The organism is Brevundimonas variabilis, from assembly GCF_014199945.1.
GTDB lineage: Bacteria > Pseudomonadota > Alphaproteobacteria > Caulobacterales > Caulobacteraceae > Brevundimonas > Brevundimonas variabilis.
Genome location: NZ_JACHOR010000006.1, coordinates 1 through 113416, shown reverse-complemented (window position 1 = coordinate 113416; position 113416 = coordinate 1). Strand labels below are relative to the sequence as shown.

The following is a 113416-nucleotide window of genomic DNA, read 5'->3' as shown; positions in this document are numbered from 1 at the left end:
GCCGCCGTCACTAAAAATGCTGATGGCCCGAGCCTTATCTCGACCCGGAACTGCTCAAACATGGGCAGCCCCTGAATAGCCAATCCAACAAAATGAAGGATGTGCGCCGCATGCCTTGATCTGCCTCAACGCTTAGCAAGGCGAGGGAGTGCAAGATGGGACATGTCGAGGTTCGCAGGCGCAATTTTCGACGTGGACGGTGTGCTGCTGGCGTCGCCGCATGAGAGGGCGTGGCGAGAGGCTTTGCAGGGCATCGCCGACCCCGATCTGTTTACTCCGGAACTTTACCGATCTCAGGTGGCCGGGAAGCCCAGGCATGATGGGGCTTTGGCTGGCCTTCTCAGTCTTGGCGTGCGGGACGCGCAGGGCCTTGCCAGGGTCTATGCAGCGCGCAAGCAGGCCCGCCTCGAGGTCCTTATCAAAACCGGTACGGTCCACGCCTTCCCGGATGCGGTGCGGTTCGTGCTCGCCTCAAAGGCGCGAGGCCTGCTTGTGGCAGCAGCATCTTCGTCCAGGAACGCCACTGCAATGATGCGTGCCATCCCTCTGGAGAGGGGAGGCACCCTATTGGACGCGCTGGACGTCGATGTGTCGGGGCGTGATGTGGCGCACGGCAAACCTGCGCCGGACCTGTTCCTGGCAGCGGCTCATGCATTGGGGGTGACACCGGCCGACTGTTTCGTCGCGGAGGACGCGACAGCGGGCATCCGTGCTGCAAACGCCGGTGGCATGCAGGCGCTGGGCGTCGCAAGGTTCCATGAGGCCTCGTCACTGGAAGCGGCGGGTGCCGATCTGGTGGTAACCAGTCTGGACGAGGTCGATCTCGAGGCGCTGGGAGAAGGTCGTCTTGAACGGCGTATCTCATGAGACGATCCGGGCAGATACCGTTTGAGCCAACTCCGGATCCGGCCTGGCGTCTGGACGCCGTCGGAGACGATGCCCTACGCGAAAGTAGCCGACAGTCTCGCTTCGCCATCAGCAATGGCTTCCTTGGCGTGAGGGGCGAATGCCATCCATCGCATGGAGATCCGTTCGGGACGGCCTCGAGGACCCTTGTGGCGGGACTGTTCGACACGGGCGAGGGGTCGGACGCCGTCCCGACTCTGATCCCTGCGCCGGACTGGCTCCAGCTAAGGCTAACGTTCGGCGGCAGCGTTCTGCTCCGGCAGCCTGAATATGAAGGGTCGTTTCACAGCCTGGACATCAAACGCGGTCTGCTCTTGCGCAGTTGTCGGTTCTCGACCAACGGCGCTGTCGTCCACGTTCGCGCGTTGCGCCTGGTATCGGCCCGTCGGCGGTCTGTGGGTCTGCAAACCCTTCGCCTTGTCGTCGAGAAAGGCGAAGGCGAGATCGGCATCGAGGCGGTTGCAGGTTCACCGGATCCAGCCTTGATCCTCGACGATCAGGATCCGGATCTATCCCTCTGGCGCACCCACCGCTCTCGCAAGCAACTGGCAATGACAGAGGCGATATCTGTCCGGGTCGATGGCGTCTCGCCGGGTTTGGAAGCACGTTCGAGGCCCGGCCTCTGGACCGCTCATGTGGCGCAGGGTCAAGACGTCGAATTTATGCGCCTCGTCTCGTTTCACGTCGGTGAGCGGGAAGATGGGTCGCCGGGACCTGCTGCGAGTGCGGACCTTGAAGCCGCGAACGGCGTGGGCTGGACGGGCGTTCTAAAGGAGCACGAGGCGGCCTGGACTGGCCGTTGGGCGGCCAGCGAGGTCCGGATCGAGGGCGATCCGGAGGCGCAGCGGGCGCTGCGCTTCGCCGCCTTTCACCTGAACGGGGCGGCCAATCCGGAAGACGAAAGGGTTTCGATCGCCGCGCGCGGACTGACGGGGACGGACTATGCCGGGCATGTGTTCTGGGACATGGAGATATTCCTCCTGCCCTTCTATGCCCTGACCTGGCCCGAAGCGGCGAGGGCCTTGCTCATGTATCGATTTCACACTTTGGATGGTGCGCGCGCCAAGGCGAAGCGAATGGGCTGGAGCGGCGCGCTCTACGCATGGGAATCGGCTGACACAGGGGCCGAGGTCACGCCGGCCCATGCCGTCGGGCCCGATCGGCGGGTCGTCGACATCCTGTCCGGCACGCAGGAACAGCACATCAGCGCCGATGTTGCCTATGCCGTCTGGCTATACTGGGTCGTCACAGGCGATGCCGAGTTCATGCGTGACGCCGGCATTGAAATCCTCCTGGAGACCGCGCGTTTCTGGGCCAGTCGGGCGACGTTGGAGGATGACGGACGCCGGCACATTCGCGGCGTGATCGGGCCGGACGAATATCATGATGGCGTCGATGACAATGCCTTCACCAACGTCATGGCGCGCTGGAACATCGAGCGGGGCCGTGACGCCGCTGACATGATGCGTACTCGCTGGCCGGAGGCTTGGGACGATCTCGCGACGCGCCTTGGAGTCGATGCTTCCGAGATCGAAGGTTGGGCTGAAATTGCGGCGACGATCGCAAGCGGGCTGGACGACGCCACGGGGCTGTACGAGCAGTTTGAGGGCTACGGCGATCTCGAAGCGATTGACCTTGAGGCCTATGCCGGGCGCTCCGTGCCGATGGATGTCGTGCTCGGCCGCGAACGGACCCGGCGATCTCAGGTCATCAAACAGGCGGACGTCGTTGCCCTTCTGGCGCTCTTGCCCGAGGCCTTTCCGGTCGGTGCCGATGCCGTGAATTTCGATCACTATGCGCCTCGCTGCAGCCATGGCAGTTCGCTGAGCACCGCGATGCATGGACTGGCGGCCGCTCGTCTGGGCCGATCGGAAATGGCACTCGACTATTTCCGACGCACCGCGGCGATTGATCTCGGCGAAACGACAGCCGCGCTCGCGGGAGGAGTCCACATGGCCGCGCTGGGCGGCCTTTGGATGACGGCCGTCCTCGGCTTCGTCGGCCTCTCGTTTCGGGAAGACGGGATTGGTCTGAGGCCGCAACTCCCCGCCACCTGGACTGCGCTGCGCACGCCGCTTCAATGGCAGGGGCGCACACTGATGATCGAAGTCGACCCTGGCAAGCGATGCGTGCATGTCCATGTCGAAACGGGCGAGGCCATGGCCGTTCACGTCGGCGTCGCGCGTCACTGGCTGGAGACCGGACAGACGCTAAGGATTGAACTGGGTGACCCGGCGATCGCGGAACCAGCATTTGATCCCTCAAGCTCCACGGCAGGCCACAGACTTTGACCGCCTTGTTCACATGCCCGATGCACCCCCAGGTCAGCCTGCCTGCCACGGGTCCCTGTCCGATCTGCGCTGCGGCGCTGCAGCGTGAACGGGGGCCAGCGAAAGGTTCAGGTCAATCCGGAGCTGGCTGACTTTTTCCGCCGCTTCTCAACCGGACCGGGCCTCATTGCTCCTGAGTCAGAACGGGACGTTCATTCAGCCTTTCGACACCGGAACGGACTTGAGAGTCCCGAGATAGGCAATCAGATCGTCGATCTCGCTGGCCCGGAAGACATAAGGCGGCATGGCGGGATGGGTCGTCACGAGGCCTGCAGCAAAGGCCGCTTCCAGGTCGTTCAAAGACCGACGACGGACAATGTCACGAAATGGTGGTGCAGCCGTGAGGGCGCTGGCACCCGTTGGGTCGATCGCATGGCAACTCGCGCATCCGACGACTGCGATTGCCCGACCTCGCGATGCGGCCTCGATCTCAAACGCCGCTGAAAGGGAGGGCGGCGTGGTTGTTGCCAGAGCCGCGACGTTTGTCGGCTCAGCCGTTCCACAAGCCGCAAGCAACAGGAACGTCAGGACGGTAGCGGCACGGGTGGTCGATGATTGTGTAGCCATGATGTCAACAAGGCCTACGGTTCGTCTGACTGTCGTTGATGCAGGTCAACGGTGCGATCAACGCGCGGATGCCGTGCCGGACAGGGAAGCAAAGGCAGTTTTCAGCACAGTGCCTGAGGCTACCAATGCGACGGCCTCATGCGGATCGAGGTCTGGCATGAGAACTCTCTCCACGCCGCCCGCGCCGACAATGCAGGGAAGGCTGAGGCAAAGGTCCGTCAGGCCATATTGCCCGGTCAATTGGGTCGAGACTGGTAGGACCGCCCGCTCGTCCCGGACGACAGCCTCGCAGATGCGCACGATGGCCGTCGCAACGCCGTATGAGGTGTAACCCTTGCCCTTGACGATGTCGTAGCCCGCCAGCCGGACCTGGCGCGCAATCGCGGGTCGGTCGAGGTCTCCGGTTTCGAGGCAGAACCGATCCAGGGTCTGTCCGCCGATCCGGATGGTGGAGAAGGCTGTTACCTCGCTGTCGCCGTGCTCGCCCAGAACGAAGCCCTCGATCGAGCCGGGTGAGACCTTCAGTGTCTCGGACAGGGTCTGCTTGAGGCGGCTGGTGTCGAGCAGAGTGCCTGTGCCGAGGACCTGCCTCGGCGGAAGACTGGAGCGGCGCAACGCCACGAGCGTCATCAGGTCGACGGGGTTGGCTGACACCACGATGAGGCCGCGGAAGCCCAAGTTCATCAGCGAGTCCACGCATTCCGACACGATCGCCGCGCTTTCGGTGGCCACCGACAGGCGGGTTTGCGCACCGTGGGTCACGCCTCCCGCCGTTATGACCGCGATGCCCGCGCTGGCGGCGTCGGCGTAGTCGCCCGCCCGGACGTGGGTGGGCCGCGTCAGGGCGTTGGCGTCGGCGATGTCGGCGGCCTCTGCCTCGGCCAGGGCGCGATCCTTGTCGATCAGGATGATCTCGCGGAACAGGGCGCGGAGCATCAAGGCATAGGCCGCCGTCGCTCCGACATGGCCTGCGCCGATGATCGCAATCCGGTCGTGGTCAAGGTCAGCGGGTTGGGCTTTCATACTGCAGGCTTTGAAGCTGCGGTTGGCCTGCAGACGATCGAGACGCGCACGCCGGGGCTGGAATCCGTGATGTCGATAACGGCACCCAGTTGGGTAGCGAGGGCCTGGATGATCCCCGTCCCCAGTCCTGGCTTTGCATTCTTCGGGTCGTGCGGCATGCCAACCCCATCGTCACTGACCGTCAGGGTCCAGCCATCACCGTGGGCCCGGTAATCGACATCGATCCGCCCATCCCGATCGTTGGGGAAGGCGTGCTTTAGGGCGTTGATCACCAGTTCGGTGACGATCAGGCCCAGGCTGACCGACTTGCCCGAGGAGGCAATGCTGTCATCGACCTTGACGATGAGGGCGAGCTGATTGTGGTCCCGGATCATGGAGTCGCCGATGCTTCTGCACAGATCGGTGAAATAACCCCTCAGTTCGACGTCACCGAGCTCTGATCCCGCGAGCTGACGCTGGACAGCAGCGACCGACATGATCCGCTGATGGGCGTCGCGGAGATGGGTGCGACTTTCATCCGAACCGACCTTCCGGATGCCCTGCATCAGGACACTTGCGATGATCTGCAGGCTGTTGGCAGTGCGATGCTGGACCTCCTGAACGAGGATGGCCTTGTCCCGGATCAGGTCGTCCTTCTGACGGATCAGGTCTTCTGTCTGCCGTCTTTGAACCTGCGCTTCGGTGATATCCTGAATGGACATCAGCAACCGAATGTCGTCCGCGTCGTCATAGACGAGCCTCTGGACATTCAGGATCAGCCGGCGCGAGCCTGTGCCGGCGTTAAGGTCCATCTCATAGGCATTGATCGAAGCCTGGCCGAAGGCCGTCGCCATCAACAACGATCGGAGTTGGGGCACATTCCATTCGCCCCCACCCAGGTCGGCGAGGCGTGCGCCCGGAATGTCCTCGAGACCCACGTTGAAGGCTTCAAGGAAACTCTGGCTTGCAGCCACGATTGTCAGGTTGCCGTCCAGCAAAAGCACTGGCGCGACCGAAGCCGAGATGAGCGACAGGGCGAGGGTCAAGGCGATGTCGGAGGGTGGAGCGAGGGACGACGTCGGCATGTATAGTCCACCCCTAGGGGACCACGGTCTCGGCCGGGCAACATGCCCGGCCGAAAGCGAAAGGCCGTGTCAGGCCGCGACAATAGTCTGGTCATTGACGGCATAGACGCCGGGTGCAGCCCAGGCGGCGTGTTCGATGACCGAACGCTCTGGCCAGGACTTCACGTGGCCTGTCAGATTGACCTTGCCGCCGTCGATCGAGACCTTGATGTTCCCGGCCTCGATCTGGCCCTGACGCTCCAGAGCGTCCTTGATCAGTTTGTGGACATCCTCAGGCTGGATCCGGTTCTTGAGCGTGATGTCATTGGTGATCTGGCGAACACCATAGAGCCGATGAATAGCCCGAGCGGCCGCGGCCCGCTGGAAGTCCCACTCGACCTCGCCGGTCAAGGTGACATAGCCATCTTCGACGACAAGCTGGATGGACTTGTCCGGCACCATCACGTCCCATTCCAGGCTCGAGATGGCTCGCTTGGCGATCTCGTCATCGTCCAGGCCAACATCCCCAAAGGGTCTGACGTCGATGTTTTCCGCAACACCATGAACGCCGCGCACGCGCAGGGCAGTCTGCTCGGCGTCCAGCTTTTCGGCGTAGTTGGCGACCGATCCGCTGAGGGTGATAACGCCGTCATTGGCTGAGACGCCGATCGATGTAGCGTCCAGGCGGGGGTCCCAGGACAGTTCGGTTTCGACACGTTCTTGAAGGGTCTTGTTCTTCATGGCTGTTCTCCGAAAACCCGGCAGGGCCCGGCCCGGCGGGCCCGATCTCGTGGCGGTGGTCGTCTGTTAGGAGGATCGACGTTCGCAAACCTTGATCCAGATCACCGACTTTGATTTCCCGATCCGGTTGGATGGCGCGTCATCAAACGGAGCCTCCACATGACCCACACCACCTTGAAGACCCTGAGCCGCGACCTTCATGATCTTGCCGATGAAGCGACCGATCATCTGAAGGACGCAGCCCGCAAGACCGGGTCGGACGCGAGCGACGCCGTGACCCGATCTACCAAGGCCATCACTCGCGCCGCCGATCGTTTGCGTGACGAAGCCGAGAGTTCAGCCGCGACGGCGCGCGCCCAAGTTTCGGAAACCGTACGGGCCTATCCGGTAAGTACCGGGGCGATCATTGTCGCGGCCTTGCTTGCGACATTTGCTCTGGTTCGCCTCTCTCAATCCTGATGTCAGAACAAGCGGGCCTCGGCGCTGACCGCGCCGGGGCTCGTGATTTCATCAGAAGAGACGTCGTCCATGGAAAAGCACTCGGTCTGACTCCGTCCGGCCGATGCCCGGATCAAGCAGATCAGGTCAGGTTTCAGCCCAACGATCGCGATCGAGCTGGTGGCCGGGCAATAGACGCTGACCTGCGGCCAACGCGCGAACATGAGGCGATTCAGGCGCTCGACCTCGTTGGGTTCGCTGACCTCCGTCGCGCGCCCAGCCATTGAGACGCCAACGGCACCGTCAACATCTGTGCCAGAATTGATCGCAATCGAGACACGCGGATCCTTTTGCAGGTTGATCAGCTTCTGGCTCTCGCGTCCGGTGACGAAATACAGGTTCAGGCCTTCGTTGAGGTAGCCGACGGTCGTCACCTGCGGCCAGCCATCTGTCCGGATAGTGGCGACGCTCATCAGCCGCTCGTGGTCGAGCAGCCGCTCGATCGTTTGCAATGCGGCTCCGTGAATGAGCGGATAGGGGGCATGGGTGTTCATAGGTCTGGCGCTCCGTTGAGGTTGCTCGTCTACCGTTCACAGGCGATGCAAACCTTGATCTGGCACAACGGATACCGCCTAGACCTCGCCCGCGGCATGCTGGCGTAGCCGTTCTGGTCGCTCGACGATCAGCTCGTGTGGAGATGTCGTCGAGATCAGACCCTTGACCTTCATTCGTGTCAGGACGCGGCTAACGGTTTCAATCGTCAGGCCCAGGTAGTCTGCGATCTCGGCGCGCTTCATGGGCAGGCGGACGTGACCGGGTGCGCTCGGGCGAGTGGGATCATGGCCGGGCAGGTCGAGCAGGAAGGACGCCATCCTCTCGATAGCCGTCTTTCGGCCCAGCAGCAGCATCTGGTTCTGCGCCGCCGCCAGTTCATGAGACGTCCGATGAAGCAGCATGTGCTCCAGCGGCGGCGAGCGCGCGACGAGGGCGCTGAACGGACCCTTGCGGAAGCGGCAGACCGTGGAGGCCTCCATTGCCTCGGCTGAGAAAACATAGAACTCGCTGATCGCGAGCCCCAGAAAGTCGCCCGCGAACAGGAAACCTGTGATCTGCCTGCGGCCGTCCGGCAGCAGCTTGTAGACCCGCAACGATCCCGCTGTGATGTTGAACACGTGAGGTGCCGGATCGCCTTCGCGGATCAGGACGGCCCCGGATTTGAGCTTTATCACTTCGGCAAGCTCGCCCAGGCGTTGAAGGTCCGAAATATCGGCGGTACCGCAAACGCTGAGCGCGCGGGCACCACAGTTGCTGCAGTCGCTGCTTTGAGCCCGGTCGACACAAGCCGCCACGGGCGGTGATCTCTGCACAAGCGAAGGCTCCAGGGCAATGATCATGAATCATCATGCGCCTGATTTTGGTGTTTACCGAGTCAGTTTATTAAGTTCAGGCAAATGAGAAATATTAATGGCTAAGCTTATGCTTCCACTGCAGGCAGGGTCTAAAAGGTAAGGTTTCAGAAATTTATTTATTGAGATGGATAAGTCAATCATCTCTATCAATATGGATTGTCAACTCCGACAGAGTGAAGGCTGACCGGTATTCCGGGGGCGGCATTATCGGCAGTTTGCCACTTCCCATTACGTTCCGTCTGAATCGTTGATCTTGATCAAGGCGCCGAGGGCTCCAACCGTCTTTCGTCGTGGCGAACGGGATACGATGACATGCGCTTCGCCAGTCTTCTGGTCTATGTGGACGAAGGGCCGGAGGCCACGGCACGCGTCGCCCTGGCCTGCGCGATTGCAGGTCTTTCAAAGGCCCATGTGATTGGTCTTGCAGCCAGCTCGCCGGATACCCCGCCAGTCGATCCCTATGCGGGCGGTGCCATGCTGGGCGAAATGCTGGGTCTGCTTCGCGACATCTCGGAAGCGGATGTCGCCCGGGCCCAGTCGCTTTTCTGGGACGCGGTTGGGGGATATGCCGATCATGCAGAGTGGCGAGGCGATGTCGGCTACCCTTCAGATCTTGTCATCCAGGCGCTTCGGGCCGCAGACATCGCAGTTTTGGGACGCCGGGATCCGGCGTACTCGCCGGCGCGATCGCCCGATCCCGCGGATGTTCTGCTGTCATCAGGTCGCGCCGTTCTCATCGTGCCGCCAAGGATGCCAAGAGGCCCGATTGGCGCGCCAGCCATCGTCGCATGGAAGGACTGTCGCGAAGCCCAGCGCGCGGTCGCCTCAGCCCTGCCGATCCTGGCGGCGTCTTCGATCGTGCACGTTATCGAGGTCTGTGCGGCCGATCAGGCAGAGGAAGCCCGGTTGCGTGTCGAAGACGTTGCCGTATTCCTTGGTCGGCACGGCATCGTCGCCAGTGCCCAGATCGTGGTCGGTGATGGCCGGCCGAGGTGCGACCAGATCATCGCGTTCGCCACGGGACACGGGGCGGGGCTGATCGTAGCGGGCGGATATGGTCATGCGCGGTTGCGCGAGTGGGTGCTGGGTGGTGTGACTCACGGCCTGCTGGACCGCTCGCCAATCTGCCTGTTGCTGAGCCATTGACCCGCTCTTCGGGTGCCATGGGTCGCAGAGCTCTGCTGATTGGCGGGGCCGCCGTTGTCGCGGGCGGGGCAGGAGCCGCGTGGGTCGGCACGCGGAACATGGGCTCGATGGGCGAATATGATGCGAGCGTTGCGCAACTCCGTTCCGTCCTGTCCGCCCAACCCGCACTCACTGATCTCGTCCGATACGCGACGTTGGCTCCCAATGGACACAACACACAGCCGTGGAGGTTTCGCTTCAGCGAGGGCAAGATCGATATCCTGCCTGATATTGCCCGCCGGACGCCAGTCGTCGACCCTGACGATCACCATCTGTTTGTCAGCCTGGGCGGCGCGGCAGAGAACCTCGCACTTGCCGGCGCGGCGAGGGGGCGTCCGGGTGAAGTCATTTTCACACCAGGCGGGCTGGGCGGGATTGCGTTCGCCTATGGCGAGGCCCCGCCAGCCAGCTCGGCCCTGTTCGATGCGATCCCGGTCCGGCAGTCGACACGTGCGGACTACGACGGACGATCGGTCAGCGTGGTCGACCTCAATGCCCTCGCAACTGCTGCGCAGATCCCGGGCGTCGATGTCCTTCTGGTCACCGACCGTTCAAAGATCGATCAGGTGCGGGACCTGGTCATCCAGGGAAACACGAAGCAGCTAGAGGACGCGGCGTTCGTGCGCGAACTCAAATCCTGGATCCGATTCAATCCGCTTCAGGCCATGTCATCTGGAGACGGCCTGTTCAGCGTCGCGAGCGGCAACCCGCCCCTGCCGACCTGGCTCGGCTCGACGATGTTCGATGCCACTTTCAAACCCAAGGCCGAGAACGACAAATACGCAAGCCAGCTCAACACCTCGGCTGGCATCGCCGTCTTCGTCGGGGAACGTGAGGATAGGGACCACTGGACCCGCGTCGGCCGGTCCAGCCAGCGGTTCGCCCTCCAGGCGACGGCGCTGGGCCTGAAATGCTCCTACATCAACCAGCCTGTGGAGGTCGCGGGTCTGAGGCCAGAACTCGCCTCCCTGATCGGCATGGCGGGCCGCCGTCCGGACCTCATCATGCGCTTCGGATACGGACCCACTTTGCCATACTCCGCTCGTCGTCCTGCAAGTCTGGTATCGGCATGACCGAGCATCCGCTGGCCCTGTCCGCCGCTCGCGGTCTGCATACTCTGATCTATGGCGTGATGGCTGTCGCAACGGTCGGGTTGCTCTACGTGGGCATCACGGGACGATTCCTGCCGTCTCTCTGGGTCTTTGTCCCGCTTCTCTCGGTCGAGATCGTCGTCTTTGCTGCGAGTGGCCTGAAATGTCCCCTGACAGGCCTGGTCGATCGGTACGCGGGCGCGGGGGTCCACATGGCTGACACCTATCTGCCGGAGACGCTGACACGCCACACCCTGGCAATCTTCGGGCCGATCCTGCCCGTCGCCTTCATGCTGTTGGCAGCGCGCTGGGCAGGATTGATCACACAAGGGCCTGGACAATGACTGTCATCATGCCGCTAGCACCGAGCCCAAATGCAATCCTCGCCGGACTGCCGAAGGCTGTGATTGATCTGGCGGATCGGCTGGGAGCGCAAGCGAACTGTCGCGCGACTGTCGCCCTTTCGCAGTCTGGGCGTATGCGCGCATCCGCTGGCGCAGCCTGGCAAGCCTTCACCGCCGAGCAGATGATCGACACGACCCAATGCGCGTTCGACTGGAGAGCCCGAAGTGGACCGCTTGGTATGGTCCATATCCGGGACGCCCTGATCGACGGAGCTGGTCAGCTCGATGTACGAGCGTTGGGTCTGGTGCCTCTGGCCCAGGTCCTTCCGTCCGCCGAACTGACGCGGGGTGAGCTGATCCGCTATCTGGCCGAGATCGCCCTGGCACCCGATGCAATCCTGCAAAACCCTGACATTCGGTGGAGTGACGAGGGCGAGCGCCGTCTTATCGCCGCAGCGGGGTCCGGACCGACCGCCGCCGAGGTTGTCCTGACGCTTGATCGCGAAGGCAGGATCGGAGAGGCCTATGCCCCGGAGCGTGGGGCGCTGGTCGACGGTGTCACCGTCCTGAAGCCCTGGCGCGGCGTATTCTCGGACTACCGGCTCCACAACGGCGTTTGGCTGCCATTCTTCGGCGAAGTCTCCTGGGGCGGCCCCGAGGGCGAATGGGCCTACTGGCAGGGCCACATGCAGACCTGGTCCCGCCGTGGATAGGTCCCGAATCCACAGTGCGGTTCACCGCGCAAAGGTCATGTCGGCGGACGACGCGGCCCTACTGATTGCCCCCGACACCACGGTAGGCCTCAGCGGTTTCACCGCCTCCGGCTATCCGACGGCAGTGCCGCTCGCATTGGCTGCGCGGATCGAGGCCGAGCACACGGCAGGGCGGCCCTTCAAACTGCGCATATGGACGGGGGCCTCCACGGGGCCCGAGCTGGACGGTGCACTCGCCAAAGCGGACGGCATCGAGTTTCGCCTGCCGTACAACTCCGACCCCACCTGCCGTGACAAGATCAATCGCGGCCAGATGGAGTATTTTGACATGCACCTGAGTCAGGTTGCCCCGGCCGCATGGCAGGGCATCCTGGGACCGCTCGACACCGCCATCATCCAGGTGACCGGAGTTCGCGAGGATGGCGCGCTGATCCCGGCGTCTTCGGTCGGCAACAACAAGACCTGGCTGGACCGGGCGAGCCAGGTGATCCTTGAGGTGAACCACTGGCAGAGCCCAGACCTCCTGGGCATGCACGATATCTATTACGGCGCGGCCCTGCCGCCGAACCGGGTGCCGATCCCGCTGATCCGTGCCGGTGACCGGATCGGCGAGCCATGTTTCCGCTGCGATCCCGATAAGATCGCGGCCATCGTGGAGACCGATAGACCGGACAGAAATGCGGGATTTACGACGCCGGATACCGACGATCTGGCGATTGCCGGACACCTGCTGGAATTCCTGGAGCATGAAGTCAAAAGGGGCCGATTGCCGCCTTCCTTGTTGCCGCTGCAATCGGGCGTCGGCAACACAGCCAATGCCGTGCTGACCGGCCTGATCAACGCGCCTTTCGATGACCTCACCGCCTATACCGAGGTCATTCAGGATGGGATGATGGCTCTGCTGGACAGCGGAAAGCTTCGCATGGCGTCATCCACCGCACTCAGCCTCAGCCCGGATCTTAGCGAGAGCGTGAACCGGAGAATGGGCGAGTACGGCGACCGGATCATCCTGCGTTCGCAGGAGATCAGCAACCACCCCGAATTGATCCGTCGCCTCGGCGTCATTGCCATGAACGGGATGATCGAGGCCGACATCTATGGCAACGTTAACTCGACCCACGTCATGGGCTCACGAATCCAGAACGGCATTGGCGGCTCCGGCGACTTCGCCAGGAACGCTTACATCTCGGTCTTCATGAGCGCGTCGACGGCCAAAGGTGGCGCAATATCAACCATCGTGCCGAGTGTTTCGCACGTCGATCACATCAACCAGGATGTCCAAGTCATTGTCACAGAGCAGGGACTGGCCGATCTCCGGGGGCTGTCGCCCAAGCAACGGGCCAGGGCTGTAATCGAGACCTGCGCACACCCCGACTATCGGCCGATGCTCGCGGACTACCACGCGCGGGCGCTCAAAGGATCCTACGGTCTCCAAACGCCAATGCTGCTGGAAGAGGCGCTGTCATGGCACGCCAGGTTCGTGCGCTCGGGTTCCATGCGGCCCGACTGAATGATGAGCGTGACAGTCATCGTAAGGCCCTACATCCAGATCTACCTCACATGAGCCGGCGGGACGGTCGCAAAGGGCTTTCGGCCGAGCTCAAGAGCCCTTTGGACGCTCGATGCGCAGTGGAGAAAGGACACCTTTTGGTATTTCACCCTGATCCCGGTATCCCGACAGCATGCCGCCATTGATCCATTGTACTTGCACAGCGCGGACCCCGCGAACGCGGAGGCAGGTCGGCCGGCTTGAGCGATTGACGCTCGCCGCAGAACCGAGCCTTCAAGGTTACAAAGCTGGTCCGCCTATTCGCGGGTCCGTGTCGTGAGCGCAGCCGACTGGCGCAGGCGGTTCCGACGAATCGCACCACCGTCTCCGGCCATGAAAGCCGACCCTGCGGGCATGGGGCCGGTGCGGTTTGTCGATAACGATGCCGAAGACGGATTGGTGAGGCTGTTTGGGGACCTTCCGCCGCGCGAGCCGGGCAACGAACACGTTTGTCTCAAGGTGTTGGCGTTATCTGGAGGTGGGTCCGGGGGGGCGTTCGGCGCGGGTGCCTTGGTCGGACTTTCCCAAGCGGGTACGCGGCCTACATTTGACGTGGTTACCGGAGTGAGCACCGGAGCCTTGATCGCACCTTTCGCCTTTCTCGGGTCAGACTGGGACGACAGGCTGACGGCGGCCTATTGTGGCGGCCAGGCCTCCGATCTGCTGTCGCTGGGGGCGCTTCGGCCGGGACCAAGTCTGTTCGGGGGCGAAGCCCTGGCGGGGCTGGTCAGTCGCTATGTCGACGAACCCATCCTCGCGGCGGTGCGCGAAGCTCACCTGTCCGGAAGGCGGTTGTTCGTGGCGACGGCCAATCTGGATACGGAGTCGACCTCGATCTGGGATATGGGTGCCATCGCCTCTGAGGGAGGCGAGGCCGCCCTGGCGCTGTTTATCGACGTCCTCGTTGCGTCCGCCAGCCTGCCCGGTCTCTTTCCGCCCAGGATGATCACCGTCGAGAGCGGGGGCAAGATATGCGAGGAGATGCATGTCGACGGCGGGACGATAAGCCCGATGTTCGTGGTTCCCGAGCCTTTCCTGCTCAGCTCGGCCCGAGACTGGCCGGAGGCGAGCATCGAGGTTTACGCGCTGGTGAACACGACCCTCGAAGCCGACAGTCGCGCTACCCCAATGAGTGCAATTCCGATCCTGATCCGGAGTTTCGAGATGATGCTCCGGGCATCTTACCGAAACGCTCTGAGATCGGTCGCCGCCTTTTGCGAGATCAACGACTTCGCTCTGCACACGGCATCCATTCCGACTGATCGGAGCATGGGCAGCATGCTCCGGTTCGAGCCGCCCGTCATGGCGGCGATGTTCCGCTGTGGAGAGCAACTGGCTCGTGACGGCGTACTCTGGTCGACTGCAAGCCAAATCTTGCGGCGACGGTCAACTAGGGCCTGATTGAGTTCAGGGCGCAACCAGTCAACCCACTAGCGGGAATCTTTCGGGGAGTGGCGCTCATGCGCGAGCGGGCAAAAGATACTGAGCTCCACGCACCGCTATCGTCGGCACGTATGCTTCCAAGAATGGCGCTTAGGCGCACAAACTCCCCGTAGACCGTGTTGGGCGCGTGCGGTTCGAATGCCCCCACCATCACCAGCCCCGCCAGTCCCAGTCACCGATCGGTGGCAGCCGCTCAAACGGGGCTGATCCGTCCATCAGCGGATCCATCGCATCCGCCTGCTCCAGGGCCCAGGCTCGCCAGCCGGCATAATCCTCCCCTGTGGCTGCAGGAGAGGCATCCGCCGCCTGCACATAGGCCCGGATCGCCTCGGCCTCGTTCCGGCGCGCCGCCTGGGCGATCAGCCGGTCACGCAGGTCGCTCGCGGCCTTGTCATGGGCGGCCTTTTTCTTGCGCACGGCCTCCGCCGCCAGCCAGCGCTCATGTTCCCGGTCGCGCGCCTGGCGACGTTCGGCCTGCTCCGTCACCCCGGCCGCCAGATTGGCGACGATGGTCGTCAGCTGTTGCTCCAGAGGGACCTTCAGCTCGCGGTATTCGGTCGGGATCGTCAGCCAGTCCTTGATCTTGAGGATCAGGTCACCGGCCGGGACCGTGGCCCGAACCGTCGGACGATCAGGATACCATCGCAACTCGTCCTTTGTTGCCGGCCGTTGCACGATCTTGTTGCGCCCGTAGAGCCGGAACAGCACCTGGTCCTTGCCCAGGCCCACTGTCAGCCATTCGCGGTCCTCGCCGAGCGTCAGCCCCTGCGCTGCCAGTCCCTTCAGGATCGCACTGGTCAGGCGCAGCCGTCGCCGGGAAAGGGGTGAGGTCAGGTCCTCCAGCCCGCTGGTTCCCAAGCCATCGCGGCGATAGGCCCGCCGGCGGTCCTCGTCTTGTTTGACCCATCCCTGGACGATCGGATGGGCACCGCGCAGGTCGTTGGCGACCGTAATGTCTGGTCCCTCAAGCACGGCTGCGGCCGCGGTCTTGGCGGCAGCGGAGGGCTCAGGTTTAGGGGTTGGGATGTGATTTCGACCCGGTCAGCCTTGCCGGGGCGTTCAGGCAGGACGGGCTGGGAGGGGAGGGGCTTGCCGTGCTGCAGCTTGGCCCACCAGCCCCGGGGCGGAACCGGGATGTTGGCGGCGCAGCAGGCCGTGGCCAGGCCGACATCGGAGACGCCGAGGCTCTGGGCAACCGTACGCATCGGTTCAGTCCAGACTCGGTCATACAGGGCGCGGCGGGTGAAGACGTGGTGGGGCATGCGCTATGTCCAAGCGAGCACCCAGTCACATCCGCAGCGACTAGGTGCCGATTTGAAAGGCCGCCTCACCGAACTGGGCCAGATCCCGACCAACAATGACTGGAGGACAGCGCGTCAGGTCTTCCGTAAGGTCCATCTGAACCGGCAGGACATAACGATCAGCCTCGGCAAGGGTGATCTGGGCCCGGCCGCCATCGCCGCGCTTCGTGAGCGTCTCTCAGCGGGGCAGAAGCTGGTGGAGATCGGTGGCAAGGCCCAGAGGCTTGACCTGATCATCCCGGGCCGGCCGGTCTTCCGGGGCGGCCGCACCTGGCTGGCATCGCCAGACGGAGCCTCCATGGCCAGGCGGACCGCCGCCGATCCCACACTGCTGCAGGGACTGAAGCGGGCGCATAAGGTGCTTCAGGATCATCATGTGTCGCCGGTGACGACCATCGACCAGAATCGCAGCGCCAAAGGCATCGACGATTCCTACCTGCGCAGGATCGCCAACATCGCCTTCCTTGCCCCAGACATACAGGCCGCGATCGTGGAGGGCCGCCAGCCCGCGGGCCTCACCCTCGAAATGCTCCAGGACATGACGTTACCCATCGCATGGGCGGATCAGCGGGCCGCGCTGGGGTTCAGCCCGGCCTCGTCCCTGTAAAATTCCCTGCCCAACAGCAACGCAACAGCCGCTGACCCAATCACTGCGGGGCCGGCGAGCCCGGGCCCCGGATGGGGTGCAACCAAAACCCCGAAAATTCCCTGGTAAATTCCCTGTTAGCAGGGAAAACCGGAGTCAGCTTGGCGTGCCAGAGACTCCGGCCCGAAATGGCCTAAATCCACCCTGAAAATCTCGTATTACGTGCGCTAAACACGCCCGATTGGGCGCGAATAGTCGCGACTATTCCGTGGGTTCAAGTATCTGTTTTGTAGAGAGAAAAATCGCGAAAAGGCGGTGGCGGACAGAGAGGGATTCGAACCCTCGGTAGGCTTTCACCTACACACGCTTTCCAAGCGTGCGCGATCGACCACTCCGCCACCTGTCCGTTTCACACCACATAGCCTTGAGGCGTCATGCCGCGACCGGTCGGGGCCACGGGAAGGCGAGGCTGATAGAACACCCCGCACCGCTGGGCAAGCGCCACATGAGCCCCCATATGGTCATCGAACGCCAAGGAGTGATGTGATGAGCCTGCTGGACAAGCTATTTTCTGCCAAGACCCAGATGCCGACGCCCGAAACGGCCCTGCCAGGACGGCAGACGCCCCTGGACACCGATACCCACCACGTCGTCAGCGGCCATCCGCTGAAGGGGCCCTATCCCGAGGGTTTTCAGACGGCGGTTTTCGGCATGGGCTGTTTCTGGGGTGTCGAGCGGATCTTCTGGCAGATACCCGGCGTCTGGGTGACCGCGGTCGGCTATTCCGGCGGCGTAACGCCCAATCCGACCTATGAGGAAACCTGCACCGGCCGCACCGGTCAGACGGAAGTGGTTCAGGTCGTGTTCGATCCGTCCGTGGTCACCTATGGCGAGCTGCTCAAGGCATTCTGGGAAAACCACGACCCGACCCAGGGCATGCGGCAGGGCAATGACGTGGGCACGACCTATCGTTCGGCAATCTACTATGCGGACGAAACCCAGAAGGCCGCCGCGGAAAGCGCCCGCGAGGCCTATCAGGGCGCGCTGAGCGCGGCGGGTCGTGGTCAGATCACGACCGAGATCGCGCCGCTGGGGCCGTTCTACTACGCCGAGGGCTACCACCAGGGCTATCTGGCCAAGAACCCGAACGGCTATTGCGGCATTGGTGGTACCGGCGTGACCTGCCCGGTCGGCATCGGCGTTACGGCCTGATCGGACTGTCGGCGGGCCGGGCAGGATGTGCCGGGTTCGCCGATGACCGCAGACTGTCAGCTACAGACGACGAAGAACCGGTCGATCGAGGGGCGTGAGGTGGCATGGGCGGCGAGCATCTCGCGCTGATCGCCCTGCCAGACGGCCAGCCATCCCAGCGTGCGGAACCGGCGCAGCACGGGAACGGACTTGTCCGTTGAGGCCAGAAGCAGGATCCCGTCCATGACCCCTGCCGGCTCCGCCGTGGCCATCAGCCGCTCCATTTCGCCACCGGACTCCAGCACCATCACCGCCGCCGCATCCTCTGCCGCCAGGATCAGATCCAGCCGGCCGCTGCGCGGGTTACAGGTCAGCGCCATGCGGAAATCGCCGCTGTTGGCGACACCATAGGCCAGCCGGGTCTCGTCAGGCTCTTCCGTCAGAAACCAGTCGAGACCATCGACAGGCATCGGCGCGCCCGAGACCGCTGCGCTCGACGGGGTTGGTGCTGGCGCGGTGGTCGAGCAGGCTGTGACCAACATGGCAGCGCCCAGGAGGCAAAGGAGGCTCCTCATCCGCCGCAAAGCCCCGCAAACCGCCGGAGCTTGGCGCGGTGAATACGATCCACAACGATGCCGCGGGTTTGATCGGCCAGGGCCAGGCGGAGGGTTCCGCTGGCGACGAACTGGGTGAACACAGGATGATCGGTCCGCAGCGTCACCTGGGTCTTGTCTCGCCGTGACCCGTCAGCCTCGGTCGTCGCTGTGGCATCGCCCGCCGTAATTCGCACAAAGCCGGATCCCATCGGGGCCCCGAAAATCGAGAGCCGCGCAACGCCGGACCCCGCCTCGCATTCCAGCGTGCTGCGCAGTTGCGGGGTATCCGGAACCTCATTGGCGAGGACCAGTGGACCGTCGTTTTCGTACAGTGCCCACGTCCACATGTCGGCAGTCGAACCGGTTTGCAGCGCCAGGCTGGCGAGCGCCGCGATCATCCACGTCATGGTTCAGCCCCCGCTGAAATCGGCCTGTCGGAACGGGTCAGGCCTGCCCCGTGCGGCAGTAGGCCAGAAAACGATCGACAACGCGACGTTCCTGACGCGTGGCAGCCAGTTGATAGATCCGCTCGTCTGCAATGACCGTCATCCTGCCTTTGCGCGAGAGCTCGCCGAGGCCGACCTCGGAAAGGGAAACATTTTCCTCTGATGCCTCTCCGCCCGAAAGGGGGTCTGGCGAAAAGGGCCGAGACCCTGTCTGGCTGGTTACACCGATCGGCATCACGTCGCCGTAGATGGCGACGTCGGTTTCGCCGGCCGAGCACGTCACCATGAAAGCCAGATCGTCGGAGTTGGACGCTCCGTAGGCCAGCTTCGCCAGTGCGCCGTCATGGCTGAGATGCCATGCGACCGGCTGGCCGGTGGCTTCGTCGAGCGCGGTCGATTGCGTTTGCGCGGCCGTGGTCGCCAGACCAAGAGCAAGAACGCCGGGAACCAGGACTCTGAGCATCGCGTCACCTCTTGTTCGAGGAGACAACGCGGCTCCGACCTAACAGTTCATAGGCTTACCCTGTGGATCGCCAGGCTTGCGATCTGTCGACGATGTTCAACCCCCGCCTAGAAGGGGCTGAAGCGTTCGACCAGAGACTGGGCTGCGGGTGTTGCCTGCATCCGGCTCACATCGCCTCGCCCACCGTAGCTGATCCGGGCCTCGGCGATCTGGGTGTGGTTGATGGTATTGGCGGCGGTAATGTCTTCAGGACGCACGATGCCGGCCACGGTCAATTCACGCAGCTCGCGGTTGGTGCGCACTTCCTGCCGACCCTGGATGACCATGTTGCCGTTCGACAGGACGTCGGTCACGACCGCCGCAATGGTCAACTCGACCCGCTCGGACCGATTTATGGCTCCAGAGCCATTGGCCGTGGACTCGCCCTGCACGCCAACCAGGTTCTGGGGGTCGAACCCGCCCGGGAAGGCGCGGCCCAGGCTGTTCTCCAGACCGAAGAAGTTGGAGATGCCGCCCGAGGTTTCGTTGGACCGCGTGCGATTGGTGGAGTTCTGGGTTTGCGCACGGTCATCGATGTTGATGTTCACGGTCAGGATGTCCCCGATCCGGCGCGCGCGCTGGTCGCCAAAGAAGGTGCGCGCGCCCGTGCGCCACAGGGAATTGGCGCTCGCCGGACGGGCGGCCTCCTCGCGGCCATAGACCTGGCTGACCGGCACCAGAGTGGCGGGATAGGCCACGGGGGCAAGCTCCGGTCCGCGCACGGTTTCCGTAATGGTGGAGCAGCCGGTCAGGGTGATGGCAGCGGCAGTGATGATCAGGAGTTTGCGCATCGGACTATCTTCCCTGGCGGGCGAATGAGTTGGAGTTTGAACGGGCGGCCTGTGCGGCGGGCCCGGTGACAGCGAGACCGGGTCCCGTCGCTATGGCTTCGATCGTCTTGCCAGACGCCAGGTTCAGAACGGGCACAGGGTCTCCGACCGCGGCGCTGCGGGTGGCCCGGCCCGTGACAGTCAGCTTGACCCCGCCGGAGATGAAGGCGACCTCGACCGTGTCGTTGCGGGCGATGACCTGAGGGCTGGCCAGGTCGCGGGCGGCGACCGGTGAGCCGGCGCGAAGGGCGCGGCGGGCTGACAGGCCGATCACCTGTTCAGCGTCATGCGGTCCCGAGGCCATGGCCTGATGCGACTGGACGGCGGTCCAGACGACGTCCTCCGGCTGGATGACGTCTCCGGCCGACAGGTTGCGGGCGTAGGTCAGGACGTCGACAGTGGCCCCGGGGCGGCTGATGGAGGCGGTCGCCGAACCGGCGGCCGGGGACGCCGACGGTGTCGCGGCACCCTGTCTCACGACCACGCGGCGCAGGCCTCGAGGATTGGACCACTGCAGGCCGGATCGCAGGGCGAGGCCTTGCAATTGGCCGGCTTCGAACACGATCGAGGGGCCCGTGCGGGTGGCGATCACCACGTCTGCGGCCGATCCGGCATCGTCGAACACATCGCCCAGGGTCACGCGGCCGTCGTCGTCGGACGGATTGGTCTTCAGCGTCACAGGGCCGGCCAGCGCGGGCCCGGCAGCGAGGATCAGCGAGAAGGCGAGGGTCAGGGCCTTCATGATCAGTTCTTCACATTGGCGCTGACGGACATCATTTCGTCGGCGGTGGAGATGACCTTGGAGTTCATCTCATAGGCCCGCTGGGCGATGATCAGGGCGCTGATCTCCGAAACGGCGTCGACGTTCGAGCTTTCTGTAAAGCCCTGCAGAAGCTGGCCGAAGCCGGGATCTCCCGGCACACCGGGGGTTGCCGTGCCCGAGGCAGCGGTCTCCAGCAGCAGGTTGTCTCCGATGCTTTCCAGCCCCGCTTCGTTGAAGAAGGTCGCGATTTCGAGCTGCCCGACCACCTGTGGCTCGGGCGTGCCGTCGGTGATGACCTGCACTTGTCCGGACTTCGAGATCGACACATCCACGGCGTCCTGCGGGATCTGGATGGCAGGCTCGACCGCATAGCCGTCGTCGGTGACGAGCTGGCCCTCGCCGTTCAGCGAGAAGTTTCCGGCGCGGGTGTAGGCGGTCTCGCCCGAGGGCAGGGTGATCTGGAAATACCCTCGGCCGTCGATCGCGACGTCATAGTCGTTGCCCGTTTGCGCCGGCGTGCCCTGTTCGGTGATCCGGTAGACACTGCCGGCCTTGACGCCGAGACCGACCTGGATGCCGGTCGGCACGACCGTGCCCTGGCTGGACGACTGGGCCCCCATCCGTTCCACGTTCTGGTAGATCAGGTCCTGAAACTCTGCTCGCTGCCGCTTGAACCCGACCGTGTTCATGTTGGCGATGTTGTTGGAGATGACCTCGACGTTGAGCTGCTGGGCAGCCATGCCGGAGGCGGCGGTTCTGAGTGCGCGCATGAATTGACGTCCCTAGTTCGCGCTGCCCAGCCGCTCGACCGAGCGACGGGACAGGTCATTGGCGTTTTCGATCATCTTGGAAATCCGCTCGTAGGCGCGGCTGATCTCGATGAGATTCGTGATTTCGATGAGCGAGTTGACGTTGGAGCTCTCGAGCATCCCTTGCCGGATCTGGGCTCCGGTGGCCTCGATCGGCTGGGTATTGGAGCGATTGCGGTACAAGCCGTCGCCATCCTTCGACAGGGCACCGAGGGCGTCGAAACGTGCCAGCGTGAGCCGCCCGACCGGCAGGCCGTTCTGGCTGATGGTACCGTCGGTCCCGACCGTTGCCTCGCCCTGTAGCGGGTCCAGGATGATGTCTCCGCCGTCGCCCTGCACCGGCAGCCCTGCCTTGGTGACCAGCCGTCCCTCGGGATCAATCGTGAAGGCACCGTCGCGCGTATAGGCCTCGCCAATACCGTCGGCGATGGTGAAAAAAGCCCCCTCGCCATCGACGGCGAAGTCGAGCGAACGGCCAGTCTGCTTCAAGGCGCCCTGCGCAAAATCCCGGCCTACGCCATTGTCCAGCACGAAGCTGGCGCTGGGACGAATCTGGTCATTCCGGGCCCGCTCGCCGATCTCGGTGCCGACGAGCAGTTGCTCGACCTTGAAGCCGGTCGTTTCCGCATTCGCGATATTGTTGGCCACGACGTCGAGTTCCCGACGCAGGGTCATCTGACGCGACAGTCCGATATAGGCGGCATTTTCCACGAGAGGCGTGCTCCTTCGGTCCGCACCCACGCAACAGCCGTGCCAACAGGGTTAACTCAGGCGGGACGGGCATTTGGCCCGGATAGATGGCAACCGGACCCGGCAAAATCTGCCTGATTTCAATCTGTCGTTAACCAGAAGAGTCGCATCTGGTGCATGGAACTATCCGGGGCGTCCGCGCATGCTGAAACTTGGCAAGAAAAAAGGGGCGAAGGCCCCGGAAGACGGGGCGACGGACGTTGCCGTTGCATCGGGTGCCGACGAGGGCGACGCCGCACCAAAGAAAAAGAAGATCCCGCTGCTGTTCATCATCATTCCGGCCGCACTCGTCGTGCTGGGCGGTGGGGGAGGGGCAGCCTTCTTCCTGATGCAGCCCAAGGCCGCACCCGCCGAGGAAGGCGCGGCCGGCCACGGTGAGGAGGCCAAGGACGACGGGCATGGCGCGAAGAAAGAGGAAAAAAAGGGCGGCGGCGGCCACGGCGGTGGTGGGGCGGAAGAGGCTGACCCGACGCTCGGTGTCATCAAGGAGGGGCCCGACGGCGTGACCTTCTACACCCTGCCAGACATGGTGGTGAACGTGCAGTCGACGAACGGCCGTCCGACCCTGCTGAAGCTGAAGCTGACGCTGGAAATGCATGATCACGATCTTGCGACGACCCTGCAGAGCGAGTTTCCCCGGATGCAGGACATGTTCCAGGGCTTCCTGAGGGAGGTCCGGCCGGAGGAGCTGCAGGGGTCGGCCGGAACGCATCAGCTGAAGACTGAAATCCTGCGACGCGTGAACCTGGTCGCTGCACCCGGCAAGGTCGATGCGATCCTGATCGAAGAAATGCTGGTCCAGTAGCTCATGAGTGACGCTGGAGTGGCCGATACCGATGCTGCTGCCGATCCCTTCGGCACCCTGGGCGTCGACATCCCGACGATCCAGTCAGAGCGGGTTCTGAACCAGGACGAGATCGACAACCTTCTGGGGTTCGATCTCGGCGAGGATGACGGCTCCGAGAGCCGGGGCATCCGGGCGATCATCAACTCGGCGCTGGTGTCCTACGAGCGTCTGCCGATGCTCGAGATTGTCTTCGACCGCCTCGTGCGTCTGATGACGACCAGCCTGCGGAATTTCACGTCCGACAACGTCGAGGTCAGCCTCGACAACATCTCCTCGATCCGGTTCGGCGACTATCTGAATTCCATTCCGCTGCCCGCCATCCTGGCCGTTTTCCGGGCGGAGGAACTGGACAACTACGGCCTGCTGACGGTCGATTCGAACCTGATCTATTCGATCGTCGATGTGCTTCTGGGCGGACGCCGCGGCACGGCGGCGCTCAGGATCGAGGGACGGCCTTACACGACCATCGAGCGCGTGCTGGTGCAGCGGATGGTCGAGGTGATCCTGGCCGACGCCAATGCCGCCTTCGAGCCGCTGACGCCGGTGCATTTCAATCTGGACCGGCTGGAGACCAATCCCCGGTTTGCCGCCATCGCGCGTCCGGCCAATGCGGCGATCCTGGTCAAGCTGCGCATCGACATGGAAGACCGCGGTGGTCGCGTCGAATTGCTCCTGCCGTATGCGACGCTGGAGCCGATCCGCAAGATGCTGCTGCAGCAGTTCATGGGCGAGAAGTTCGGCCGCGACAATATCTGGGAAGGCCACCTCGCGACCGAGCTCTGGACCACAGACACCGAGGTCCGCGCCATCCTCGATGAACAGCAGTTGCCGCTGTCGCAGGTTCTGGCCTTCAAGGTCGGGGATACGCTGATGCTGAACGCGACGCCGGAGTCCGATGTGTCGATCCGCTGCGGCACCATTCCGGTCACGACCGGCAAGATGGGACGCAAGGGCCAGCACATCGCTGTGAGGGTCGAAGGGCCCATCAGTGTCGAGGCTGCCACAAGCCTGACCAAGGGGAGACGCTGACATGACCGGGATCATCCTGGACGCCATCCTGATGCTGCTGCTGGTGGCCGCGATCGGCTACGGTATCCGGCTGGAGAAGAAGCTGACCCAGCTGCGCGCTGGCCAGCTCGCCTTCGCTGGGGCGGTCACCGAGCTGAATACAGCGGCCGGCCGGGCCGAGAACGCCCTCGCATCGTTGCGGCTTTCTGGCGAGGAGGCCGATCTTCTCCACGACCGGATCATCAAGGCACGGGCACTCAAGATCGAGCTGGAGGGCCTGATTGCCCGGGGGCCGGCTCCTGTCGTCGCGGCACCCCAATTAGCGAACACAGAGGATGACGCCCGTGCCAACGAGGTCGCGGCCGCCCTGTTGCGGCGGGCCTCGGCCATGCCGTCGCGCGAGCGGGAGAGCAGCATGCCGCCGCGCCCCGCGGCCATGACGCCCGTGATGCAGGCGATGGCCGCTAACCAAGCTGCTCAACAGAGCCTCAACCGGGCGCGTCGCAGAATGGACGAAGACCTGTTTGCCGCCTGACGCCTTTTCTTGCCCATAAGCCCGGCGCGCGACGCCGGACTGACCCGGGCGTGTGCTGAATTCGAGACCTGATCCATGGCCAAGATGCCCCGCCTTCTGCCCCTGATCGCCATCGCCATTGGCGGGGTTGTGGCGGTGCGTGCCGTCGGCGCTGGCCCGGGCCTGTTCGAAGGAGCCAAGGCCTGGGCCGAGGAGGCCGTGCCCGCCGCCGCAGCCGGTGCCGCTGCCCCCGCTGCCCGCACGCCGGCTCCGGCCGTCTGCGCGCTGACACCCGAGCAACTGGCCCAGCAGGCCGGGGTGTCGGTCGCCGAGCTGCGCATCATCCAGAGCCTGAAGAGCCGCCGGGTGGAGCTGGATGCCCGCGACACCGACCTCGGCACGGTCCTGCCTCTGATGATGGCCGCCGAACAGAAGCTGGACGCCAAGATCCAGGCCCTGAATGCGCTGAAGGCCGAGGTCAATGTCCTGCTCGGCCAGGTCGACGAGAAGGAAAAGGCCGAGACCGACCGGCTGGTGGCTGTCTATTCCGCCATGCGTCCGCGCGAGGCCGCAGCTGTCTTTGCCACCCTGGACGACAGTGTACGCCTGCCGATCGCGGCGGCCATGCGGCCCCGTGGCCTGTCAGCGATAATGGCCCAGATGCCCGCGCCGGCCGCCAAGGAACTGACCGAGAAACTGGCTCGCCGGTTCCAGGCCCAGCAACTGGCGGCCCGGGCCGCTGCGGCCAGCGCCATCGGCAATGCGCCGGTCCCGGCAGCCACAACGCCGGCCGCTGCGACGGCTGCTCCGGCTGCGGCCCGGACACCGCCGGCCACGGGTGCTGCCACCCCCGCAACAACGCCTGCTGCTACCCCGGCAGGGACGCCGGCGGCAACACCAGCCGCAACCCCGGCGGCCAATCGCCCGGCCAACAGACCGGCCGCAAGGCCAGCAGCGCGTCGCCCTGCCGCGACACCGACCCGTCGTCCGGCAGCCACTCCGGCCGCAGCCACCCCGGCCGGTCCGACGCCCTATGCGCCGGCGGCGGGGGCTTCGACACCAGCTGCAACGCCCGCCGCCCCGCCGCGCCAGTCGGTCGAATAGGATCAAGGTTGGCAGGCCGCGCGCAGGCGGCTAAGGAGCCGCTTCCTCGTTCGCCTACAGGCTGCCTGCCATGTCCGATAGCTTCCCCGACCGTCTCTGCGTGAATCCGGCCAGCCCGTATTACGACGCCGATCTGCTGGCCAAGGGCATCGGCATTCGCTTCAAGGGCGAAGAGAAGACCAATGTCGAGGAATACTGCATCTCGGAAGGCTGGGTCCGTCTGGCCGTGGGCAAGGCGGTCGACCGCAAGGGCAATGCTTTGACCATCAAGCTGCAGGGGCCGGTCGAGCCCTTCTTCCAGCACGAAGAAGACCCGGCCTGATCGGCTGGGTGATAGCTGCAGCCTGAAACCGTGATCAGAGCCGGTACCTTCGAGACACCGTCTTGATCGTCTTGATCGTCTCGACCGCGTAAGTCCCCCTTGAAGATTCTGGTGGCATCTCGTGACGCCGCGTCCTGTTCTTGTTCTGTTCTGGTGCCTGCCCCACGCTTTTTCAAGGGAGTTGCCAGCCGTCGGTCGGCCCTCAGCGCGCCAGATACCTGACCAGGGCCTTTTCGAAGCTCGCCGTTTCCGAGCCAGGCAGGGTCTGTGGCATGGCCCCGGTCTCGTAAAGGTCGAACACCGCCGGGTGGACATAGGACGAACGGCAGACGGTCGGTGTGTTACCGAGCAGGCCCGACACAGCCTTGACGCAGACGGTGATCTTCTTCTTCGCATCGGTCGGTGAGGTCGGCGCCTCCATGTCGCGCAGAGCCCGGGCGGCGGAAACGGTTCCGGCCCAGGTGCGGAAGTCCTTGGCCGAGAACTGGTCACCCATGGCTTCGCGAATATAGGCGTTCACATCGTCGGAGGTGACGGGGACCAGTTCGCCCGCGGCATTCCGGTATTTGAACAGTTGCTGGCCGGGCAGGTCGCGCAGCCCCTTGACCACGGTGGCCAGTCGCCGGTCCCGCACGCTGACGGAATGCTCGACGCCGCTCTTGCCCTTGAAGGCGAAGGTCAGGCCCGTCCCGTCGACCTCCAGGTGCCGCTTGTGCAGGGTGGTCAGGCCATAGCTCCGGTTCTGCTTGGCATAGATGGCGTTGCCCACGCGGATCAGGGTGATCTCCAGCAGACGGACGGCCGTGGCCAGGACCTTGTCCTTGGACGGCCCCTTGCTGGCCATGTCCGCGTCGATCCGGCCCCGCAGCTTCGGCAGCGCGCGGGCAAACGCGGGAAGCTTGTCGAATTTGTTGATGGAGGCGTGAGTGCTCCAGTCGTTGTGGTAGCGGTACTGTTTGCGGCCCTTCACATCGCGGCCGGTGGCCTGGATGTGGCCGGTGGCTCTGGGGCAGATCCAGACATCAGTCCAGGCGGGCGGGATGGCGAGGGCGTTGATGCGGCCGATCACCGCCTTGTCCCGGATCGGGGTGCCCCGGGTGTCGCGATAGGAAAACCCGGTGCCGGTGCGCTTTCGCGTGAAGCCGACGCGATCGTCGCTGCAATAGGTCAGGCCCTTCGGCACATCGACCGCGGGGATAAAGCCGGTAGAGCCGTCTGCCATCTTCGTCTTTCACATCAGGGACCTGCGGCCAACGTGCTGCGTGCGACCGTGGTTCCGCTTGACCGACGCGCTGCGCGGGGAGACGAAAGCCGATGAACTATCGTCACAGCTTTCACGCCGGAAATTTCGCCGATCTGGTGAAGCATGCGCTTGTGCTCTGGCTTCTGGCCGAGCGCCAGCAGCGCGGCCCCGTCGCGGTGCTGGATACGCATGCGGGGGCAGGCCTTTACGACCTGAGCGGGGACGCCACCCGATCGCGCGAGGCCGAGGCAGGTGTCGCGCGTCTGATGGCCGAGGCCGACCTGCCCCCGCTGATCGCGGCGCTGGCGGATCAGGTCCGGGCCGTGAATCCGGACGGGGGTGTGCGCTTCTATCCCGGATCGCCGGTCCTGATCGCCCGGGCCCTGCGGCCTGACGACCGCTATCTGGGGTTCGAACTGCGCGACGAGGTCGAGGTCCTGCTGGCTGAAAGCCTGTCCGGCTGGCCGGAGGCGCAAGGCGTGGCCGGGGATGGCTTCGACATGGTGCTGGCAGCAGCCGCTGACGTGGAAGCGCCGCTGATCCTGATCGATCCGCCGTTCGAGCGACCGGATGACTACGTCCGCTCGGCCGAGACGGCCCGGGCCCTGCTGGAGGTCGATCCCGCCGCGACCGTGGCCATCTGGACCCCGCTCAAGGACATGGAGACCTTCGACGGCTTCCTGCGCCGCCTGAGCGGCCTGGGTCTGGTGCTCGTCGCCGAGACCCGCCTGCGTCCCCTGACCAATCCGATGAAGATGAATGGCTGCGCCATGGTGGTGGTGAATCCCCCGGACGGCACCGGCGGGGCGGCCGGGGAGATCTGCGACTGGGTGGCGGACACACTGGGCGAAGCGGGTTCGCGGGCGGAAATCTGGGCGCTTTGACCACGATCGGCATCCTCTGACGAGGTGCGTAGCGGCGCAGATCGGGGGCGAAAAGATCGCCTTCTGCGCTGCTGGGTCCCCCGGTTCTGCGCAAGCGCAGCCCGGAGGATGACGAGAGGATTATCTCACCCTGCCTTTTCGTCATCCTCCGACAAGCCGCGTCAGCGGCGCAGATCGGGGGAGCCAGCGGCGTGCGATCGCGCGACCCTTTTGAGGACGCGAACGGCTGGGATCGGGGTGAAAAGATCGCCTTCGGCGCCGCTGGCTCCCCCGGTTCTGCGCGAGCGCAGCCCGGAGGATGACGATAAGGATCACCGCCTCGAAAGAAATGCCTTGAGGGCCGCCGGGCGAACCGGTTTGGCCATCAAGACCGCCCCCGCCGCGGCCACCCGGGACGGTAGGGTCTCGTCGGCATCCGCAGTGATCAGGGCGATGGGGTGGGTGGCGTGGCGCCTAATGGCGTCGACCACGGACAGACCATCCGGTCCATCGCCAAGGTGCAGGTCGATCAGGGCGGCATCGAACGGCGCGGATGCTTCCGCTGCGCGCAGGGCGCTGGCGGCGTCGGGGGCGGTGACGACAGACATCCCCCAGCGTTTGAGCAGGGCCGACAGTCCCTCGAGAATGGCAGGTTCGTTGTCGACGCACAGGACCCGCAATCCCGCCAGCGGCATGCGGGTCGTGGGGCCGGTCGGCTCCGGCAGGGCGGCGACAGGCTGGGCCCTGGGGACCGTGACCGAGAAGACCGTGCCCTGACCGGGCTCGGAGGACAGCGTCAGCGGATGGGCCAGCAGGCTGGAGACCCGGCGCACGATGGCAAGGCCGAGGCCCGCACCGGGCTCATCGCCGGGAGATCCGGCCAGCCGGGTGAATTCGGTGAAGATCGCCTCGCGCTGATCCGCAGGGATCCCCCGCCCGGTGTCGTGAACGACGATGCGGACGCCGTCGCCCGCCCGGCGCGTCCCGACGAGAATGCCGCCGCTGTCCGTGTAACGGATGGCGTTGCCAACGAGATTTTGCAGCAGGGACCGCAGCAGGTCCCGATCCGACGAAACCCACAGTCGGGACGGCACCATCCGCAGGGTCAGTCCCTTGGCGCGGGCCAGCGGCAGGAACTCGCGCCTCAGTTCGCTGAACAGGGCCTCCAGCGACAGCGGCCCGACTGCCGGTCGTACGCCACCGGCCTCCAGCTTGGACAGGTTCAGCAGGGCCTTCAGCATGCCGTGCGCGCTCTCGATCGAGCGGTCGGCGTTCTCGGCCAGGGTCCGTGCCGCACCGTCGCCGCCCTCGTCCTTGAGCGCAGCGATAAATAGGCGTGCCGCGTGCAGGGGCTGCAGCAGGTCGTGGCTGGCGGCCGCCAGGAAGCGGGTCTTGGAGGCCGTGGCGTCCTCGGCAGCCTGTTTCGCTTCTTCCAGCCGCTCGGTGCGGTCGGCGACGCGGGCTTCCAGCTGTTCGTTGGCTTCCTCGAGCGCTTCGGCGGCCCGGCGCAGTTCGGTGATGTCGGTATAGGAGGTGACATAGCCCCCCCCGGACATCGGGGTGCCGGTCGAGCGGATGACCCGGCCATTGGGCTGGATCCGCTCATGGGTGTGGGGCTCGCGGCGGCGCAGGGCCTCGAGGCGGCGCTCGATCCAGGGCTCGCGGTCCGAGGGCGGGACCTCGCCCCGCTCGGCATTCAGGCGATAGACGTCGGCGATCGGCTGGCCGACATGGACGAAGCCGGCCGGCAGGTCGAACAGGGCGATGTAGCGGGCGTTCCAGGCGATCAGCCGCAGGTCAGCATCGACCACGCTGACCCCCTGGTCGATGTTGTCCAGGGTGGCCTGCAGCAGTTCGCGGTTGAACTGGACGGCCTGGGACGCCTCGTCCAGCATCCGCACCACGTCCTCGGGGGCCCGTCCGCCTCCAGCCAGGGCGGCGGAGATGACCCGCCGGGCCGAGGAGGCCCCGACGGCTCCGGCCAGCATCCGTTCGGCGGCGCGGGCGAGGCCGGCATCAGCGGGATCGCCGTCCTTGAAGGTCTGGCCCGTCTCGCGCGCGAAGGAGGCGAAGGCCCGTTCCGCGCCGGCATCGCCCACAAAGCGCGAGACGAGGGTCTTCAGGTCGCTGACCGAGGCGCCGGAGGGGGCGGTATTGACCTCGCGCCAGTCGGGGCTGAGCCGGTCGACGAAGGCCCGGGCCTGCACCCTGTCGATGAGGCGCGGTCGGGCCTGTTTCGACACGACCACATAAATCAGGGCGTTGGCGCTCAGGCTGAGGAAGACGCCAAGCGGCAGGGGGTCTTCCAGTCCGAACGGCGTGGGCTCGGCGATGCCCAGGGCAGCCCCGATCTGGGGGATGGCCAGCAGGGCCAGCCAGATCACAGCCCCGACCGATATGCCGGCAATCGCCCCCCGGGCTTGGCCGCCGCGCCAGAGCACGGCTCCGAACAGGGCGGGGGCCAGCTGGGCCAGGGCGGCGAACGAGGTCAGGCCGATCGAGGCCAGGCCGCTGGAGCGGTCGATGGCCTGGAAGTACAGCCAGGCCAGAAACAGGATGACACAGATGACCGCGCGCCGGACCTGCAGGATGGCACCGGCCATGTCCGAGGCATCCTCGCGCGCGCGCCACCGGTCGCGGGCCACCAGCGGCAGGATCAGGCTGTTCGAGGCCATCGCTGACAGGGCGACGGTCTCGACGATGACCATGGCCGTAGCAGCCGAGAATCCACCGACGAAGACGACGGCGGTCAGGAAGCGAGCCCCTTGGGAAAAGGGGACGTCCAGCACGAACAGATCAGGGTCGGCGAGCCGCGAGAACAGCCCTCCGGCAGCCAGGAGAGGTACCACCGCGACACTGGTAATCAGCAGATAGATCGGGAAGACCCAGCGGGCCCGGCGAATGTGTGCGGGCTCCGAAGCCTCGACGAAGGCGACGTGGAACTGGCGCGGCAGGCAGAAGATGGCGAGCGTCGCCAGCACGGTGATGGCGATGAAGCGGCCGTCGATAACCGGCGGCGCGGCCAGCGATCCCAGGGCGGTGATGACCGAGCCGGGCTCGGGCGATCCGAACAGCAGCAGGGCAGCGAAGACCGCGACAGCGACCAGGGCTGCCAGCTTGACCACGGATTCCAGGGCGATCGACTGGATCAGGCCGCGATTGTGCTCGGTCAGGTCCGGTCGCCGCGCCCCGAACAGGATGGTGAAGCCGGCCAGGACGATGGCGATCACGGTGACCGTCAGTTGCTCGGACCCGGCGACGCTCGTCCCCGCCGTCACCAGCTGCCAGGCCATGGACAGGGATTTCAGCTGCAGGGCGATATAGGGCAGGGAACCCACGATCGCGACGGTGGCGACGAGGGCACCGAGCCTCTGACTCTTGCCGTAGCGGGCGGCGATGAAGTCGGCGATGGAGCCGATGTTCTCTCGCCGGGCGGTGGCGGCGATCCGCTTCCAGATCGGGAACAGCAGCACGATGCCGATGGCCGGGCCGATGTAGATGGGCAGGAATTCCCAGCCGTCCCGAGAAGCCGTGCCGACTGCGCCGTAGTAGGTCCAGGATGTGCAGTAGATGGCCAGGCTGAGCGCATAGGCCCAGGGGCCGAACCGGCGACCGGGCGGGGCGTGGGGGCCCAGCCGCTCGCTGCGCCAAGCGACGGCAAACAGCACGCCCATATAGACGGCGACCATCGTCAGGATCAGCAGGGCATACATCGCGCCCATCTAGACGACCTCACAGACCGGGACACAAGATGACGAAGGGAACTCAAGGCAAGGGGCGGGGGATCGTCGCCGATCCACCCGCCCCCGTTTCCGTTTCAGCCTTGATCAGGCGTTCAGATCGACGTCCTTGCCTTCCTTGACGAACAGGAAGCCGATGACGACGGTGATCAGCGCCACCACGATCGGGTACCAGAGGCCGTAGTAGATATTGCCTGTGGCCGCGACCATGGCGAAAGCCGTGGTCGGCAGGAACCCGCCAAACCAGCCGTTGCCGATATGATAGGGCAGCGACATCGAGGTGTAGCGGATATTGGTCGGGAACATCTCGACCAGGGCCGCGGCGATCGGGCCGTAGACCATGGTCACATAGAGCACGAGGATGAACAGGATGCCGACGACCATCGGCCGGTTCACCTCGGCGCTGTCGGCCTTGAGCGGATAGCCCACAGCCGAGAGAGCTTCGCCCAGTCCGGTGTCCCAGGTCTTCTTCTGGGCCGTGAAGTCGGCCGTCGACAGGTCATCGCCGCGGAAGCTCGGGATGACGGTCTGGTCACCGATGCGAACCTCGGCCACCGTTCCGGCCGGAGCCTCGAGGTTGGTGTAGTTGATGCCGGCCTTGGCCAGATAGGATTTCGCCACGTCGCAGGACTGGTTGAAGACGGTCTTGCCGATGGGGTCGAACTGGACGTTGCAGTCCGCTGGATCGGCGTAGACCGTGATCGGAGCCGAGGCCGTGGCTTCGGCCAGACGCGGGTTGGCCGCGGTGGTCAGGGCCTGGAACAGCGGGAAATAGGTCAGGGCCGCGATCAGGCAGCCCGCCAGGATGATGGGCTTGCGACCGATCTTGTCCGACAGCCAGCCGAAGAAGACGAAGAAGGGCGTCGCCAGCAGCAGGGCCACGGCGATCAGGATGTTGGCCAGGGAGGCCTCGACCTTCATGACCCGCTCGAGGAAGAACAGGGCGTAGAACTGGCCGGTGTACCAGACCACGGCCTGGCCGGCGGTCAGGCCGACGAGGGCGATCAGGACGATCTTGAGGTTCGGCCATTTGCCGAAGGAGTCCTTCAGCGGCGTGGTCGAGCCCTTGCCTTCGGCCTTCATCTTCTTGAACGACGGGCTCTCGGCCAGCTTCAGCCGGATCCAGAGCGAGACGCCCAGCATCAGGATCGAAACGAGGAACGGAATTCTCCAGCCCCAGTCGGCAAAGGCTTCCTCGCCGACAGCGGTGCGGACACCGAGGATGACGATCAGGCTGAACAGCAGGCCGACGGTGGCCGTGATCTGGATGAAGGAGGTGTAGAAGCCCCGCTTTCCGCGCGGCGCATGCTCGGCGACATAGGTGGCAGCCCCGCCATATTCGCCGCCCAGGGCCAGACCCTGGATCAGACGCATCATGACGAGGATGATCGGGGCGGCGATGCCGATGGCGGCATAGGACGGCAGCAGGCCGACGACGAAGGTCGACAGACCCATCAGCAGCATGGTGACGAGGAAGGTGTTCTTGCGGCCCCAGAGATCCCCCAGGCGTCCGAAGAAGATCGCGCCGAAGGGACGAACCGCGAAACCGGCCGCGAAGGCCATCAGGGCGAAGATGAACCCCGTGGTCTCGTTCACGCCCGAAAAGAACTGGGCCGAGATGATCGCGGCGAGTGAGCCGTACAGGTAGAAGTCATACCATTCGATCACCGTGCCGACCGAGGATGCGAGAATGACGAGCTTGTCATTCTTGCCCACGACTTCCGGTTCATCGCCTGGCGCACCGATGGCGCTGTCAGTCATAGTGTGTCCCTCCCAGGGTTCGCCGTTTTCGGCTGTCATGACCCGTCCGCGCGACGGCACGGACTTCCGGGTTGAACCTGACAGGCTAAGGCTGTGCTTGAGAGAGCGACTTTCGTCGAAGGTTAATCTGCCGGGGGCTGGTGGGTCGTCATGGCAGACGGGCGCTCGCCATCTTCCGGCTTCAGCCCATACGGGGCCACCAGCGGCCAGACGTGGTCCGGGATCATGGACTTCATCCGGCGGGGCTCCTGCCGGCGCAGGTGCAGGATGGTCTCGATGGCCTTCATCTCCACCCGGGTGCGGGCGAACTCCAGACCCCGGGGACCCACGCGCGGCATCAGCCAGCCGACAATGGGGCGGACCCAGTCGGGCATGCCGCGCAGGGGAAGGCCGCCGGCGGCGCGCTCGACATTGGCCATGAAGCCCTTGACCGCGCCGGCGCGCTTGCCCGCTGTGCCGGGTGTCGACAGGCGGACCTCGTCGCCCAGAAGGTCCAGCAGTTCCTCGCCGCGTTCATTGCGGACCAGAAGCCACTGTTCGCCCTGGCCGCCCATATAGCCAACCGTGATGTCGGCCAGGACGTTGGTGTAGTCGACGCAGGTCCGGCAGGTCAGGGGAAAGAAGTCCGGTGGCAGCTTCGAGATCGGCAGCTGCAGGAAGGGCACCACCCGCTGGCTGCCGTCCCGGAAGCGCAGCTCGACATGATAGTCCGCCCGGAACTCCAGATAGGTGATGGTCTCCGGCGCATCGGACAGCAGGTCGAGGAAGTCGTGGAACCGCTCGGTGGTCGTGTTGTCCGAACAGGGCGTGCCGATGACATAGAGCCGCTCGAAGCCCAGCTCGGCCTCAAGCGCGCGCAGGGCATAGACCTGGCAGGGAATGCCGATGACGGCGATCCGGCGGTGGCCAGCCGCCCGGGCGGGCTCCAGCAGGGCCAGCAGCGGCGCATAGCCCATCCGCATCCCCCGGACCCCGGCCATGCCGCGCGCTTCGGTCACGAGGACCGGCACCGGCCGCCAGGGATCATCGGCGCCGGGGGCCATGGTCAGAACAGCGTCGACCGCACCGGTCTCCAGCAGCCGTTCCGCAATCCGGGTCGTGATGCCCGTCCACTGCGCCCCGGGCCTGGGTTCCGCCAGAGCGGCACGAACCATGCGCCGGAACGGACCGAAATGGAGCTCGTCGACCCGCTCCGGATCGCGTGCCCGGCCATGGACCCGGGTCTCCATCGCCGGGTAGTCCGGCTTGATGAACTGGCAGGCGGAGGCGCAGCGTTTGGGCTCGGACGTCCGCGACACGCCACAGTCGGTGCACAGATCGCGATAGGGGGCAGGACCTGCTGCGGGAGCCCATACGGGACCGGACGGATCGTTCAGGGAAGGGGTGATGTCCGGGGTCCTCCTCGGCGTCCCGTCTGCGCGGGACCATGGGCCACCTTAGCCGGGCTTTCTGATTTGGCCACTGTCCCCTGCAGACCAAACCAGCGGTCCGAAGCTGATCTCCCTCTTGCCGGACCGGACGCCTTGCGGGCATCAAGGCCCATGAGCATCGATCTGCAAATCGCGCGCGCCGCGACGCTGAAACCCATCGCCGAGATTGCAGCCGGACTCTGCATCGGAGCCGACGACCTGGAGCCCTACGGCCGCCATATCGCCAAGCTGTCGCGGGACTGCGTCGATGGACTGGCGGCCCGGCCCGAGGGTCGCCTGATCCTGGTAACGGCGATCAATCCGACGGCGGCCGGGGAGGGCAAGACCACCACCACCATCGGACTGGGCGATGCTCTGAACCGGATCGGTCGGCGAACCGTCGTGGCCCTGCGCGAGCCATCACTGGGTCCCGTGTTCGGACGCAAGGGCGGAGCGACCGGCGGAGGCTATGCCCAGGTGGTCCCGATGGAGCGGATCAACCTGCATTTCACCGGCGATTTCCACGCCATCTCGGCCGCGCACAATCTGTTGTCCGCAATGATCGACAACCAGCTGTACTGGGGCGCAGGGGCTGGTCTGGACCCCCGACGGATCAGCTGGCGGCGTGTCGTGGACATGAATGACCGGGCGTTGCGCAAGGTCGCGGTGGGGCTGGGCGACGGCAAGAACGGACCGGCGCGGGAAAGCGGCTTTGACATCACCGTCGCCAGCGAAGTCATGGCGATCCTGTGTCTCGCCGACGGGCCTGCCGATCTGGTCGAACGGCTGAGCCGGATCGTCGTCGGGCGCAATGCGGCTGGCCAGCCGGTGACCGCGGGTGACATTGAGGCCGCCGGGGCCATGGCGGCTCTGCTGTCCGAGGCCATCCTGCCCAATCTGGTCCAGACCATCGGTGGCACGCCCGCGCTGGTACACGGGGGGCCGTTTGCCAACATCGCCCATGGCTGCAACTCGGTCATCGCGACGCGGGCGGCCCTCAGGCTGGGCGAGTTCTGCGTGACCGAGGCCGGGTTCGGAGCCGACCTGGGTGCGGAGAAATTCCTCAACATCAAATGCCGGTCCGCCGGCCTTGCCCCCTCGGCCGCGGTGGTCGTGGCGACGGTTCGGGCGCTCAAGCTGCAGGGCGGTGTCGCAAAGGATGCGCTGGGGCCGGAGAACGTCGCGGCGGTGGAGGCTGGCTTCGCGAATCTGGCGCGCCACATCGAGAATCTGCGTGGCTTCGGCCTGCCGGTTCTTGTGGCGATCAACGGCTTCACCGGCGACACCGCGGCCGAACAGGCCACCATCGTCCGGCTGTGCGCCGAGAGGGGCGTCGAGGCTCATGTCTGTACCCACTGGGCCGATGGCGGTGCCGGGGCGGAGGGGCTGGCGCGTGCCGTGGCCCAGGCTGCGGATGCGCATTCCGATCCGCTTGGGGCGCTGACGCCGACCTATCCGTTGGACATGCCGCTGGCCGAAAAGATCCGGACCATTGCCCGCACGATCTACCGCGCTGCCGACGTGGCATTCTCCGGGCCGGCGGCCCGCGACCTGGCCCGGTTCGAGGCAGAAGGTGCCGGAGGCCTGCCGGTCTGCATGGCGCGCACGCCCTATTCGTTCAGCGCCGACGAAACCGTCTTCGGCGCGCCGTCCGAATTCATCCTGCCGGTGGAGGAGGTTCGTCTTTCGGCCGGGGCCGGTTTCGTCGTGGCCCTGTGCGGATCGGTGAACACCATGCCCGGCCTGCCGCGCGTCCCAGCCGCCAACCACATCGCGCTGGATGCGAAGGGGCAGATTTCGGGCCTTAGCTGAGGCAGATTACCGGACGAGCGTGGACCCGCCCGTCCGGGGCCCGACGCCCTGAGGGACCGGCACGGCCGACCCGGCATAGTTGGCGTTGATGATGAGCGAGGGCGAGCCCTTGAGCTCGACCGCTTCGGCCACCAGCACCGTCCAGGCGCTGTCGCGCGCCACGTCGTCCGTGCCATCCACCATCAGCGTCGCATTCGGCACGTAGATGACGCCCAGCAGGCTGTCGACGTTGTCGGACGAGATGATGAAGTCCTGCGTATTGTTCCTCGTCGCGGCCATGACAAATCCCGCAAAACGTCCCGACCGGCGGCCCTCCAGTGTGACCATCGCATTGTCCTCGAACACGAATTTCGAGGCTAGGTCGAACATCAGAACGACGTCCTGACCGCGCAGTGTCGCGTTTTCCTTGACTTCCAGCGCCCCCGCCAGAAACCAGTGCTCGCCAGGCTCGAGGATCAGCTGGGTATTGCCGCCGACCTTGATCCCGCCGCAGTGAATGCCTGCGGGAATGCGGACGATGCCGGACTTCTTGTCGATGCCCTTCACACCGGCACTGCAGTTCAAGGGCGGCATTAGCAGGAGCTGGGCGAACGGGTCCTCGATCGGGGCTGCGCCGGTACCGGGTGCCGGATTGATGGCACCGTTCGCCCGGGTCACAGCCTGAGTCATCGCGGCCCGTATGCTGCCGCCCTCGACCTCGATATCGCGGTTGGAGTGGACCAGGCAGGCCGGAGCGGAGATTGAGGCCTTGTCCTTCACGTTGAGAAGTTTGGAGCCCGAATTGCCGCTGACTAGCACGCAGAGCGGGGTCATGCCGACGGTGGTCGCGCTGGCCCGCGCGTGAAAATGCCAGCCGCCGGGCGGAAGCATGCTGCCGAAGAACGACGGACGATGGCCGTTCAGCGTCACGCGAATGATCCGCTGGGTTCGGGTTTCCTCGACCGAGATGTTAGTGACGATCGTCGGGGCTTCGGCCCACTCCGAGGTTTGTCCCTTAACGAAAACCTCGGCTCGGGCGATGGCGGCTTTGTCATCAATGGCCAGCCCCAGTTCCCAGGCCCCGGCCAGGGCGGCGGCATCGGCCACGTCCTGCAGGCGGGACTTTGAGGCCTGGACACTGTTCAGGTCGATGGCTCCGACGCCCAGCAGGATGACGGCCGGGGCTGCGAGCGCGAACTTGAGCGCAATGACCCCCCGATCGTCGCCCAGAAGACGCGATGCGAGGGTGGCGAGCGCGCCAGAAAGAAGGGTCGTCTTCAGAGGGCCGCCTGAAGCGTTGGCACTGCAGCCTGGGCTCGCAGGCGGGCCTCCGCCCGGGCCGCGCGAAGGGTGAAGCGTAGCTGGTAGGTCAGCAGTCGCCAGTTGAGCGGCTTGGTCACGAAGGCGGTGGCACCTGCGCGAAACGCGCGGTCGATCGCCTCAACATCCTCGCGACCCGTCTCGACGACGATCGGCAGATGTTGTGTTGCAGGGTTCTCGCGCAATCGGCGAAGGAGTTCGAAACCGTCCATGCGCGGCATCTCGAGGTCGACCAGCAGCAGATCATAGGTCTGGCGATCAAGGGCTTCGAGCGCCTCGAGCCCGTCGGCGGCGGTGTCCACGTGGGCAGTGCCGGACGCCAGGTTCACCTGTGCAAACTCCCGGAGGATAGGATCGTCGTCGACGAACAGGATGCGAGCATCCTCGTTCAGCACATAGAAGAAGCCGCTCATCGAAGCCGCGCTCATCGGTCCGTAGACCTGTCCAGTCCCCCGACCAGAAGCCCTCTTAAGTCTCGGGTCATTAATATCGAGTATAGACAACAGTATTCTACGAAAGAGGGCGTTGCGTTGGATATGTCTCCGATTGCCAAGGGGTCGCTGGGGCGGAAGCTGATCGGCTTGGTAATGGGCGCTCTTCTGGCGTCTTTCATCGTGACGGCACTGTTCGCCACCTGGAACGACCTGCGCCAGCAGGCGGCCCTGGAAGCCCTGAAGATGACCCAGATCGCACAGGTCATCGGGTCGCTCTCGTCCGACGCCGTCCGAGAAGGCGATCGGGCCAAGACCTTCAACGCCATCCGGTCCGTCAGCCAGATGCCGGGTGTCAGCTATGCGCGGGTGCAGGCCCGTGACGGGACGCTGCTGGCCGAAACCGGTGCCGGGGCTCGCCTCATGTCCGACGCCACGGTCGATCGTGACGGAAGCCTGTCCCTGTGGTCCGCGCTGACGACCGGTTCGGTCCAGGTGACGGCCCCGGTCATGAGCCAGGGCGAGACGGTCGGATCGATCACCCTGTTCAGCAAGACGCCCGACCTGCGCGACCGCGTGCTCGCGACGGTCTGGGTGACCCTGCTGGGTGCCCTTGTCGCCGTCCTTGTCGGGATGCTGGTTGCCATACGCGTGGCCAGAAAGATCAGCGGCCCCGTGGTCGCCCTGGCGCGTGTTGTGCGGGGCGTGCACGTGACGAACGACTATTCCCGCCCGGCCGAGATCGCCGCGGAGGGTGAAGTTGCGGATCTCGTCTTTGGCTTCAACACCATGCTCGAGGGCATTCGCGACCGTGATGCCCGTATCCAGGCCCAGATCGAGGGACTGGAGGGCGAGGTCCAGGCCCGGACGGCCGAACTGTCTCTGGCGAAGGACGCCGCCGAGAGCGCGAACGCGGCGAAGTCCGACTTTCTCGCGGTCATGAGCCACGAAATCCGCACGCCCATGAACGGCATTCTTGCGCTCAGTGACATGCTGGCCAAGTCTGACCTGCCGGCTCGCCAGCAACGCTATGCCGACGTCATTGCCAAGTCCGGCCAGTCGCTCCTCAGCATCATCAATGACATCCTGGACTTCTCGAAGGTCGAGGCCGGCAAGATGGACCTGGAGGCCATCGAGGTCGATCTGGCCGAGGTCGCCGAAGATGTCGCCAGCCTGTTTTCGGAAAAGGCCAGCCAGAAGGGCCTCGATCTGGCGGTCTTCGTGCATCCGTCCCTGCCGACCGTGATGGCCGATCCGGTTCGCCTGCGCCAGGTGGTCGGCAATCTGGTGAACAACGCGATCAAATTCACCGAGACCGGCGGGGTGATCATTTCCATCGACCGCGATGCTGCGGATGGTTCGCGCCTGCTGTTTTCGATCGAGGACACCGGTCCGGGCATCCCGGCCAACACGCTGCCGACCCTGTTCGAGGCCTTTACCCAGGCGGATCAGAGCACAACGCGGAAATATGGCGGCACCGGCCTCGGCCTGGCGATCTGCGATCGACTGGTCCGGTCGATGGGCGGAGAGTGGAAACTGTCCAGCACGGTTGGCACCGGATCGACCTTTGCCTTCTCGGTCGATCTGCCGACTGTCGGAACGAGCCCCGAGCTACCGGTCATCGCGCCTGACTGGCGTCTGCGGATCGGCGAGATCGGGGCCCAGACCCGCGCCGCGATGATGCGCTATCTCAAGGCCATTGGAGCGGAGGAAGGTCTGTCCGAAGCGGCGTTCCTGCCCGCAAATTCGCGGGCTGCCGGACCGTTCTCCGTGAGGGTCTGCGAAACAGAGGACGAAGCGGCAGACGTGCCAGTCGATGTCTGCACCCTGGTCAAACCCTTGCGACGTGACGAAATCCTGGCCGTCATCGGCCAGATGGCGTCGGGACGGGCACCGGTCCTCAAACAGTCGCAGAATGCCCGGGCGGAGGTCGTGCATTTCCCGGGAGCCCGGGTGCTTGTGGTTGATGACGCAGAGGTCAACCGCGAAGTGGCCACCGAGGCGCTTGGACGCCTTGGCATTGTTCCAACCCTGGCCGTGGACGGCGTCGAGGCGGTCGAGATCCTGCGTCGGCAGTCCTTCGACCTGGTGCTGATGGACGGCTCCATGCCGAACCTCGACGGATTCGAGGCCACGCGTCTGATCCGTGCCGAGGAGGCTGCCGACCCTGGTCGCGGGCGGACGCCGATCGTGGCCCTGACCGCGCACGTCGTCGGATCGGGTGCCAATGCCTGGCGCGAGTCCGGCATGGACGGCGTCGTGCACAAGCCGTTCACGGTCAGCGACCTGCTGGGCGTGCTGAACCGGTTCTGCGGAGACCGGGCCATCGCTGTGACCGAGGCCCGTCCGGCCGAACAGACTGCGGGGCCAGCTGTGGCGGCGGACACCATCAATCTGTTGCTGTTCGATCCTGTGATCCGGGCGGAACTGATGGCGATGGCGGAGCAGGGGCGGTCGGATTTCGTGGACCGGGTGCAGGGCCTGTATGCGACGAACGCCCCGCTTCGCCTCGCCGATCTGAAGGCCGCCGAGAGCCAGGGCGATCTGGAGGCGGCCGCGCGCGCTGCCCACGCCATGAAGTCGATGAGCCTGAGCCTTGGTGCCCGCGCCGTCGCGGCCGAGGCCTCGCAGATCGAGACGACCGCGCGGGCGGGAGGTTCGATTTCCGGCGCTTCGGTCCGGATCGGGACGCTTCTGATCCAGACGCTGACCGGCATGGGACTGGCCGGCGCATCGGAGGCCACTCCGGCGGGCGATGCAGCGGGCGGAGTCCCGGCGCCGAGCGCCCTGGCGGACTTGCAGCGCGGCATTGCGGCGGGAGAACTCCAGGTCGCCTATCAGTCCCTGGTCGAGCGCAATGGCCAGGCGTCCGGCAAGGTGGAAGCCTTGGTGCGCTGGGTTCATACCGAGCGGGGCCGGCTCAGCCCTGCCGAGTTCGTGACCTGCCTCGAGGCCGAGGGCACGATTGCGGCCCTGACCGACTTTGTGCTGGATCGGGTGATGCAGGAACTGGGTGACCATTCCGGCATTCGCGTTTCCGTCAACGCCTCGGCGACGGAGTTTCAGGCCGACGGCTTTGCCGATCGTGTCGCCCGAGCCCTGGCCGCGCGCGATTTCCCCGCTGGCCGGCTCGAGATCGAGGTCACCGAAACGGCCATGCTCGACATCGACTGTGCACGTCGCACCATCGGCGAACTGGCGGCGATCGGCGTGGGCGTGGCGCTCGATGACTTCGGTGCGGGCTATACCAGCCTGCATGCCTTGCGAGAGCTGAAGTTTACCACGCTGAAGATCGACCGGAGCTTCGTCGAGCGATGCGTCGAGGACACGGCATCTGCGGCGATCATCCATGCCGTCATCGGGGTCGGACGGTCGATGGGCATGAAGGTGGTCTGCGAGGGGGTTGAAACCGCGGCCCAGGCAGAGTTCCTGCGCATTGCCGGCGCGCATTACCTGCAGGGCTACTTCTTCCATCGGCCCGGTTCGGTCGATGACCTGATGGCCACGTTCGCCAAGGCGGCCTGATCTTAACCCTTTGCCTTATCGTTACAGTCGGATTTCCGCTGCATACTCCAATCTGAGGAGCACTCCGCATGGCCCGAATTCTTGTCGTCGATGACGATCCGACGATCCGCGCGATTGCGCAGGAACTCTTGCTGGGCTCCGGACACGAACTGTTCGAGGCCGCGGATGGCGATGAAGCCCTTCTGATCGCCGCGAGGACGCCGGTAGACCTGATCGTCCTCGACATGCTGATGCCCAACAAGGACGGGATCGAGACGATACAGGCGCTGAAACGCGATCATCCGGACACGCGCATCCTGGCCATCTCGAGCGGCGGGCGCATGGACGGGGCCACGCTGCTCAAACTGGCCAGCGCCTTTGGTGCTGACGAGACGATGCTCAAGCCCCTGCGTCTCGCCACGTTTGCCGTCATCGTCGAAGCCTTGCTGGCGCGCCGCGCCGTGCCGTCCCCGCTCGAGTTTGCGCAATCGGCCTGACACCCCCTCGCCAACACCATTCAGGACCCGTTAGACAGTCGCTCTGACTTTTTGGGTGGGTGTTCTGATGAAGCGTTTCCTGTTGACGACGGCGGCTGTGCTGGTGATCGCCGCTCCGGCCCTGGCCCAGACACCACCGGCCCCGCTCGAGCCTGCACCCGAGGCCGGGACGGCCGCGGACGCAGCCAAGCCTGACGAAAAGCCCAAATGGGATGTCCAGAACCCGCCCGGACCCTCGCGCGAGATCCCGATCGACGTCACCCAGGGCACCTGGATGTCCGTGGACGTCAGTCCGGATGGCCAGACGATCGTGTTCGACCTGCTGGGTGATCTTTATGTCATGCCGATCTCGGGCGGGACGGCGCGGAACATCGCCTCGGGCGTCGCGTGGGACATGCAGCCCAAATGGTCGCCGGACGGGACGAAGATCGCCTTTACCTCGGACCGGGGCGGTGGCGACAACCTTTGGGTCATGGACGCCGACGGCACAGATCCGGTCCAGGTCTCGGACGAGAAATTCCGCCTGCTGACCCAGCCCGAATGGACGCCCGACGGCGAATACATCGTCGGCCGCAAGCATTTCACCTCGACCCGCTCGCTGGGGGCCGGCGAGATGTGGATGTATCACCGCTCGGGCGGCGGGGCTGGCGTGCAGCTGACCGAGCGCCGGACACAGCAGAAGGACACCGGAGAGCCTGCCTTCAGCCCGGACGGTCGCTATCTGTATTTCAGCGACGACGTGACGCCGGGGATGGTGTTCGAATACTCCAAGGACCCGAACGGCGAGATCTATGCCATCCAGAGGCTGGATCGCGAGACCGGCGAGGTCGAGAAATTCCTTGGTGGTCCGGGAGGGTCGATCCGCCCGACGCCGTCACCGGACGGCAAGTCCCTGGCCTTCATCCGCCGGGTTCGTTTCCAGTCCGTCCTCTATGTCATGGACCTGGAGACCGGGCGCGAGACGCCGGTCTATGAGGCCCTCGATCGGGACATGCAGGAAACCTGGGCGATCCACGGCGTCTATCCGACGATCAGCTGGACACCCGACAGCCGCGAACTGGTGTTCTGGGCCGGCGGTGGCATCAAGCGGCTGGACGTTGCCTCGAAGACGGCGACCGACATCCCGTTCCGGGTTACCGATACGCGCCGCGTGGCCGACACGGTCCGCGCCACCGTCGATGTGGCCCCGGCCGAGTTCGACGTGAAGATGGTGCGTTGGGCCCGGACGTCACCGGACGGGTCGAAGGTGGTGTTCGAGGCGCTGGGTAATCTCTGGATTCGCGACCTGGCCGATGGTGCCGTCGGTGCCCCGCGCCGCCTGACCCGCCAGTCGGATCATTTCGAGCTCTATCCCGCCTGGTCACGTGACAGCCGTTCGATCGTCTACACGACCTGGAACGACAGCGAGCTCGGCACCGTGCGCGTCATCCCGGCGTCAGGCGGTACGGGCCGGGTCGTGACCCGGAACCCGGGCCATTATCTGGAGCCGACGTTCTCGCCGGACGGCCGGACCATCGTTTATCGTACCTCAAGTGACAACGACCTGCGCAACCCGCTGTGGAGCCAGTCGCCCGGCATCTATCGCGTCGCGACGGCAGGCGGGCAGGCCGAGTTCGTCACGGACGACGGTGTCAGCCCGCAGTTCGGTGCCTCGAACGACCGGTTCTTCTACAGCGGCCGCGAGGGCACCAACCGGGCCCTGAAGTCGGTCAATCTGGAGGGTGACGACGAACGCACTCATCTGACCAGCGAATGGGCCGCCGAGTTTGCGGTCTCGCCGGATGAGCGGTTCATCGGCTGGACCGAGCGTTTCAACGCCTATGTCGCCCCCTTCGCCCGCACGGGCCGTCCGGTCAGCATCGGAGCCGAGGGCAAGGCCCTGCCGCAGACCCGCGTCACCCGCGATGCGGGCGAGTGGCTGCACTGGTCCGGCGATTCCAGCCGTCTCCAGTGGTCGCTGGGTTCGCAGCTGTTCCAGCGCGACCTGAACCAGACCTTTGCCTTCGTCGAGGGCGCGCCTGACGAACTGCCCAAGCCCGCCGAGGCCGGCATCGAGATCGGCTTCCAGCAGGCCAGTGACGTTCCGGAGGGCCGGCTCGTCCTGACCGGGGCGCGACTGATCACCATGAACGGTGATCAGGTCATCGAGGACGGCGTGGTCGTCGTCGAAGGCAACCGCATCACCGCCATCGGTCCGCGTGCCTCGGTCACGGTGCCCGCCGATGCGACGGTGATGGACATGACCGGCAAGACCATCATGCCCGGCCTGATCGATGCTCACTGGCATGGCTCGATGGGCTCGGACGAGATCATCCCGCAGCAGAGCCGCATCGACTATGGCTCCCTCGCCTTCGGGGTGACGACGATCCACGACCCTTCCAACGATACCTCCGAGATCTTCGCTCATGCCGAACTGGCGCGAGCGGGCCGGGTTGTCGCGCCGCGCATCTTCTCGACCGGGACGATCCTGTACGGCGCCGCGACGCCGTTCACGGCCCAGGTCAACAATTACGACGACGCCCTCTCGAACCTGCGCCGCATGCAGGCGGCCGGTGCGTTCAGCGTCAAGAGCTACAACCAGCCGCGCCGCGACCAGCGCCAGCAGATAATCGGAGCCGCGCGCGAGCTGGGCATGTCGGTGGTGCCGGAGGGCGGCTCACTGTTCCAGCACAATATGTCGATGATCGTCGACGGCCACACGACCATCGAGCATTCGGTGCCGGTCGCCGAAATGTACGACGACGTCAAACAGCTGTGGCGCCAGACGGGCACCGCCTACACCCCGACCGTGGTCGTGGCCTTTGGCGGGAATTGGGGCGAGAACTACTGGTACGCCGAGAGCAATGTCTGGGAGAATGAGCGCCTGGCCCAGTATGTGCCGCGCCGGACCCTGGACGCCCGCTCACGCCGTCGCGTGGTCTCGCCGGACAATGAGTGGAACCACATCTCGGTGGCACGCGAGGCGACCGAGCTGAACAATGACGGCGTCCTGGTCAACATCGGCGCGCATGGCCAGCGCGAAGGCCTGGGGTCTCACTGGGATATCTGGAGCTTTGCACAGGGCGGCATGACCCCGATCCAGGCCCTGCGCACCGGCACGATCAATCCGGCGCGAACCCTGGGCATGGACCGGGATCTTGGTTCGCTGGAGGTCGGCAAGCTGGCCGATCTGGTGGTGCTGGATGCCAATCCGCTCGACAACATCCGCAATACGACCAGCATCGCGTTCACGATCGCCAATGGCCGGGTTTACGATGCCGGCATGAACGAGGTCGGTCGCCGTGAGCGTCCGCGGGCACCGTTCTGGTTCGAGGGTGCCGACGGGGAAGCCTGGTCCGCCGGGGCCAGTGCTGCAGAAAGCCATGGTCACGGCGAGGACTGACGGCGCAGGTCGCTCAGCCGGACGGCAGCAGCAGGGGCAAGACGCCGTCCCGGCGTCAGTGAAAAAGGCGAAGGGCATCATGATGCGGAATGGGTGGCTCTCCGGAACCTCTCAGGGACGTGCTGATTGCGGCATCTGTCGCGATCGAAATGGCGCTGGGGGTTACGACGACGCACGGTTTGTCAGGGCGTTTTCATTAGGTGGGATCTCCTCTGCCCGGGCGACCCATGACTGAAACGCGATCCGACGTCGTCATCCTGGGTGGAGGGCACAATGGTCTGGTTTGCGCCTTCTATCTGGCGCGTGCCGGTCTGAAGGTCACCGTCCTTGAGCGCCATCATGTCGTCGGCGGAGCGGCCGTGACGGAAGAATTCCATCCGGGATTCCGAAATTCCACCGCCAGCTATACCGTCAGCCTGCTCAACCCCCGCGTCATTGCGGATATGGATCTGGCCGGACACGGCCTGCGTGTGGTCGAGCGGAGAATGTCGAACTTTCTGCCGCTCCCGGGCGGTGACGGTTTCTGCGCGGGGGAGGGGCGTACCCAGGCGGAGGTGGCGCGGTTTTCGACCCGCGATGCCGAGCGGCTGCCCGAGTACGAGCGCCGGCTGGAGGTCGTGGCGGCGGTCCTGCGCGAATGGATCCTGCGCGCGCCACCCAATGTCACGGCAGATGGGACCGGCGGGGGCTGGATAGCGATGTTGCCGGACCTGCTTTCGGCAGGATCCCTCGGGCGAAGGGCCGCGGGACTGGACACCCAGGGGCGGCGCGACCTGCTGGACCTGTTCACGAAATCGGCTGGCGACTGGCTCGATGGCTGGTTCGAGAGCGACCCGATCAAGGCCCTGTTCGGGTTTGACAGCGTGGTGGGCAACTATGCCAGCCCCTACACGCCAGGGTCAGCCTATGTGCTGCTGCACCATGTGTTCGGCGAGGTGAACGGCCGAAAGGGCGTCTGGGGGCACGCCATCGGCGGCATGGGGGCGATCACCCAGGCCATGGCTGCGGCCTGTGCGGAGGCCGGTGTCGACATCCGGCTGGACACGCCGGTCGCATCGGTCCTGACGGACAAGGGCCGGGCTGTGGGCGCGGTAACCGGGGCGGGCGACGTCGTTCGGGGCAGGGCGGTGGTCTCGAACCTGCATCCCCGGCTGTTGTTCGACCGGCTTGTCGATCCTGCGGTCGTCCCGCCCGACTTCACGGAGAGGATGAGCCGATATGCCTCCGGGTCGGGGACTTTCCGCATGAATGTCGCCCTGTCGGAACTCCCCCGTTTCACCAGCCGTCCCGAGCCCGGTGACCATCACACCGCCGGGATTATCGTTGCACCATCGCTGGCCTATATGGATCGCGCCCATGCCTCCGCCCGGCTGGACGGCTGGTCCCGCGAGCCCATCGTGGAGATGCTGATTCCCTCGACCCTCGACGACACCCTGGCCCCGCCCGGCCAGCACGTCGCCAGTCTGTTCTGCCAGCATGTCGCGCCCGATCTCGCTGACGAACATCGCGAGGCCGTGGCCGACCGGATGATCGAGACGATCGATGCTCAGGCGCCGGGCTTCAAGGCCTCGGTCATCGGCCGGCTGGCGCTGGGGCCGCGCGATCTGGAGCGGCGGTTCGGCCTGATTTCGGGCGATATCTTTCACGGGCGGCTGACGCTGGATCAGCTATTCAGCGCCCGGCCTGTCCTGGGCCATGCGGATCACCGGATGCCGGTGCCGGGGCTCTATCTGTGCGGGTCAGGCACCCATCCCGGCGGCGGCGTGACCGGCGCGCCGGGCCATAATGCAGCGAAGGCCGTGCTGAAGGATATCAGACGTTAGCGACACCCAGGGCCTTCATGAGGGCATCGCGGATCGTCTGTTCGGTAAAGGGCTTCTGGATCGTCGACTGTCCCCGCCAGTGTTCCGGGAGGCCCCCTTCGCCATAGCCTGTCGAGAATACGAAGGGCACATTACGGGCCTTCAGGGCCTCGGCGACCGGAAAGACCTCACGGCCCGCCACATTGACGTCCAGAAGCGCCCCGTCGATCTTCAAGTCCTCGGCCACGGTGCGAAGGGCTTCGTCAACGCCAGCGATCGGACCGATGGTATGGCAGCCCATGTCCTCCAGGATCGTCTCGATCAGCATCGCGACCAGAGATTCATCCTCGACGACCAGAATGCGTCGTCCATCAAGCGGTTGGTTCAAACTGACGTCCTCGGTCCAGCGGAAAAGAAATCTCCGCAGTAAAGCCGCTGGTCAGATATCTCAGATTCACGACGCCCGCCAGATCGTGCCGAATGTTTCGTTCGATCAAGCGGGTACCAAAGCCCCGACGGTCAGGCACCACGACAGGCGGTCCGCCTTCCTCGCGCCAGACCAGGGTGAGGGTGCGATCGTTCTGGTTCGCCACAGACCAGTCGATGAAGACCCGGCCCTGTTCATGAGCCAGCGCACCATATTTGGCGGCATTGGTGGCGAGTTCGTGGAAGATCATCCCCAGAGACAGGGCCGCTGCGGGCTCCAGCGGAACGGCGGGCCCATTCAGAACGACGCGATGCTCGTCGTGGACCACGGTCTCGTGCTGCAGGATGTCTCGAAGGTCGGCGCCTTCCCAGTGGCTTCGCGTCAGAAGATCGTGGGTGTGCGAAAGTGCCACCAGTCGGGACTGGAAGCTTTCGGCAAAGGTCTGCGGATCCTGATGTGAGCGGGCCGTCTGCATGGCAATCGACTGGACCGTCGCGAGCGTGTTCTTCACCCGGTGGTTCAACTCGTCGATCATCAGCCGTTGCCGTTCAGCAGACAGAACGGCATCGGAGACGTCGAAACCCTGGACAAAGATCCCGACCACCGAGCCGGAGTCGTCGCGGATAGGCTGGTAGATGAAATCCAGATAGCTCTCGATCGGAGCCCCTCCCTCAGGCCTTGCGATCTGGACCAGGACATTGCGGCCCTGGAACGGCTCGCCGGTCTGGTAGACGCTGTCCAGCATGTCGATGAACCCCTGATCCCGCACTTCGGGCAGGGCCTCTTCGACCGTCTTGCCTTTCAGGTCTCGATAGGCGGCGATCCGGCGGTAGGCTTCGTTGAACAGCTGGAACTGGTGGTTCGGGCCTGACAGAACGGCCACAAAACCGGGGGCCTGCATGAACATCTCGACCAGACGCGAGCGCTCGATCTCAAGGCGACGGTTGTCTTCCTGAACGATGCGTGCGCGCTTCAGCAGGTCGCCACCGATGATCGCATCGAGTGCGGACACAACGAACGGCCGCTCGGCAGCGCCGGCCTGACGCCGCAGAAGTTCCAGCTCCGTAACGTCGGAAGTGTGCTGGAGAATGTAGGTCAACTCGCCGGAAGAGTTTTTCACAGGCGTATGGGTGGCGCTCCAGTATCGGTCCTCGAAGGCCCCGTCCGGCCCGCTGGGCATGGCGTACCGGATCAGCGCGATATGGTCCGGCTGGCCGGTGTCGAGCACCTTCTCGAAAGACGCACGCAGCAGCCTGACGCTCTCGGGAGCCTCAGCGCCGTCACCCGCCGTGAAGACGTCAAAGATGGGTTTGCCGATGAGATCTTCCCGCTTCGCAACGCCGACAGCCTGCATATAGGCCTGGTTCATACCGGCGTAGCGGAGGTCCGGCGTGAGCAGCATATAGGGGTTGGGCGATGCTGCGAATGCCGCAGCCAGGTCGATGTCACTGCCGATTTCATGCACGTCTGACGTCTCCCGCTGGCTCCGATAACGCCCGGGTGCCAGTTTGGCTTCGATACTGTTTATGCGGCCGAGAATCCGGCAACTGAGCCAGTCTCGATCATGGTCGTTCGCATTCGAAACGTGAAGACACAATGACAGGCTGCAGGCTCGGGAAAGCCGCCCTGCTCACACCGCAAAAACCCGGTCTCAGGTTTCGGACCAGACCGCCAGTTCGTTGCCGGCAGGGTCGCGGAAATGAAACCGGCGCCCGCCGGGAAAGGCAAAGGGTGCCTGCAGGATCACCCCGCCGGCCGCCTCGACCCTCGCCAGCATGGCTTCGAGATCCGTTGCAAACAGCACGGGGAGGGGCGTGAGCGTTCGCGCCGGGTCGGCATCGAATCCGCCGTCCAGACCCTGGTCGAAGGCAGCGTAGGTCGGGCCAAAGTCCTCGAAGGTCCAGCCGAAGGCCTCGCCATAAAACGCCTTCACCGTAGCCAGGTCACCCGCCGGCATCTCGAGGTAATCCAGTTTTCCGTCTTCACGCATGGCTGTTGCTCCGTTGTGGCGTTGCCAACAAAGCAGGTTGGCACCGCCCGCAACAGACGGCATACTTGCGAAGCATTCTTATTCGCAATGACTTGATGCGGGAGCGTTGGCCATGATGATCCTGATGTATGGGCCCGCCGCCCTCGCGCGCCTGATGTGCCCAGGCACGACCGGACTTCAGGCCAGTTCAACGGCCATGGCGACGGCCTCGCCGCCGCCGATGCACAGGGATGCAACGCCACGACGTCCGCCACGCGCCTGAAGCGCTGACAGCAGGGTGGTCAGGACCCGCGCACCCGAGGCCCCGATCGGATGTCCGAGGGCGGTCGCACCGCCATTCACATTCAGCCTGGCGTGGTCGATCCCGAGGTCGTGCAGGGCGACCATGGCCACGACGGCGAAGGCTTCGTTGACTTCCCACAGGTCGACGTCATCAACCGACCACCCGGCTTTCGTCAGGACCTTCTGCATCGCGGGGACAGGGGCTGTCGCGAATTTTGCCGGTTCGTGGGCGTGGGCGGCATGGGCAACGATCCGGGCCACGATCGGCAGCCCCATGGCGCGCGCCACGCTCTCGCGGGTCATCACCAGCGCTGCAGCGCCGTCCGAAATGGACGAGGCATTCGCTGCGGTAATTGTCCCGTCCTTGCTGAAGGCAGGCTTCAGGTTCGGAATCTTGGCCGGATCGGCCTTGCCGGGCTGTTCGTCCCGGCTGACGGTTTCGGTGCCCTTGCGGCTCTTGACCTCAACCGGGGTGATTTCCGCATCGAAGGCACCGCCCTCGATGGCAGCCAGTGCGCGCTTCAGGCTTTCCAGCGCATAGGCGTCCTGGGCTTCGCGCGTGAACTGATAGTCCCGGGCGGTTTCCTCGGCGAAGGCCCCCATCAGCTTGCCCGGCTCATAGGCGTCTTCCAGTCCGTCCAGATACATGCTGTCCGAGATGACGTCATGGCCGATACGGGCCCCGCTGCGGTGCTTGGCCATCAGATAGGGGGCACCCGACATCGACTCCATGCCCCCCGCAACGATGACATCGGCCGTACCCGCCAGCAGGGCGTCGTGGGCCATCATCGCGGCCTGAAGACCGGATCCGCACATCTTGTTGACCGTCGTGGCCTCGACCTGAAGACCGAGTCTGGCCCCCAGCGCGGCCTGTCGGGCAGGAGCCTGACCCAGACCGGCCGGAAGGACGCATCCCATGTAGATCTGTTGCACATCGGCGACGCCGGCGCGTTCCACTGCGGCACGGACCGCGGCTGCACCCAGGTCAGTGGCCTTGACGCTCGACAGGGCTCCCTGGAACCCACCCATCGGCGTGCGGGCAAAGGAACAGATGACGACGGGATCGGACATGGAAAACCTCGGACTGTTGTGCCTGCTAGATCGTCCTTGAGCGCGCGCAAGGCAAGCCGGACGACAGGATCTGCTGGATGCGGTTTATCCGGACCGTTCCTTTTGGCAACCCACTTGCAAATCTGCTGACGCAGGGTCACCTTTGTTTGCATGGGCCGTACCGCAGACTATTCAAAACAAAGCTGTTCCATCGCCGCCACTCTGGAAGTGATCGGCGACCCCTGGACCCTGCTGGTCATCCGCGACGCCTTTCAGGGAGTCAGCCGGTTCGAGCAGTGGCAGGATCGGCTCGGGGTTGCGCGTAACGTCCTCGCCGCCCGGCTGAAGACGCTGGTGCAGCACGGTGTTCTGGAACCTCGTCTCTATTCCGAGCGGCCGCCGCGGAACGAATATGTGCTGACGGCCAAGGGCAAGGACCTGTCGGCCGTTCTGGTAACCCTGCATGCCTGGGGAGCCAAACATGTCTATGGCGACACCGACAGCGGCATTGACCTGGTCCACAAGACCTGCGGCCATTCGCTGGATCCCCGGATCGCCTGCGGACACTGCAGCGAGATCGTGAAAGGCCGTGACATCGTCATGACCCGTGCCGCCAACCGTCCGACTGTCGGTGACGTCATGCCAAGAGACGCTGCCGTCGGGGAAGACTGAACCAGCTCAGCCCCTCAGCGCCATCAGGGGGATGACGATATCCTCCTCGTCGTCGAGGTGACGAAGGAGGGGCGAGGCTGCGGTATCCAGCGCATCGGCCATGCGCGCTGCATCATCAACGGCATTGATGTTGCCCGCGCGAACCGTCCGATGCAGGGCGTTGCCGCATTCCGCGAGCCTTTCCAGCTGTGCGTGGACGGCATAATGGTCCCGGTCCAGCAGGTCGATCCCGGGCGCTATGCGCGGCTCAATCGCGCGAAACTGCGGGAAATAGTGGGTCGTCTCGATCCTGTGATGTCCGTCAAGGTGCTGGAGGAAGCCGGACAGGGTCGGCAGCAACCGACCATGAAAGTCGCGAAGGTCAATGCTCCCGCTGCGATAGGCCTCGGCGACCTTCTCCATGTGACGGCTCGCCTGCCGGAAGCCCGCATGCATCTGCAGCCAGTGGGTTGCGCTTCCGGGGACAGAGGCTTCGTCCCACCGGCTGCGCGGAAACGCTTCCCGCAGCCAGGTAAATGCAGCCGGCAAGGCGCTGCGTCGGGCCAGCGGCCATTCGCCGGTCAGGTCGTCAGACAACGGCCGTGGTCGTCTGGATGAAGCCGCCGCCGAGCAGCCGGTCCGGGTCGGTGGGGTCGTAAAGGGCGCAGGCCTGGCCGGGGGCCACGCCTTCCTCTCCGGTCTCGAATACGACCGACACCACCCCATCGACGCGCGAAAGCCTGGCGGGCGAGGGCGGCCGGGTGGAGCGGACACGGGCCAGCACTGACGTTGCCGCATCGGCCGCCGCCTCTATCGAGCCTTCGTTACCCAGCCAGTTGGTCTCATCCAGCGTCAGGGAGGCCGTCAGCAGGGCCTCGCGCGGACCGACGATGACCCGCCGAGCCTCGGGGTCCAGCCTGGTGACGAACAGCGGCTCGCCCACCGCGACATTCAGGCCCCGGCGCTGGCCAATCGTGTAATCGGTGATCCCGGCATGGGTACCGAGGACCCGACCGTCCATGTGAACGATCTCGCCCGCCTCGCGTCCCTGCGGGCGAAGACGGTCTATCAGGGTCCGATAGTCGCCCGAGGGCACGAAACAGATGTCCTGGCTGTCCGGCTTGGCCGCGATCCTGAGCCCGAGCTCGGATGCCACCCCACGCACCTGGGGCTTTTCGAGGTCGGCGAGCGGGAACCGCAGATAGTCGAGCTGGTCACGGGTCGTGGCGAACAGGAAATAGGACTGGTCGCGGGAATGATCGATCGCCTTGCGCATCTGGACCTGTCCGCCCGGCATCACCGATCGGCGGACATAATGCCCGGTCGCCATGGCCTCGGCCCCCAGATCGCGGGCGACGTCGAGAAGGTCGCGGAATTTGACGGTCTGATTGCACCGGATGCAGGGCACTGGCGTCTGGCCACGCAGGTAGCTGTCGGCAAACTGGTCGATCACCGCATCGCGGAACCGGCTTTCGTAATCCAGCACATAATGGGGGATGCCCAGCATTTCGGCCGCCAGGCGTGCGTCGTGGATATCCTGCCCCGCACAACAGGCTCCCTTCTTCTTGAGAGCCGCGCCGTGGTCGTAGAGTTGCAGCGTCACCCCGACGACGTCGTAACCCGCCTTGTGCAGCAGGGCCGCGACGACGGTGGAGTCCACGCCGCCCGACATGGCAGCAACCACCCGTGCCCCAGGCGGCAAGCCGACGGCCAGCCGAGCCTGTTCGATCGCCGCATCCATGTCGGGGCGGGCAATGTCGGGGATCGGGCAAAGGTCGTCGACCAGGGTCATGGCGGCCATATAGGCGTATTGGTGCGGCTTTTCGAGGTCGGAGGCGAAACGACGAAGGCCGCTTCCGTTGCGGGAAGCGGCCTTCTTTCCGTGCCGGTCTGGCGAAGTCCGTTCGGCTAGGAGCGGTAGACCTGAATCCGCGTCGTCCGCAGGCCCTGCATGCCCCACTTGTCGATGGCCTTCTGCCAGGCCAGGAACTCTTCCGCCGTGATGCGATAGCGGGCCAGAGCGTCATCCACGCTGATCAGACCGCCGCGAACGGCAGCGACGACCTCGGCCTTGCGCCGGATCACCCAGCGATCGGTGTTCGGCGGCGGGAGGTCCCGCAGCGTCAGCGGCGTGCCCGTCGGTCCAACCACGTATTGTTCGCCTTTTTGATTCAGGCGTCGCTCTTGCAACATGGGCTTATGCCTCATTCATCACCAGTTCTGAGATGCGAATGTGCCACGTCGCGCCTAAAGGCCGTTTAAGCGTCGTGGTGAAGGAAAAGATAAAATCCAATCCGTCCACAGAGTCATTCCATCCAGAGTTTGAGCAACGATTCATTGAAGTTTACGAAATGCTACCAACCGATCAGCGTTTGATGCTGATCAGTTCGGCAAGCATCTCATCGGCGGTCGTGATGATCTTCGAAGACGCTGAATAGGCGCGCTGGGTGGTAATCAGTCCGGTGAACTCTGCCGAAAGGTCGACGTTCGACGCCTCCAGTTGAGAGGCGGCAATATCGCCGGCGCCGCCTGCGCCTGCGGTCTTCAGATTGAAGGTGCCGGACGTCTGGCTGACCTGATAGGCATTGCCGCTCGTCTCCAGCAGGTTGTCCGGGCTGGTGAAGGTCGCGATGGCGAGTTGCGCGATCCGGCGGGTCACCCCGTTGTCGAAATTCGCGGTGACGAAGCCTTCTTTATCAATGTTGATGGCGCTCAGATTGCCGAAGGCGGTGCCGTTGGTGATCGTCGAGAGGACGCCTGACTCGGTATTCAGCTGGCTGAGGCCACCTGCCGAAGTGTTCAGGTCGAAATTGATGACCTGGGCGTCGATACCGGCTGCGGTGGCCCATTTCGGGCCCGTGGCCGCCGCGTCGTTGGATGCTGCGAGGGTGAGCGATGGATTGCTGAAGTCCGCAAACAGCCAGCCTTCGGCCGGTACGGGCACAGCGGGCGTGCCGCCGCCTGTCATGGCCGTGATGTCGAGGCGTCCCTCGGACGTGAAGCGAACACGCCCCGAGGCCAGTTGGCCTGGAACAGTCCCTGTTCCTGCGACGTCCGACGCGGGGACGGCATGGATCTCGGCGAACCACTCGTTGGGGACGTCGCTCTTGAGGAAGGAGATGGCAAGGGTGCGCTGACCGCCCTTGGAGTCCGACACCGGGACCGTGAGCCTGAAGTCGTGATTGAACCCTGTCGGTGCCTCGTCGGTCCGATTGTAGGGTGCCAGGCTGAATGCAGGATCAGCCGCGTCATAGCTGGCCAGGTCGGGGTTCAGCGGCTGTGCGTCGTTCAGGTTTGCATTGAGCTGGATGCGCGTTGTTGGTTCGGCTGTCCCGCCGACGTTGCCGATATTGATCGACCGCAGGCGATTCAGATCGGATGGATCGCTGTTGATGTTGCCATTGTTGTCGATCGGCCAGCCTTGCAGATACAGCCCCGCCGTATTCTGCAGATAACCCAGCTTGTCAGGCGTGAACGCTCCGGCCCGCGTGAACAGGCGCGTATCAGTCGGAAGGAGGTTCTCGGCCCGGTCGGCCACCACGAAGAAGCCCTGGCCCTCGATCCCCAGGTCGGTGCTCGATGCCGTGCGCTGGAGCTGGCCGTTCTGGCTGATGAAGTGGCGGGCTGTGGCCTGAACACCGCCGGCCGAATAGCCCGTTCCTCGCGACTGGCTGTTGACGACGGTCGAGAAATCGCTGGCCGTGCGCTTGTAGCCCACGGTGTTGACGTTGGCGATGTTCTGCGAGATCGCCGCCAGGGCAGCGGCGTTTGCGGTCAGACCGGAGACGCCGGCCAGAAGGGCGCTGTTGATGCTCATGACAGGTATTCCTTAAGAGAACAGTTTGAGAGGATTGAGCGAGGCCATCAGGTTCGCGACGGGCGAGCCGTCGTCGTTGGCGGCATTGGCAAGTGTCGGCATTTCGTCGAGGGCGATCACCGCTGACAGCGGCACGATGGACTGCCCGATCGCCAGATAGGGCTGGCCTTCGTAGAGCTCGATACCGGTCACCCGGCCGCGGGTCAGGACCTGGCTGTCGACGGCCCCACCGCTTGCGTTCTGGGCGGAGACCTTCAGCGTATAGACGCCGCCGTCGGGTAGCTGGGCTCCGGCGGTGGTCTTGCCATCCCAAACGAAGTCGCTGATGCCTTCCTGGCGAGAAGGGGCGTCGCCGGTCCAGACGACCCGTCCAGAACCATCAACGACCTCGAGCTTGGCGGCGCTGGCCGCCGTCCCAAGCTCGTAGGACCATTGGGCAGCTCCGTCGGTCAGCTCGGTCGCGCTCCAGGCCGCCGTCGCCTCCTTGCCGATGTAGTTCGAGGCACCCGACAGGCCACCGCTTCCCTGCTGCGCTGCGAGCAGGCTGGTCAGCAGGTCGTTGGTCAGCAACTGCTGCTCCACGCCCGACATCTGGGTCAGCTGTGCCGTGAACTCGTTGGAATCCAGCGGAGACAGCGGGTCCTGGTTCTTCAGCTGCGTTGTCAGCAGTTGCAGGAAGGTCTCGAAATTCGAGGCCAGGCCGATCCGTCCTGCGGAAGTCCGCGAGGCCGCTTCGGTCGTTGAAGAAACGCCATCGACCATGATTTCAGACTTTCACATCGACGCCGCGAGGCGTCAGGCTGGATGAGGGGAGCGTCCATGCGGGCGGGGCGTCGACCAGGTCGGTCTGGGCCGCATGGCGGTCGGCATAGGCCGTTGCGCGTTGCTGGCGTCGATCGGTGCCGCCGCCGGATGAGCTGTCGCGACTGGAAAACTCGAGCGCATCGCGCGCCACGGTGAAGCCGGCATCCTCAAGCTGACGCCGCAGGTCGTCGGCACGCCCGCGCAACTCCGTCGCCGCGAGGGGATTGTCGAAGGCAAGTCGGGCCGAAAGCTGCCCGTCGCTGTCGATGTCGAGTGTCACGTCCACGCGACCAAGGCCCTCGGGCGTCAGGCCGAGCTCAAACCGGGTCGATTGGCCCGCGAGGCGATGGGTGATCTGCGCTGCCAACTGGGCAGTGGTCTCGATGGTGGCGCGCGACAGGCTGGAAAGCGACAGTGTCTCGGTAGAAGCAAAGACAAGAGGTGTGGACGCGGACGCTGATGCCGCTCCCGAAGGCGTTGGGGCGTCCGTATCGGTCAACACCTGCGCGATGTCAGCGAATGCGGGCAGGGGCTCGGTCGATGATCCGGCGTCCGCCAGCACGATGCCCGCCGCGTTCGGCATACCGGCTGAAGACGTCAGGGCAGAGCGATCGACGGGCTGTGACGCCTTGTTGCCGGCCAGGTCCGCATCAGGTGCCAAAGACCCGTCGGATATCTTCGCGCCGGCAGAAGCGGACAGGTCCTTTTCGGCAAGAGCGTCCGCCGAAGCGGACCCGTTCGAGGCGACGTCGACCTTGCGCTGCGTGATCGTCGCCTGCTGAAGGGCCGCCGCGCCGGGCAAGGCTCGCAGGCTTGCCAGTGCAGCGTCACCGGCCGGTGTCGAAGAACGTTGTGCAGCGACCTCGACGGCCGATGCCAAGGCCGTCGCTTTCGCCTGTTCGGCGACAACCGCCGACCTGGCGTCAGCGTCTTTGCCGGGCACCGGAGGCAACACAGGCTCGTCTGTGGTCGTCTCCGGACCGACCGCAAGATCCTGCGCGGGGAACGTCTGGAGTCCGACCCCGTCGGTCGAAGGTTTGACCGCCGTGTCAGAGGTGACCTGCTGGTCGGTCCCGCCCGTTCCGTTCGGCACTGTGACGCTGGACAGTTGGATCCAGAGTGGAGCCAGCAGGGCCGCGCTGGCTGCAGCGACGTCTTCGGGCGCGCCATCATTGTCCGCGACCTGTTGCTCGCTGATCGGCAGGGCCGTTGTTTCGGGAACGTTCAGGGACCCGCCTTGAGGCGATGCAGGCGTCTCGGGCGATTCAGCCGCCAGGACAGCTGCGAAATCGCCCGAAGATGCCGAGGCGTCAGCGGCTCCCCCACCGGACTGGCCGGAGAGCGGGACGGTGACGGGTGACAGGATGGCAGATGCGGACATGCGGGCAGGCGTCTCGATGGGGGCTGGCGCCTGCTGCGCCGGATCATTCGGGATGGCTGTCGCAAGCCTTGGGCCAATCCCGGACCTGGGAGCATGGCACTGAAAACTATGGGAATACGGTCAGGTGTGCTGTTGCCGGAGCACAGATCGGTCGACCAAATTTGCCGTGTCGTGACGGTTTTTGCCCGGTAGGGCGGGACGCGCCTCGGCGATGGCCCGGCAATTGCGTGAAAACGCCATCATGGCCCCTTCGCGAATCATTTCCTGTAATAAAGTCAACGGACTGTCAGCTTTCGCCGACATGTCGACCGGGCAGATTTTGCGTTTTGCCGGGCAGGGCTTGCCGGGCGCATGGGCTGGAACCTTCCGCGCGGAGCGCGTCTGATGTCCCTCAATGCCATTCTCAATAACGCGAACTCGGGTCTTGCGACGGCGCAGGCGCAGCTCCGGATCGTCTCGGACAACGTCGCCAACGTCAACACCAAGGGCTATGTCCGCAAGATCGCCGATCAGCAGTCGCTGACCAGCCAGGGCACCGGTTCAGGTGTCGAGATCGGACGGGTCCGGCTGGCCACGGACCGCTTCCTGCAGGCGGCGAGCCTGAGTGCCAATGCGGATGCGGGTCGCTACGAGGCGCGCAGCGAACTCTATGACCGTATCCAGTCGCTGTTTGGCGATCCGGGATCAACGACCGGCTTCTTTTCCAGCATCGATGGCGTATTCGCAGCCTTCGCCACGGTCGCGGAGGACGCGCCATCCTCACCGCGTCGCCAGGAAGCCCTGTTCAAGGCGGAGGCGCTTCTTGGGGATGCCGCTCGCGTCGCGGGCCAGATCCAGTCCACCCGGGAGGATGCCGACAGCCGGATCGGCACGGCCGTCGAAAGGGTCAATGGTCTCCTGCGGGACATCGATGCGCTCAATGTCGAGATCGCGCGCGCGACGGCGCTGAATGCAGACGCCTCGGGTGCGCAGGGGGCCCAGGCCATGCTGGTCGCCGAACTCGGCAGCCTTCTGGATGTCCGTTCCGCAGGGATGGGGAATGGGGGTATCTCGCTTCGGACAGGCGGCGGGGCCCTGCTGGTCGGTCCCGGTGCCGCAACGCTGGAGTATCAACGCGCCGGCAAGGTCACGCCGGAAACCGTCTTCAACGAGGTTCTGATCACTGAGCCGGGCGGACAGCTTCGCCCTCTGACGGATCTGATCACGACAGGCGAAATCAAGGGCCTTCTGGAGCTCCGCGACGTCGATGCGCCGGAGACCGCCGAGCGTCTCGCCGAACTTCTGACCCATCTGGCCGACGAGCTGAACCGGGCCCACAACGCCCATTCGGCCGTGCCCGCCCCGAACAGCCTGACGGGCCGCAACATCGGGCAGTCGCTCGAGGCCGCGCTTGGCGGTTTCACCGGCTCGACGACGGTCGCGGTCACCAATTCTGCGGGCCTTGTACAGGCGAGAGCGGATATCGTCTTTTCCGGTGCTTCCATCACCGTGAACGGTGCTGCGGCGACACCGGCGAACTTTCTCACGGTGCTGAATGCCCAGCTCGGAGCCGCCGGGACCGCCAGCTTCGCCAATGGCGTGTTGGCGATCGAGGCCTCGGCCGGCAATGGTGTCGTCGTTGCCGACGATCCCGCCAACCCGTCGAAGAACCGCGCCGATCGCGGGTTCTCGCACTTCTTCGGTCTGAACGACCTCGTTCAGTCGGGGCGTCCGGCCCTCTACGAAACCGGTCTGACGGGAACATCGCCTCACGGCTTTACGGCGGGACAGACGGTCCGCTTCCGGCTTTCGGACGATCGCGGCAGCAAGCTGCGTGACGTCACCTTCACCGTGCCTGCGGGCGCGACTGTCGAGAACCTGCGCACAGCTCTGAATGATCCGATCACCGGGATCGGCCGCTATGGCAGTTTCTCTCTGAGCGCGGCCGGTGAGCTGACGTTTCAGGGCAATGGCGATCCGGCGCCGACGCTCAAGACACTCGACGACCAGACGGCCCAGGTCCCCTCGGGCGTATCCTTCACCCGATTGTTCGGTGTCGGGGCCGGGGTTCGCGCCACGCGCGCCGACAGCTTTACAGTCCGATCCGACGTCCGTCAGAACGCCGCCAAGCTGGCGCTCGCCGAGTTCGACTTCACTGCAGCGGTGGGATCGAGAGGATTGCTGTCTGGCGATGGTCGCGGGGCAACGGCCCTGGCCGATGCGGGCAACCGGTCGACGGCTTTCCAGGCAGCGGGTGGTGGGCGGGCGAGCACCCAGACGGTCTCGCGATATGCCGCTGAACTGTCCGGCACGATCGGCGGAAAGGCCGCATCCTCGAAGTCGCGCGCGGACAGCGCCGTCGCCGTCCGCACCGAGGCCACGGCGCGCCAGACGGCGTTCGAAGGCGTGAATCTTGATGAGGAGCTGGTCCTCCTGACGACCTACCAGCAAGCCTTCAACGCTTCGGCGCGCCTCATCCAGGCATCGCGCGAGCTGTATGACACTCTGTTGGGGATGATCTGATGACCCGCGTCTCGACCCTGGGCAACTACAACTCGGCCCTGCTCAACCTGTTTGCGGCCCAGAACCGCCAGTTCGACGCACAGCAGCGACTGGCAACGGAGAAGGTCGCGAACGATCTTCAGGGCTTCGGACGGTCTTCGGAAAGTCTGACGGCGCTGAAGGGCGCGCAGGCCCGCATCCAGGGCTTCATCGACACCGGCGACACCCTGCTGGCGCGGCTGGAAACCCAGGACCTCGCGCTATCCCGCGGGTCGAGTGCGATCGACCGGCTGAGATCGGCCCTCGGCAACAGCATTGCCAACGAGGCGGGCGGGACGATCAACCTCGAACTGGAAGCCGCCTTCCAGGATTTCAGGGGTGCCCTGAACATGGAACATCAGGGTCAATTTGTCTTCTCCGGTGGTAATTCCGTCGAGACGCCGGTCGAATTCACGACGCTGGATCAGCTCGTCGCTGCGCCGGACGTCGCTTCGGCGTTCAACAACGGCTCGTTGAAGACCCGCTCCCGCATTTCCGAAACCACTGCGTTTGACTCCAGCTTTCTCGCGGATGAAATCGGCACCGAAGCACTGGAGATCATGCGCGAGATCCGTGCCTTCAGTGACACCAATGCCGACGGACCCTTTGCGACGAAGCTGACCGAAGCCCAGAAGACGTTTCTGACGGGAAAACTCAGTGAGCTTGCCACGGCGGGCGGCAACTTCCTGACTCACGTGGCCCAGAACGGCGCACTCTTCCAGCAGGTCGAGAGCATCAACGCAAACAACGCTGCTCAGCTGTCCCAGCTGGACGCGCTGGTCGGCCAGCGCACCGACGCCGATCTCGCCCAGGCGGCTGTCGACATCAAGCTGTCCGAGGTCGCGATCCAGGCTTCCGCGCAGGTGATCAACCAGCTCAGGAACGTGTCGCTCCTCAATTTCCTGACCTGATCCGCGTCACTCCGACGCGAATTCCACGGCCACGCTGGACCTTGTTCTGCATTAAGAACATAACACGAACATGGCTCAACTCGATCTTCGTGGAAAACTGGCTGTTCTGGCCGATGCAGCCAAATACGATGCGTCCTGTGCGTCTTCCGGGACCAGCAAGCGCAACTCGGTCGGAGGCAAGGGCATGGGCTCGACCGAAGGCATGGGCATCTGCCACGCCTATACGCCGGACGGTCGCTGCGTCAGCCTGCTGAAGATCCTGCTGACCAACTTCTGCATCTACGACTGCGTCTATTGCATCAACCGGGTGTCCTCGAACGTCCAGCGTGCGCGCTTCACGGTCGACGAGGTCGTTGATCTCACGCTGAATTTCTACAAGCGGAACTATATCGAGGGCCTGTTCCTGTCGTCCGGTATCATCCGGTCGGGCGACTACACGATGGAGCAGCTGGTGCTGATCGCCAAGAAGCTGCGCGAGGAGCACGACTTCCGGGGCTATATCCATCTCAAGCTGATCCCCGAGGCTGACCCGCGGCTGGTCGAGGAGGCGGGCCTCTATGCGGACCGTCTGTCTGCCAACATCGAACTTCCCCGCGACGAGGCCATGGTCCGGCTCGCCCCCCAGAAAGACACCGCCGTCATCAAGAAGGCCATGAGCCAGGTCCGGCTCAAGGTCGAGGCCGCAAGACCGGGCAAGAAGGACCGCGCACGGCCGCCGAAGTTCGCGCCGGCCGGACAGTCGACCCAGCTGATCGTCGGAGCTGATGGTGCCCCTGACACGGAGATCCTGGATCGCAGTGCTTCCCTGTATGGCGGTTACGGGCTGAGGCGGGTCTATTACTCGGCCTTCAGTCCCATCCCCGACTCCAGTGCCGTCCTGCCGTCGTCGAAGCCGCCGCTGATGCGCGAACACAGGCTGTATCAGGCCGACTGGCTGATGCGGTTCTACGGTTTCTCGGCGCCTGAGATCGGCGAAGCGGCGACCGGCGGGATGCTGGACCTTGCCATCGATCCGAAACTGGCCTGGGCCCTGAACCGCCGCGAACGGTTTCCGGTCGATGTGAACACCGCGGATCGCGAGGACCTGCTGCGGGTGCCCGGCCTGGGGGTGAAGTCCGTCAACCGGATCGTCTCGATCCGCCGCTGGCGCACCCTGCGGCTGGAGGACATCGGGCGGCTTTGTCGGGGGATCGACAAGGTCCGCCCCTTCATCACCGCGCTGGACTGGACACCCGGGGGCCTGACCGATGCCGCCGACCTGCGGGTTCGCCTGTCGCCGGAGCCGAAGCCGGTGCAGCTGAGCCTGTTCTGATGCGGGTCGCGACCCTCGCCCACGAAATCGATTTCGATGGCTGGCGGGTGGCGGCCCGTGCTCTCAGGCTCGAGGGCGTCGAACCGGCACAGGCGTCCTTCAGGGTCGGCGGCTCGGCGGAGCAGGGCGGTCTGTTCGACCAGGCGGAAACCTTGGCACCCGGGACGCGCGCTTCACCGGCCGGTCCGATCGAGCAGAATTTCACCGTATCCAAGACCTTTGTCGATCTGGCCCAGCAGGTCATCCTTCACCGATCTGCCGACCGGTTCGATCTGATGTATCGCCTGCTTTGGCGGCTGCGCGACGAGCCCGACCTGATGAAGGTCACGTCTGACATCGACGTGGTGGATGCGCTGGATCGCGCCAAGAATGTCAGCCGCGCGTCGCACAAGATGAAGGCCTTCGTCCGCTTTCGCGAGATCGAGGACGCGGACGGCCCGAACGCCATCGCCTGGTTCGAGCCCGCGCATCGTGTGCTGGAAAAGACCGCGCCGTTCTTCGTCCGCCGCTTCCAGAACATGCGCTGGTCGATCCTCACGCCGGACGGATCCTGCAGCTGGGACCTGAAGACCCTGACCTTCGGCCCGCCCGCCACCGCCGATCAGGCCCCGCAGGAAGACGAGGTCGAGGAGTTCTGGAAGACCTATTATGCCTCGACCTTCAATCCCGCGAGATTGAAGACCAAGACGATGCAGGGCGAAATGCCCAAACGCTACTGGAAGAATCTGCCCGAGGCGGCCCTCATTCCCGAGATGATCGCCGCAGCAAAGGGGCGATCCGAGACCATGGTCGCGACCCCGGCATCGGCACCAAACCCTCGCACCGAGCGGATCGTCGCCCAGTTCGATCGCGAGACCGGACCACAGGATCGCCTGCCTGTGGACCTGAACGAACTGGCCGCCGGCGTTCAGGGCTGTCGCCGCTGTCCCCTCTGGCGCGACGCGACACAGGGTGTCTGTGGCCAGGGGCCCCGGAATGCCCGGTTGATGATCGTGGGCGAACAGCCCGGGGATCAGGAGGATCTGGCCGGTAAACCGTTCGTGGGCCCCGCCGGACGGGTTCTCGACGATGCCCTGATCGAGGCGGGGATCGAACGGTCCGATGTCTACGTCACCAATGCCGTCAAGCATTTCAAGCACGAACCCCAGGGCAAGCGCCGTCTGCACAAGACCCCCAATGCCGGAGAGGTGACGGCCTGTCGCTGGTGGCTGACGTCTGAACGTGACCTGATCCGGCCCAGGGCCGTGCTGATGCTGGGAGCCACGGCCTCTCTTGCCGTGCTGGATCGCAAGGTCGCCGTCACCCGTGAGCGGGGGCAGGCGCTGGCGCTTGACGACGGGTCGGCTGGCTTGATCACCGTCCACCCGTCCTACCTTCTGCGCCTGCCCGATCCCGTCCTGCGAGCGCAGCAGCGCGAGGCCTTTGTCGCCGACCTGCGGCGCGTCCGGACTCTGCTGTGATGCGTATCGTTCGGTGTGACGAAACCGGAACAGTGGAACTGCGTTGTTGCGAGCCCGGGCAGGCTTAGCCTTGGGCGTTTGGCCGCACCTCGGCTAAAGAGACGTAGATGAGTTCAGCAGCCTACCAGATCGAGGACCGCGAGGGCGGGACCGTCCTGCGCCTCACGGGCGACTGGACGACGACCGGGCTTGGGCGGTCGACCCTGGACCTGGGCCGGGCTCTGTCCGGCCAAACGCTGGCCGCGATCGATCTCAGTGAACTCGGCCGTTTCGACACCGCCGGCGCTCTGGCCATCGTCCAGGCTTCGGACGTGATCTTGCCCAAGGATGCCTGGGCTGAACGGCCAGAGGCCGGCCGCGTCTATGCCATGGTCGAAAAACTGGAACGGGAAAGTGCACCGCCGCCGCGGCGGTCGCCCGCCTTCATCCGCGGCTTCGCCAAGGTCGGCCTTGGTGTCTATGACATCGCGGCAGAGTTCATCCTGTCGATGGCCTTTCTCGGCCGTCTGGTGCTGGCCGTGGGGTCAGCCTTCCGGAACCCGGGTCGTATTCGCTGGCCCGCCTGGTTCAGTCAGGGCGAACGGGCAGGGCTGGATGCCATGCCAATCATCTCTGTCACCAATTTCTTCATCGGCGCGGTGATCGCCCTGCTGGGTGCCAACCTCCTGTCCCAGCTGGGAGCTGGCGTGTTCACCGTGCAACTGGTCGCAGTGGCGGTCCTCCGCGAGCTGGCGGTTCTGATCACGGCCATTCTCCTTGCGGGGCGTTCGGCTTCGTCCTTTGCCGCAGAGATCGGTTCCATGCGCATGACCCAGGAGGTCGACGCCATGCAGGTCATGGGCGTGAATCCCTTCCAGGCGCTGGTCATTCCCCGACTGGCGGCCATGGTGGTCATGCTGCCGCTGCTGACCTTTGTCGGCATGCTGACCGGACTGTTCGGGGGCTTGCTGGTGACCTGGGGCGTGCTGGGCTACGGCCCGACCTTCTTCATCCAGCAGATGTCGCAGGACCCGATGATGGGCAACCACCTGCTGGTGGGCCTGATCAAGGCTCCGGTCTTTGCCATTGTCGTGGCCGCCATTGGCTGCCGACAGGGAATGTCGGTGGCGGGCGACGTCGAAAGCCTGGGTCGCCGGGTGACGGCGGCCGTGGTTCAGGCCATCTTTGCCATCATCTTCCTCGATGCCGTCTTCGCTCTGATCTTCATGGAGCTGGACGTTTGACCGTGCGCGACGAGACCCTGACCGAACCCCTCTCTGATGATCCCGTGCGCAATGACCGCGACGATGTCGTGATCGAGGTCCGGGGTCTGCTCAGCCAGTTCGGCGAGCGGTCCATTCACGAAAACCTGGACCTGGATGTGGTGCGGGGAGAAGTGCTGGGCGTGGTCGGCGGGTCCGGCACCGGCAAAACCGTGCTGCTCAACACCATCATCGGCCTGAAACAGCCCGAGGGCGGGTCAATCCGGATCTTTGGCCACGATACTGCGGACATGACCCGCGCTCAGGCTGCGGAGATCGAGCGTCGTACCGGGACCCTGTTCCAGCAGGGCGCGCTGTTTTCGTCACTGACCGTGCTTCAGAACGTGGCCTCGCCGCTTGTCGAGCACACCAGCCTATCCAAGGACACCATCCGCGAACTGTCCGAGATGAAGATCGCCATGGTCGGTCTGAAACCTGAGGTCCACCATCAGAAGCCGGCCGAGCTGTCGGGCGGCATGCGCAAGCGGGTCGGTCTGGCACGGGCCCTGTCTCTGGATCCGGAACTGCTGTTTCTGGACGAGCCGACGGCGGGTCTCGATCCGATCGGCGCGGCCGCGTTCGACGAGCTGATCCGCAATCTGTCGGACGACCTGGGTTTGACCGTGTTCATGATCACCCACGACCTCGATAGCCTCTATGCCATCTGCGACAAGGTCGCGGTGCTGGCTGACAAGCATGTTGTCGCCAAGGCCACGGTGGCGGAGCTGGAACGCTCCGATCATCCGTGGATCAAGGAATATTTCCTGGGGCCGCGCGGACGCGCCGCCACCAAGGCTGCCTGAAGGAAGACCAACCCATGGAACGTGACGCCCATTACGCAGCCGTCGGCATTGCCACCGTCGCCCTGATGGTGGCGCTTGCGGTGTTCTTCATCTGGCTGGCCCGCCTGTCGTTCAGCGAGGACTATGATGTCTACGACATCGTCTTCTACGGCCCCGTGAGGGGCTTGTCGGAGGGGGGGGAAGTGCACTTCAACGGCATCCGCGTGGGTGAGGTCACCGATCTCAACCTCGACCCCCAGCAGGGTGACCAGGTCATCGCCCGCGTTCGCCTGAATGGCACCACGCCGGTCCGCGTGACCTCGCGCGCCCAGCTCGAGCCACAGGGCATCACCGGGCTGAACTACATCCAGATCACCGCGGGAAACCCGGAGAGCGCGATCCTCAAGAGCCAGTATCCTGAGAGCGTCATTCCCGTGATCCAGAGCCAGCCTTCGCCGATCGCCGAGTTGCTGAGCGGTTCCGGTACGGTGCTGGCGCAGACCGTCGACGCCCTGAACCGCATCAACCGGGTCATGTCCGACGACAACATCCGCTCGCTGTCGACCAGCATCAAGAATGTCGAGGCCCTGTCCAGCGAACTGGAAGCTCGCAAGGGCATGTTCGCCGAGCTGGAACAGGCCCTGGCCAAGGCCAACGCGGCCATTGGGGAATATGAGGCCCTGGGCGTCAGCGCCCGCCAGTTGATCGAGGGCGACGGCACCGAGGCTGTCGCCAATATCAACGCCGCCGCCGAGGAGGCGAGGGCAGCCATTGCCTCGGTCAGCCGCACGGCGACGGGACTGGAACAGCCGCTGGGCGACTTTGCCCGCAACGGCCTGCCGCAACTGGAACAGTCCGTTGCCGGACTGGAAGAAGCGACCCGCTCGCTGCAGGGTCTGGTGAACGAGGTGCGGGCCAGCCCGCGCGACTTCATCGCCCGCGGCCAGTCCAAGGAAATCGAGGTGCAACCGTGAATGCTGTCCGTCTTCTCGCCGTCTCAAGTCTCGCCATCGCGCTCACCGGTTGTTCTTTGCTCAAGGCACCTCCGGTCGTGCAGATGTACCGGTTTGGAAGCGATGCCGGCACCGCGACCACCTTGCCGGTCACCGCACCATCCGTCAGCCTGCGCCTGATCGAGTTTCCTCAAGCCGCAGAGACCGACCGGCTTCTCGGCGTGACGGGCAACCAGGCGGCCTACATTGCGGGTGCGCGCTGGGTAACGCCTGCGCCGGCGCTCTACAGCGACAGCCTGGAAACTGCCTTTGCCGGCCAGGCCCAGCGTGTTCGCCTGATCGGCGGGCGCGAGGGCGTGCGGGGCGACCAGACCCTGGACATCGACGTTCAATCGTTCGAGGCACGCTATGATGCGCCTGGAAGTGCCCCGACGATCGTCGTGGCCGCACGCGCCAGGCTCATGCGCGACCGCGAGATCCTCGCCGAACAGACCTTCACGGTGCGGCAGCCGGCGACCGAGAACCGTCTGGAAACGATCGTCCAGGCGTTCGAGACCGCAACCCGTGACCTGAACAGCCAGATTGTCGGCTGGGTTGATACCAACGCCACGGTCGCCCCGCGTACCTGACGGACGTACCCCACCGCCAATAGCGATACCGCCTCCGGGCTCGACCCCGCGGGAGGCGGTGACGTGCATGGACGTTGACGCTCTGGCGATCCGCCCCTTACACCTTGGTGGAACAGTAAATTCAGGGTGGACGTCATGCGGCATCGGTTTCTTCGGACCTTCCTTCCGGCCTTCGTGCTGCTGGCAGCCGTCCCGGCTCTGGCGCAGGCCCCGGATGCGGCCCTGACCTATCAGCAGCCGCCCAGCCCTATCGCCACCATCCTCGATACGAAGCCCACCCCGACACCGTCGATCAGCCCCGACGACACTACACTTGCCCTGTTCGAGCGGTCGAACCTGCCGTCCATCGCCGAACTGGCTGAGCCCCAGCTGCGGCTGGCGGGCTACCGGATCAATCCCCGGAACAATGGGCCGGCCAATGGTCGCCTCACCTGGCTGACCGGCATCTCGGTCCAGCCGGTCGAGGGCGGGGCCGCGCGTCCTGTCGCCCTGCCAGCAGGTGCACGCTTCACCTCGCCGTCCTGGTCGCCCGACGGCAAGTCGATCGCCTTCCTGATGGATCAGAGCAATGGCATGGCCCTGTGGGTAGCCGACGTCGCCACGGCCCGGGCCCGTGAGGTCTTTGGTCCCCGCGTCAATGCCGCGACCGGTGGCGGCTTCAGCTGGCTGCCGGACAGCTCGGGCCTCGTGGTTCAGGCCGTACCGGAGGGACGGGGTCCGGCACCGGACGTGACCGTTGCGCCCTCGGGTCCGATCCTCGCCGAGACCGGTGGCCGCGCCGCGCCCGTGCGGACCTATCAGGACCTGCTGACCGATCCCGGCGACGAGGCCCTGTTTGCCCATTACTTCACCGCCCAGACCACGCTGGTCCCTCTGAATGGCCAGGCAAGTACGGTTGGCGAGCCGGGTGTGATCCTGGGATCGTCCGTTTCGCCGGACGGCCGGTTCATGCTGCGGACCGTTGCCAAACGGCCCTTCAGCTATGTCGTCCCGGCCAATCTGTTCCCGGCCGATGTGGTCATCACCGACATGACCGGCGCGGTGGTCCACACCGTCGCCAACCTGCCTTTGCGGGACAACATCCCGCCGCCCTTCGATGCTGTGGCACCGGGGCCCCGCTCGGCCCAGTGGCGGGCGGATGCGCCCTCGACTCTGGTCTGGGTCGAGGCCCAGGACGGCGGCGATCCCCGCACGCCCGCCGAGGTCCGCGATCGCGTCCTGATGCTGCAGGCCCCCTTCAGCGGCCAGCCGACCACCCTGATCGACCTGCAGGAACGGTTCGCCGGAATCACCTGGGGTCGCGAGGACGTGGCGCTGGTGAACAGCCGCTGGTTCAACACCCGGCACGAGACCCGCGCCGTCGTCGATCCATCGAACCCCGGTACCGGCCGCGTCATCGTCGATCGGAACTATCAGGACCGCTACAACGACCCCGGCTCCCCGGTGCTCAGGACCAATGCCGCAGGCCGGGCCGTGATCCAGTTCACCGCGGACGGGTCGAAGATGTTCGTCGATGGCGACGGCGCCACACGCGAAGGTGAGTATCCCTTCCTTGGCACGCTCGACCTGTCGACCGGCCAGACCGCCCGTCTTTGGCAGTCGGCTTCGGGCGACTACGAAACCGTGGTCGGGATTCTGGACGACGACGGGAGCCGCCTGCTGACGCGTCGCGAGAGCCGGATCGATCCGCCCAATCTTCAGATCCGCACGGTCGGCGGGAGTGTCACGCCCCTGACCGCCTTTCCCGATCCCGCGCCACAGCTGGCCGGGGTGTCAAAGCAGCTGATCACCTACACCCGTGACGACGGCGTCCAGCTGTCGGGCACCCTTTATCTGCCGGCCGGCTATGACAAGGACCGCGACGGACCGCTGCCGCTCCTGATGTGGGCCTATCCTGCCGAGTTCACCGACGCCGCCGTGGCGGGTCAGGTCGTCGATACGAGCAACCGGTTCACGCGCCCGGGTGGCTCCAGCCATCTGTTCCTGCTGACCCAGGGCTATGCGATCCTGGATGACCCCACGATGCCGATCGTCGGCAAGGACGGGGCCGAGCCCAACGACACCTACATCCAGCAGCTCTCGGCCAGCGCCAGCGCGGCGATCGACGCCGTCGTGGCCATGGGTGTCGCAGACCGCTCGCGGATCGCGGTCGGAGGCCACAGCTACGGGGCCTTTATGACCGCCAACCTGCTGGCCCACACCGACCTGTTCCGGACCGGCATTGCCCGCTCGGGGGCCTACAACCGCACCCTGACGCCGTTCGGCTTTCAGGCGGAGCAGCGCACCTACTGGGAGGCACCCGAGACCTACAACGCCATGTCACCCTTTACCTATGCCGACCAGATCAAGGAGCCGATCCTGCTGATCCATGGCGAGGCGGATGACAACTCCGGCACCTTCCCGGTCCAGTCGGAGCGGTTCTATGCCGCGCTGAAGGGGCAGGGGGCAACGGTCCGCTACGTGGTCCTGCCGCTGGAGGCCCATGGCTATCGCGCGCGCGAATCCGTGGGTCACACCCTGTGGGAGATGACCCGCTGGCTCGACCAGAACCTCAAGACCCCGCCCGTCGCAGCTGGCGTGCCATAGCCGCTCAGACCTCGGTGGGGGCCGAAATCCCGTCGGCCCCGCGGGTGACCGCAAAGGTCTTCACGGTCGCAAGGTCGTAGGGCTTGCTCAGGATGGTCGACACCGACTGAAGCTGGCCCCGTACGGCGTCGGGCGTGATGGTCAGGACGATGAAGCCCTTGGCCTTCTGGTCGCAGAAGACCACCTCGGGGTTCGTCTGGGCCAGGAGTTCGCCCAGCGGCAGGGGACCGAACAGGTCGCCGATCGAGGGGCTGGAGATCGACGATGTCCCGAACTCGGCCCCGCGCCGGGCACCGGCCGCGTCCTTCAACTCATTGACCCAGAAGGCATGGCTGTCACCGGCCAGCACGATCGGCTGGACCCCGGCCTCGGCGCAGGCGGCATACAGACGCTCGCGGCCCGCCGGATAACCGTCCCAGGCATCCAGGTTGAACGGCACGCCCAGGGTGAACAGCTGCAGCGCCGCCTGAACCCGGGGCCGATAGGCGTCCGGCAACTGACCGAGGAAACCGGCAACCTGTTCCGGCGTGGCGGCCTTCGCCAGGTCCGGGCCTGCGACGCGCGCCATGACGACCTGGTTGCCGAGGATCTGCCAGGTCTTGCCCGACGCCTTCGAAGCCGTCAGCGCCGACTTCAGCCACTCCAGCTGACCGGCGCCCAGCAAATCGCGCGACGCATCATTGCGCTTGACCTCGAACGCGGCGACGTCCGGCCGGGGCTGACCCTCGACGGTGCTCACCGTGAGGTCCTTCTCGTAGTCCAGCTGCTCGCCGCGCGACAGCAGCCGCGTCTCGACCATGTGCAGGCTGGCCAGATCGCCGAAGTCGAAGCTGCGGTTGATGTGCTCCAGCGTCAGGCCCGCGCGCGGCTCCCGGATCGGCATCCACTCGTAATAGGCCTTCAGGGCCGTGGCCTTGCGGACCGAATAGTCGCCCTCGGTCTCGGACGAATGGTTTTCGGCCCCGGTGATGAAGGCGTCATTGGTGATCTCGTGGTCATCCCAGACGCAGATGAAGGGCGCGCGGGCATGGGCGGCCTGAAGGTCCGGGTCGGACTTGTACTGGGCGTGACGCAGCCGGTAGTCGGCCAGGCTGACGATCTCGTGCGGCGGCTGCGGAATGCGGTTCAGCCGCGTGGCTGTGGCCATGCCGTAGTCGGTCGCGCTGGCCCCGTATTCGTAGATGTAGTCCCCCAGATGGACGACGGCATCCAGCCGGTCCAGTTTCGCCATCGCGTCATAGGCGTTGAACAGACCGCCCGGATGCAGCTGGCACGAGGCCACGGCCAGGACGACGTCTGTCGTCGGGCCGGCCGGCAGGGTCTTCACCCGACCCACGGGCGAGGTCACGCCGCCCGCGATGAAGCGATAGACATACTCTGTCCCGGGCTCCAGCCCCTGGCCATCGAGATCATGCTTGACCGTGAAATCACGCTCGGCGCGGGCCCGAAGTCCCTGCGTGCGCCGAACGATGTCGGAGAACGCCGCGTCGCGCGCGACCTGAAGCTCGACCTCGATGTCGGCCGCTCCGTCTCCGCCGGGCGTGACGCGGGTCCAGAAGACGGCTGAGGTCTGGTTCGGATCGCCGGAGGCCACACCATGCTGGAAGGACACCGGCATGGCGGAAGACGGGGTCTGGGCCGCTGTGGTCGTTGCGGCGGCAGAACCGGCGCCGATCCAGCCGAGCAGTGAACGACGGTCGATGGTCATGGTTGAGCCCCCCGCACGATGACCCGCCGCCATGGCAGGGCCTGTCGATAACGGGACTCTGCTAGCGGTCAGAGACGGCGTGCGTGCGACGGGCCGACGACGGTGGAGTGACGGCTGATCCGTGGACGGTTGATCGGATCAGGCTTCCGACCATGGCGGGACCGGCAGGCCCTTGCCGCGCAGGAATTCCGGATTGAACAGCTTCGACGCATAACGGGCACCGGGGTCACAGAGCGGCGTGACGATGACCTTGCCCGGACCCAGCTCCCGCGCGAGTCGCAGGGCCCCGGCGACATTGACCCCGGCGGACGAGCCCAGCGAGAGACCCTCGTCCTGCACCAGATCAAACAGGATGGGCAGGAACTCGGAATCCTCGATCCGGTAGACGTGGTCCGGCGTAAAGCCTTCCAGATTGCCGGTGATCCGCGCGACGCCGATGCCTTCGGAAATCGACGACCCCTCGGACTTCATCTCGCCATTCGTGAACCAGTTGAAAAGCCCCGCGCCGGCCGGATCGGCCAGGGCGATGCGGATGTCGGGGTTCTTCTCCTTGAGAAACGTCGACACGCCCACGATCGTGCCGCCGGACCCGACGGCGCTGACAAAGGCGTCGATCCTGCCCTCGGTCTGGTCCCAGATTTCGGGACCGGTGGTCCTGTAATGGGCGTCGCGATTGGCGGTGTTATCGAACTGGTTCGACCAGATCGCGCCCTGCGACAGTTCTGCGTCCAGCTGCTTCGCCAGGGTGCCGGAATAGTGGACGAAATGGTTTGGGCTCGAAAACGGTGCTGCGTCCACCTCGATCAGCCTTGCGCCCAGCGCCCGGATGGCAGCCTTCTTTTCCTCGGCCTGGGTGCGAGGGATGACGATCACCACCGGATGGCCCAGGGCAGCCCCGATCAGGGCCAGGCCGATGCCCGTATTGCCGGCCGTGCCCTCGACGATCGTCCCGCCCGGCCGTAGCGCGCCCGATGCCTTTGCCGACTGGATGATCGACAGGGCGGCCCGGTCCTTGATCGACTGGCCCGGGTTCATGAACTCTGCCTTGCCGAGAATGGTGCAGCCGGTCTCTTCGGACAGGCGACGCAGGCGGATCAGCGGGGTGTTGCCGATCAGGTCGAGGACGGTGGCGGCATGGGTCATGGGATGGTCTCGGGGAAGTCGGTCGAGTTTTGCTTACAGCACATCCGCTCATCCCGGCGAAAGCCGGGATCCAGTTCCTGGACATCACGCGCGTGCGTGAGAAAACTCTGGGTCCCGGCTTCCGCCGGGATGAGCGGATGAAGGGATCAATCCAGGGCCGCTGCAATCCGGGTCGCGATGGCCTTCAGAGCCTCCGTATCCGCCATCCGGGGCTGGGCGTGGCCATCCATGGGGCGGTCTGCCCAGCGCGGTATGATGTGGACATGCAGGTGGAACACCGTCTGGCCACCAGCCTCGCCATTGAACTGCATCACGCTGAGGCCATCGGGCGAAAGGGCACGCTCGACGGCCCGGGCCGTGCGCTGGACGGCGGCCATGAGCCGGGTCAGGACTTCGGCCTCGATCTCGAGCAGATTGCGTGCGGTCGAGGTCTTCGAGATGACCAGCACATGGCCCTCGGACTGGGGAAACACATCCATGAAGGCGAGGACGTGGTCGTCTTCCCACACCGTCACCGATGGAACCTCGCCGCGCAGGATCCGGGCGAAGATGTTGTCGGGGTCATAGGTGCCGGTCAGGCTCATGTCGGGCTCCGGTCAGGGGCATGGATCTCGCGACCGGCGACCAGGGTGTGCATGACGCGGCCCTGCAATCGGCGGCCGTCGAAGGGCGAGTTCCTCGACTTGGACCGCAGTGTCGCCGCATCGATCACCACAGGTGTCCCGGGATCGAACAGGATGAGATCAGCGGGTGCACCCGCCTCGATCACCCCGGCCTCAAGCCCCAGCAGGGCGGCCGGACCGTGCGTCAGCGGCCGCAGGATATCGAGCAGGTCCAGCCCGTCCTCGTGATGCAGACTGAGCGCCGCCGGCAACAGCGTCTCGAGACCAACAGCCCCCGGCGAAGCCTCCCCGAACGGCCGCCGCTTGTCCTCGGCCGGCGCGGGCATGTGGGCCGAGGTGATGGCATCGATCAGGCCGTCGCGGACGGCCTCGATCAGGGCCTGCCGGTCGCTCTCGGGCCGTAGAGGCGGGTCCAGCCGATAGAAGGTCCGGTAGTCGCCGATGTCGATCTCGTTGAAGCACAGGTGGTTGATCGACACGCTGACGGCGACGTCCAGCCCCCGGGCCCGGGCGCGGGCCAGACACTCCAGCGCGGCCTCGGTCGAGATCTGGTCGATCAGGAAGCGTGCGCCGGTCTGTTCGACCAGGGCCAGATCGCGCTCCAGCTGGATCCGTTCGGCAATGGCCGGCACGCCGGACAGGCCCAGCCGGGTCGCCAGCTCGCCGGACGTGGCGACGCCCCCCTCCGACAGCCAGGGTTCGGCCGGACGACAGGCGATCAGGGCATTGAAGGCCCCGGCATAGCTCATGACCCGCTGCAGGGTGCGGGTATTGGTGATCACCCGGTCTCCATCGGTGAAATACAGGGCCCCGGCCTCATGCATCAGGCCGATCTCGGCCATGCGCTGGCCCTCGCGCTTCTGGGTCGCGGCTCCGGCCGCGTGGATATTGACCAGGTTCAGCGCCGCTCCGCGTCGGCGGATGAACTCGACCATGGCGGGGTCATCGACCGCCGGGTCCGTGTCGGGCTGGATCACCAGGGTGGTCACGCCACCGGCCGCAGCCGAAAGACTGGCGGACTTCAGGGTTTCCTTGGGCTCTGCCCCGGGCTCGCCGGTCGTCACCCGGATGTCGATCAGGCCGGGCGACAGGCACAGGCCCCGGGCGTCGATAATCGTGGCATGGGCAGGGATCGTTCCGGGCTGGCCGTGGAAGACGGTCTGGATACGGCCGTCCGCGATCAGGACGCCGCCCGGACCATCAAAGTCGCTGGCGGGGTCCAGCAGCCGGGCATTGATGATGGCGGTCGTCATGCCGCATCTCCCAGCCGCGCCGACAGTGACGCCAGGATCGCCATGCGGGCCGCCACACCCATCTCGACCTGATCCTGGATCAGGGACACCGACAGGTCGTCGGCCACATCGGAATCGATCTCGACCCCGCGGTTCATCGGCCCGGGATGCATGACCTTCGCGCCCGGGGCCGCCCAGGCCAGCTTCTCGCGATCCAGACCCCAGAAGCGGAAATATTCTCGCGTCGAGGGGATCAGGGCCCCTTCCATCCGCTCCAGCTGCAGACGCAGCATCATCACGACGTCACAGCCCTTCAGGCCTTCGCGCATGTCATGGAACACTTCGCAGCCCCAGCGGTCCGCATCTCCGGGCACCAGGGTCGGTGGCCCGATCAGCCGGACCCGGCACCCCAGCATCGACAGCAGGATGACATTGGACCGGGCCACGCGGCTGTGAGCGATGTCCCCGCAGATGGCCACCGTCAGGCTGGTGACGTCACCGAAGGCCCGGCGCAACGACAGAAGGTCGAGCAGGGCCTGGGTCGGATGTTCATGGAGGCCATCTCCGGCATTCACCACGGCACAGCCGACCTTCTGCGACAGCAGGGCAGGGGCCCCCGACGCGCCATGCCGGATGACCAGGATGTCCGGCTTCATGGCGTTCAGCGTCATGGCGGTATCGATCAGGGTCTCGCCCTTCTTCACCGAGGACGCCCCGACCGGCATGGTCACCACATCGGCCCCCAGTCGCTTGGCGGCGATCTCGAACGAGGACGAGGTCCGGGTCGAATTCTCGAAGAACAGGTTCACGACCGTCCGGCCGTGCATCAGGTCCAGAGCCTTGGACGATTGCCGGTTGAAGTCCACGAACACGTCCGCGAGGTCCAGCAGCGACCGCGCCGTTTGCGGGTTCAGGTCACCGGCCGACAGGAAATGGGGCTGCGGGAACGGGATAAGCCGCTCGGAGATCAGGGCATCGACGGCGTGGGCTTCGGTCATCGAAACCCCCAATAGGGCCAGTCTAGCCCAGGTGGAAGAGGGTCAGCAGGATCGGGATGCTCAGCGCACTGCCGACCGTGGTCAGGGCCACCACCCCGGCCATCAGCGGCGCGTCGCCGCCCATCTGCCGCGCCAGGATATAGCTGGCCGCCGCGCCCGGCGAGGCCCCGCACAGCAGGGCGATGGCCTGGGCCGTCTCGTCACCGCCATAGGCGATGCACAGGCCCCACATCAGCGGCGGGGTCACCACCAGCTTGACGAACGACACCGCCCCGATCGTGATCCTGCGCCGCGCGACCTCCGCGAAGCTCAGGCCGGCCCCGGCGACAATCAGGCCCAGCGGCAGGGCGGCCCCGCCCAGAAGCTCGAGCGTGTCCGAAAGTCCCGGTATCCGCGGCACCTTCAGAAAGTTGAGCGCCAGCCCGATCAGGCAGGCGATCAGGATCGGGTTCGACAGGATGGCTTCGGCCAGCGACAGCGGCGACATCGTCCGCTGGTCGGCTCCCCACCGAACCAGCACGATCACGCACAGGATGTTGGTCACCGGGATCATGGCCGCGATCACCACCGCCGCCAGCGCCAGCCCGTCGGGACCATAGATGGACTGGATGACCGGCAGGAACACAAAGCTGTTCCACCGGATCACGCCCTGGAAAACGCTTGTGAAGGCCGGACCTTCGATCGTGACGAACCGCTTGGTCACCAGGGTGGCTATGGCGATGATCACCACGCTGGTGACCGCAGCAGCCCCGGTCGCGCCCGCTCCGCCGCCCGAGATGTCCGCGTTCCAGATCGCGGGGATCAGAAACCCGGGGTAAAGCAGATTGATCGACAGCTTCTCGATCGGCCGCCAGGTCACATCGGGCAGGAAGTCCGATTTGCGCAGCCCGTAGCCGATGGCGATCAGGCAGAAGACCGGCAGCACGCCGAGGATCAACGCACTCATCCTAGAGCCACGTCGCCTGGTCGCGCACCCGGTCCAGCGCACCCTGCAGGATCCAAGCGGCTGCGGTACGGTCCACGACCTCGGCCCTCCGCTTCCGGTTCAGGTCGAGGTCCTCGATTAGGAACCGCTCGACCGCACTGGTGGAAAGCCGCTCATCCCAGAAGGCGATGTTCACGGGCCGGATGCGCTCGAGATTGCGCGCAAAGGCACGGCAGGACTGGGCTCGCGGACCTTCGGACCCGTCCATGTTGGCGGGCAGGCCGATCACCAGCCCCGACACCTTGCGCGCGTCCATCAGCTTGAACAGCTGTGCCGCTTCCAGCGTGAATTTCGATTTCCGGATCAGCTCCAGAGGGGAGGCGATCAGTCTCGTGGTGTCAGACACCGCCACACCGATCGTCTTTTCCCCCAGGTCGAGCCCCATCCAGGCCGTTTCGGGCGGGCAGGCGGCGGGCAGGGCGAGGAGGTCGAGGACGGGCACGGCGGCTCCATAGTCCGGATCATCGCGTCTGTCTCCGATCCTTGTGAATCCGGGACGGGACAGCTAGTCACGCGCCTTGAACTTTCAGTGTTTGGAGGGCCGCATGGCCATCGACGCCGCGACAGTGCGCAAGGTCGCGCATCTCGCCCGGATCAAGACCCCCGATGACCGGCTGGAGCCGCTGGCTGCCGAGCTGAACGGGATCCTCAGCTGGATCGAACAACTGGCCGAGGTCGACGTCGACGGCGTCGAGCCGATGACCTCGAACGTGGCTCAGGCTCTGCGCCTGCGCGAGGACGCGGTTACCGATGGCGACAAGGTCACCGACATCATGGCCAACGCCCCCCGTTCGGCGGACGGCTTCTTCGTCGTGCCCAAGGTGGTCGAATAGTCATGTCCGACCTCACGAAACTGACCCTCAAGGCCGCTGTCGACGGACTGAAGGCGAAGACCTTCTCGTCCGAGGAGATCACCCGCGCCTTCCTGACCAACATCGAGGCCGCCAACCCCCGCCTCAACGCCTATGTCGAGGTGACCGGCGACAAGGCCATCGCCATGGCCCGCGCCTCCGATGCCCGGATCGCCTCCGGCACGGCCGGTGCCCTCGAAGGCGCGCCTCTGGGTATCAAGGACCTGTTCTGTACCGAAGGCGTCCAGACGACCGCAGGCTCGAACATGCTGCGCGGCTTCGTGCCGCCCTATGAATCGACCGTCACCGCCAATCTGTGGCGCGACGGGGCGGTCATGCTGGGCAAGCTGAACATGGACGAGTTCGCCATGGGCTCGTCGAACGAGACCAGCGCCTTTGGCCCCGTCGTCAACCCGTGGAAGTCCTCTGGATCGAACGCCGACCTGACCCCGGGCGGTTCGTCCGGCGGCTCGGCCTCGGCCGTTGCTGCGGACCTGTGTCTGGCCGCGACAGCCTCCGACACGGGCGGCTCCATCCGGCAACCGGCGGCCTTTACCGGCACCGTGGGCATCAAGCCCACCTATGGCCGGGCCAGCCGCTTCGGCATGGTGGCCTTCGCCAGTTCGCTGGACCAGGCAGGACCGATCGCGAAAAACGTCGAGGATGCGGCCCTGCTGCTGCAGTCGATGTGCTCGTTCGACGTCAAGGATTCCACCAGCCTCGACATCCCGACCCCGGACTGGACCCAATCGGTCGGCCAGTCGGTCAGGGGCCTGCGTATCGGCGTGCCGGCCGAATATGTCGTCGACGGCATGCCCGCCGAGATCCAGGCCCTCTGGGATCAGGGCATTGCCTGGCTGAAGGACGCCGGGTGCGAGATCGTGCCCATCAGCCTGCCGCACACCAAATACGCCCTGCCGACCTACTATATCGTGGCCCCGGCCGAGGCGTCCTCGAACCTGGCCCGATATGACGGGATGCGGTTCGGTCACCGCGCGACCGGCACGACCTCCCTGACCGACCTGTACGAGAGCAGCCGGGCCGAGGGCTTCGGGGCCGAGGTCAAGCGCCGCCTGATCATCGGGGCCTATGTGCTGTCGGCCGGCTTCTACGACGCCTACTACGTCAAGGCGCTGAAGGTCCGCCGCCGCATCGCCGAGGATTTCGACGCCGTCTGGGATCAGGTTGACGCCATTGTCACCCCGTCCACGCCCTCGGCTGCCTTTGCGCTGGGCGACAAGCAGGTGGATCCGCTGCAGATGTATCTGAACGACATCTTCACCGTCACGGCGAACCTCGCCGGCCTGCCGGGAATCTCGGTCCCTGCCGGCCTGGATTCCAACGGCTTGCCGCTGGGACTTCAGGTGATCGGCAAGGCTCTGGACGAGGCGACCGTATTCCAGGTGGGTGCGGCGCTGGAACAGGCTGCCGGCTTCACGACCAAGGCCGAACGCTGGTGGTAACTCCCGTTCAACTCCGTTGAGCGGGCCCCTCCCTCTCCCTGCAGGAGAGGGGTAAGAGAGACGACATGACCGACACGACTGCCACTTCCAAACTTATCCAGGGCCGCACGGGCAACTGGGAAATTGTCATGGGTCTCGAGATCCACGCCCAGGTGGCCTCGAAGGCCAAGCTGTTCTCCGGCGCGGCCGTGGGCTTTGGCGCGGGACCGAATGAGCAGGTGTCGCTGGTCGATGCGGGCTTCCCCGGCATGCTGCCGACCCTGAACGGCCACTGCGTCGAACAGGCGGTCAAGACCGGGCTGGGCCTCAAGGCGCAGATCAACCGGCGCAGCCAGTTCGACCGCAAGAACTATTTCTACCCCGACCTGCCCACCGGCTATCAGATCAGCCAGCTGTATTTCCCGATCGTCGGCGAAGGCGTCGTCGAGGTCGAGGCCGAGGACGGCTCCTTCTTCAACGTCGGCATCGAGCGCCTGCACCTGGAACAGGACGCGGGCAAACTGATCCACGACCTGTCGCCGACCGAGAGCTTCGTCGACCTGAACCGCGCCGGCACGGCCCTGATGGAGATTGTCTCGCGCCCCGACATCCGATCGCCGGAAGAGGCGGTCGCCTATGTGAAGAAGATCCGGACCATCCTGATCTACCTGGGCACCTGCGACGGCGACATGGAAAAGGGCAACCTGCGCGCCGACGTGAACGTCTCGGTCTGCCGCGAGGGCCAGTACGAGAAGTTCAAGGCGACCGGCGACTTCAGCCATCTCGGCACCCGCTGCGAGATCAAGAACGTGAACTCGTTCCGCTTTATCTCCCAGGCGATCAACTACGAGGCGCGCCGCCAGATCGAGATCCTGGAGGACGGGGGGGCGATCGTTCAGGAAACGCGTCTCTACGACCCGACGGCCGGCGAGACCCGTTCCATGCGCTCCAAGGAGGAAGCGAACGATTACCGCTACTTCCCCGACCCTGATCTGTTGCCGCTTGAACTGGAGCAGGCCTGGATCGACGAGATCAAGGCCAACCTCCCCGAGCTTCCGGACGACAAGCGCCGTCGTCTGATGTCGCAGTACGGCCTGTCGCAATACGATGCGGTGGTGCTGATCTCGGAACAGGCCAAGGCCGACTATTTCGAGGCTGCGGCGGCCGGTCGCGACGCCAAACTGGTCTCCAACTGGGTCACCAACGAACTGTCGGCGCGTCTGGCCGCAGACGGCAAGGACTTCTCCGAAAGCCCGCTCCCGCCTTCGCAGGTCGCCGAACTGGTGGCTTTGATTGAGGAAGGCGTCATCTCCTCGCGGATCGCCAAGGAGGTCTTTGACCACGTCTGGGCCGGTGAGGGCTCGCCCCGTCAGGTCGTGGAGGCTCGCGGCCTGGTGCAGGTCAATGATACGGGCGCGATCGAAAAGGCCGTTGACGAGATCATCGCCGCCAACCCCGACAAGGCCGCCGCCGTCGCCGAGAAACCCCAGGCCATCGGCTGGTTCGTCGGCCAAGTCATGAAGGCCACCGGCGGCAAGGCCAACCCCGCCTCGGTCAACGACATCCTGAAGGCCAGACTGGGTCTGTGACCCTCCCTTCTCCCCTTGCGGGAGAAGGTGCCCCGGAGGGGCGGATGAGGGGTCGCACCCTTCGGTCCGTGTTCTGCTTACGCGATCAGTAGCCGAAGCCCGCGAAACCCCTCATCCGTCACGCTGCGCGTGCCACCTTCTCCCACAAGGGGAGAAGGATCGACGGCCGCCGCTCGCTACCAGCGCCAGGCGTTCTGGATAACCTCGATGATGTACCCGTCGTACTGGTCGATCAGGTAGATATCGTTGTCGACCACGACCCAGCGCGTGCCTTCGGGCGGATAGCCCAGGCCATAGGTACGATAGTCGTTGATCGTGTAGCGCCAGAAGATCGACGGCAGGAAGTCGCCCTCGTTCCAGAGCTGCCCGTAATACTGCCGTGGCACGCTGTAGTAGCCGTAGTCCGGCGCGAAATAGAAGCCGATGCGCACGCCACCATAGTTGCGGAAGCGACGGTCCGAACGCCACCAGTCGGCGCGTCGGTCGGCGTTCCAGCGCTGACGCCACTGGTCGCGATTGAACCGGTTGCGGAACTCCCGGTACTCGCGACGGTCCTGGCGGCGGTCATAGCGGTCTTCGCGACGGTCTTCCCGCCGGTCCTGGCGATAGTCCTGACGGTTCTCGCGCCAGCGCTCCAGTTCGTTGGGCGTCGACGGGCGCGGGTTGTCACGACGCCAGTCCTGCCGGTCGTCCCGACGATCCTCGCGGCGATCTTCACGACGGTCCTCGCGCCTGTCCTGACGGTTGTCGCGTTGCTGGGGCGTCTGCGGTCCATTCGGATTGACGCGATCCTCGCGCCGCTCCTGGCGATCCTCGCGGCGCTGTTCACGCTGGTCTGGCGTGACAGGTGGCCGGTCGTTGCGGCGATCTTCACGACGATCCTCACGCCGGTCTTCCCGTCGATCCTGCCGGTCGTCGCGCCGCGGTTGTGACGGCGGAGGCGGGGGTGGGGGCGGAGGAGGGGATTCGATCCGGTCCTGGCGCTGCTGCGGGCTCAGCGCCCGCGCCTCGTCGTCATTCTCTGCAGCCCGGCGGTCCTGACGTGCCTCGCGGCGTTCGGCAGGGTCTTGGTCCTGGACGATGGCAGCGCTGGCCTGGCCCACCAGAGGGGCCAACAGCGCCGCGATCGTGACGCTCACCATCAGGGCACGTTTCATTTCCTGGCATCCACGCACGCCCGTGATGGGCGGCTTGGTGTCAGGATCGGGCCCGGCACCTGAACCATCACTGAACGGAAATCGATGAACATCATGAAGTTTTCTTAATGAAAAAACCCCGCAGACCAAACGGCCTGCGGGGCTGATTTCAGTTCGTCTGTCAGGTTCAATAGACGCCGGACAGGACGCTCGCGATCAAACCGGTCGCCACGGCGATCAGGACGATGTCATTCCCGGCGTGGACATACCGGTATCCGTAGGGAGCCGGACGCAGGTTGTACACATAGGGGTCGCGGACGTAGTAGCTGCGGTAGGACTGGGGCAGATAGGCCCCGCGCTGCCAGCGATAGTTGTCGTAGCGCGGGTCGACCCGGTAGTAGCCGTAGCTGGGCGCATACCAGTAGCCGTTGCGCGCCCCGCGATAGTCGCGGAAGTCGGCGCGGCCGCGGTACCAGTCGCGGTTGTTGCGCTCCCAGCGCTGGTCGCGACGGAAGTCCTGGCGATCGTCACGGCGTTCGGCACGGAAGTCGCGACGGTCGTCCCGGCGCTCCTCGCGGAATTCGCGGCGATTGACTTCGCCCTGGCGAAAGTCCCGACGATCCTCGCGACGGTCCTGACGGAACTCGCGGCGATCCTCGCGTCGCTCCTGCCTGTACTCGCGGCGATCTCCGCGATCCTGGGCCGAGGCGACCATCGGGGCTGCAGTCGTCGCCAGGGCGACGGCGACCAGAGCGGCCTTGGTGAAACGGTTCATCATCTGCTCCTCGATAGGGGTCACCGACAAAATCGCCGGCCAGCCCGTTGAACATGATGCGAAAATGAGCCGTTCAGAATGAACTCGTCCTGAACGAGCGCGTCAGGTTCGTTCAGCAACCAGCTTGCGCGGGGCCTTGTCGGTAACCAGATCGAGTATCCCCGCTGCAGGCCTGTCCGCACCGTTGCCGGACCCATTGGAGAGCCCTTCATGACCCGTCCGATCCAGCTCTGGTACTGGCCCACGCCCAACGGCTGGAAGGTGTCCATCGCACTCGAGGAAATGGGTGTGCCGTATGAAGTTGTGCCGGTGAACATCGGCATGGGCGAACAGTTCGAGCCGGCCTTTCAGGCGATCAGCCCGAACGGGCGTATGCCTGCCATCGTCGACTCCGACGGTCCGGCCAATCCAGACAATCCAGACTCGACGTCTCTGGCCATCTTCGAGTCCGGAGCCATCCTGCAATATCTCGGCAACAAGACCGGCCTGTTCTACCCGAGCGATATCCGCCAACGGGCCGAGGTGGATCAGTGGCTGTTCTGGCAGGTCGGGGGCCTGGGGCCCATGGCGGGACAGACCCACCATTTCCGCCAGTATGCGCCGGCAATCATCAAGGACCAGCGTCAGATCGCCTATGGCGTTCGCCGCTATACCGACGAGACTCACCGTCTGTACGGAGTCCTGAACCGGCGTCTGGCGGATCGTGAGTATCTGGCAGGCGAGTATTCGATCGCTGACATGGCGGCTTGGCCCTGGATCCTGCCAGAGCACCAGGGGCAGGACATGAGCCATTTCCCGCATCTGGCTGCATGGCTGGAGCGGGTCGGCGCGAGGCCTGCCGTCAAGGCGGGCCGGGCGGTCGGTGAAAACCTGCGGTCCAACCTGGCGGCGTCCGGCAAGGCCGCCGAGGACGCGCGCAAGATCCTGTTCGGCCAACGGGCCCGGTAAGGTCGCGTTTACAGTGATGAAGGCCGTGTGACCAAGCCGTTTCCAAGGCCTGAACACGCGAAGCGGTCTTCATAACCCCTTTACAAAAAACAGCTTTCGGCCTGTGCCGCCGTTAACTTTAACTTCAAATCGGCGGTATTTGATGCGGTATCGAAGAGCGGGCCCAGAACGGGCTACGCACGGAGGATACGGTAATGATTGCGCAAGAAATGGCGCCTGAAATGTCTGAGGCTGCGCTGCCTCTGCCCACACCGGATATGACCGGGGACGACCTGTTCCGTCTGGGCATGATGTACTCGTCCGGTTCGGGCGGCTGTCCGATGGACCGGGTCTCGGCCCACATGATCTTCAATCTGGCAGCGATGAAGGGCTCGATCGAAGCCCGGGTCTATCGCCGCGAGATGAGCGAGGAGATGGATCGCGAAGAGATCTCCGAGGCCCAGCGCGCAGCCCGCCGCTGGATCGATGCCGGGGTCGTCTCGCTCGCCGCCTGACCTCCCGAACGGCCGCGCCTGACGTCAGAAATTGGCGAAACCGCTGCCGTTGGCCCCGTTGATCGAATAGCTGAACCCGATCGGCAGGGCGGCCTTGAACTGGGTGAAGAAGGCCGCGAGCTCGCCCAGGGTCGAGCGCGGCACGAAGACAATGTCCCCGCGCCGCAGGGCATCGGTCCGCCCCCGGATCGCACGGACGTCGATGACCTTGAGCATCCGGCTCCCGCCCGGTCCCCGCCGGATCAGCGCCGCGCTCTGGGCCTTGGCCGACGGCAGCAGGCCACCAGCCTGGACGACGGCCTGATAGGCACTGATGTCGCCGGCCATCACATAGACGCCCGGGGTGCGGACCTCACCGTCGACCCAGATGTTGATCGGTCCGGCGGTCCTGACGCTGACCTCCACGACCGGTCGAACCAGCTTTCCGACATAGGCGTCCGATACCACCTGGCTGAGCTCCATCAGCGTGCGGTCCGCCGCCATGACCTGTCCGATCAGGGGCAGGGCGATTCGCCCGTCCGGCCCTACACGGATCGTCCGGGTCAGTTCCGCCGCCGTCGGCAGGGCCACCTCGATCTCGTCGCCGGGATAGAGCAGGTATTCGGGCTCGGCATCTGTCCAGTCCGCAAAGCCGATATCGGTGAAGGCCGCGTCGCCCACGATCGGCTCCGGCCTCGGGATCGCGCCGCAGCCCGCCAGGGCCGCTGCCCCGAACGTCAACAGCAGGTGGCGGCGATCCAGCATCATGTGTCGAGGGTCCGGGAAGGGTCGGTTTCACACAGGGTGGGGGAACATGGGTAATCGTTGGTTAACGCCATGGTCCGAAAGGTAAGATCGTTGCCATCAAAGGATTCGCCCGCCCATGCGCTCGACGAGCTATGTCCCGGCCCGACCGCGCTACGGCCTGCTGGACATCGTCGGCCTGCTGTTCCGCGAGCTCCTTCTGATGATCGTCATCTTTCTGGTCGTGTTCGCGATCGGCGCAGCCGCCGTCCTGACCCTGAAGAAGACCTACACCGCCCGGGCCAGCCTGAATGCCGGCGTCGGTCAGGAATACGTCTACCAGCCGCGTGTCGGGATCCAGCAGGACCGCGGATCGTCTCCACCCACGCTGGGGGAGGTTGCCCAGTCCGAGGCGGCGATCCTGAACAGCCGCGAGGTGCGTCTGCGGGCCATCCGCGCGATCGGAGTGTCCGCTTTCGAGCACGGCAAGCCGACCACGGCGTCCATGGCGGTCCGCGAGGGTAACGCCCTGAAGGCCATCGACGACGGCCTCAGCGTCGCGACCGCGCCCCTCAGGAGTGTGATCGACCTTTCGTACGAAAGTGACGACGCCGAGCTGTCGGCCCGCGTCCTGAACGCCATCATCGACGCTTATCTGGCCCGGCGCCGCGAAGTCTTCCAGGATCTCTCCGCCCCCTTGATCCAGAGCCAGCGCGAAGCCTTCGAGGAAGAACTCGCCATTGCCGACGCCAACTACGAGCGGTTTCTGCGGACCAATGACATCGGCGATTTCGCCTCGGCCAAGACAGCGCTCACGACGACCTACCAGAGCGTCCTGGCCGACCGCCTGTCGACCGAGGCCCAGCTGAACCAGGCCAATCAACGCGTCAGGACGCTGGAGGCCCAGCAGCGCTCGATCCCGTCCGAGATCGTGCTGCAGCAGGACCTGAACGTTTCGGCCCAGGACCTCATCCGCCAGGCACGGACCGAACGGGCGCAACTGCTCGGGCGCTACACCCCCGACGCCCAGCCTGTGCAGGACATTGATGCCCGCATTGCGGAACTGGAAGCTCTCGTCGCGACCGGGACGACCGTCGGTCCCAAGGAAGTACGGACCGGGCCGAATACGGTCTGGAACGAGATCGAGAACACCCGGATCAATGCGGCGGCCGAACGCGACGCCCTGGCCGCCCGTCTCGCGGCCCTGCAACGGCAGCTCAACGAGCTCCTGCAGCGCCAGGCGCGGCTCTCCGGCATCGAAAGCCGCAATGCGACCCTGCTCAGCAATCGCGACGTCCTGACGGCCAACATCCGGGACTTCCAGCAGCGCGAGACCCAGACCCGCGCCGACAATGGTCTGGTGGCAGCCGGTGCAGACAACGTCCGTGTCATCGAACGCGCCGCACCCCCGACCCGCGGTGCCAGCCTCAAGGCTCCGCTGATGGCCCTCGCATTCCTGTTCGCCGGATTCACCGCCCTCTGTGTCGGCCTGCTTCGGATCTTCCTGCGTCGCGGCTTCGTGACACCGACGTCGGCCGCCCGGACCCTTCAGATGCCCGTCCTGGCCGTCGCACCGATGAAAGCCGCCAAGGCCTGAGCCTGTGATAATGTTCGCGTATCTGATCCGGGCCTGACGATTCGAATGGTCGACCTCACCAGCGAGATGGCGGGCCTCTGGGCTGCGCTGGGACCGGCGCCCGCTCATCGTGGGCGGGTGATCCAGTTTGCGTCGGCCAACACCGGAGAGGGCGTTTCGACCGTCGCTCGCGAGTTCGCCCGCCTTGCAGCCGTTCGCGCGAGAAAGGCGGTCTGGCTGATCGACGCAGATCTGGCCCAGCAGGGGCAGCTCGATGCCGTCGCTGCTCAGCCGGACCGGTTCGGCAGGGTCGGAGAGGCCGCTGCGGCATCACCGGATGGGTCTATCTTTTACGCCGTAACGCCACCTGTCCTTGGGCAGGACAACCGGCCCGTCGCGCCCGCTCGGCTCATGACGGCGCGTTCGTGTCTGGGCGGCCGGCTCTGGGTCACGCGGTTTCGGGCCGAGAGCCTGCGCTCTGGCCAGAGGGCCGAGCCTGTCGACGATCCGCGCTACTGGGACATCATGCGCCGGCACGCGGATACCATCATCATCGACTCGCCAGCAGCCGATCGCAACGACATGCCGATCGTTCTCGCGCCCTTCGTCGACGCGACCGTGCTTGTGGTCGCGGCCGAGACCACCAGCGCAGACGGCCCCGTGGCGCTGCGCGACGAGATCGAATCGGTGGGGGGGCGGATTGCCGGGGTTGTCATGAACCGCTCGACCTACAAGCCCCCGGGCTTCCTCAAACGTATGATGGGCTAGACGACGTCGGCATAGAGCGCCGCCCGGTAGAGCCTGAGTGCAAACGACCGGACCGGGACGGGGAGCCGTGGCCACAGGGCCAGCCGCCGTAACACGGGCCTTGCGACAGCCAGACCAGGAACCTTTTTCAGCATCTTCGCGGCTTTGAAGCTCGGATAGCCGGACACGATATCAGGGTGGCGTGCCACCACGCGTGCAAAATTGGCAGCGGATTGTTCATACTTCCCGGCCAGCGCGTCGACGGTGTCCAGCCCCATATGGGTCGCCGGATTGTCGATATGGAGGATGGGATGGATGCGGGAGACCCGCATGGCCCATTCCACGTCTTCCCAGCCCCAGCCCGTGAACGCGGGATCGAATCCTTCGGTATCGAAGACATTGCGCCTGACCAGCAGGTTGGACGTGTAGACATATTTCTCAGGTGCTTCGGACCGGACCTCTGCCGCTACACATTCCGACCGGGCCGCCATCGCTCTATGCACGGCGAACCTGGAATCCGTCGGAGCCTGCAGCAGCGAGAAGCCGCCGAAGACGATCGCGGGCCGTTGCTCCGTCGCGATGCCGACCCAGTTTGTCAGGAAACGATCGGTGTCCGGTCGCATGTCGCTGTCGAGAAACAGCAGGTAATCGCCGCGGGACGCTTCGGACAGTCGATTGCGACCCTTCGACCGCCCCTCGTTGCTACCCAGCGTGATCAACTGGACGGGCAGGGTCATTGCCGCAAGTCCCGCCTTCAGGGCCAAGGTCAAGGCAGCATCGCCCGTCCCGTCGTCGAGAAGGACGACCTCTACAGTGCCCTTCAGGGCGTTTGCCTCGCGGTCCAGGAGAACCAGCAGTTCTCCCGGATCGTCCCGCAGAAACGGGATGAGGACTGAGAGACGCGGGCTGGCCGAGGCCCAGGTCGGACTGTGGGTGATATCGCTCATGATGCGGCCCTGCGCTGGCGTCGTTCACCGATCATCCGCCTTGCCAGGTCGCGCACGCCCGCTGCATTGAGCATGACGACAGCCGCAGCATAGACAAGGCCACCGACACTGGCGTGAAGGCCAAGCTCGGCAACCCCACCCGGAGACGGCAGGGCCAGAACGGCCAAGGTCATCACGCCGCACGCAAGGCCGCAACGCCCGATCGCGGTCCAGGGCACGGGCATCGCCAGCGGCCCACGCCCCAGAATGATGGATGCCACCAGCCCGATTGCGAAACTGGCTGCTGTCGACCATGCCGCCCCCAGAACGCCGAACCGCGGAATCAGGACCAGGTTCAGCATCACATTGGCGATCGCCGGGACCCCGACGGTCACCAGCAGCAATCCCGTACGATGGCTGAGCACAAAGGCCTGGCCGAAATAGTAGCTGCAGAGACCCGACAGCAGGGCCGAGAGGGCAATCCACGGCGTGACCTCACTGACGGCACCGCGCAGATCTTCGCCAATCAGAAGCTCGGACAGGGGTGTAGCCACCAGCGCGACGCCGACCGCTGCCGGCAGTCCCACGAGGATGAAGATGGCTCCCTGTTCCCGCGCCGCGACGCGCAGGCGATCGGCCCCGCCGCGCTCCAGGGCCATGATCAGGGCAGGCGTACCGGCGGCACCCAGCCAGATGAACAGAACGTCCAGGGTCCGGTTCGCGATGCTGTAGCCCGCATGATAGGCACCCACGGCGGCCTCGTCGATAAAGGCTGCCAGCAGAAACCGGTCGGTCGACGCAAGGACCAGTGACAGGATCAGTCCCGCTGCAATCGGAAAGCCATAGCGGGCATAGCGGAGCAGGCGTGCCGGCTCCAGCCTTCCCGATCTTCCAAGCCGCACCTCACCCGGCAGGACGAAGGGCAGGGCCAGCAGCGGAGCGATCAGAAGACCGGCCAGGGGAGCCGCAGAACCCGCACCGGCGATGGCCAGTACAACGCCGGCCACCAGCCCTCCGATCGCAACGAACATGTCGAGCCGTGCGGCGCTGGTCACTTCGCCTGCCGCACGCCGGCGCTCCTGTCCCAGTTTGGTGAGGCAGCGAATGGGGATCCCGGCGAGACCGACAGCAACCGCTGTCTTCAGCGCGGCATCCATGGGCCAGACCCAGACCAGAAGCGCCGCCAGCGGGACAAATCCGGCCGTCAGCACGAACGCTGCGCGGTACAGGCTGACGAAATGGGCCGCCATGCCTTCAGGCGTCGTTTCGGTGGCCCAGAAGCGAGCCATGGCCGCTTCCAGCCAGGTGAAGACGACAACATGGGTCAGGCTGAAGATCGAAAAGGCCAGGGCATAGCGGCCGAATTCCTCGGCGCTCAGCAGCCGGGTGAACACAATGATGGCCAGGAACCCGACCACACCCTGAACGATCTGAGCCGGCAGATAGCCCCAGACACCGCGCCAGAACATCAGTGCCCCCTGCTCAGCGAATGGCCGAGCGGTCGCCCAGCAGCACGGGCACCGTCACGGCCATGATCCACAGATCCATCCACAGGGTCTGACGTTCGACATAGTCGATGTCCAGCTGGACCCGGCGGCGCACATCGGCGGCGGTATGCAGGGGACCGCGTGAACCGTTGATGGCAGCCCAGCCGGTCATGCCGGGCTTGATCCGGTGGCGATGCGCGTACTCCGCCACCAGACGGGCGGACTCGATCTGACCCGTCTTCATGCCGATGGCATGGGGTCTGGGGCCAACCAGGCTCATCTCGCCCATCAGTACGTTCAGGATCTGGGGCAACTCGTCCAGGCTCGTGCCGCGAATGAATCGGCCGACGCGGGTGATGCGGTCGTCATCCGCCGTGACCTGACGACTGGCTGTGGCATCTGCCGCCTCATGCCGCATCGAGCGGAACTTCCAGACAACGATTTCTTCCTGGTTGAAGCCGTGGCGTCGTTGTCGGAACAGGACCGGACCCGGGCTGTCCAGACGAATGGCGAGGGCGACGAGGGCGATCACGGGGGCAAGGACGATCAGGGCAATCGACCCGATGACCAGATCCTGCAAACGCTTGTTGAACGCCCGGCGATCGGCGTCGATCGGGCCGTCCAGCGAGGCGAGCGGAGCGGCGGCCAGCTTTTCCAGGGCGGCATTACGCTCGTCCTCGCTGTGCGGGTCGACCAGCAGGGTGACCTCATTGGGCAGGGTCTGCAGGCGTGCGGTCAGTTCGCGCACCCGGGCCTGGGCCTTGGGATCGATGGCCACGACGATCCGGTCCACATACGGCGTCATCCGGTGGGTCAGCAGGGCATCAGCTCCACCCAGGACGGGAACACCTGCGACACTGTCCGGCGATCGTGCGAGCCGGTCGTCGAAGACGCCGAGGATGTTGAGATCGCGTCGCTTGAGGGCTTCTCGGATCAGACGCTCGGCATGCCGCGTTGCGCCGACTATGACCACGTTCGGGGTCAGGGCACCGCTATGACGCCATCTCTGGACCCATTCGCTCCAGCCCAGATGCAGGCCATAGAGGGTGATCATGATGAGCCCACCCCAGATCAGAAGGGCGGTCAGATCGACCTGCGCTCCTTGCACGAGCCATCCCAGCAAGATCGCGACAAGTGCCGAGAGCGTGACGATCGCCGCAACCGACGCCAGATGCAGGGCAGTGCTCTGACCCCGGATGAACCGGTACAGGCCGATCGAACGGAAAAGACCCAGTACGGTCACGGCACCAATGGCAAATGGAAGGACACGAGACACCTCTGCGTCCAGCAGGGAGCGTGGCTCATTGGCCCAGGCGGTCAGCACGGTGATCGCCACAACGGCAACGACGTCGACAGCCCGGAAGTAGTGGACCGCCAGTCGCGAGGCGTGGCGTTGCCGTGCGTTCCGCCAGACCTCGGGTCGAAAGGGCCCGCGTCGGGCAGCCCCCTCGATGTCGACCGCAGTCCCGCCGCCAGCGTTGCGTGCGTGCAGTTGCGCAAAGTCGCAGTCGGTAGGCCCATCAGCGGGAAGGGGTTTTCGGGCGAGGGCCATGTTAAGCATCCTGCATCAGCCCCAGTGCATGTGGCGTTAACGCGGGTCTCGCTGCGTCTGTCCATCAACGGACGACTTCACGATTGCGCCTTGCGGCGGGCTCGGCTATCGAGCCGATCTGCTGGAGACGTGGCCGAGTGGCTGAAGGCAACGGTTTGCTAAATCGTCGTACCCTGTAAGGGGTACCGAGGGTTCGAATCCCTCCGTCTCCGCCAGCACCCTTCCATCAAACAGTACGACCCTCGCCCGTTCAAAGCACCGGGTCGAACAGGTCCATCTGGGGCCGCATGTCGCGGGGAACGCGGAAGCGGGTGACGTCGAGGTCGTGGCGTTTGCCGTCGAGGCCATACCGCTTGATGGCCGCCTTGAACCGCGTGGCGATCAGCTCTGCGACGGGGCCCGTGCCTTTCATCCGCTGGGACCAGTCGGCGTCATAATCCTTGCCGCCGCGGGTCTGGCGCACCAGGGACATCACGCGGGCGGCCCGGTCGGGTCGGGCATCGGCCAGCCACTCCTGAAACAGGTCCTTGATCTCCAGCGGGAGACGCAGGGTCACATACATGGCGGTCGTCGCCCCGGCCTTGGCGGCGGCTTCCAGAACGGACTCCATCTCGTGGTCGTTCAGCCCCGGGATGACCGGCGCAAACCCGACGCCGACGGGCACCCCGGCATCGGCGAGCTGACGAATGGCATCCAGCCGTCGCTGGGGCGTGGCGGCCCGGGGCTCCATCGTCCGGGCGAGCTCGCGATCGAGGGTGGTGATGGAGACGAAGGCCGTCGCCAGTCGCTCGCGTCCCATGGGGCCCAGTATGTCCAGATCGCGCGTGATCAGGTGCGACTTGGTGATGATGCTGAAGGGCTGATTAAACCGTTGCAGCACTTCGAGCAGGGCGCGGGTGACTTTCTGCTCTCGCTCGACGGGCTGATAGGGGTCGGTGTTGCCGCCTATGTGGATGCGCTTGCAGACGTATTTCGGACGGGCGAGCTCCTGTTCCAGGAGACGAGCGCCCTCGGGCTTGAAGAAGAGCCGGCTCTCGAAATCCAGGCCCGGGGATAGGCCCATCCAGGCATGGGATGGACGGGCGTAGCAGTAGATGCAGCCATGTTCGCAGCCTTTGTAGGGGTTGATCGACCGGTCGAAACCGATGTCGGGGCTGGTGTTGCGAGTGATGATCGTGCGGGCGTGTTCTGGCGTCAGGGTGGTCCGGAGGGGCGGGGGCAACGCGTCTTGAGGCGTCCAGCCATCGTCGATGGCCTCATGAACGACGGGCTCGAACCGACCACTGGCATTGGTTCTGGCCCCGCGACCCTTGCGCGACGTGACCTGGGCAGCAACTGGAGACATGGTGACAAGCTAGCGCGTCATCAGAACAAAGCAAGAACATTCTGGCCCTGAGATATGTGAGGTCGGCAACCTCTCGGCGGGGCTTTGATCCGTGACCCTGGGCTGCGATACGTTGGCCGAGCGTAGGAGCGACCTCTGCCCATGAACAACGACGGCTGGATCGGGACAGGCAAGGTTAGGGCGCGGGAAGTCGGTGATTGTGTCGAGATCACGATCGAAGGGCTGACGACCCAGGCCAAATACTACAAGCCGCTGGCGTATGAGTTCTTCCGCAAGGAGTGGCGCGGATCACGCCCGGCGTATGGCGACTATGTCGTCGAAATCTGCATGGAACATGTGGGCGACCCACCCTGGCTGGACCTCGACAACCTTGCCAAGGCATTGCTGGACGCCATCAAGGGCTATCTGTTCCATGATGACGCCCAGGTCGCCCGTCTGCTGGTCGAGCGGAACGAGGGCGAGCGCGAGCGGATCACGATCCGGGTGTTCCCCCGCCGTCGGGAGGCGTGAAGCGCAGCGTCGGCAGCAGCAACTGCATGTTGGCTCCGATCCTGACCTGCGGTTCTGACGGAGGCGACAGGCCCTCTTCGGTCTCGCGCCGGGCAACGCAGGCCTTCGTGGCCTGGGCCAGGGCGATGAAGTCGCGCGCCGTCGGCAGGCTCTCGATCACGCAGCCGTCGAAATAGGGATAGGTCGCGCCCTCTCCGCAGCCAAAGGAGTTCCTGTCGCGGCGCGCAGCCGTCATGACCATCCGGTCCGGTCCGGCCAGTCCATCGACGAAGATGCCGGAGTAACAGGCGGACACAATCACGACCGTCGGGCGGGCGTCACACAGGCTGCGCACCAGGGTTGCCATCGCTGCGGGGGTCAACTGGCCACCGGGGCCGAAGACGAGCGCCTCACGCGATCCATGGGAAGTGAAATAGAGCAGGCAGCCCCGCGGGTTTGCTCGGGTGATGTCCGCGATGGCCTCGAGCGCCGCACGGCCGGTGACCGGGTCGGCCACATCGGGGCGCAAGGTAGCGTCGTAGAAGGCGGCAGGGCTGAAGCCCGCGTTCTGGAAACCGGCCGTCAGGTCCCGGCGGGCGTTGTCGAAGGCCTGGATGGGGTCTCCGCCACTGGTGCGCCAGTCGGCAGCGATGACGGCAGCGGCCCAGCCATCGAAGCGGCTGGCCGATGGATTGTCGGGTGCGTTCTGGGCCTCGGCACAGGATGCAGCAACGGCGAGAACCAGTCCGATCAGACCCGTCCAGACCGCTCGCAGCATCCGTGGCGTCCTATTTCTTGCGGAACTGATCCAGCGACACGACCTTGGGGCCGTCATCGTCACCGTCCGATGGCGGGGTCTTGGCCTTGCTGGACGGGGCAGGGGAGATGTCGGCGACCGGTTCGGTCACGACCTCAGGGGCCTCGAACTGCAGCAGGAACTGAACGCTCGGGTCATAGAAGCGCGTCACGGCCGTGTAGGGCACGGTCAGGACCTTGGGCATGCCGCCGAATTTGAGCATGACCGAGAACAGGTCGGCCTCGACGCTCAGATCCCAGTACTGATGCTGAAGGACGACCGTCATCTCGTCCGGATATTTGGCAATGACGTCGGGCGGGACGCTGACGCCGCGCCCGCGAGTCTTGAAGGTGATGTAGAAATGATGGTTGCCGGGGATGCCGCCCGGGCCGGCGGCGCGCTCGAGCGCAGCCCGGATCACGCCTCGCAGGGCGTCCTGGGCCAGCACCTCATAGTGCATCTCGTCGACCGGGGGGGTGTCTTCCGCCATCTTTACCTCAATCGTCTGGCCGCGACTGATAGCGGCGCACGGTCACGGGCGAAAGAGCGATGTGCGGGAAAGTGGAGGGCTTCTGTTGCCAGGCGCCCTCCGGGCCCCGCCTGAGGATCTGAACCCCCAGGACTTAAGTCACGAAATCAACCGAACCGCATTACGCGGCGAGGCGGACTTCTCCAGCGAAGTTATCGTTCGCAGTTAGAAAATGGCCCGATACGGTGGGCCAGGACGAGCGAAAGCAGTCTTCTTTACACGTCCGTCGATGCTAGTCGGCCCCGCATCTCCCGCGATACCGGGAGCGATTGGTGGAGCCGCCGGGAATCGCACCCGGGTCCGGTCCGCTTATTACAAGCGCGTTTATCGCCATATCCGGAGCAAGCCCCGGCAAAACCAATATAGGCGCGATGGCTCTTGCTTCCAAGTTGCGAAGTGACGTTTGCTGCGATGCGGCGGGGGACGGAACCAATGAGCGACGACGGCAGGCTTCAGATCGCGGCGGGTTTTGCCACGTCCCGGGGGCCGCGTGCCGACAACCAGGACTTCGGTGCCGTCCATCTGGGCAGTCCCAGCGAGCAGCGAATTCATGGCATCGTGGCCGTGGTTGCCGACGGGGTCAGCGGATCCAAGGGCGGGCGGATCGCCTCGGAATTGGCAGCGCGCAGCTTCATCGACGGCTATCTGTCGAAAAGCCCCCTGGGCGGGATTGCGGCGGCGGGGGTGGCATCCCTGATGGGGTTCAATCGCTGGCTTCACGCCCGGGGCAAGGCCGACCCGGCCATGACCGGTGCGGCGACGACCTTCACTGCCCTGGTGCTGCGGGGCCGGGAGGCCGTGGCCCTGCATGTCGGGGACAGCCGCGCATGGCATTTCCGGGACGGCGTCCTGACCCGGCTGACAGAGGATCATACCCTCAGCCAGCCCGGCCTCAGCCACGTGCTGTATCGCGCGGTCGGGATCGAGCCGGACGTAAGGCTGGATGTCCGGACCATGCCCCTGCGTGACCATGACCGACTCCTGCTGACCACGGACGGGGTTCATGGCGTGGTGCCGGAGGATGAACTGACGCGCCTGCTGGCCCGTCGCGCGTCGTCCGACACCGATGCCCAGGCCATTGTCGACCAGGCCGGAATCAATGGGGCGACCGACAATGCAACGGCGGTTGTCATTGACGTGGTGCGCATCGGAGCTGTCGACCGCGACGCGATCGGTGCGGAGGCAGAAGGGTTGCCGATCCTTCCCCCGCCTGAGGTCGGGGATAATGTCGATGGCTATGCGCTGGAACGGCTGCTTTCGGACGGGCGCTACACCCGGCTGTTCCGGGCCCGCGACGGGGATGCGACCCAACCTGTCGTTCTGAAATTTCCCAAGCCAGCCCTTCTGTCGGAGCGCGGCGCCAGGGCGGCCTTTTTGCGGGAAAGCTTCATCGGCCGTCGGATCGATAGTCCCTTCGTCGGCAAAACGCTGGAGATCGAGCCGGGGCGCCAAAGCCGCCTCTACATCGCCCAGCCGCTCTATGTCGGGGAAACACTTCACGCCCGGCTGGCCCACGAGCCGTTCGACATTGCCGAGGGCGTCGATGTGGCGATCCGTCTGTGCCGCGCGGTCGTTGCCCTGCATCGGCAGGGGATCACCCATCGGGACATCAAGCCGGACAATGTCATTCTGGAAAAGAATGGCGGTCTGAAGCTGATCGATCTGGGTGTCGCCCGCCTGCCGCGGATCGAGGATTTCGCGGCTCCCGAGGCACCCGGCACCTTCGGCTACAAGGCCCCGGAGATGTTCGACGGCCATGCGGGCGATGCCCTGACCGACCAGTATGCGCTGGGCGTCACCCTGTATCGTATCTTCACAGGCGACTATCCGTGCGGACAGGAGGAGACCTTCAATCGGGGACGGTTCGAAAAGCCGGTCCGCCCGACGGTCCACCGCCCGGACATGCCCGCATGGCTTGAGGCTGCGCTGCTGCGGACCCTGGCCTATGACCCGTCCGACCGCTTTGCTGATGTCGAGGAACTGATCCACGTGCTGGAGAGCGGCCACGCCGTGGCCAGACCCATGCCGAGCGAACTGTCGCTGATCGAGCGTGATCCAGTGCGGTTCTGGCAGGGCGTGTGCGTGGCCCTGCTGATTGCCTTGCTGGTCTCGCTCGCCACACGGGGCGTGGGTTAGGCTCCTCAGCGAACCTAAGCCTCGCCGGTGCATTCAGGGGGGCGAAGGAGATTCCCATGGCTGCACGACCCACCTGGCAGGGACATCTGAAACTGTCTCTGGTCACCTGTCCCGTGGCGCTGTTCACCGCCACGACCAGCACCAACGATGTCCGTTTCCACCTGATCAATCCGGAGACCAACAACCGCATCCGGATGGTGCCTACCGACCCGGACACCGGGCCGGTCGAGCGGAGTGATCTGGTTCGTGGCTATGAGGTATCGAAGGACGAATATGTCCTGTTCGATGACGCCGACTTCGACAAGGTTAGGCTGGAGAGCACCAAGACGATCTCCATCGACAAATTCGTGGACGAGACCGAGATCGACCGGCTGTTCTGGGACGATCCTTTCTTTGTCGTGCCGGAGAAGGGCGCAGGCGTGGAGGCCTTTGCCGTCATCCGCGACGCCATGAAGAAACAGGGCAAGGTGGCGCTCGGCTGTCTGGTGCTGCGCGGCAAGGAACGTCAGCTTGCGCTGGAGGTCCGGGGCAAGGGTCTGGTCGCCTATACCTTGCGGGCCCACGAAGAGGTCCGGGACGCGGAGGACTATTTCGGTGACATCCCCACCGTGAAGGCTGATCCGGACATGGTCGAAATCGCCGCCCGGATCATCGGCCAGAAGGAGGCCGACTTCGACGCATCGGACTTCAAGGATCGCTACGATGATGCCCTGCGTGAGATGATCAAGTCCAAGACCAAAGGCGGCAAGGGCACGGTGGATGTGGCCGAACCCGACGACACCAATGTGATCGACCTGATGGCTGCGTTGCGGAGCAGCCTGAAAGGCTCCGCAGCGCCGGCGAAAGCTCCGGGAAAGAAGGCCCCTACGAAAACTGAGACGAAGAAGGCTGCCCCGAAAAAGAAGGCGGCGGCCTAAAGTCCCATCTTTTTCAGGGCAGGTTTCAGACTGACGGCACTGGCGCGGAAATCCCTCCAGGGATCGGGCTTTTTGAGCAGGGTCCGATAGGTCCAAAGGTTGAACGCCGACGGATCCAGCCCGGCCTTCACCTGGCCCCATGACAGGGGATAGGCGATCCCGGCTCCGGGTCTTGCCCGTGGCGACCAGGGTGCCACGGCCGTGGCCATCCGCCCGTTGCGCAGGTAATCGATGAAGATCTTTCCGCCCCGCGCCTTCTTGGCCAGGGTGGTGGTGAAGCGGTCGGGTGCTTCGACCCGAATGGCCTCGGACACAGCCTTTGCGAAGGCCTTGTTCTGGTCCCAGCTGATCCGGCTGCGGCTATCAGCCTTGATCGGCACGACCACATGCAGTCCCTTGCCGCCTGTCGTCTTGACGAAGGGGGTCAGTCCAAGTGCCTCGAGCTTCACCTTCACGACTTTAGCTGCCGCGATGACATCGCCAAAACCCAGGCCCTCGTCCGGGTCGAGATCGAAGGTGATCTGGTCCGGCACCTCCGGCTGGTCGGCTGCGCACCCCCAGGGATGCAACTCGAGCCCGCCCGACTGACCGATCGCCACCAGGCCGCCGACATCGATGGCGGCGACATAAGGGGTACGGGCCTGAACATCGATCAGCTTGAGCCGGGGATTGGACCCCGCCATGGCATGGCGCTGGAAGAAGGTGTCGCCGGTGATGCCGTCCGGCGCTCTGATGATCGACGTCGGGCGATGCGCGACATGGGGGAGGATCCGCTCCGCCGCTGCCTCATAATAGCGTGCAAGGTCGGCCTTGGTGATCGCAGGCCGGTCGCCCACGGCCGGCCAAAGCACCTTGTCCGGGCTGGAGATCGTGACGCCGGCGACGATGACCTTCCCAGGCCTGAAGGCTGTCCCGACGGCTGGCTTCGCAGGAGAGGGTGAAGCGACCGCGGTCTTAGCCTGGGGAGCTTCAGTGACCTCCGTGGCGCGCTTGTCCTCGCGCAGACCCTTGAAAGCGGCCTGTCTCAGCGAGCCGGATTCGGTATACCCGCCATGCTCGACCTCGGCGACCAGGACGGGGTCCAGCCAGTGAATATCCTTGCCCCCCTTGGGGGCCCCAGTTCCGGAAAAGGGACTGACCTCGGCGGCCACCGCCTTGAGCGCGGGTACTAGGGTCTTGGTGACCTTTTCGCCATAGCCGGTCCCGACCCGGCCGAGATAGCGAAGGCCTCCCTTTGCGTGCTTGTCGCGCACCCCGACCAACAACGACCGGAACCGTGTCCCTCCGTCCGAGGACCAGCCCCCGATGACCACCTCGTCACGGCCCCGGCATTTCGATTTGACCCAACTGGACGACCGACCGGCATGATAGGGCGCGTCGAGCTTCTTGGAGATCACGCCTTCCAGGTCAATGCGGCAGGCGCTTTCCAGAACCGCCTGACCCGTCGCGCCGAAATGCTCGACATACCGCAGTCGCCCGTCCGGTTCTCCGACCCGGTCAACCCAGGCCCGAAGCCGCGCCTTGCGGTGCGACAGTGGCAGGGACCTCAGATCCTCCGTGCCCTCAAACAGCAGGTCGAAGGCGAAATAGATCAGCTTGCTCGTCTTGCCGTCGGAGATTGCGGCCTGCAGCGCCGGGAAGTCCGGCATGCCGTCGTCATCCAGTGCGCACAGCTCGCCATCGACGACGGCATCGGGCCAATCCGCAGCCTCCGCTCCCAGCTCGGGAAACCGGTCGCTCCAGTCCAGTCCGCTCCGTGTCCGCACCGTTGCGCGTCCGCCTCCGACGCCGATCTGAATCCGGTAGCCATCGAATTTGATTTCGTGGACCCAGCCGTTGCCTCCCGGCGGATGGTCCGCGACCTTGCATAGCTGGATGGGTACGAACTGTGGTGGTTTCATCGATGCGCGGCCAACGGCTTTCGCCAGCGCTGATTTCGCCGCTGACTTCCGCCCGGCAGGTTTAGCAACGGGCTTGGACGCCGCGCCTGCCGTGATCTCAGCCATCGAGCGTCCGGTCGTGACTGAGGCATCGATCGCCGCCAAAGCGTCCCCTTCGCCCGGCACGGCGTGGTCATCCTTTTCCTTGATCAGCAGCCAGTTGTTCCGCTTCGACGGCTTGCCACGGTCGGACTTCAGCCGCACCAGGGCCCAGCCGCCCTTCAGTCGCTCTCCGTTCAGCGTCATCTTGACCGACCCTTTTGCGAAGTCGGCCTCCAGTGTGTCGGGATGCTGGGGAGACCAGGTGCCGGTATCCCAGACCTGAACGGTGCCTGCGCCGTAGTTGCCTTCAGGGATCGTGCCCTCGAAGGTACCGTAATCGACCGGATGGTCTTCCACCTCGACGGCCAGCCGCTTTACTGACGGATCGCGAGACGGTGCCTTGGTGACGGCCCAGGATTTCAGGACCCCGTCGAACTCGATCCTGAAATCGTAGTGGAGTCGCGTGGCGGCATGCCGCTGGACCAGAAAACGCAGAGGCTGGGACGCCTTGCGCCGACCTCTGGTGCCCCTGGGTTCGGGCGTATCGTCAAATCGCCGTTTGGACGTGTAGGTCGTCAGTTCGCCGCGCATGCCGTCCCCGCTCAGAGACCGACACAACGCGCGGCGACCGGTTCCGATCAATGAGGAGCCAGGCACCAAACACTGCTGCGCGCTCAGCCCAGTCTGTCGCCCAGCTCGAACCGCCACGCTTCTTCTGCCGCTCGCATCGGAGCCCGGGCCTTGGCGAGGGTTTCAGCGTATTCGGCCGCGGGGTCGCTGTCGGCCACGACGCCCGCGCCAGCCTGGACGAAGACCTGACCCGCTGTAAAAAGCGCGGTGCGCAGGACGATGCAGATATCCGCTTCCCCGCCTGCAGAGATATAGCCGACACCGCCACCATAGCCGACGCCGCGTCGCGTGGTTTCCAGTTCGTCGATGATGCCCATGGCGCGGACCTTGGGGGCACCGGACAGGGTACCGGCGGGCAGGGCGGCCAGAAGGGTGTCGACGGCGTCGAGCTTCGGATCGGCCCGGCCTTCGACGTTGGACACGATGTGCATGACCTGGCTGTAGCGCTCGACCTTGAAGCTTTCGGTCACCTTGACCGTGCCCGGCAGGCTGACGCGGCCCACGTCGTTGCGGCCAAGGTCCAGCAGCATCAGGTGTTCGGCACGCTCCTTTGGATCAGCCAGAAGCTCGGTCTCGAGCGCGCGATCGGCCTCAGGCGTCTCACCCCGGGCACGGGTCCCGGCGAGCGGGCGTATGGTGACGCCTCCATCCTTCAGCCGGACGAGGATTTCCGGACTTGATCCGGCCAGCTGGAAGTCGCCGAAATTCAGGTAGAACAGATAGGGCGACGGGTTCTGGCGGCGCAGCGACCGGTAGAAGGCAAACGGGTCCCCGCCCCAGGGGGCGCTGAACCGGTGGCTGAGCACGACCTGGAAGATATCACCGGCGGCGATATAGTCCTGGGCTCTGGCCACCATGGCGTCGAAGGCCGAGCCATCGACCGGCGAGGCGAACGACGGGGCAGGCAGGGGGCTGGCCTGGGCGCGAGCGTCCAGGGGGCGGGCCAGCCGCGCTTCGAACAGGTCAAGCCGGGCGTGGGCGGCCTGCCAGGCGGCAGCAGGGGCGAGCCCGGCATCCGGATAGGCCGTCGCGACCATGACAATCTCGTGCCGCACGGAATCAAACACAGCCACGACGGACGGTCGGGTCAGGACAGCATCGGGCAGGTCCAGGGGATCCGGATTGGGCGGACCGAGCGGTTCCAGCAGTCGCACCATGTCATAGCCGAACACCCCGAACAGCCCGGCAACCATCGGCGGCAGGTCGTCAGGAATGTCGAACCGGGTGGCGGCGATCAGGGCCCGCAGGGAGGCTAGCGCGGACAGAGGCTCCGGCGTGAACCGGGCCTGTTCGACCGCATCGCCGCGGGCCAGTTCGGCAGCCCCGCCATGGCAGCGCCAGACGACGTCCGGGTCCAGTGCGATGATCGAATAGCGACCATTCAGGGCGCCGCCCTCGACCGATTCCAGCAGGAAGGCGTGGGGTCGCCCGTGGCCGACTTTCAGATAGGCCGAGACCGGTGTTTCCAGATCGTCAATGACCCGTCGCACCACGACCTGCGGCCGACCCGCCACCAGTCCGGCGGCGAACGCCTCGAAATCGGGCGATAGCCCGTCAGTCGTCATCAGGCGGCTGGCGCGGGGGTCGCCGGGCTTGCCGCTGCGGCGTCACCTTCGGGCAATGGAGCCAGACCCAGGGCTTCGCGCGCAAGGGCTGGATCGTTCGTGGCCCTGGAACGTGCCGCCGCTGCCTTGATCGAGGCCATCACTGCAGCTGTGACCCATTCTTCGGCCAGGCGTCCCCGTACCTGTTCAGCGATCGGAGCGGCCTCCGCCGGGGCGGCAGGACGAACAGCATCCACGCGGCCGATGACGAACGTCGCATTGGCTCCGGGTGCGCTGAACACCTGTCCCTTGCCCTGGCCAAAGAGGCCCTGCAACACGCCCTGGCCGAGCTCCTGCTGCACTTGCGGGTTCTGGCCGACGCGTGTCCGGTTTGTCAGGGTCGCCCCTGCGGATGCGGCAACGGCCGCGATATCCTGTCCTCCGCGCACCTGACCAGCCAGTTGTTCGGCCTTTGCGGCCAGCAGGCGGGCGTTCTCCCTGTTGGTCCATTCCTGGGCCAGGGGAGCGCGCACGTCGGCCAGTGTCGGCAAGGCGGCCGGTGTCACTTCGTCCAGTCGGAGGGCAAAATACTGGCCCTGTCCGGCATCGATGACGTCGCTCTCAGCGCCCTTGGTCAGGGCATAGGTCTGCTCGAGGATCTGTGGCGGGGCGTTCATCGGCTGGCCGTCCGGCAGGCGACCTTCCTTGGTCACTGGCGGCAGCTGCACGATCCGGGCTCCGACCTGCTGGGCCGCAGCAGTCAGGGTCTTGCCTTCGGTCCGGGCCTTTTCATAAGCCTCGACGCGGCTGAAGACGGCAGCCTTGGCGTCTTCCTCACGCAGCTCCTGGATGATCGCTTCACGGGCGCTTTCCAGCGTCGCCGACTGTGCAGGGGTGATGCCGGTCAATTGTGCCACGGCAAAGCCGACGCGCGCCTGAATGGGGTCAGAGACAGCGCCGGGGGCCAGAGCAAACACGGCGGCCCCGATTGCCGGATCGGCCACTGCGCTTTGCGGCACATCGGTCTGGGTGGCGGGTTGCACATTGGCGGCTGCGCCGGCCTGGGCCGGGGTCTGTCCGGCACGCAGTGCCGCCGTGATCTTCTGGGCCGCTTCGCGGGTCGGCACGGTCAGGGTGATGAACGAGCGAGTCGCTGGCTTGGAAAGCGCGGCCTCGCGAAATTCGAAACGCTCCTGGATTCGCGCCTCTGGGATCGCGGGCGGCGCGGCATTGGGAGCGTCGTTGAACAGGACAACAGAAGCGATCCGGAATTCGGGGCGACGCAGCTGCGCTGCGTTCTCGTTCAGAAAGGCCGTCAGCTGGGCGTCGGTCGGCGTCCCAGCCGTCCCCGCCATCGACTGGGTCACTGTGAACCAGCGACCGTCCCGAGTCTCAAGCGCCTGTCCCGCCAGCAGCGCGCCATAGATGCGCGGCATCCGACTGCCGGCAAACACGGCCGATCCGTAATGGGTCTGGATATACTGATCGCGGAAATCGCGTTCCAGCCGCTCGGGCGTCATGTTCTGCGCCGCCAGGGCCTGTTCGTACTGTTCCTGGCTGAACTGGCCGGTCACCTGATTGAAGAATGCCGGAATCTCCCGGATCTGCTTGACGACCAGTTCCTGGCCGGGACGGATCCCTGCCTTCCAGGCCCAATCCATGAAGCCAAGGCGCTGCGTCTGTTCTTCCAGGAAGCGGACGTGGATGTTTTCGGCGACCATGTCTTCGATGGTCACGGGCCGTCCGGCCTGCTGCTGGACATTTGCGCGTACGCTTTCGAAATCCGACCTGAACTGGGTGCGGGATACGCTGCGCTCACCGGCACTGATCACGTTCTGGCTTCCCAGACCCGAGAACACGTCCATCTGGGCACCGGTCACGAGCAGGCTGAGCCCGAGCACAACCAGCAGACCCACAGCCCATTTGGACTTGGCAAAATTTCTGAAGACGGAAATCATCGGGCAGCGAACCTGAGGGCAGACGGCGAGAAGCGCCACGGGCGCGTATAGGGGAGGGTGCCGTATCCCTGCAAGTCGATGCCTTGGCATCTGCGCCCCGTCTGCCTAGACAGGCGACATGAAACAATCCGTGAAGATGATCGTCGGCAACTGGAAAATGAACGGCGTGTCTGCGTCGCTCGACGAAGCCCGCGCATTGCAGGCCGCCCTCCAGGTCGGGCCTGCAGCCGTGCGCGTCGCCCTTTGCCCTCCTGCAACCCTGATTGCGCCGATGGCGAGCGCCTTTGGCCAGGCCACGAGCAATGCTGCTGTAGTCGAGATTGGTGGTCAGGATTGCCATCCGGCGACCAAAGGCGCTTTTACGGGGTCGATTTCAGCCGACATGCTGCGGGACGCGGGTGCCCGGCTGGTCATTCTCGGGCATTCGGAGCGGCGTGCAGGCTTTGGTGAAACCGACACCGATGTCGCGGCCAAGGTTGAGGCGGCGCTGACGGCCGGGCTGGAGCCCATCATCTGCATCGGCGAGACGCTGGAGCAACGCAAGGCTGGGGCCGCAATCGCCGTGGTGCAGGCACAGATCGCGGGATCATTGCCGCAAGCGCTGGTCGGGCGGGCATTTGCTGTGGCCTATGAACCTGTCTGGGCAATCGGAACGGGTCTGACGCCGACGCTGGAGCAGATCGCCGAAGTGCATGCCGCCATTCGCGAGGCCATGGTCGGCACGCTGGGCGAAACGGCCGCCACGACGCCAATCCTGTATGGCGGTTCGGTCAATCCTGGGAACGCGAGAAAAATCCTTGGCGTCGAGGATGTCGGGGGCGCGCTCGTGGGGGGGGCTTCGCTTAAGGCTGCCGACTTCATTTCGATTGTTCGCGCTGTCTGAACCGACCCATTCTGGATGGAAGCTGGTGACACGCCGGTTCACCAGGTCTTCCCCAATGCCCCTGCCGATGATAGACGCCGCGGCTTGATCGGCGCGCCTGTGCGCCACACATGTAAGCTGCCATGCTCCAGACCATTCTCCTCGTTGCCATGATCCTGATCTCGATTGCCCTCACCGGCGTCGTATTGATCCAGAAGTCCGAGGGCGGAGCACTCGGCATGGGTGGCGGGCCATCGGGCTTCATGACCGCGCGTGGCGCAGGCAACCTTCTGACCAAGGCGACATGGGTGCTTGCCACGATGTTCTTCCTCTGCGCGATTGGTCTGACGATCGCGGGCAATGTGGAACGCGGCAACCGCTCCATCATCGACGCCGATGCTGTGGGGTCGATCGCCGTCGGAGAGACAGCCCCGGCCGCAGCCGAGCCTGCAGCACCGACCACGACCCAGCCCGCTGCGCCGGCCGCTCCGTCGCTCGACGATCTGGAAGCCAGCCTCCCGGCGGCTTCCGCCCCGGCACCTGCGCCCGCCCAGTAAGCGCCGGGTCCTTCACCGATTTCGAAAAGCGCGTCCGTCGGGCGCGCTTTTCTCTTTTGATCAACAGATGACGCCGGATGGGCCGTGCCCACAGTGCGAATCACGGAGTAAGGTGTCTGCCCATGGCTCGCTATGTGTTCATCACCGGCGGCGTGGTTTCCTCGCTTGGAAAAGGCCTCGCCTCCGCCGCCCTCGGTGCCCTGCTTCAGGCGCGAGGCTACAAGGTCCGGCTCAGGAAGCTGGATCCCTATCTCAACGTCGATCCCGGCACGATGAGCCCGTACCAGCACGGCGAGGTGTTCGTCACCGATGATGGTGCCGAGACCGACCTGGACCTGGGGCACTACGAGCGCTTCACCGGCGTGTCGGCAGCGCGCTCGGACAACATCACCACGGGCCGGATCTATTCGACCATCCTGGAGAAGGAACGTCGGGGCGACTATCTGGGGGCCACGGTGCAGGTCATTCCGCACGTGACAGACCAGATCAAATCCTTCTGTCTGACCCCCGCTCTGACGGACGAGGGGGACGAGGTCGATTTTGTGCTGGTCGAGATCGGCGGCACGGTTGGCGATATCGAGGGCCTTCCGTTCTTCGAGGCCATCCGTCAGCTGGGTCAGGACCTGCCCCGGGGCCAGAGCTGTTTCGTGCATCTGACCCTGCTGCCGTTCATCAAGACTGCTGGAGAGATGAAGACCAAGCCGACGCAGCACTCGGTGAAGGAACTGCGCTCGATCGGCATCCAGCCGGACATCCTACTTTGCCGCTGCGAGTTCCCGATCCCGCCCGAGGAAAAGCGCAAGATCGGCCTGTTCTGCAATGTCCGGGAGAGTGGCGTGATCCAGGCAATGGATTCCGCCGACATCTATGCCGTTCCGCTGGATTATCACCGCGAGGGGCTCGATCGCGAAGTGCTCGAGCATTTCGGGATCACGGACGCGCCGGAGCCCAGGCTCGACATGTGGGAGGAGATCGCGCGGCGTCGCCTGCAGCCCGATGGCGAAGTGACCGTGGCCGTGGTCGGAAAATACACGGTCCTCAAGGATGCCTACAAATCGCTGATCGAGGCCCTGCATCACGGCGGGGTGGCGAACAACGTCAAAGTCAATATTGACTGGGTCGAGGCAGACACGTTCGAAGGCGACCGCCAGGCCTGCGAGGACCGGCTGCAGGGTGCCCATGCCGTGCTCGTACCTGGCGGGTTCGGCGAGCGTGGGGCTGAAGGCAAGATCGAGGCTGCCCGGTTCTCGCGCGAACGCAACATTCCCTATTTCGGAATCTGCTTCGGGATGCAGATGGCGGTCATCGAGTCGGCCCGGAACCAGGCGGGCTTTCCCAAGGCGTCCTCCACGGAGTTCGGCCCGACCAGCGAGCCGGTTGTCGGCTTGATGACTGAATGGACACAGGGCAATCAGAGGGTCATGCGCACCCAGGGCGGTGACCTTGGTGGCACCATGCGGCTGGGTGCCTACGATTCCACGCTCAAGGCGGGATCGCGCATCGCCGAAATCTACGGATCAACGGCCATCAGCGAGCGCCATCGCCATCGCTATGAAGTCAACATCAACTACCGTGAGGCGATCGAGGCGAAGGGTCTTGTTTTTGCAGGTCTCTCGCCGGACGGTATCCTGCCAGAAACCGTCGAGAGAACGGATCACCCCTGGTTCATCGGTGTCCAGTACCATCCGGAACTGAAGAGCCGTCCCTTCGCTCCCCACCCCCTGTTTGCCAGCTTCATCGAGGCCGCCGTCGTGCAGAGCCGCCTGGTTTGAAACCCCTGACAGGAGAACGTTGTTTCCTGCCGCAAGGATGTTATTCATGTTCGCTTAACCATGGCGGGATCTGCCGCCCATAGTCACAAGCGTCGGGGAGGGCAGCTTATGGTTGGCGAGGTCTTGTATTTTCTGCATCGGCATTTTCGTGTCGCCGCACCTCTTGTCCTCATCGGTGGCGTGGGTCTGATGGCCGGAATGGTCCGCTGGATCGGTTCTTTCTGAACACACAAGGATCTCAGGTCACTCTTTGCCTGATCAACGATCCCGCCTAAACGATGCCGATGCCAAAGCTGTCATCGGCGGTCGATCCGCTTAGCCCGGCCTTCAAGGCCCTTTATGCTCATAACGCGGCCCTGAGTGCCTCCCTGCGCGAGCGCGTGGCGAAGACGGGTCTCGGAGGTGCAGAAGCCAGTCGCCAGCGACACATCGCGCGCGGAAAGCTGCTGCCGCGTGACCGCGTCGAACGCCTGCTGGACCCTGGCTCGCCGTTTCTCGAGATCGGTCAGCTCGCAGCCAACGGCATGTATGGAAATGCCGCTGAACCGGATGGTGCCCCCGGCGCGGGCATGATCTGTGGGATTGGCCGAGTGTCCGGGCGCGAGGTGCTGATCGTTGCCAACGATCCCACGGTCAAGGGCGGCGCCTATTTCCCGTTGACGGTCAAGAAACACCTTCGCGCCCAGGAGATCGCGGCGCAGAACAATCTGCCTTGCATCTATCTGGTGGACTCGGGCGGGGCCAATCTGCCGCATCAGGCCGAAGTCTTTCCGGACCGCGATCATTTCGGCCGGATCTTCTTCAACCAAGCCCGGATGTCGGCACAGTCTATCCCCCAGATTGCCTGCGTGATGGGGTCCTGCACAGCGGGCGGGGCCTATGTCCCTGCGATGTCGGACGAGACGGTCATCGTCAGGAACCAGGGAACGATCTTCCTGGCGGGCCCGCCGCTGGTGAAGGCCGCGACGGGAGAAGTGATTTCGGCCGAAGAACTTGGCGGTGCCGAGACCCACGGCCGCCGGTCCGGTGTTGTCGACCATGTCGCCGAGAATGACGAGCACGCGCTGGAAATCGTCCGGTCCATTGTGGCCAATCTGAACACCGTCAAGACGGTTGCCCTCGACGTCCGGGAACCTCGCGCGCCGGCGTTCGATGTGGATGAGTTGTACGGCCTGATCCCGGATGATGTGCGCGCCCCCTATGATGTTCGCGAGGTCATCGCGCGGATCGTTGATGGGTCCGAGTTCGACGAGTTCAAGGCGCTCTACGGCACCAGCCTTGTCTGCGGTTTCGCTCGGATCTGGGGCTATCCCGTTGCGATCCTGGCCAACAATGGCGTGCTCTTTTCCGAGAGTGCCCAGAAGGGGGCCCATTTCATCGAACTGGCCTGCAAGCGAAAGATTCCGTTGCTGTTCCTGCAAAACATCAGCGGCTTCATGGTCGGTGGGAAATACGAAGCCGAAGGCATCGCCAAGCACGGGGCCAAGCTGGTGATGGCCGTTGCGTCCGCAGCCGTGCCGAAATTCACCGTGCTGATCGGCGGTTCATTCGGGGCCGGAAACTACGGAATGTGCGGGCGCGCCTACAGCCCGCGCTTCCTGTTCACCTGGCCTAACAGCCGGATCAGCGTCATGGGCGGCGAGCAGGCAGCGGCCGTGCTGGCCACGGTGCATCGCGATGCAGACACCTGGACGCCAGAGGAAGCCGAAGCCTTCAAGGCACCGGTGCGCCAGAAGTACGAGGACGAGGGCAATCCCTATTATGCCACCGCCCGGCTCTGGGATGACGGCATCATCGATCCGACCCAGACACGTGACGTCCTGGGTCTGGCGATCAGCGCGTCCCTGAATGCCCCGATCGAGGACACGACCTTCGGCGTCTTCCGGATGTAGCGGTTGGCCGGATGGTCGCGGCCTAAAGACGTGACCTTCGGGATCATGCCGCCTATATCCGTGCGCTCCTCAGACCCACGGATCCCATGCCCCGCATCCTCATCACCTCGGCGCTGCCCTATATCAATGGCATCAAGCACCTGGGGAATCTCGCGGGCTCCATGCTGCCGGCGGACGTCTACGCCCGCTTCAAGCGCGCTCAGGGTCATGAGGTGCTCTACATCTGTGCCACGGACGAGCACGGGACCCCGGCTGAGCTCGCTGCTGCAGCAGCGGGACAGGATGTCCGGACCTATTGCGACGAGCAGCATCAGATCCAGAAGGAGGCCGGCGCGCAATTCGGTCTGAGCTATGACTGGTTTGGTCGCTCGTCCAATGCCCCGAACCGTCGCCTGACCCAGCATTTTGCCGCTGCGCTCGAGGCCAACGGGCTGATCGAGGAACGTGTCGACCGGATGGTCTATTCGGTCGATGACGCCCGTTTCCTTCCCGATCGCTATGTCGAAGGCACGTGCCCACACTGCGGTCACGTCGGGGCGAGGGGGGATCAGTGTGACAACTGTGGCCGTCTGCTGGACCCGACAGACCTGATCGATCCCTATTCGGCCGTCTCGGGCTCGAAGAACCTCGAGGTCCGGGACACACGGCACCTGTATCTTCTGCAGACGAAGCTGGAGGGCCGCATCCGAGACTGGATCGACTCGAAGTCGGACTGGCAGACGCTCGCGCGGTCCATCGCTTTGAAACACCTCGACGAGGGCCTGATCGATCGCGGAATTACCCGCGACCTGAAATGGGGTGTACCCGTCGTCGGAGCCGATGGTGGCCCGCGCGCCGGGATGGAAGGCAAGGTCTTCTATGTCTGGTTTGACGCCCCCATCGAGTACATCGGGGCGACCGAGGAGTGGGCCGACGCCAGGGGCACGACCTGGCGCGACTGGTGGCGTCTGAACGAGGGGGCGGACGACGTCCGCTATGTCCAGTTCATGGGCAAGGACAATGTGGCCTTTCACACCGTCAGCTTCCCTGCGACCATCCTCGGATCGGGCGAGCCCTGGAAGACGGTGGATACGCTCAAGGCCTTCAACTGGCTGAACTGGTACGGCGGCAAATTCTCGACGTCGCAGAAGCGCGGCGTCTTCATGGATCAGGCGCTCCACCTGTTGCCGGCCGATTACTGGCGCTGGCATCTGACGGCCTATGGACCGGAGCATTCGGACGCAGCCTTCACCTGGGAGCAGTTCCAGTCGACGACGAACAAGGACCTGGCCGATGTGCTGGGCAATTTCGTCAACCGCATCGTCAAATTCACCGAGTCGAAGTTCGGAGGGGTCGTGCCGGACGCAGGCGAACCCGGGCCGCTGGAAGCCCAGCTCGAGATCGATCTGGCCGCTGGCATCGCCGAGGCAACGGCACAGTTCGAGGCCATGGAGTTCCGCAAGGCCGCACAGGCCCTGCGCGCGGTCTGGGTGCTGGGGAACGAGTATCTGCAGGTCGCCGCCCCGTGGACAGCCTACAAGACTGACGTCGATCGCTCAGCCGTCGGTGTTCGAACCGGGCTGAACATGGTCGCCCTGTTTGCCCGCCTCGCGGCTCCCGTCATGCCTTTTACGGCCGAGAAGATTGCCGCCACGGTCGGAGCGAAGGACCTCAGCTGGCCAGGGCCGGACGAAGCCCTCCTCGACATCCTGCCGCATGGGCAAACGGTCGCCTCGGCCCAGGTTCTTTTCACGAAGATCGAGGACGCGCAGGTCGCGGAATGGTCCGCGCGGTTTGGCGGCGCAGGCACCTAGAAAAAGACCCCGCCGTCAGGTCTGACGGCGGGGCCCTTGATCATTCAGCCGGAGTGACAGTCACCGGCGGTGGTGGGTCGTTGGGCAGCGTGGGCGTTGCCGGGATCGGGACGGCTCCCTCTTCCTGAGCGACACCCTTCAGGTGCTTGGCCGCTTCCTTCTCACTGATATCGAGGAAGGCCGGCGCAGAGGCGTTGAAGGCTTCCATGTTTCCGGTCCGCACGACGACGGACCGTGCCCCGTCCCAGATCATGTGCAGGGCGACATACAGCACGATGACCAGTCCGACGTAGCCGATCCAGCGGTGCTTGGTCAGCAGCTTGGCGATGAAGGTCGCAGCCAGTCCCATCAGGGCGATCGAGAGAATGAGACCGAACACCATGATCCACGGGTGCTCATGGGCTGCCCCGGCGACCGCCAGGACGTTGTCCAGTGACATGGTCACGTCGGCGATCATGATCTGAAGCAGGGCGGCTCCGAACGACTTGCGCTTGATGCCAAGCGCTTCGGGGGGCGGTCCGCCGCCATGGTGGGCTGACAGGGCCGTCTCGAGCTCGGCCTCGGCCTCGGCCTGATCATGCGTCCGCTGCTCCTGCAGTTCGCGCCACATCTTCCAGCAGACCCACAGCAGCAGCACGCCCCCGGCAAGCAGCAGGCCGATGATCGCCAGCAACTGGACCGTGATCAGGGCGAAGCCGATCCGCATGACCACGGCGGCGGCCAGGCCGATCAGGATCGCCTTCTTGCGCTGCTCGGGGGCCAGGGCAGCAGCGGCAAGCCCCACGGCCACCGCATTGTCGCCGGCCAGGACCAGATCGATGGCCAGGACCTGACCCAGGGCGGTCAGCTGGCTGGCAAATTCGGGAGAGCTGAAAAATTCCATGCGCGGGTCTCTAGCGGGTCGATGTGGGTGCGCCAAGCCTCATCCCGTCAGCCTCACGGCATCCGGCAGGCCTCGCTCAGGCGCTCTGTTTGCGGGTGGCCTCATAGAGGGCCACAGCCGCCGCGTTGGAAACATTGAGGCTCTCGAACCCGCCGGGCATTGGAATGCGCGCAAGGACATCGCAGTGTTCGGCAACCAGACGGCGGATGCCATCGCCCTCCGATCCCATCACCAGAACGGTCGGCCGGGCATCCAGCGCCATCTCCAGCGTTTCGTCGGATGCTCCATCCAGCCCCACAGCGCGCCAGCCCAGATCGGCCAGTCGCTCCAGCGCCCGACTCAGGTTTGTGACGCGCGCGCAGGGCAGTCGCTCGGTTGCTCCGGCAGCGGCCTTGGCGAGGGCCCCTGCGAGCGCGGGCGAATGCCGGTCCTGAACGATGATGCCGCGTGCCCCGAAGGCGAGGGCCGAGCGGAAGATGGCACCGACGTTCTGGGGGTCCGTCAGTTGGTCCAGCATCACGATCACGCCTTCGGCCGGATCAGCGATGTCGTCTAGCGGAACGCCTTCCAGCGGTGCGACCTTGAAGACCAGGCCCTGGTGAACGGCGCCGGATGGCACCATCCGCTCCAGAGCCTGGGAATCAGCGAGTTCCACGACGTGGCCGTGCGGGGTCAGTTCGTCCCGCTCGATCTCGGCCGCCCGGTCGGCGGTGGCCAGCAGACGCCCCATGCCCTTGCGTGCAGGGTTGGACAGGGCGGCCAGTACGGGATGACGACCCCAGATGAGGTTGTCAGAATCGATCTTTGCGCCTCGCGGGGCCTTGGGGGCCCCTTCGCGAAAGGATTTCGCGGGCGGATTGGGGTTCCAGCCGCCCTTCTTGCCGCCATCCGACGGCCCGTCGGGGCGCTTGGCGAAGGCCGCTTTATTACCGCTTTTGCGGTCGTTGCGTTCTGGATTTCTCGACACTATAAGACGCCCTCCGATTTGGAGCCCTAGGGCTTTCGGGTCTGGCGCCCCCTCTATCTCAGGCGTGTCAGGGATCGAAGGCTTTTGTTCCGTGGCAGGTCGAAAGACCGATCGCGGAGGGGTCTGACGGTATTGAAACGTGCGCTGGGGGAATGTCCCGAGTGGCAAAGGGGGGGGACTGTAAATCCCCTGCGTAAGCTTCGCAGGTTCGAGTCCTGCTTCCCCCACCACGTGCGTTTCGAGACGTGAGACCGGACGCCAACGAGGATCGACTGCGGAAGTTCCCTTGTGAAAACAAGCGACTGCCGTGGTTTCTGTGCGGGTATAGTATAATGGTAATACAGCAGCCTTCCAAGCTGAATATGTCGGTTCGATTCCGTCTACCCGCTCCAGGTTTTTGATAGCACCCAGCGCCCCTCAACCCGGGCCATCAGGAGTTTGGCCATGGCCAAGGAAAAGTTCGAACGTAACAAGCCGCATTGCAACATCGGCACGATCGGTCACGTTGACCACGGCAAGACGACGCTGACGGCGGCGAT

At 65.1% G+C, this 113416-nt stretch carries 102 protein-coding genes, 4 tRNA genes and 1 other RNA gene; 53 read left to right on the top strand and 54 right to left on the bottom strand.

Annotated elements, in window-relative coordinates:
* Window positions 1-162: 162 nt before the first annotated feature.
* From GGR13_RS15805 to GGR13_RS16950, 3 genes are read left to right on the top strand one after another with little or no spacing between them, the layout of a single operon-like run.
* Window positions 163-867, top strand: coding sequence for an HAD family hydrolase (locus GGR13_RS15805; protein ID WP_183214556.1), 705 nt, complete (start codon window positions 163-165; stop codon window positions 865-867).
* Window positions 864-3197: a glycoside hydrolase family 65 protein gene (locus GGR13_RS15800; RefSeq protein ID WP_183214555.1), complete on the top strand. Its 2334-nt coding sequence runs from the start codon at window positions 864-866 to the stop codon at window positions 3195-3197. Before GGR13_RS15805 ends, GGR13_RS15800 begins: the two co-directional genes overlap by 4 nt.
* Window positions 3194-3328, top strand: a complete 135-nt coding sequence (locus GGR13_RS16950; RefSeq protein ID WP_221230764.1) for a heavy metal-binding domain-containing protein — start codon at window positions 3194-3196, stop codon at window positions 3326-3328. Before GGR13_RS15800 ends, GGR13_RS16950 begins: the two co-directional genes overlap by 4 nt.
* Window positions 3329-3392: 64 nt before the next feature.
* Here the strand turns inward: GGR13_RS16950 and GGR13_RS15795 are convergent, their stop codons facing one another.
* From GGR13_RS15795 to GGR13_RS15780, 4 genes are all read right to left on the bottom strand, one after another.
* Entirely contained in the window at window positions 3393-3803 is a 411-nt protein-coding gene (locus GGR13_RS15795; protein ID WP_183214554.1) for a c-type cytochrome, read from the bottom strand.
* Window positions 3804-3860: 57 nt separating this feature from the next.
* The gene (locus GGR13_RS15790; protein WP_183214553.1) at window positions 3861-4826 is read right to left on the bottom strand and encodes an L-lactate dehydrogenase; all 966 of its coding nucleotides are present in this window, start codon (window positions 4824-4826) and stop codon (window positions 3861-3863) included.
* Window positions 4823-5890, bottom strand: a complete 1068-nt coding sequence (locus tag GGR13_RS15785; protein ID WP_183214552.1) for a sensor histidine kinase — start codon at window positions 5888-5890, stop codon at window positions 4823-4825. The genes GGR13_RS15790 and GGR13_RS15785 overlap by 4 nt, the downstream gene beginning before the upstream one ends.
* 69 nt (window positions 5891-5959) lie before the next feature.
* Window positions 5960-6610 (bottom strand): BON domain-containing protein, encoded by a 651-nt coding sequence (locus tag GGR13_RS15780; protein WP_183214551.1) that lies wholly within the window; start codon window positions 6608-6610, stop codon window positions 5960-5962.
* A gap of 159 nt (window positions 6611-6769) precedes the next feature.
* Between GGR13_RS15780 and GGR13_RS15775 the strand changes: the two genes are divergently transcribed.
* Window positions 6770-7069 carry a hypothetical protein gene (locus GGR13_RS15775; RefSeq protein WP_183214550.1) on the top strand — a complete coding sequence of 100 codons (300 nt, stop codon included), beginning with the start codon at window positions 6770-6772 and terminating at the stop codon, window positions 7067-7069.
* A gap of 2 nt (window positions 7070-7071) precedes the next feature.
* Here GGR13_RS15775 and GGR13_RS15770 read toward each other — a convergent pair whose 3' ends face one another.
* Both GGR13_RS15770 and GGR13_RS15765 read right to left on the bottom strand, forming a co-directional pair.
* Window positions 7072-7602 carry a pyridoxamine 5'-phosphate oxidase family protein gene (locus tag GGR13_RS15770; protein WP_183214549.1) on the bottom strand — a complete coding sequence of 177 codons (531 nt, stop codon included), beginning with the start codon at window positions 7600-7602 and terminating at the stop codon, window positions 7072-7074.
* A 78-nt stretch (window positions 7603-7680) separates the two neighbouring features.
* Window positions 7681-8442 (bottom strand): helix-turn-helix domain-containing protein, encoded by a 762-nt coding sequence (locus GGR13_RS15765; RefSeq protein ID WP_183214548.1) that lies wholly within the window; start codon window positions 8440-8442, stop codon window positions 7681-7683.
* A gap of 327 nt (window positions 8443-8769) precedes the next feature.
* On the opposite strand from GGR13_RS15765, the gene GGR13_RS15760 reads away from it, so the two are divergent.
* The 6 genes from GGR13_RS15760 (at window position 8770) to GGR13_RS15735 (ending at window position 14740) form a co-directional block, all read left to right on the top strand.
* Entirely contained in the window at window positions 8770-9603 is an 834-nt protein-coding gene (locus GGR13_RS15760; protein WP_183214547.1) for a universal stress protein, read from the top strand.
* Complete coding sequence (locus tag GGR13_RS15755) at window positions 9600-10715, top strand: Acg family FMN-binding oxidoreductase (RefSeq protein ID WP_246347923.1); 1116 nt, start codon at window positions 9600-9602, stop codon at window positions 10713-10715. Before GGR13_RS15760 ends, GGR13_RS15755 begins: the two co-directional genes overlap by 4 nt.
* The gene (locus tag GGR13_RS15750; protein ID WP_183214546.1) at window positions 10712-11077 is read left to right on the top strand and encodes a hypothetical protein; all 366 of its coding nucleotides are present in this window, start codon (window positions 10712-10714) and stop codon (window positions 11075-11077) included. The genes GGR13_RS15755 and GGR13_RS15750 overlap by 4 nt, the downstream gene beginning before the upstream one ends.
* Window positions 11074-11790: a DUF6544 family protein gene (locus GGR13_RS15745; protein ID WP_343060453.1), complete on the top strand. Its 717-nt coding sequence runs from the start codon at window positions 11074-11076 to the stop codon at window positions 11788-11790. The genes GGR13_RS15750 and GGR13_RS15745 overlap by 4 nt, the downstream gene beginning before the upstream one ends.
* Window positions 11783-13300 (top strand): succinyl-CoA:acetate CoA-transferase ScpC, encoded by a 1518-nt coding sequence (gene scpC, locus GGR13_RS15740; RefSeq protein WP_183214544.1) that lies wholly within the window; start codon window positions 11783-11785, stop codon window positions 13298-13300. The genes GGR13_RS15745 and scpC overlap by 8 nt, the downstream gene beginning before the upstream one ends.
* A gap of 372 nt (window positions 13301-13672) precedes the next feature.
* Complete coding sequence (locus GGR13_RS15735; RefSeq protein WP_183214543.1) at window positions 13673-14740, top strand: patatin-like phospholipase family protein; 1068 nt, start codon at window positions 13673-13675, stop codon at window positions 14738-14740.
* 192 nt (window positions 14741-14932) lie between these two features.
* Here the strand turns inward: GGR13_RS15735 and GGR13_RS15730 are convergent, their stop codons facing one another.
* On the bottom strand, window positions 14933-15754 hold the full coding sequence (locus GGR13_RS15730) for a hypothetical protein (protein ID WP_183214542.1): 822 nt from the start codon (window positions 15752-15754) through the stop codon (window positions 14933-14935).
* A 342-nt stretch (window positions 15755-16096) separates the two neighbouring features.
* On the opposite strand from GGR13_RS15730, the gene GGR13_RS15725 reads away from it, so the two are divergent.
* The gene (locus tag GGR13_RS15725; protein WP_183214541.1) at window positions 16097-16690 is read left to right on the top strand and encodes a hypothetical protein; all 594 of its coding nucleotides are present in this window, start codon (window positions 16097-16099) and stop codon (window positions 16688-16690) included.
* Window positions 16691-16985: 295 nt separating this feature from the next.
* On the opposite strand, the gene GGR13_RS15720 is transcribed toward GGR13_RS15725, so the two are convergent.
* Both GGR13_RS15720 and GGR13_RS16820 read right to left on the bottom strand, forming a co-directional pair.
* Window positions 16986-17075 (bottom strand) — tRNA-Ser (locus GGR13_RS15720).
* A 3-nt stretch (window positions 17076-17078) separates the two neighbouring features.
* On the bottom strand, window positions 17079-17204 hold the full coding sequence (locus GGR13_RS16820) for a hypothetical protein (RefSeq protein WP_281380623.1): 126 nt from the start codon (window positions 17202-17204) through the stop codon (window positions 17079-17081).
* Window positions 17205-17215: 11 nt separating this feature from the next.
* On the opposite strand from GGR13_RS16820, the gene msrA reads away from it, so the two are divergent.
* Complete coding sequence (msrA, locus tag GGR13_RS15715; protein WP_183214540.1) at window positions 17216-17881, top strand: peptide-methionine (S)-S-oxide reductase MsrA; 666 nt, start codon at window positions 17216-17218, stop codon at window positions 17879-17881.
* Window positions 17882-17937: 56 nt separating this feature from the next.
* On the opposite strand, the gene GGR13_RS15710 is transcribed toward msrA, so the two are convergent.
* The 7 genes from GGR13_RS15710 to flgF form a co-directional block, all read right to left on the bottom strand.
* Window positions 17938-18402, bottom strand: coding sequence for a hypothetical protein (locus GGR13_RS15710; RefSeq protein ID WP_183214539.1), 465 nt, complete (start codon window positions 18400-18402; stop codon window positions 17938-17940).
* 29 nt (window positions 18403-18431) lie between these two features.
* Complete coding sequence (locus tag GGR13_RS15705) at window positions 18432-18863, bottom strand: hypothetical protein (RefSeq protein WP_246347922.1); 432 nt, start codon at window positions 18861-18863, stop codon at window positions 18432-18434.
* 37 nt (window positions 18864-18900) lie between these two features.
* Window positions 18901-19365, bottom strand: coding sequence for a hypothetical protein (locus tag GGR13_RS15700; RefSeq protein WP_183214538.1), 465 nt, complete (start codon window positions 19363-19365; stop codon window positions 18901-18903).
* Between the two features lie 107 nt (window positions 19366-19472).
* Entirely contained in the window at window positions 19473-20195 is a 723-nt protein-coding gene (gene flgH / locus GGR13_RS15695) for a flagellar basal body L-ring protein FlgH (protein WP_183214537.1), read from the bottom strand.
* 4 nt (window positions 20196-20199) lie between these two features.
* A complete protein-coding gene (gene flgA, locus GGR13_RS15690) occupies window positions 20200-20976 on the bottom strand; it encodes a flagellar basal body P-ring formation chaperone FlgA (protein ID WP_183214536.1) in 777 nt (258 codons plus the stop codon).
* Between the two features lie 2 nt (window positions 20977-20978).
* Window positions 20979-21767, bottom strand: a complete 789-nt coding sequence (gene flgG / locus GGR13_RS15685; protein WP_183214535.1) for a flagellar basal-body rod protein FlgG — start codon at window positions 21765-21767, stop codon at window positions 20979-20981.
* A gap of 12 nt (window positions 21768-21779) precedes the next feature.
* The gene (flgF, locus tag GGR13_RS15680; protein ID WP_183214534.1) at window positions 21780-22517 is read right to left on the bottom strand and encodes a flagellar basal-body rod protein FlgF; all 738 of its coding nucleotides are present in this window, start codon (window positions 22515-22517) and stop codon (window positions 21780-21782) included.
* A gap of 181 nt (window positions 22518-22698) precedes the next feature.
* Between flgF and GGR13_RS15675 the strand changes: the two genes are divergently transcribed.
* The 5 genes from GGR13_RS15675 (at window position 22699) to GGR13_RS15655 (ending at window position 26351) form a co-directional block, all read left to right on the top strand.
* The gene (locus GGR13_RS15675; RefSeq protein WP_183214533.1) at window positions 22699-23361 is read left to right on the top strand and encodes a flagellar basal body-associated FliL family protein; all 663 of its coding nucleotides are present in this window, start codon (window positions 22699-22701) and stop codon (window positions 23359-23361) included.
* A 3-nt stretch (window positions 23362-23364) separates the two neighbouring features.
* On the top strand, window positions 23365-24432 hold the full coding sequence (gene fliM, locus GGR13_RS15670; RefSeq protein WP_183214532.1) for a flagellar motor switch protein FliM: 1068 nt from the start codon (window positions 23365-23367) through the stop codon (window positions 24430-24432).
* A gap of 1 nt (window position 24433) precedes the next feature.
* Window positions 24434-24946, top strand: a complete 513-nt coding sequence (locus tag GGR13_RS15665; RefSeq protein ID WP_183214531.1) for a DUF6468 domain-containing protein — start codon at window positions 24434-24436, stop codon at window positions 24944-24946.
* Between the two features lie 75 nt (window positions 24947-25021).
* On the top strand, window positions 25022-26029 hold the full coding sequence (locus GGR13_RS15660) for a MotE family protein (RefSeq protein WP_183214530.1): 1008 nt from the start codon (window positions 25022-25024) through the stop codon (window positions 26027-26029).
* Between the two features lie 70 nt (window positions 26030-26099).
* Window positions 26100-26351, top strand: coding sequence for a DUF3297 family protein (locus GGR13_RS15655; RefSeq protein WP_183214529.1), 252 nt, complete (start codon window positions 26100-26102; stop codon window positions 26349-26351).
* 202 nt (window positions 26352-26553) lie between these two features.
* Here GGR13_RS15655 and GGR13_RS15650 read toward each other — a convergent pair whose 3' ends face one another.
* Window positions 26554-27573, bottom strand: a complete 1020-nt coding sequence (locus tag GGR13_RS15650) for a DNA topoisomerase IB (RefSeq protein ID WP_183214528.1) — start codon at window positions 27571-27573, stop codon at window positions 26554-26556.
* A 92-nt stretch (window positions 27574-27665) separates the two neighbouring features.
* Here GGR13_RS15650 and rlmJ point away from each other — a divergent pair, with 92 nt between their 5' ends.
* A complete protein-coding gene (gene rlmJ, locus GGR13_RS15645) occupies window positions 27666-28478 on the top strand; it encodes a 23S rRNA (adenine(2030)-N(6))-methyltransferase RlmJ (RefSeq protein WP_183214527.1) in 813 nt (270 codons plus the stop codon).
* 311 nt (window positions 28479-28789) lie between these two features.
* Here rlmJ and GGR13_RS15640 read toward each other — a convergent pair whose 3' ends face one another.
* The 3 genes from GGR13_RS15640 to GGR13_RS15630 form a co-directional block, all read right to left on the bottom strand.
* The gene (locus tag GGR13_RS15640) at window positions 28790-32179 is read right to left on the bottom strand and encodes a hybrid sensor histidine kinase/response regulator (RefSeq protein WP_221230760.1); all 3390 of its coding nucleotides are present in this window, start codon (window positions 32177-32179) and stop codon (window positions 28790-28792) included.
* A 105-nt stretch (window positions 32180-32284) separates the two neighbouring features.
* Window positions 32285-33958, bottom strand: a complete 1674-nt coding sequence (locus GGR13_RS15635; RefSeq protein ID WP_183214526.1) for an MFS transporter — start codon at window positions 33956-33958, stop codon at window positions 32285-32287.
* Between the two features lie 122 nt (window positions 33959-34080).
* Window positions 34081-35256, bottom strand: coding sequence for a Coenzyme F420 hydrogenase/dehydrogenase, beta subunit C-terminal domain (locus GGR13_RS15630; RefSeq protein WP_343060452.1), 1176 nt, complete (start codon window positions 35254-35256; stop codon window positions 34081-34083).
* 243 nt (window positions 35257-35499) lie between these two features.
* Between GGR13_RS15630 and GGR13_RS15625 the strand changes: the two genes are divergently transcribed.
* Complete coding sequence (locus GGR13_RS15625) at window positions 35500-37179, top strand: formate--tetrahydrofolate ligase (RefSeq protein ID WP_183214525.1); 1680 nt, start codon at window positions 35500-35502, stop codon at window positions 37177-37179.
* A 6-nt stretch (window positions 37180-37185) separates the two neighbouring features.
* Here the strand turns inward: GGR13_RS15625 and GGR13_RS15620 are convergent, their stop codons facing one another.
* Together GGR13_RS15620 and GGR13_RS15615 are read right to left on the bottom strand one after the other, a co-directional pair.
* Window positions 37186-38367: a pilus assembly protein TadG-related protein gene (locus tag GGR13_RS15620; RefSeq protein ID WP_343060471.1), complete on the bottom strand. Its 1182-nt coding sequence runs from the start codon at window positions 38365-38367 to the stop codon at window positions 37186-37188.
* Between the two features lie 68 nt (window positions 38368-38435).
* Complete coding sequence (locus GGR13_RS15615; protein WP_246347920.1) at window positions 38436-38906, bottom strand: response regulator; 471 nt, start codon at window positions 38904-38906, stop codon at window positions 38436-38438.
* 108 nt (window positions 38907-39014) lie between these two features.
* Between GGR13_RS15615 and GGR13_RS15610 the strand changes: the two genes are divergently transcribed.
* The 4 genes from GGR13_RS15610 (at window position 39015) to GGR13_RS15595 (ending at window position 48115) form a co-directional block, all read left to right on the top strand.
* Entirely contained in the window at window positions 39015-42434 is a 3420-nt protein-coding gene (locus GGR13_RS15610) for an EAL domain-containing protein (RefSeq protein WP_183214524.1), read from the top strand.
* A gap of 68 nt (window positions 42435-42502) precedes the next feature.
* Window positions 42503-42910, top strand: a complete 408-nt coding sequence (locus GGR13_RS15605; RefSeq protein ID WP_183214523.1) for a response regulator transcription factor — start codon at window positions 42503-42505, stop codon at window positions 42908-42910.
* Window positions 42911-42977: 67 nt separating this feature from the next.
* Complete coding sequence (locus GGR13_RS15600) at window positions 42978-46292, top strand: amidohydrolase family protein (protein ID WP_183214522.1); 3315 nt, start codon at window positions 42978-42980, stop codon at window positions 46290-46292.
* Between the two features lie 227 nt (window positions 46293-46519).
* Complete coding sequence (locus GGR13_RS15595) at window positions 46520-48115, top strand: phytoene desaturase family protein (protein ID WP_183214521.1); 1596 nt, start codon at window positions 46520-46522, stop codon at window positions 48113-48115.
* Here the strand turns inward: GGR13_RS15595 and GGR13_RS15590 are convergent.
* The 4 genes from GGR13_RS15590 to GGR13_RS15575 all read right to left on the bottom strand — a co-directional run bounded on the left by GGR13_RS15590 (window position 48105) and on the right by GGR13_RS15575 (window position 51864).
* Window positions 48105-48482, bottom strand: coding sequence for a response regulator (locus GGR13_RS15590; protein ID WP_183214520.1), 378 nt, complete (start codon window positions 48480-48482; stop codon window positions 48105-48107). The two genes, GGR13_RS15595 and GGR13_RS15590, sit on opposite strands and share 11 nt — an antisense overlap.
* The gene (locus GGR13_RS15585) at window positions 48466-49986 is read right to left on the bottom strand and encodes an HWE histidine kinase domain-containing protein (RefSeq protein ID WP_343060449.1); all 1521 of its coding nucleotides are present in this window, start codon (window positions 49984-49986) and stop codon (window positions 48466-48468) included. Before GGR13_RS15585 ends, GGR13_RS15590 begins: the two co-directional genes overlap by 17 nt.
* A 186-nt stretch (window positions 49987-50172) precedes the next feature.
* Window positions 50173-50511, bottom strand: coding sequence for a VOC family protein (locus GGR13_RS15580; RefSeq protein WP_183214519.1), 339 nt, complete (start codon window positions 50509-50511; stop codon window positions 50173-50175).
* A gap of 177 nt (window positions 50512-50688) precedes the next feature.
* The gene (locus tag GGR13_RS15575; protein WP_183214518.1) at window positions 50689-51864 is read right to left on the bottom strand and encodes an acetyl-CoA C-acyltransferase; all 1176 of its coding nucleotides are present in this window, start codon (window positions 51862-51864) and stop codon (window positions 50689-50691) included.
* Window positions 51865-52014: 150 nt separating this feature from the next.
* Here GGR13_RS15575 and GGR13_RS15570 point away from each other — a divergent pair, with 150 nt between their 5' ends.
* On the top strand, window positions 52015-52515 hold the full coding sequence (locus GGR13_RS15570) for a winged helix-turn-helix transcriptional regulator (RefSeq protein WP_183214517.1): 501 nt from the start codon (window positions 52015-52017) through the stop codon (window positions 52513-52515).
* A gap of 6 nt (window positions 52516-52521) precedes the next feature.
* Here the strand turns inward: GGR13_RS15570 and GGR13_RS15565 are convergent, their stop codons facing one another.
* The 6 genes from GGR13_RS15565 to GGR13_RS16720 all read right to left on the bottom strand — a co-directional run bounded on the left by GGR13_RS15565 (window position 52522) and on the right by GGR13_RS16720 (window position 58496).
* Complete coding sequence (locus tag GGR13_RS15565; RefSeq protein ID WP_183214516.1) at window positions 52522-53091, bottom strand: hemerythrin domain-containing protein; 570 nt, start codon at window positions 53089-53091, stop codon at window positions 52522-52524.
* Window positions 53084-54295, bottom strand: coding sequence for a tRNA 2-thiouridine(34) synthase MnmA (gene mnmA, locus GGR13_RS15560; protein WP_183214515.1), 1212 nt, complete (start codon window positions 54293-54295; stop codon window positions 53084-53086). The genes GGR13_RS15565 and mnmA overlap by 8 nt, the downstream gene beginning before the upstream one ends.
* Window positions 54296-54402: 107 nt before the next feature.
* Entirely contained in the window at window positions 54403-54687 is a 285-nt protein-coding gene (gene sciP / locus GGR13_RS15555; RefSeq protein WP_183214514.1) for a CtrA inhibitor SciP, read from the bottom strand.
* A gap of 172 nt (window positions 54688-54859) precedes the next feature.
* Window positions 54860-56311, bottom strand: coding sequence for a flagellar hook-basal body complex protein (locus tag GGR13_RS15550; RefSeq protein ID WP_183214513.1), 1452 nt, complete (start codon window positions 56309-56311; stop codon window positions 54860-54862).
* Between the two features lie 12 nt (window positions 56312-56323).
* Window positions 56324-57073, bottom strand: a complete 750-nt coding sequence (locus GGR13_RS15545) for a flagellar hook assembly protein FlgD (RefSeq protein ID WP_183214512.1) — start codon at window positions 57071-57073, stop codon at window positions 56324-56326.
* A gap of 4 nt (window positions 57074-57077) precedes the next feature.
* Window positions 57078-58496 (bottom strand): flagellar hook-length control protein FliK, encoded by a 1419-nt coding sequence (locus GGR13_RS16720; RefSeq protein ID WP_246347919.1) that lies wholly within the window; start codon window positions 58494-58496, stop codon window positions 57078-57080.
* Window positions 58497-58707: 211 nt separating this feature from the next.
* Here GGR13_RS16720 and GGR13_RS15535 point away from each other — a divergent pair, with 211 nt between their 5' ends.
* From GGR13_RS15535 to GGR13_RS15490, 10 genes are all read left to right on the top strand, one after another.
* Entirely contained in the window at window positions 58708-58881 is a 174-nt protein-coding gene (locus GGR13_RS15535) for a hypothetical protein (RefSeq protein ID WP_183214511.1), read from the top strand.
* On the top strand, window positions 58881-60998 hold the full coding sequence (flgK, locus tag GGR13_RS15530; protein ID WP_183214510.1) for a flagellar hook-associated protein FlgK: 2118 nt from the start codon (window positions 58881-58883) through the stop codon (window positions 60996-60998). Before GGR13_RS15535 ends, flgK begins: the two co-directional genes overlap by 1 nt.
* The gene (locus GGR13_RS15525; RefSeq protein ID WP_183214509.1) at window positions 60998-61927 is read left to right on the top strand and encodes a hypothetical protein; all 930 of its coding nucleotides are present in this window, start codon (window positions 60998-61000) and stop codon (window positions 61925-61927) included. Before flgK ends, GGR13_RS15525 begins: the two co-directional genes overlap by 1 nt.
* A 70-nt stretch (window positions 61928-61997) precedes the next feature.
* Window positions 61998-63239 (top strand): putative DNA modification/repair radical SAM protein, encoded by a 1242-nt coding sequence (locus GGR13_RS15520; protein ID WP_183214508.1) that lies wholly within the window; start codon window positions 61998-62000, stop codon window positions 63237-63239.
* On the top strand, window positions 63239-64699 hold the full coding sequence (locus GGR13_RS15515) for a UdgX family uracil-DNA binding protein (RefSeq protein WP_183214507.1): 1461 nt from the start codon (window positions 63239-63241) through the stop codon (window positions 64697-64699). Before GGR13_RS15520 ends, GGR13_RS15515 begins: the two co-directional genes overlap by 1 nt.
* A gap of 107 nt (window positions 64700-64806) precedes the next feature.
* Window positions 64807-65922, top strand: a complete 1116-nt coding sequence (locus GGR13_RS15510; RefSeq protein WP_183214506.1) for an MlaE family ABC transporter permease — start codon at window positions 64807-64809, stop codon at window positions 65920-65922.
* Between the two features lie 17 nt (window positions 65923-65939).
* Window positions 65940-66743 (top strand): ABC transporter ATP-binding protein, encoded by an 804-nt coding sequence (locus tag GGR13_RS15505; RefSeq protein WP_183214681.1) that lies wholly within the window; start codon window positions 65940-65942, stop codon window positions 66741-66743.
* Between the two features lie 14 nt (window positions 66744-66757).
* Window positions 66758-67696: an MlaD family protein gene (locus GGR13_RS15500; protein ID WP_183214505.1), complete on the top strand. Its 939-nt coding sequence runs from the start codon at window positions 66758-66760 to the stop codon at window positions 67694-67696.
* The gene (locus GGR13_RS15495; RefSeq protein WP_343060448.1) at window positions 67693-68304 is read left to right on the top strand and encodes an ABC-type transport auxiliary lipoprotein family protein; all 612 of its coding nucleotides are present in this window, start codon (window positions 67693-67695) and stop codon (window positions 68302-68304) included. Before GGR13_RS15500 ends, GGR13_RS15495 begins: the two co-directional genes overlap by 4 nt.
* Before the next feature lie 135 nt (window positions 68305-68439).
* Window positions 68440-70890 (top strand): alpha/beta hydrolase family protein, encoded by a 2451-nt coding sequence (locus GGR13_RS15490; protein ID WP_183214504.1) that lies wholly within the window; start codon window positions 68440-68442, stop codon window positions 70888-70890.
* A gap of 4 nt (window positions 70891-70894) precedes the next feature.
* Here GGR13_RS15490 and GGR13_RS15485 read toward each other — a convergent pair whose 3' ends face one another.
* From GGR13_RS15485 to ruvX, 7 genes are all read right to left on the bottom strand, one after another.
* Entirely contained in the window at window positions 70895-72598 is a 1704-nt protein-coding gene (locus tag GGR13_RS15485; RefSeq protein ID WP_183214503.1) for an alkaline phosphatase D family protein, read from the bottom strand.
* A gap of 138 nt (window positions 72599-72736) precedes the next feature.
* Complete coding sequence (locus tag GGR13_RS15480) at window positions 72737-73741, bottom strand: cysteine synthase A (RefSeq protein WP_183214502.1); 1005 nt, start codon at window positions 73739-73741, stop codon at window positions 72737-72739.
* Window positions 73742-73887: 146 nt separating this feature from the next.
* Window positions 73888-74325, bottom strand: coding sequence for an HIT family protein (locus GGR13_RS15475; protein ID WP_183214501.1), 438 nt, complete (start codon window positions 74323-74325; stop codon window positions 73888-73890).
* Complete coding sequence (gene pyrC / locus GGR13_RS15470; RefSeq protein ID WP_183214500.1) at window positions 74322-75617, bottom strand: dihydroorotase; 1296 nt, start codon at window positions 75615-75617, stop codon at window positions 74322-74324. The genes GGR13_RS15475 and pyrC overlap by 4 nt, the downstream gene beginning before the upstream one ends.
* A complete protein-coding gene (locus GGR13_RS15465; protein ID WP_183214499.1) occupies window positions 75614-76594 on the bottom strand; it encodes an aspartate carbamoyltransferase catalytic subunit in 981 nt (326 codons plus the stop codon). The genes pyrC and GGR13_RS15465 overlap by 4 nt, the downstream gene beginning before the upstream one ends.
* 22 nt (window positions 76595-76616) lie before the next feature.
* Complete coding sequence (locus GGR13_RS15460) at window positions 76617-77540, bottom strand: AEC family transporter (protein WP_183214498.1); 924 nt, start codon at window positions 77538-77540, stop codon at window positions 76617-76619.
* 1 nt (window position 77541) lies between these two features.
* On the bottom strand, window positions 77542-78021 hold the full coding sequence (ruvX, locus tag GGR13_RS15455) for a Holliday junction resolvase RuvX (protein WP_183214497.1): 480 nt from the start codon (window positions 78019-78021) through the stop codon (window positions 77542-77544).
* A 103-nt stretch (window positions 78022-78124) separates the two neighbouring features.
* Here ruvX and gatC point away from each other — a divergent pair, with 103 nt between their 5' ends.
* The 3 genes from gatC to gatB all read left to right on the top strand — a co-directional run bounded on the left by gatC (window position 78125) and on the right by gatB (window position 81461).
* Window positions 78125-78412, top strand: coding sequence for an Asp-tRNA(Asn)/Glu-tRNA(Gln) amidotransferase subunit GatC (gatC, locus tag GGR13_RS15450; protein WP_183214496.1), 288 nt, complete (start codon window positions 78125-78127; stop codon window positions 78410-78412).
* 2 nt (window positions 78413-78414) lie between these two features.
* Entirely contained in the window at window positions 78415-79893 is a 1479-nt protein-coding gene (gatA, locus tag GGR13_RS15445; RefSeq protein ID WP_183214495.1) for an Asp-tRNA(Asn)/Glu-tRNA(Gln) amidotransferase subunit GatA, read from the top strand.
* A 65-nt stretch (window positions 79894-79958) separates the two neighbouring features.
* Complete coding sequence (gatB, locus tag GGR13_RS15440) at window positions 79959-81461, top strand: Asp-tRNA(Asn)/Glu-tRNA(Gln) amidotransferase subunit GatB (RefSeq protein ID WP_183214494.1); 1503 nt, start codon at window positions 79959-79961, stop codon at window positions 81459-81461.
* A gap of 176 nt (window positions 81462-81637) precedes the next feature.
* Here the strand turns inward: gatB and GGR13_RS16715 are convergent, their stop codons facing one another.
* Together GGR13_RS16715 and GGR13_RS15430 are read right to left on the bottom strand one after the other, a co-directional pair.
* Entirely contained in the window at window positions 81638-82618 is a 981-nt protein-coding gene (locus GGR13_RS16715; protein WP_246347918.1) for an RcnB family protein, read from the bottom strand.
* 166 nt (window positions 82619-82784) lie between these two features.
* On the bottom strand, window positions 82785-83372 hold the full coding sequence (locus tag GGR13_RS15430) for an RcnB family protein (protein WP_183214493.1): 588 nt from the start codon (window positions 83370-83372) through the stop codon (window positions 82785-82787).
* 210 nt (window positions 83373-83582) lie between these two features.
* Here GGR13_RS15430 and GGR13_RS15425 point away from each other — a divergent pair, with 210 nt between their 5' ends.
* Together GGR13_RS15425 and GGR13_RS15420 are read left to right on the top strand one after the other, a co-directional pair.
* Complete coding sequence (locus GGR13_RS15425; RefSeq protein WP_183214492.1) at window positions 83583-84320, top strand: glutathione S-transferase family protein; 738 nt, start codon at window positions 83583-83585, stop codon at window positions 84318-84320.
* A gap of 194 nt (window positions 84321-84514) precedes the next feature.
* A complete protein-coding gene (locus GGR13_RS15420) occupies window positions 84515-84814 on the top strand; it encodes a sel1 repeat family protein (protein ID WP_183214491.1) in 300 nt (99 codons plus the stop codon).
* A 24-nt stretch (window positions 84815-84838) separates the two neighbouring features.
* On the opposite strand, the gene GGR13_RS15415 is transcribed toward GGR13_RS15420, so the two are convergent.
* The gene (locus GGR13_RS15415; protein ID WP_183214490.1) at window positions 84839-85561 is read right to left on the bottom strand and encodes a polysaccharide biosynthesis/export family protein; all 723 of its coding nucleotides are present in this window, start codon (window positions 85559-85561) and stop codon (window positions 84839-84841) included.
* A gap of 115 nt (window positions 85562-85676) precedes the next feature.
* Between GGR13_RS15415 and GGR13_RS15410 the strand changes: the two genes are divergently transcribed.
* Window positions 85677-87134 (top strand): GumC family protein, encoded by a 1458-nt coding sequence (locus GGR13_RS15410; RefSeq protein ID WP_183214489.1) that lies wholly within the window; start codon window positions 85677-85679, stop codon window positions 87132-87134.
* A gap of 45 nt (window positions 87135-87179) precedes the next feature.
* Complete coding sequence (locus GGR13_RS15405) at window positions 87180-87881, top strand: P-loop NTPase family protein (protein ID WP_183214488.1); 702 nt, start codon at window positions 87180-87182, stop codon at window positions 87879-87881.
* On the opposite strand, the gene GGR13_RS15400 is transcribed toward GGR13_RS15405, so the two are convergent.
* Genes GGR13_RS15400 through GGR13_RS15390 form a run of 3 tightly spaced genes read right to left on the bottom strand, consistent with a single transcriptional unit; the run spans window position 87878 to window position 91825 of the window.
* Complete coding sequence (locus GGR13_RS15400) at window positions 87878-88807, bottom strand: glycosyltransferase family 2 protein (RefSeq protein WP_183214487.1); 930 nt, start codon at window positions 88805-88807, stop codon at window positions 87878-87880. The genes GGR13_RS15405 and GGR13_RS15400 overlap by 4 nt on opposite strands.
* The gene (locus tag GGR13_RS15395; RefSeq protein WP_183214486.1) at window positions 88804-90255 is read right to left on the bottom strand and encodes a lipopolysaccharide biosynthesis protein; all 1452 of its coding nucleotides are present in this window, start codon (window positions 90253-90255) and stop codon (window positions 88804-88806) included. Before GGR13_RS15395 ends, GGR13_RS15400 begins: the two co-directional genes overlap by 4 nt.
* Before the next feature lie 13 nt (window positions 90256-90268).
* Window positions 90269-91825, bottom strand: a complete 1557-nt coding sequence (locus GGR13_RS15390; RefSeq protein WP_183214485.1) for an exopolysaccharide biosynthesis polyprenyl glycosylphosphotransferase — start codon at window positions 91823-91825, stop codon at window positions 90269-90271.
* Window positions 91826-91948: 123 nt separating this feature from the next.
* Between GGR13_RS15390 and GGR13_RS15385 the strand changes: the two genes are divergently transcribed.
* Window positions 91949-92040 (top strand) — tRNA-Ser (locus GGR13_RS15385).
* Between the two features lie 35 nt (window positions 92041-92075).
* Here GGR13_RS15385 and GGR13_RS15380 read toward each other — a convergent pair.
* On the bottom strand, window positions 92076-93170 hold the full coding sequence (locus GGR13_RS15380) for a PA0069 family radical SAM protein (protein WP_183214484.1): 1095 nt from the start codon (window positions 93168-93170) through the stop codon (window positions 92076-92078).
* Between the two features lie 141 nt (window positions 93171-93311).
* Between GGR13_RS15380 and GGR13_RS15375 the strand changes: the two genes are divergently transcribed.
* Window positions 93312-93680, top strand: coding sequence for a RusA family crossover junction endodeoxyribonuclease (locus GGR13_RS15375; protein ID WP_183214483.1), 369 nt, complete (start codon window positions 93312-93314; stop codon window positions 93678-93680).
* Here the strand turns inward: GGR13_RS15375 and GGR13_RS15370 are convergent.
* From GGR13_RS15370 to ssrA, 3 genes are all read right to left on the bottom strand, one after another.
* The gene (locus GGR13_RS15370) at window positions 93643-94437 is read right to left on the bottom strand and encodes a C13 family peptidase (protein WP_183214482.1); all 795 of its coding nucleotides are present in this window, start codon (window positions 94435-94437) and stop codon (window positions 93643-93645) included. The two genes, GGR13_RS15375 and GGR13_RS15370, sit on opposite strands and share 38 nt — an antisense overlap.
* A gap of 10 nt (window positions 94438-94447) precedes the next feature.
* Window positions 94448-94945 carry an SspB family protein gene (locus tag GGR13_RS15365; protein WP_183214481.1) on the bottom strand — a complete coding sequence of 166 codons (498 nt, stop codon included), beginning with the start codon at window positions 94943-94945 and terminating at the stop codon, window positions 94448-94450.
* Between the two features lie 70 nt (window positions 94946-95015).
* Window positions 95016-95376, bottom strand: a transfer-messenger RNA (tmRNA) gene (gene ssrA, locus GGR13_RS15360).
* Between the two features lie 40 nt (window positions 95377-95416).
* On the opposite strand from ssrA, the gene GGR13_RS15355 reads away from it, so the two are divergent.
* Together GGR13_RS15355 and ku are read left to right on the top strand one after the other, a co-directional pair.
* Window positions 95417-97120: a bifunctional protein-serine/threonine kinase/phosphatase gene (locus GGR13_RS15355; protein ID WP_183214480.1), complete on the top strand. Its 1704-nt coding sequence runs from the start codon at window positions 95417-95419 to the stop codon at window positions 97118-97120.
* Between the two features lie 56 nt (window positions 97121-97176).
* The gene (gene ku, locus GGR13_RS15350) at window positions 97177-98037 is read left to right on the top strand and encodes a non-homologous end joining protein Ku (protein WP_183214479.1); all 861 of its coding nucleotides are present in this window, start codon (window positions 97177-97179) and stop codon (window positions 98035-98037) included.
* On the opposite strand, the gene ligD is transcribed toward ku, so the two are convergent.
* The 3 genes from ligD to GGR13_RS15335 all read right to left on the bottom strand — a co-directional run bounded on the left by ligD (window position 98034) and on the right by GGR13_RS15335 (window position 104190).
* Window positions 98034-100610 (bottom strand): DNA ligase D, encoded by a 2577-nt coding sequence (ligD, locus tag GGR13_RS15345; RefSeq protein WP_183214478.1) that lies wholly within the window; start codon window positions 100608-100610, stop codon window positions 98034-98036. The genes ku and ligD overlap by 4 nt on opposite strands.
* An 83-nt stretch (window positions 100611-100693) precedes the next feature.
* Window positions 100694-102214, bottom strand: coding sequence for an anthranilate synthase component I (trpE, locus tag GGR13_RS15340; protein ID WP_183214477.1), 1521 nt, complete (start codon window positions 102212-102214; stop codon window positions 100694-100696).
* A complete protein-coding gene (locus tag GGR13_RS15335) occupies window positions 102214-104190 on the bottom strand; it encodes a peptidylprolyl isomerase (protein ID WP_343060445.1) in 1977 nt (658 codons plus the stop codon). Before GGR13_RS15335 ends, trpE begins: the two co-directional genes overlap by 1 nt.
* 79 nt (window positions 104191-104269) lie before the next feature.
* Here GGR13_RS15335 and tpiA point away from each other — a divergent pair, with 79 nt between their 5' ends.
* From tpiA to metG, 5 genes are all read left to right on the top strand, one after another.
* The gene (gene tpiA, locus GGR13_RS15330) at window positions 104270-105034 is read left to right on the top strand and encodes a triose-phosphate isomerase (protein WP_183214476.1); all 765 of its coding nucleotides are present in this window, start codon (window positions 104270-104272) and stop codon (window positions 105032-105034) included.
* Window positions 105035-105156: 122 nt separating this feature from the next.
* Complete coding sequence (gene secG / locus GGR13_RS15325; protein WP_183214475.1) at window positions 105157-105570, top strand: preprotein translocase subunit SecG; 414 nt, start codon at window positions 105157-105159, stop codon at window positions 105568-105570.
* A 122-nt stretch (window positions 105571-105692) separates the two neighbouring features.
* Window positions 105693-107342, top strand: a complete 1650-nt coding sequence (gene pyrG / locus GGR13_RS15320; RefSeq protein ID WP_183214474.1) for a CTP synthase — start codon at window positions 105693-105695, stop codon at window positions 107340-107342.
* A gap of 284 nt (window positions 107343-107626) precedes the next feature.
* Window positions 107627-109234: a carboxyl transferase domain-containing protein gene (locus tag GGR13_RS15315; RefSeq protein ID WP_183214473.1), complete on the top strand. Its 1608-nt coding sequence runs from the start codon at window positions 107627-107629 to the stop codon at window positions 109232-109234.
* An 86-nt stretch (window positions 109235-109320) separates the two neighbouring features.
* Window positions 109321-111027, top strand: a complete 1707-nt coding sequence (metG, locus tag GGR13_RS15310; protein ID WP_183214472.1) for a methionine--tRNA ligase — start codon at window positions 109321-109323, stop codon at window positions 111025-111027.
* A 40-nt stretch (window positions 111028-111067) separates the two neighbouring features.
* Here the strand turns inward: metG and GGR13_RS15305 are convergent, their stop codons facing one another.
* Together GGR13_RS15305 and rlmB are read right to left on the bottom strand one after the other, a co-directional pair.
* Window positions 111068-111910, bottom strand: a complete 843-nt coding sequence (locus tag GGR13_RS15305; protein ID WP_183214471.1) for a YjbE family putative metal transport protein — start codon at window positions 111908-111910, stop codon at window positions 111068-111070.
* A gap of 76 nt (window positions 111911-111986) precedes the next feature.
* On the bottom strand, window positions 111987-112877 hold the full coding sequence (gene rlmB, locus GGR13_RS16710) for a 23S rRNA (guanosine(2251)-2'-O)-methyltransferase RlmB (RefSeq protein WP_183214470.1): 891 nt from the start codon (window positions 112875-112877) through the stop codon (window positions 111987-111989).
* Between the two features lie 146 nt (window positions 112878-113023).
* On the opposite strand from rlmB, the gene GGR13_RS15295 reads away from it, so the two are divergent.
* The 3 genes from GGR13_RS15295 to GGR13_RS15285 form a co-directional block, all read left to right on the top strand.
* Window positions 113024-113107, top strand: a tRNA-Tyr gene (locus GGR13_RS15295).
* 88 nt (window positions 113108-113195) lie between these two features.
* A tRNA-Gly gene (locus GGR13_RS15290) sits at window positions 113196-113269 on the top strand.
* A 52-nt stretch (window positions 113270-113321) separates the two neighbouring features.
* The coding region (locus GGR13_RS15285) for a GTP-binding protein (protein WP_209282537.1) at window positions 113322-113416 on the top strand (95 nt) is incomplete at its 3' end.

What these genes read in the sequence shown, in the direction of transcription:
- flgH (WP_183214537.1), bottom strand. Translation starts at nt 20,195, where the DNA reads ATGCGCAAACTCCTGATCATCACTGCCGCTGCCATCACCCTGACCGGC.
- GGR13_RS15550 (WP_183214513.1), bottom strand. Translation starts at nt 56,311, where the DNA reads ATGAGCATCAACAGCGCCCTTCTGGCCGGCGTCTCCGGTCTGACCGCA.
- sciP (WP_183214514.1), bottom strand. Translation starts at nt 54,687, where the DNA reads ATGTTGCAAGAGCGACGCCTGAATCAAAAAGGCGAACAATACGTGGTT.
- GGR13_RS16715 (WP_246347918.1), bottom strand. Translation starts at nt 82,618, where the DNA reads ATGAAACGTGCCCTGATGGTGAGCGTCACGATCGCGGCGCTGTTGGCC.
- GGR13_RS15490 (WP_183214504.1), top strand. Translation starts at nt 68,440, where the DNA reads ATGCGGCATCGGTTTCTTCGGACCTTCCTTCCGGCCTTCGTGCTGCTG.
- GGR13_RS15315 (WP_183214473.1), top strand. Translation starts at nt 107,627, where the DNA reads ATGCCAAAGCTGTCATCGGCGGTCGATCCGCTTAGCCCGGCCTTCAAG.
- tpiA (WP_183214476.1), top strand. Translation starts at nt 104,270, where the DNA reads ATGAAACAATCCGTGAAGATGATCGTCGGCAACTGGAAAATGAACGGC.
- GGR13_RS15705 (WP_246347922.1), bottom strand. Translation starts at nt 18,863, where the DNA reads ATGACGTGGATGATCGCGGCGCTCGCCAGCCTGGCGCTGCAAACCGGT.
- pyrC (WP_183214500.1), bottom strand. Translation starts at nt 75,617, where the DNA reads ATGACGACCGCCATCATCAATGCCCGGCTGCTGGACCCCGCCAGCGAC.
- metG (WP_183214472.1), top strand. Translation starts at nt 109,321, where the DNA reads ATGCCCCGCATCCTCATCACCTCGGCGCTGCCCTATATCAATGGCATC.
- GGR13_RS15600 (WP_183214522.1), top strand. Translation starts at nt 42,978, where the DNA reads ATGAAGCGTTTCCTGTTGACGACGGCGGCTGTGCTGGTGATCGCCGCT.
- GGR13_RS15425 (WP_183214492.1), top strand. Translation starts at nt 83,583, where the DNA reads ATGACCCGTCCGATCCAGCTCTGGTACTGGCCCACGCCCAACGGCTGG.
- GGR13_RS15635 (WP_183214526.1), bottom strand. Translation starts at nt 33,958, where the DNA reads ATGACTGACAGCGCCATCGGTGCGCCAGGCGATGAACCGGAAGTCGTG.
- GGR13_RS15775 (WP_183214550.1), top strand. Translation starts at nt 6,770, where the DNA reads ATGACCCACACCACCTTGAAGACCCTGAGCCGCGACCTTCATGATCTT.
- GGR13_RS15745 (WP_343060453.1), top strand. Translation starts at nt 11,074, where the DNA reads ATGACTGTCATCATGCCGCTAGCACCGAGCCCAAATGCAATCCTCGCC.
- GGR13_RS15750 (WP_183214546.1), top strand. Translation starts at nt 10,712, where the DNA reads ATGACCGAGCATCCGCTGGCCCTGTCCGCCGCTCGCGGTCTGCATACT.
- GGR13_RS15610 (WP_183214524.1), top strand. Translation starts at nt 39,015, where the DNA reads ATGTCTCCGATTGCCAAGGGGTCGCTGGGGCGGAAGCTGATCGGCTTG.
- GGR13_RS15675 (WP_183214533.1), top strand. Translation starts at nt 22,699, where the DNA reads ATGCTGAAACTTGGCAAGAAAAAAGGGGCGAAGGCCCCGGAAGACGGG.
- GGR13_RS15510 (WP_183214506.1), top strand. Translation starts at nt 64,807, where the DNA reads ATGAGTTCAGCAGCCTACCAGATCGAGGACCGCGAGGGCGGGACCGTC.
- GGR13_RS15765 (WP_183214548.1), bottom strand. Translation starts at nt 8,442, where the DNA reads ATGATCATTGCCCTGGAGCCTTCGCTTGTGCAGAGATCACCGCCCGTG.
- GGR13_RS15625 (WP_183214525.1), top strand. Translation starts at nt 35,500, where the DNA reads ATGAGCATCGATCTGCAAATCGCGCGCGCCGCGACGCTGAAACCCATC.
- GGR13_RS15780 (WP_183214551.1), bottom strand. Translation starts at nt 6,610, where the DNA reads ATGAAGAACAAGACCCTTCAAGAACGTGTCGAAACCGAACTGTCCTGG.
- GGR13_RS15485 (WP_183214503.1), bottom strand. Translation starts at nt 72,598, where the DNA reads ATGACCATCGACCGTCGTTCACTGCTCGGCTGGATCGGCGCCGGTTCT.
- GGR13_RS15465 (WP_183214499.1), bottom strand. Translation starts at nt 76,594, where the DNA reads ATGACCGAAGCCCACGCCGTCGATGCCCTGATCTCCGAGCGGCTTATC.
- GGR13_RS15390 (WP_183214485.1), bottom strand. Translation starts at nt 91,825, where the DNA reads ATGGCCCTCGCCCGAAAACCCCTTCCCGCTGATGGGCCTACCGACTGC.
- GGR13_RS15545 (WP_183214512.1), bottom strand. Translation starts at nt 57,073, where the DNA reads ATGGTCGATGGCGTTTCTTCAACGACCGAAGCGGCCTCGCGGACTTCC.
- ku (WP_183214479.1), top strand. Translation starts at nt 97,177, where the DNA reads ATGGCTGCACGACCCACCTGGCAGGGACATCTGAAACTGTCTCTGGTC.
- GGR13_RS15365 (WP_183214481.1), bottom strand. Translation starts at nt 94,945, where the DNA reads ATGGCGGAAGACACCCCCCCGGTCGACGAGATGCACTATGAGGTGCTG.
- GGR13_RS15420 (WP_183214491.1), top strand. Translation starts at nt 84,515, where the DNA reads ATGATTGCGCAAGAAATGGCGCCTGAAATGTCTGAGGCTGCGCTGCCT.
- GGR13_RS15475 (WP_183214501.1), bottom strand. Translation starts at nt 74,325, where the DNA reads ATGAGCCTGACCGGCACCTATGACCCCGACAACATCTTCGCCCGGATC.
- GGR13_RS15515 (WP_183214507.1), top strand. Translation starts at nt 63,239, where the DNA reads ATGCGGGTCGCGACCCTCGCCCACGAAATCGATTTCGATGGCTGGCGG.
- GGR13_RS15795 (WP_183214554.1), bottom strand. Translation starts at nt 3,803, where the DNA reads ATGGCTACACAATCATCGACCACCCGTGCCGCTACCGTCCTGACGTTC.
- GGR13_RS15355 (WP_183214480.1), top strand. Translation starts at nt 95,417, where the DNA reads ATGAGCGACGACGGCAGGCTTCAGATCGCGGCGGGTTTTGCCACGTCC.
- GGR13_RS15805 (WP_183214556.1), top strand. Translation starts at nt 163, where the DNA reads ATGTCGAGGTTCGCAGGCGCAATTTTCGACGTGGACGGTGTGCTGCTG.
- flgK (WP_183214510.1), top strand. Translation starts at nt 58,881, where the DNA reads ATGTCCCTCAATGCCATTCTCAATAACGCGAACTCGGGTCTTGCGACG.
- GGR13_RS15605 (WP_183214523.1), top strand. Translation starts at nt 42,503, where the DNA reads ATGGCCCGAATTCTTGTCGTCGATGACGATCCGACGATCCGCGCGATT.
- GGR13_RS15665 (WP_183214531.1), top strand. Translation starts at nt 24,434, where the DNA reads ATGACCGGGATCATCCTGGACGCCATCCTGATGCTGCTGCTGGTGGCC.
- GGR13_RS15410 (WP_183214489.1), top strand. Translation starts at nt 85,677, where the DNA reads ATGCGCTCGACGAGCTATGTCCCGGCCCGACCGCGCTACGGCCTGCTG.
- mnmA (WP_183214515.1), bottom strand. Translation starts at nt 54,295, where the DNA reads ATGGCCGCCATGACCCTGGTCGACGACCTTTGCCCGATCCCCGACATT.
- GGR13_RS15655 (WP_183214529.1), top strand. Translation starts at nt 26,100, where the DNA reads ATGTCCGATAGCTTCCCCGACCGTCTCTGCGTGAATCCGGCCAGCCCG.
- GGR13_RS15790 (WP_183214553.1), bottom strand. Translation starts at nt 4,826, where the DNA reads ATGAAAGCCCAACCCGCTGACCTTGACCACGACCGGATTGCGATCATC.
- GGR13_RS15480 (WP_183214502.1), bottom strand. Translation starts at nt 73,741, where the DNA reads ATGACCCATGCCGCCACCGTCCTCGACCTGATCGGCAACACCCCGCTG.
- GGR13_RS15430 (WP_183214493.1), bottom strand. Translation starts at nt 83,372, where the DNA reads ATGAACCGTTTCACCAAGGCCGCTCTGGTCGCCGTCGCCCTGGCGACG.
- fliM (WP_183214532.1), top strand. Translation starts at nt 23,365, where the DNA reads ATGAGTGACGCTGGAGTGGCCGATACCGATGCTGCTGCCGATCCCTTC.
- GGR13_RS15380 (WP_183214484.1), bottom strand. Translation starts at nt 93,170, where the DNA reads ATGTCTCCAGTTGCTGCCCAGGTCACGTCGCGCAAGGGTCGCGGGGCC.
- GGR13_RS15710 (WP_183214539.1), bottom strand. Translation starts at nt 18,402, where the DNA reads ATGTTGGTCACAGCCTGCTCGACCACCGCGCCAGCACCAACCCCGTCG.
- ligD (WP_183214478.1), bottom strand. Translation starts at nt 100,610, where the DNA reads ATGCGCGGCGAACTGACGACCTACACGTCCAAACGGCGATTTGACGAT.
- GGR13_RS15535 (WP_183214511.1), top strand. Translation starts at nt 58,708, where the DNA reads ATGGCCCGGCAATTGCGTGAAAACGCCATCATGGCCCCTTCGCGAATC.
- msrA (WP_183214540.1), top strand. Translation starts at nt 17,216, where the DNA reads ATGAGCCTGCTGGACAAGCTATTTTCTGCCAAGACCCAGATGCCGACG.
- GGR13_RS15735 (WP_183214543.1), top strand. Translation starts at nt 13,673, where the DNA reads ATGAAAGCCGACCCTGCGGGCATGGGGCCGGTGCGGTTTGTCGATAAC.
- GGR13_RS15640 (WP_221230760.1), bottom strand. Translation starts at nt 32,179, where the DNA reads ATGGGCGCGATGTATGCCCTGCTGATCCTGACGATGGTCGCCGTCTAT.
- GGR13_RS15305 (WP_183214471.1), bottom strand. Translation starts at nt 111,910, where the DNA reads ATGGAATTTTTCAGCTCTCCCGAATTTGCCAGCCAGCTGACCGCCCTG.
- GGR13_RS15460 (WP_183214498.1), bottom strand. Translation starts at nt 77,540, where the DNA reads ATGAGTGCGTTGATCCTCGGCGTGCTGCCGGTCTTCTGCCTGATCGCC.
- GGR13_RS15570 (WP_183214517.1), top strand. Translation starts at nt 52,015, where the DNA reads ATGGGCCGTACCGCAGACTATTCAAAACAAAGCTGTTCCATCGCCGCC.
- GGR13_RS16720 (WP_246347919.1), bottom strand. Translation starts at nt 58,496, where the DNA reads ATGTCCGCATCTGCCATCCTGTCACCCGTCACCGTCCCGCTCTCCGGC.
- GGR13_RS15520 (WP_183214508.1), top strand. Translation starts at nt 61,998, where the DNA reads ATGGCTCAACTCGATCTTCGTGGAAAACTGGCTGTTCTGGCCGATGCA.
- GGR13_RS15660 (WP_183214530.1), top strand. Translation starts at nt 25,022, where the DNA reads ATGGCCAAGATGCCCCGCCTTCTGCCCCTGATCGCCATCGCCATTGGC.
- gatB (WP_183214494.1), top strand. Translation starts at nt 79,959, where the DNA reads ATGACCGACACGACTGCCACTTCCAAACTTATCCAGGGCCGCACGGGC.
- GGR13_RS15785 (WP_183214552.1), bottom strand. Translation starts at nt 5,890, where the DNA reads ATGCCGACGTCGTCCCTCGCTCCACCCTCCGACATCGCCTTGACCCTC.
- GGR13_RS15595 (WP_183214521.1), top strand. Translation starts at nt 46,520, where the DNA reads ATGACTGAAACGCGATCCGACGTCGTCATCCTGGGTGGAGGGCACAAT.
- GGR13_RS15575 (WP_183214518.1), bottom strand. Translation starts at nt 51,864, where the DNA reads ATGTCCGATCCCGTCGTCATCTGTTCCTTTGCCCGCACGCCGATGGGT.
- rlmJ (WP_183214527.1), top strand. Translation starts at nt 27,666, where the DNA reads ATGAACTATCGTCACAGCTTTCACGCCGGAAATTTCGCCGATCTGGTG.
- GGR13_RS15580 (WP_183214519.1), bottom strand. Translation starts at nt 50,511, where the DNA reads ATGCGTGAAGACGGAAAACTGGATTACCTCGAGATGCCGGCGGGTGAC.
- GGR13_RS15760 (WP_183214547.1), top strand. Translation starts at nt 8,770, where the DNA reads ATGCGCTTCGCCAGTCTTCTGGTCTATGTGGACGAAGGGCCGGAGGCC.
- GGR13_RS15370 (WP_183214482.1), bottom strand. Translation starts at nt 94,437, where the DNA reads ATGCTGCGAGCGGTCTGGACGGGTCTGATCGGACTGGTTCTCGCCGTT.
- GGR13_RS15525 (WP_183214509.1), top strand. Translation starts at nt 60,998, where the DNA reads ATGACCCGCGTCTCGACCCTGGGCAACTACAACTCGGCCCTGCTCAAC.
- GGR13_RS15415 (WP_183214490.1), bottom strand. Translation starts at nt 85,561, where the DNA reads ATGATGCTGGATCGCCGCCACCTGCTGTTGACGTTCGGGGCAGCGGCC.
- GGR13_RS15375 (WP_183214483.1), top strand. Translation starts at nt 93,312, where the DNA reads ATGAACAACGACGGCTGGATCGGGACAGGCAAGGTTAGGGCGCGGGAA.
- gatA (WP_183214495.1), top strand. Translation starts at nt 78,415, where the DNA reads ATGTCCGACCTCACGAAACTGACCCTCAAGGCCGCTGTCGACGGACTG.
- GGR13_RS15770 (WP_183214549.1), bottom strand. Translation starts at nt 7,602, where the DNA reads ATGAACACCCATGCCCCCTATCCGCTCATTCACGGAGCCGCATTGCAA.
- gatC (WP_183214496.1), top strand. Translation starts at nt 78,125, where the DNA reads ATGGCCATCGACGCCGCGACAGTGCGCAAGGTCGCGCATCTCGCCCGG.
- GGR13_RS15500 (WP_183214505.1), top strand. Translation starts at nt 66,758, where the DNA reads ATGGAACGTGACGCCCATTACGCAGCCGTCGGCATTGCCACCGTCGCC.
- GGR13_RS15800 (WP_183214555.1), top strand. Translation starts at nt 864, where the DNA reads ATGAGACGATCCGGGCAGATACCGTTTGAGCCAACTCCGGATCCGGCC.
- GGR13_RS15400 (WP_183214487.1), bottom strand. Translation starts at nt 88,807, where the DNA reads ATGAGCGATATCACCCACAGTCCGACCTGGGCCTCGGCCAGCCCGCGT.
- secG (WP_183214475.1), top strand. Translation starts at nt 105,157, where the DNA reads ATGCTCCAGACCATTCTCCTCGTTGCCATGATCCTGATCTCGATTGCC.
- pyrG (WP_183214474.1), top strand. Translation starts at nt 105,693, where the DNA reads ATGGCTCGCTATGTGTTCATCACCGGCGGCGTGGTTTCCTCGCTTGGA.
- GGR13_RS15615 (WP_246347920.1), bottom strand. Translation starts at nt 38,906, where the DNA reads ATGAGCGCGGCTTCGATGAGCGGCTTCTTCTATGTGCTGAACGAGGAT.
- flgG (WP_183214535.1), bottom strand. Translation starts at nt 21,767, where the DNA reads ATGCGCGCACTCAGAACCGCCGCCTCCGGCATGGCTGCCCAGCAGCTC.
- flgA (WP_183214536.1), bottom strand. Translation starts at nt 20,976, where the DNA reads ATGAAGGCCCTGACCCTCGCCTTCTCGCTGATCCTCGCTGCCGGGCCC.
- GGR13_RS15405 (WP_183214488.1), top strand. Translation starts at nt 87,180, where the DNA reads ATGGTCGACCTCACCAGCGAGATGGCGGGCCTCTGGGCTGCGCTGGGA.
- trpE (WP_183214477.1), bottom strand. Translation starts at nt 102,214, where the DNA reads ATGACGACTGACGGGCTATCGCCCGATTTCGAGGCGTTCGCCGCCGGA.
- GGR13_RS15650 (WP_183214528.1), bottom strand. Translation starts at nt 27,573, where the DNA reads ATGGCAGACGGCTCTACCGGCTTTATCCCCGCGGTCGATGTGCCGAAG.
- GGR13_RS15700 (WP_183214538.1), bottom strand. Translation starts at nt 19,365, where the DNA reads ATGCTCAGAGTCCTGGTTCCCGGCGTTCTTGCTCTTGGTCTGGCGACC.
- GGR13_RS15395 (WP_183214486.1), bottom strand. Translation starts at nt 90,255, where the DNA reads ATGTTCTGGCGCGGTGTCTGGGGCTATCTGCCGGCTCAGATCGTTCAG.